Here is a 114,994-nt window from a genome sequence, read left to right on the forward strand (position 1 = left end):
ACTCCCATCACTGGCTGATCCTGCATGGGCGCTACGTCTGTCTGGCCCGCAAGCCCCGCTGCGGCAGTTGCCGGATTGAAGACCTGTGCGAATACAAGGACAAGACCTCTGACGATTGAGGCGTTATTGCTTTTATAGATACATCGATTGAAAAAATCTTTTTTACCCGCTCGTGGTTTATCGATATAAGGTGCCCCAAAGGCAGTCTTAGCCTGGAGTCGAACCCATGAGTACTGGCAAAGAACAACTGGATGTAGAAGACGATTTCATCGCCATTGAAACCGAAGACGCCGAACCGGTGGTGGAAGTGCCCAAGACCAATCTGAGCAAACGCCGAACCATCGACAACCTGCTGGAAGAGCGTCGCCTGCAAAAGCAGCTGGCCGATTACGACTTTGACCTCTGACACGTAAAAGCCTCCCATGTGGAGGCTTTTTACTGAGTACGCGTGACCGAGACCTCACACCAACCCGTTACGCTGTGCCAGTTCGATCAAATCGACCAGCGAACGGGCATTGAGCTTCAACAACAAACGGGTCTTGTAGGTACTGACGGTCTTGTTGCTCAAAAACATTCCATCCGCAATTTCCTTGTTGGTTTTTCCGCGAGCCAGTTGCTGCAGCACCATCATTTCCCTTCCAGACAAACGATCCACCATATCGGATTCGCTGGCATTGCCAAGACTCGAACGCACCGTGTGCAGCGCCTGGTTGGGAAAGTAGCTGTAGCCGGAGAGTACGGCTTTTATCGCACTCAACAACTCCGTGAGGTCCTGTTGCTTGCATACATATCCGGCCGCGCCTGTCTGCATGCATCGCATCGAAAAATGCCCGGGTGCCTGAGAGGTCAGTACCAGTACTTTCAATGGTGAGGGGTTGGAGGTCAGACGCGCAATGACCTCCAGCCCGTCCAATTTCGGAATACCAATATCCAGGATGACAATATCGGGGGCTTGCTCCCGGGCAAGTTGTAACGCATCGACGCCGTTATCCGTTTCGGCAATAACTTCATAACCATGACGCTCCATCAGTAAACGTACAGCAAGACGAATGACGGGATGATCATCAACGATCAGCACTTTATTCATGGGCAAATCCAACTTCGCTGTTCGAATTTTTAGAGCAGGCACAATAGCCTAGTCATTTCTACCTTGGCATGCCGCGCCCCCTGGCCGCCCACACCGAAAGACGCAACCTACAGGCAACACAGAAAATTCCTACAAATTCTCGCGGAAATAATGTGCCATGAATGGGTCCGCAGAATGCGGGTGGCGCTTTCACAGTCCCCGCCCCCCTATGAATAGCGCGGTTTTTACCCTGTAGAAGCGTTCCTTTTACATATAGATAGAGACTCGACAGCTCATAAAAAGTAACTGAATTATTTACCCATAAACGTCATTTTCTCCTACCCGCGCATCAGAATTCATATAAAAGGACAGGACCATTCAATACGACACTTACAACAAGACACCCCCCTCTTATATATTCAAGCTCATCAAACCCAACAAACCATTAAATTTCATGCCACTTAAACTAACCGAACTGGATCACTCATGAGCATTCACCATGAACAAGCCTTTGAAAACCATTGCAAACCCCATGACCCTCATTGCCATATTCGCAACCTTATCCGAAACCTCCGCGGCGATTTCCTTGCCGTTTCTGGATGATCAGGATCGTAAATATTATCTGTGGTTCCTGATCAGCTTTCCTTTTTATCTCCTGCTTCTTTTTTTCGTCACGCTCAACTTCAACTATCGCTCGTTGTATTCCCCTTCAGACTTTCGCAAGAACAAACACTTCGTCAAGACCATGGATGACCCGATATGCCGCGGTAAACGCGTGTTCCGTCGCCCCCACAAGATAAAAAAATGGCGGGTGCGCCTTCAGCGAGGAAAGCATGATCCACGACGAGTGATACTGGTCGTGTGCAACCCTTCGGAACGGCTGATCGAAGTCGATCGAGCAAAACACTCAAAACAGGCTGCGCAGCCCACAGAGATAGTCGTGTACGTCATGTACAACCGCGACCGGGCAGGCGTTGTGCCGGACGGATGAGCGCTACGCAGAAAGCGCCGCGACGGGGTGCAGCACAGGTAGGGAAGGCAAAAAAAACGGCCTGCTCAGGGCAGGCCGTTTTCACATCGACAGGATCAGAACAGCTTGCGACCCTTGTTCGCCGCGATGCGCATGCGCAAGGCATTGAGCTTGATGAACCCGGCCGCGTCGGCCTGGTTGTAGGCGCCACCGTCTTCTTCGAAGGTCGCGATGTTGGCATCGAACAGCGAATCGTCGGACTTGCGCCCGGTCACGATCACATTGCCCTTGTACAGCTTCAGGCGTACGACACCGTTCACATTGACCTGGGAGGCGTCGATCATCTGTTGCAGCATCAGACGCTCAGGGCTCCACCAGTAACCGGTGTAGATCAGGCTGGCATACTTGGGCATCAACTCGTCTTTGAGGTGCGCCACTTCGCGGTCCAGGGTGATCGATTCGATTGCCCTGTGAGCACGCAGCATGATGGTGCCGCCTGGGGTTTCGTAGCAACCACGAGACTTCATGCCGACATAACGGTTCTCGACGATGTCCAGACGACCGATGCCGTGTTCGCCACCGATACGGTTCAGGGTCGCCAGCACAGTGGCCGGGCTCATTTCCACGCCGTCCAGAGCGACGATATCGCCGTTGCGATAGGTCAGCTCCAGGTATTGCGGAGTATCCGGGGCCTTTTCCGGGGAAACGGTCCAGCGCCACATGTCTTCTTCGTGCTCGGTCCAGGTGTCTTCCAGCACGCCGCCTTCATAGGAGATGTGCAGCAGGTTGGCATCCATCGAGTACGGGGATTTCTTCTTGCCGTGACGCTCGATCGGGATCGCATGCTTCTCGGCGTAATCCATCAGTTTTTCACGGGACAGCAGGTCCCACTCGCGCCACGGGGCAATGACTTTCACGCCGGGCTTGAGGGCATAGGCGCCCAGTTCGAAACGCACCTGGTCGTTGCCTTTGCCGGTGGCGCCATGGGAAATGGCGTCGGCGCCGGTCTCGTTGGCGATTTCGATCAGGCGCTTGGCGATCAGCGGACGGGCGATGGACGTACCAAGCAGGTACTCGCCTTCGTAAACGGTGTTGGCACGGAACATCGGGAACACGAAGTCGCGGACGAATTCTTCGCGCAGGTCATCGATGTAGATCTCTTTGACGCCCATGGCCTGAGCCTTGGCGCGTGCAGGCTCGACTTCTTCGCCCTGCCCCAGGTCAGCGGTGAAGGTCACCACTTCGCAGTTATAAGTGTCCTGCAGCCACTTGAGGATCACCGAAGTGTCCAGGCCGCCGGAATACGCCAGAACGACCTTGTTTACGTCCGCCATGCCATCACTCCACGGGTTGTACGGAAAGCCGTCAAGTCTAACGTCCGGCGCAGATAATTTACAGAGGCGCGACAGCTTATGACGACGAAGCGACAGATTATGTCGAGCGCGCGACGATCAAATCGAATCAGGATGTCCGCGCAGTGGCCGGAACGGGACTCGGGGCCGAGGTCTTGGCCGGCGCAGCCGCGGGCGACGGGGCCTTGGCGGGTGCAGCGGTCGGTGCTGGCGCCTTGGCCGGAGCCGCAGCGGGCGCGGGTGCTGGTTGAAGGGCAGGTTGAGGTACCGGCGCTTCGGTGGGGGACACACGCGACAGCTGGACGACCACACGGCGGTTCTTGGCCCGGTTGGCGGCGTTGGTGTTGGGTACCAGAGGGTAGCGCTCGCCATGGAAGCGCAAGGTGATCTGCGACTCCTGGAAGCCATTGGCCTTGAAGAAATCCTGGACCGCCAGGGCCCGGCGGCGCGACAGCTCACGATTGGTCAAACGGTTACCGCTGTTGTCGGAGTGACCGTCAAGCTCGACATGATTGACGCTCGGGTCGGCCTTGATGAAGTCGAGCATCACCTGCAATTGGGCCTTGGCGTGTGCGTCGAGCTCGACCTCTTCGCCGGGGAAGCCGATCTGGGTCTGCTTAATCTGCTCGAAATTCTTTGGCAACAGTTTCGCCACACAACCTTGATAGTCGCTGAAGGCCTTGTTGAAGCGCACGGGCAGTAGCCGGACTTCCGACACCCTCCCGTCCTCGGTGTTGCGACGCACCACCGGGCTACGCCCCTCCATCAGCCCGCTGATCAAACGACCCGCCTGGACCTGGGAGCTGTTGAACAGCACGTCGCCACTGCCGATCCTGACCGATCCCAGGTTGATGTCGCCCCGCCCCGGTTGCCACGGCGCAGCCGCCGCCAGCAACGTTGCCGACCCGCCACCCATCATCGGATTGTAGGTCTTGAGGCGGAACGTGGCCTGCTCGCCCGCCCGGCGAACGAATTCGCCGCTGCCGAAATCGGTGATCGGCTGGCTCAGCCGGCACTCGAACTTGTCGCCTTCAACCGTCCACTCAATGCTCTCCAGACGGGTCTGGAAAGTGAGCGCCATGGCAGGAAGACTGGCAAACACACTGAGCAAGGCTAGATAACGCTGGCGCACGGGAGGCTCCACTGGCTTTTGTACGAAATTCGGTACTCGCTGGGCGCATGACGCCGCCCCGAGACACGGCACGGATTCGGTTCATGCCTGAAGGAGCTATCGGTCACTTGCGGCAAAACTTGATAGCGAGTGCCTGCATCGGTCTTTTCCGGTAGCATTCCCCAGAGTTTGACCCGCCTGGAAGCCCCCCAATGTCCGACCGCCTGACCCTGCTGCGTCCCGACGACTGGCATATTCATCTTCGCGATGGTGCTGTGTTGACCCATACCGTCGCCGATGTCGCGCGCACCTTCGGGCGCGCAATCATCATGCCCAACCTGGTTCCGCCCGTGCGCAATGCCAGCGAGGCCGACGGCTATCGCAAGCGTATCCTCGCCGCACGCCCGACCGGCAGCCGCTTCGAACCGCTGATGGTGCTTTACCTCACCGACCGTACCCAGCCCGAAGAAATCCGCGACGCCAAGGCCAGCGGCTTCGTCCATGCCGCCAAGCTGTACCCTGCCGGCGCCACGACGAACTCGGACTCCGGGGTCACCAGCATCGACAAGATCTTCCCGGCGCTGGAGGCCATGGCCGAAGTCGGCATGCCCTTGCTGATCCACGGTGAAGTCACCCGCGGCGACGTCGACGTATTCGACCGCGAGAAGATCTTCATCGACGAGCACATGCGCCGCGTCGTGGAGCGCTTCCCGACACTCAAGGTCGTGTTCGAACACATCACCACCGGCGATGCCGTGCAGTTCGTCAACGAGGCCCCGGCCAACGTCGGCGCAACCATCACGGCGCATCACCTGCTGTACAACCGCAACCACATGCTGGTGGGCGGGATCCGGCCGCATTTCTATTGCCTGCCGATCCTCAAGCGCAACACCCACCAGGAAGCCCTGCTCGATGCCGCCACCAGCGGCAGCGCCAAGTTTTTCCTCGGCACGGACTCGGCGCCCCACGCCCGCCATGCCAAGGAAGCGGCCTGCGGTTGCGCCGGTTGCTACACCGCCTATGCCGCCATCGAGATGTACGCCGAGGCGTTCGAACAACGCAATGCGCTGGACAAGCTCGAAGGCTTCGCCAGCCTCCATGGCCCACGTTTCTACGGCCTGCCGGTGAACACCGATCGTATTACCCTGGTCCGCGACGAATGGACCGCCCCCGCCAGCCTGCCCTTCGGCGAGCAGACTGTCATCCCGCTGCGCGCCGGTGAAAAACTGCGCTGGCGCCTGCTGGAGGAAAGCGCGTGAGTGAAGAGCATTTCGATGACGAACTGGACGGCAACGGCGGTTCAAGCGGCACTCGCCACCCCATGGCTGCCCGGTTCCGGGGTTACCTGCCGGTCGTGGTCGACGTAGAGACCGGCGGTTTCAACTCCGCCACCGATGCGCTGCTGGAAATTGCCGCGACCACCATCGGCATGGACGAAAAAGGCTTTGTGTTCCCCGATCACACCTATTTCTTTCGCGTCGAACCCTTCGAAGGTGCCAACATCGAAGCGGCGGCCCTGGAATTCACCGGGATCAAGCTCGATCATCCACTGCGCATGGCCGTAAGTGAAGAAACAGCCCTGACCGACATCTTCCGCGGTGTGCGCAAGGCGCTGAAGGCCAACGGCTGCAAACGCGCGATCCTGGTCGGGCACAACAGCAGCTTCGACCTCGGTTTCCTCAACGCGGCCGTCGCGCGCCTGGACATGAAGCGCAACCCGTTCCATCCCTTCTCCAGCTTCGACACCGCCACCCTGGCCGGCCTGGCGTACGGCCAGACCGTGTTGGCCAAGGCCTGTCAGGCTGCCGACATCGACTTCGACGGCCGTGAAGCCCACTCGGCCCGCTACGACACCGAGAAAACGGCCGAACTGTTTTGCGGAATAGTCAATCGCTGGAAGGAGATGGGTGGCTGGCAGGATTTCGACGACTGATGCAAATCCTGGCTTGGCTTTATGTGGCGAGGGGATTTATCCCCGCTGGGCTGCGCAGCAGCCCCAATGGCAACGACTCAACCGGAACTGATACACCGAGTGAGTGCTTTTAGGGCTGCTGCACAGCCCAGCGGGGATAAATCCCCTCGCCACAAGTACTGCGTGCAGTTCTAAACCATAAAAAAACCGGCCCATCGAGAGCCGGTTTTTTTATGCCTGGTTCGCTTACAGCTTGTCGCCGTGCTCACCCAGGTAAGCGGCAACGCCTTCAGGCGATGCAGTCATGCCCTTGTCGCCTTTTTTCCAGTTGGCAGGGCAGACTTCGCCGTGCTCTTCGTGGAATTGCAGGGCGTCGACCAGACGGATCAGCTCTTCCATGTTACGGCCCAGTGGCAGGTCGTTGACGATCTGCGAACGGACCACGCCTTTGTCGTCGATCAGGAATGCACCACGGAAAGCCACGCCGCCTTCGGACTCGACGTCATAGGCCTTGGCGATTTCGTGCTTCATGTCGGCAGCCATGGTGTATTTCACCGGGCCGATGCCGCCGCCGTTGATCGGCGTGTTGCGCCAGGCGTTGTGGGTGAAGTGGGAGTCGATCGAAACGGCAATCACTTCAACGTTACGAGCCTTGAAATCGTCCATGCGGTGGTCCAGAGCGATCAGTTCGGACGGGCAGACGAAGGTGAAGTCCAGCGGATAGAAGAACACCAGGCCGTATTTGCCTTTGATGGCCGAGGACAGGGTGAAGCTGTCGACGATTTCGCCGTTGCCGAGAACGGCAGGAACGGTGAAGTCAGGGGCTTGCTTGCCTACGAGTACGCTCATTGGATATCTCCTGGTGTAATAACGTGAAAAACTAAGATTCGCGTCAGCCTGTCACCCTCCGGCGACAGCCCTGTGACACGAACCCGCTTCGCAAGGACCGACCATCATACACCGGGCATTTGGGCTGTCCTCAACGGTTTTTTGGCGTTATCGAAAAATCGCCAGAGTGCCACTAAAAAACCGTTCGTCAGCCCGTGGCGGCTCCAGCCCAGACACTTCAGAAACCACTTTGACAATCATTCTCGTTAACATTAAGATCCGTCTCAATTGAGTCACAACCAGCGACGGTTCTCACTTATGTATGTATGCCTCTGCACTGGCGTCACCGACGGACAAATCCGCGAAGCGATCTATGAAGGTTGCTGCAGCTATCGCGAAGTCCGCCAGGCCACCGGCGTAGCCAGCCAATGTGGCAAATGCGCCTGCCTGGCCAAGGAAGTGGTGCGTGAAACCCTCGCCAAAGCGCAAACGGCCCAGGCGTCGATCCCCTTCCCCGTGGAATTCAGCGCCGCTTAATAACCAGCTTTCAAAAGAACCGGACTCAGTGTCCGGTTTTTTTATGCCTGTAAATCAATTGCTTAGCTTCAAGACGCGGAACACAAACATTCTTATTCCGATTAATTTTCATTTATTATTCAATAACTTAGGTTTGACACCCGTAAGTACGCGGCTCAAACTCTGCCTTATAGACAGCTACTACAGGGCAGGCCTCACCATGAAAGGCGACGTTACAGTCATCCAGCATCTCAACAAGATCCTCGCCAATGAACTGGTCGCAATCAACCAGTACTTCCTGCACGCACGCATGTACGAAGACTGGGGCCTGAACAAGCTGGGCAAGCACGAGTACCACGAGTCCATCGACGAGATGAAACACGCGGATAAACTGATCAAGCGCATCCTGTTCCTCGAAGGCCTGCCGAACGTCCAGGACCTGGGCAAACTGCACATCGGCGAACACACCCGGGAAATGCTCGAGTGCGACCTGCGTATCGAACGCACCGGCCACACCGACCTGAAAGCCGCCATCGCTCATTGCGAAAGCGTTGGTGACTTCGGCAGCCGTGAACTGCTGGAAGACATCCTCGAGTCCGAGGAAGAGCACATTGACTGGCTGGAAACCCAACTGGGCCTGATCGACAAGGTCGGTCTTGAGAACTACCTGCAATCGCAGATGGGCGAAGAATAAGCTTCGCCAAAAACGAGCCACTAAAAAGCCCCGCCCTCTGACGAGAGGCGGGGCTTTTTATTGCCTGGCGACCCAGGCGACACTGAACATCTACTGTGGGAGCGAGCCTGCCCGCGATTGCGGTGTGTCAGCCGCCATCACTGTATCTGACCCGCCGCAATCGCGAGCAGGCTTGCTCCCACAAGGTCCCTGTTCAACCACAGTCTGAGTGGCGAACACGGACCATCGTAAATCAGGCTTCGGTCTTGCTCGCCGCTACTTTCGCTACAGCTTCCTTGATCGTGGTCTGCAGCGAGCCGTCAGCGGCCATCTCGGTCATGATGTCGCTACCGCCGATCAACTCACCTGCGACCCACAGCTGTGGGAAGGTTGGCCAGTTGGCGTACTTCGGCAGGTTGGCACGGATTTCCGGGTTCTGCAGGATGTCCACGTAGGCAAACTTCTCGCCACATGCCATTACCGCCTGAGCAGCCTTGGCCGAGAAACCGCACTGCGGCGCATTCGGCGAGCCTTTCATGTAGAGCAGGACGGTGTTGTTGGCAATCTGATCTTTGATCGTTTCGATGATATCCATGGAGCACCTCGGCTTAAACTTCGCGACTCAAGTCGTCGACACGGTGGCGCATTGTAACGGAAAGCCGAGCAAGGTGCTCGGTCTCCTCCACAGACAAGTTCACGCAGCCGCCACCGTTACCGGCACGCCATTGAGCGCCGCATTGCCGGACAACTCGTCCAGCTGGCGTTCGTCGGTCAGGTCATTGGCGCTGGAGCCCGGCTGCTCGCTGGCAATGCTCATCTGCACACCCGGCCGGGCATGCCCCCAACCGTGAGGCAGGCTGACCACGCCTTTCATCATGTCCGGGCTGCCCAGCACTTCGACTTCGATCACCCCCACCCGTGAACTGACCTTCACTCGTTGCCCATCGCTCAGACCACGACTGGCCAGGTCATCCGGATGCATCAGCAATTGATGACGCGGCTTGCCCTTCACCAGTCGATGGAAGTTATGCATCCAGGAATTGTTACTGCGCACATGCCGACGGCCAATCATCAGCAATTCACCCGGCTTGGGTGTCGGCAACGCGGCGAAACGCCCGATATCGGCGAGAATCACCGCGGGGGCGGCCTGCACCCGCCGGTTTTCAGTCTTCAGCCGCGGCGCCAGGTTAGGCTTGAGCGCCCCCAGATCGATGCCATGGGGATGGTCAAACAGCGTCGCCAGGGACAGCTTGTGCGGCGAGGCATCCCCGTAAGCACCCGCCCGCAAGCCGGCGTCGATCATTTGCGCGGGCGGCATGGTTGGTTTGAGTTCCTTGCCGGTCCTGGCGGCGAAGGCCTTGGCCAGGCCGACGAAGATCTCCCAGTCGTGCAGGGCGCCCTCGGGCTTGGGCAGGATGGCCCGGTTGAAACGGGTGACGTTGCGCACCGCGAACAGATTGAACGTGGTGTCGTAATGGTCATTTTCCAGGGCGGAGGTCGAGGGCAGGATCAGGTCGGCGTAGCGGGTGGTCTCGTTGATGTACAAATCGACGCTGACCATGAATTCCAGCCCGTCCAGCGCCTGCTCCAGTTGCCGCCCGTTGGGCGTGGACAGTACCGGATTGCCAGCCACGGTGACCAGTGCCCGGATCTGGCCTTCGCCCTCGGTAAGCATTTCCTCGGCCAAGGTCGACACAGGCAGCTCGCCGGCGTACTCGGGACGCCCGGATACACGGCTTTGCCAGCGGTTGAAATGCCCGCCCGAAGTGCTGGCCACCAGATCCACCGCCGGCTCGGTGCACAGCGCCCCGCCAACCCGATCCAGATTACCGGTCACCAGGTTGATCACCTGGATCAACCAATGGCACAGGGTGCCGAAAGCCTGGGTCGAGACGCCCATTCGCCCATAGCAGACCGCCGAGGGCGCGGCTGCGAAGTCCCGGGCCAACCGACGAATCTGCGACGCCGGCACCGCACAGAGCGGGCTCATCGCTTCGGCGGTGAAGGTTGCGACAGCCTCGCGCACCTCCTCAAGGCCATCCACCGGTAAATGACTGTCTCGGGTCAGGCCTTCGCTGAACAAGGTGTTGAGCAGGCCAAACAACAGCGCGGCGTCACCACCGGGGCGCACGAAAAGATGCTGGCTGGCCATGGCCGCCGTTTCGCTGCGACGCGGGTCGACCACCACCACTTTGCCGCCCCGGGCCTGAATCGCCTTCAGGCGCTTTTCGACATCCGGCACGGTCATGATGCTGCCATTGGACGCCAACGGATTACCGCCCAGAATCAACATGAAGTCGGTGTGGTCGATGTCCGGTATCGGCAGCAGCAAGCCGTGGCCATACATCAGGTGGCTGGTCAGGTGATGGGGCAACTGGTCCACGGAAGTAGCCGAGAAACGGCTTCGGGTTTTCAACAGCCCCAGGAAATAGTTGCTGTGGGTCGTCAGTCCATAGTTATGCACGCTGGGGTTGCCCTGGTAGACCGCCACCGCGTTCTGACCATGGTGCTCCTGAATGGCCGCCAGGCGTTCAGCGACCAATGCAAACGCTTCGTCCCAGGCGATGGGCTGCCATTCGCTGCCAATCCGCTGCATGGGTTGGCGCAAACGATCCGGGTCGTTCTGGATATCCTGCAGGGCCACCGCCTTGGGGCAGATGTGGCCACGACTGAAGCTGTCCAGCGGATCGCCCTTGATCGAGGTGATCGCCAGGCCCTGGCCTTCGGTTTCGGTGGTTTCCAGGGTCAAGCCGCAGATGGCTTCACACAGATGGCACGCACGGTGATGAAGAGTCTTGGTCATGGCCAGTCTCTGTTTTATTCGTGGCGGGCACTTTCGGCCGCGGGAACAAAACTATGGCGCGTGATCCACGCCTTTGCCAGCGAGGTTCGTCCTGTGAATTGCCGGGCATCAGGCGTACCGATGAAGTGGCATCACTGCTCGGGGGGTGGCGCTAACAGCTGGATCTCTTCGACGGTCTGCACCTGTTCCTGAGCGATAGGCTCTCCCGTCAGCTCCCCGATCAACCGCCAATGCTCGTCGAGCCCGCCGCTGATGGTGGCCATGCGATCGATCATTCGGCGACCGGCGGCCTTGATGACTTCATCGTCGCTGCGCAACAACTCGAATGACATGGACGTCACCGAAGCGGTGAGGTGAGTCAGGGAGCGCGCCGTCAGCCCCAGCAGCTCCATCAGTTGTTGCTCTTTCGAATCCATTTCGAAGCTCCTGCGTCTAGGGGTTCTTTTATAACCCACCCCTTTTGCATTAGGAAATGTTTCACACTGACCAACAGACAGGCGAATCGTTGAACGACAGGTCATAAAGCGACCACCCGTCATGCCAGGCCCGCCCCGACTGATTGCCAAGCCGCGCAACGCCAGTGTACAAATGGGTCGCTGCTGTCAGGAAACCGGCCTCAAACATGTCATCACAGTCTGGTGATGACCCTGCTGAAATCCCCAAAAACCGTAGCCCTATTGGTAAGACGCGACATTTAATGTCAATATCGCGCCTTCCCCTATTTTCGTCGCCCCCGTGCGGCTTTTGCCGCAGGTCTCGCCCGTTTTTTTATTAAACAAGGCTTTGAGCATCTGCGGTCTGTTACAAAAAGGTAGTCAATCATGAGCGCAAGGCACTTTCTCTCCCTGATGGATCTCACGCCCGATGAGTTGCTCGGCGTGATCCGTCGAGGCGTGGAGCTCAAAGACCTGCGTAACCGCGGCGTACTGTTCGAGCCCCTGAAGAACCGCGTACTGGGCATGATCTTCGAGAAATCATCGACCCGTACCCGTATTTCGTTCGAAGCCGGCATGATCCAGCTGGGCGGCCAGGCGATCTTCCTGTCGCCTCGCGATACCCAGCTGGGCCGTGGCGAGCCGATCGCTGATTGCGCCATCGTCATGTCGAGCATGCTCGACGTGATGATGATCCGTACCTTTGCCCACAGCACCCTGACCGAATTCGCCGCCCATTCCCGTGTGCCGGTGATCAACGGCCTGTCCGATGACCTGCACCCGTGCCAGTTGCTGGCCGACATGCAGACGTTCCTTGAACACCGTGGCTCGATCCAGGGCAAGACCGTGGCCTGGATCGGCGATGGCAACAACATGTGCAACAGCTATATAGAAGCGGCGATGCAATTCGACTTCCAGTTGCGCATCGCCTGCCCCGAGGGCTACGACCCCAACGCCGAACTGGTGGCCAAGGCCGGGGACCGGGTGTCCATTGTCCGTGACCCGAAACTGGCCGTGGCCGGTGCGCACCTGGTGAGCACCGACGTCTGGACTTCCATGGGCCAGGAAGAAGAAACCGCCAAGCGCCTCGAGCTGTTCGCGCCGCTGCAGGTCAACCGGGCCCTGCTCGACCTGGCGGATGCCGAGGTGCTGTTCATGCATTGCCTGCCGGCTCACCGTGGCGAGGAGATCAGCTTCGACCTGCTGGATGATCCGCGCTCGGTCGCTTGGCACCAGGCCGAGAATCGTCTCCATGCACAAAAGGCCCTGCTCGAGTTCCTTGTCGAGCCGGCGTATCACCACGCATGAGTCATCCCCTGCTGTTGAATCTGCACAACCTGGCCTGCGGTTACCAGGACCAACGGGTCGTGCAGAATCTCAACCTGCACCTCAATGCCGGCGACATCGGCTGCCTGCTCGGCTCGTCCGGGTGTGGCAAGACCACGACATTGCGGGCCATTGCCGGCTTCGAGCCGGTGCACGAAGGTGAAATCCAACTGGCCGGGGAAACCCTTTCCCGCGCCGGCTTCACCCTGGCCCCGGAAAAACGTCGTATCGGCATGGTGTTCCAGGACTACGCGCTGTTTCCCCACCTGAGTGTCGCGCAGAACATCGCCTTCGGCATCCGCAAGCATCCGAACAGGGAACGCGTGGTGGAAGAGCTGCTGGAGCTGGTCAATCTGAAGAACCTGGGTAAACGCTTTCCCCACGAACTGTCCGGCGGCCAGCAACAGCGCGTGGCACTGGCCCGAGCGCTCGCGCCGGAGCCACAGCTGCTGTTGCTCGACGAACCGTTCTCCAACCTCGACGGCGAGTTGCGTCGCAAGCTCAGCCATGAGGTGCGGGACATTCTCAAGGCCCGCGGCACCAGCGCCATTCTGGTCACCCATGACCAGGAAGAAGCCTTCGCCGTGAGCGACCACGTCGGCGTGTTCAAGGAAGGTCGACTGGAACAGTGGGACACGCCCTACAACCTGTACCACGAACCACTGACGCCCTTCGTCGCCAGTTTTATCGGACAGGGCTATTTCATCCGTGGCCGGCTCGAAAGCCCGGAATCGGTGCAGACCGAGCTGGGTATCCTGCGCGGCAACCGGGCCTACACCTGGCCTGTCGGTGGCGCAGTGGATGTGCTGTTGCGGCCGGACGATATCGTCTATGCACCGGACAGCCCACTGACGGCCAGGATCGTCGGCAAGACCTTCCTGGGGGCTTCGACCTTGTATCGCCTGCAATTGCCGACGGGAGCGCAGCTGGAGTCGATCTTTCCGAGCCATGCCGATCATCAGGTCGGCGCCCATGTCGGTATTCGCGTGTTGGCTGAACATCTGGTGCTGTTCCAGGCCTCGGGTAGTACGGCTGCGCATATACCGTTGGTGGACAGTGGGGTACGGCGGTACAGCGCGGCCCATTGAGTCAGGCCGAGATGCCCTCTTCCCGTTGTCTCTGATCTTTGATTGCGGGGGGCAACTGTCTATCTTTGCCGCCGTCATCGCGAGCAGGCTCGCTCCCACAGGTCTTGGTGGTGTATGCAAAGGCTGCGCACACCCCAACTCCCATGTGGGAGCGAGCCTGCTCGCGATGGCGGCCTGACAGCCGACATCGCTCTCCCGGCTGTACTCAGTTCAGATTAACCCAGCAACAACGTCCCACTGGCCACCAACCTCGCATCCCCGCCAATCTTCACCCGTTCCCCCTCCAACCGACAGAACAGCGCCCCGCCCCTGGCCGAGCATTGATAAGCCGTCAGCCCCAGTTTGCTCAGGCGTTTGGACCAGTACGGAACCAGGCTGCAATGGGTCGATCCGGTCACCGGATCCTCGTTGATACCAATCGCTGGCGCAAAGTAACGCGAGACAAAGTCATGCCGACTACCCGGCGCGGTGACGATAGCGCCAGGCCACGGCAGTTTAGCCAAGGCTGCCATGTCTGGCTTGCAATCGAGCACCGCTTGTTCCGACTCCAGCACCACCAGCAGGACATTGGATGCGAGGACGTCCACCGCCTCGACACCGAGGGCGTTCTGCACGGCCAGGGAGGCGCCCAGTTCGCTAGGTATCATGGCCGGAAAATCCAGCCACAACCGTTCACCTTCGCGACTGACGCTCAAGGGGCCGGATTTGCACATGAAATCCAACCGGTCGACAGTCTCGTGGTAGATCTCGAACAGCACATGGGCGCTGGCCAGCGTGGCGTGTCCGCATAGCGGGACTTCGGTGGTGGGGGTGAACCAGCGGATATGCCAATACTGACCTTCGCGCACCAGGAACGCGGTTTCGGCCAGGTTATGTTCGGCGGCGATCTTGTGCATCAAGTCATCGGCCAGCCAGGCATCGAGCCGATAAACTATCGCCGGGTTGCCGCCAAACGGTCGATCACTGAACGCATCGACTTGATGAAACGCAAGCTGCATGGCCTTCTCCTTCGCCTTGTTATAGGGGTGCGAGCATGAAGCGCCTTGACACGGTCACGCCAGTGACAGATCAAGTGAATTTTCACCCTACAGCGTAGGGCAAGATCTGCCCGCAAGAGATCAGGCGCGACCGATATCGGCGAACGCCGCCCCGGTATGCTCGGCCAACACCCCTGGGGCCAGTTCCACCTCCAACCCTCTTCGTCCCGCGCTGACATAGATGCTGGCGAAGGGTTCGGCGGAACGGTCGATGAAGGTGCGCAAACGCTTCTTCTGCCCCAACGGGCTGATACCGCCCAGCAGATAGCCCGTGGAGCGTTGCGCGGCGGCCGGGTCGGCCATCTCGACTTTTTTCACACCGGCGGCATGGGCCAGCGCTTTCAGGTCCAAGCTGCCGACCACCGGCACCACCGCCACCAGCAACTCGCCTTTTTCACTGGCGGCCAGCAGTGTCTTGAACACCTGCGCCGGATCCAACCCCAGTTTTTCCGCAGCCTCCAGGCCATAGGAGGCGGCCTTGGGGTCGTGTTCGTAGCTGTGGATACGATGCTCGGCGCGCACTTTTTTAAGCAGATCCAATGCGGGGGTCATGACCGCTCCTGAAGAAATCAGAAAAGAGTGGGCCGGGATTCTAAGTCATACTTCACGAATAGTTGAAAATATGACCGAAGGTTCACTTTCAATCTTTGACAGCAGCGTTTCTTGTCTATATTTTTTCGAAAGTGAAAGCCAGAACGCATGTCTCGAGCACTGCCGAGACCAGATTTACGTCCCAAGGCAATCGATATGACCGACATTCAGAACAAGAACTACATCATTGCCCTCGACCAGGGCACGACCAGCTCCCGCGCGATCATCTTCGACCGTGACGCCAATGTGGTCTGCACTGCCCAGCGCGAATTCGCCCAGCACTATCCCCAGGCCGGGTGGGTCGAACATGACCCGATGGAGATCTTCGCCACCCAGAGCGCGGTCATGGTCGAAGCCCTGGCCCAGGCCGGCCTGCATCATGACCAGGTGGCCGCCATCGGCATCACCAACCAGCGTGAGACCACGGTGGTGTGGGACAAGACCACCGGCCGGCCGATCTACAACGCCATCGTCTGGCAATGTCGGCGCAGCACCGAAATCTGCCAACAGCTCAAGCGCGACGGCCACGAGCCTTATATTAGCCAGACCACCGGCCTGGTCACCGACCCGTACTTCTCCGGCACCAAGCTCAAGTGGATCCTGGACACCGTGGAAGGCAGCCGTGAGCGTGCGCGCAACGGTGAACTGCTGTTCGGTACCGTCGACAGCTGGCTGATCTGGAAATTTACCGGCGGCAAGGTCCATGTCACCGACTACACCAACGCCTCGCGCACCATGCTTTTCAACATCCATTCCCTGGAGTGGGACGCGAAGATGCTCGACATCCTCGACATCCCCCGGGAAATGTTGCCGGAAGTGAAGTCTTCCTCGGAAATCTACGGCCGCACCAAGAGCGGCATTGCCATTGGTGGCATCGCCGGCGACCAGCAGGCCGCCCTCTTCGGCCAGATGTGCGTGGAACCGGGCCAGGCAAAAAACACCTACGGCACCGGTTGTTTCCTGCTGATGAACACCGGGGACAAGGCAGTCAAATCCAATCACGGCATGCTCACCACCATCGCCTGCGGCCCCCGTGGTGAAGTGGCCTACGCCTTGGAAGGCGCGGTATTCAATGGCGGTTCCACGGTGCAGTGGCTGCGCGACGAGCTGAAAATCGTCAACGACGCCCTCGATACCGAATACTTCGCCAACAAGGTCAAGGACAGCAACGGCGTGTACCTCGTGCCCGCCTTCACGGGCCTTGGCGCGCCGTACTGGGACCCCTATGCCCGTGGCGCACTGTTCGGCCTGACGCGTGGCGTACGGGTCGATCACATCATTCGCGCGGCGCTGGAGTCGATTGCCTACCAGACCCGCGACGTACTCGACGCCATGCAGCAGGATTCCGGTGAACGCCTCAAGGCCTTGCGCGTTGACGGCGGCGCGGTGGCGAACAACTTCCTGATGCAGTTCCAGGCCGACATCCTCGGCACCCAGGTCGAACGCCCGAAAATGCGCGAGACCACAGCCTTGGGTGCCGCCTACCTGGCGGGCCTGGCATGTGGCTTCTGGGGCAGCCTGGAAGAGCTGCGCGGCAAAGCGGTGATCGAGCGCCGGTTCGAACCACAACTGGACGAACAGGCGAAGGAAAAACTCTACGCCGGTTGGAAAAAAGCCATCAGCCGCACCCGCGACTGGGAATCCCACGAAGACGCCGAGTAGCCTGAAACCGCCATGAAGAAGGACTGAAACTGGTCGGGAGTGGATTCCTGCGGCATCATGGGCAAATTTTGCATGGCAGCCCAAAGGAAGCCCCATGAATCTGCCTCCCCGTCAGCAGCAAATCCTCGAACTGGTCCGTGAACGCGGCTATGTCAGCATCGAGGAAATGGCTCAGGTGTTCGTCGTCACCCCGCAAACCATCCGCCGCGATATCAATCAACTGGCGGAGATGAACCTGCTGCGTCGCTACCATGGTGGTGCCGCCTACGATTCGAGCGTTGAAAACACCGCTTACGCCATGCGCGCCGATCAGATGCGCGATGAGAAACAACGCATTGCCGAAGCCATCGCCGCCCAGATCCCCGATCATGCGTCGCTGTTCATCAACATCGGCACTACCACCGAATCCATCGCCCGGGCACTGCTCAACCACAACCAGCTCAAGGTCATCACCAATAACCTGCACGTGGCTTCGATCCTCAGCGCCAAGGACGACTTCGAAGTGTTGATCGCCGGCGGCAATGTACGCCGCGACGGTGGCGTGGTGGGCCAGGCCAGCGTCGACTTCATCAACCAGTTCAAGGTCGATTTCGCCCTGGTGGGTATCAGTGGCATCGACGAAGACGGCAGCCTGCTGGACTTCGATTACCAGGAAGTGCGCGTCTCCCAGGCAATCATCGCCAACGCCCGGCAAGTGCTGCTGGCGGCGGACTCCAGCAAGTTCGGGCGCAACGCCATGGTCCGCCTGGGGCCCATCAGCCTGATCGATTGCCTGGTGACCGACCAGCAACCAGTACCGGCCCTGGTGCAGTTGCTGAACCAGCACAAGATTCGGCTGGAAGTGGTTTAACGGCAGCTTCAAGCTGCTACTTTTCAGCTTCAAGAGATCGCAGGCTTCGCCAGCTCCTACACCATACCTGTAGGAGCTGGCGAAGCCTGCGATCTTTTTTATGTTCGAAAATTTTCTTTTTGACGTCTTTCGATGAGTTTTTTCAATCGGGATCGACTAGCCGCTGCTGTATTAATGGGCTAGTATTTTCGCAAATGAACATTTATGTTCGAATTCAAATGTCATGAAAGAAACCCGAGGCCAGCCGATGCCCACCTCCACATTGCCTACGCCCCCTATCGCCGAAATCTACGACATTGCCGTCATTGGCGGCGGCATCAATGGCGTGGGGATTGCCGCGGACGCTGCCGGTCGCGGTCTTTCGGTGTTCCTTTGCGAAAAGGATGACCTGGCCAGCCATACCTCCTCGGCCAGCAGCAAGCTGATCCACGGCGGGCTGCGCTACCTCGAACATTACGAATTCCGCTTGGTGCGTGAAGCGTTGGCCGAGCGCGAGGTGCTGTTGGCCAAGGCCCCGCACATCGTCAAGCAGATGCGCTTCGTACTGCCCCACCGCCCGCACCTGCGTCCGGCCTGGATGATCCGTGCCGGCCTGTTCCTCTACGATCACCTGGGCAAGCGTGAACAACTCGCCGGTTCCAAGAGCTTGAAATTCGGTGCCGATAGCGCGCTGAAAAGCGAGATCACCAAGGGCTTCGAATACTCCGATTGCTGGGTCGACGATGCACGGTTGGTGGTGCTCAACGCCATGGCGGCGAGGGAAAAAGGCGCACACGTCCACACCCGTACCCGCTGCGTGAACGCCCGTCGTAGCAATGGACTGTGGCATTTGCACCTGGAACGCGCCGACGGCAGCCTGTTTTCAATCCGCGCCAAGGCCCTGGTGAACGCAGCCGGCCCATGGGTCGCCAAGTTCATTCGCGATGACCTGAAGATGGAATCCCCCTACGGTATTCGTCTGATCCAGGGCAGTCATGTGATCGTGCCGAAACTCTATGAAGGCGAACACGCGCATATCCTTCAGAACGAAGACCAGCGCATCGTGTTCACCATTCCTTACCTGAACCAGTTCACCCTGATCGGCACGACCGACCGCGAATACACCGGCGATCCGGCCAAGGTGGCGATTACCGACGGCGAAACCGATTATCTGTTGAATGTGGTCAATGCCCACTTCAAGAAACAGATCAGCCGTGACGACATTCTGCACAGTTATTCCGGTGTGCGTCCGCTGTGCAACGACGAGTCCGACAACCCGTCGGCCGTGACCCGGGATTACACCCTGGCACTTTCCGGTAGCGGCCAAGAGGCGCCCTTGCTGTCGGTATTCGGCGGCAAGCTGACCACCTACCGCAAGCTGGCCGAATCGGCCATGACGCAGTTGGCCCCCTATTTCACCCAGATGCAACCGAGCTGGACCGCCAACGCCCCGTTGCCCGGCGGCGAGAACATGACCACCCCGCAAGCGCTCTGCTCGGCGATCCGCGATAAGTTCGACTGGGTACCGACCGCCCTCGCGCGCCGTTGGGCCACCACCTACGGCAGCCGTACCTGGCGCATGCTCGAAGGCGTGCATAACCTGAGCGACCTGGGCGAGTTGATCGGTGCCGATCTCTATACCCAGGAGGTCGACTACCTGTGCAGCGACGAATGGGCCGTCGATGCCCGGGACATTCTGTGGCGCCGCAGCAAATTGGGCTTGTTCACCACCCCGGCCGAACAGGAAAAGCTGCAGCAATACCTGGATAAAGTCGCCCACAACCGCCGCAAGATCGAAGCGGCCTGATCGATAGCCTGCTCGACCGAAGCCCCTGAATCCTCCGATTCAGGGGCTTTTTGCTGTCTGAAATCTCGCCACCGGCCCTGTGGGAGCGAGCCTGCTCGCGATAGCGGTGTGTCTGAATCAACAGAGGCTGGATGTGCCATCGATATCGCGAGCAGGCTCGCTCCCGCGGGGGTCGATGTGGATTCAAGGCATTCGGTTTTCCGAACACGACCCGGCACCCGGTTCGGCTAACCGGATGATTTGCTCACCAAAAGCCTGAAACAAAAAATTAATACCCCATGCAAAACAATAGGTTAGCCATGTTGACCCGGCCTGGCACGGGTCATGCTCTACACTCCTGGAGACGAATGCCTGGACGCCAACACACCAGGAGCAACCGGACATTCGAAGTACTCAGGGCCGAACCGGCTGAAATAAAAAAAACAATGTCGAGGAAACATCGATGCGTATCGTTCCCCATCTCCTGGGCGCAGCCGTTGCTGTCGCTCTGATCAGCACCCCAGCTTTCGCTGCCGAACTGACCGGCACGCTGAAAAAGATCAAAGAGTCCGGCGTCGTCACGCTCGGCCATCGCGACGCTTCCATTCCGTTCTCCTACATCGCGGACGCTTCCGGCAAACCGGTCGGCTACTCCCACGACATCCAGTTGAAAGTCGTCGAAGCCCTGAAAAAAGACCTGGACATGCCCAACCTGCAGGTCAAGTACAACCTGGTCACTTCGCAAACCCGTATCCCGCTGGTGCAGAACGGCACCGTGGACCTGGAATGCGGCTCCACCACCAACAACGTCGAGCGTCAGCAGCAGGTTGACTTCTCCGTTGGCATCTTCGAGATCGGCACCCGCCTGCTCTCCAAGAAAGATTCCAAGTACAAGGATTTCGACGACCTGAAAGGCAAGAACGTCGTGACCACCGCCGGCACCACCTCCGAGCGACTGCTCAAGGCCATGAACGCCGACAAGCAGATGGGCATGAACGTCATCTCTGCCAAGGACCACGGCGAATCCTTCCAGATGCTGGAATCGGGTCGTGCCGTCGCGTTCATGATGGATGACGCCCTGCTGGCCGGCGAAGCGGCCAAGGCCAAGAAAGCCGATGACTGGGCCGTCACCGGTACGCCACAGTCCTACGAAATCTACGGCTGCATGATGCGCAAAGGCGACGAGCCGTTCAAAAAGGCTGTGGATGACGCCATCAAGGCCACCTTCGCGTCGGGCGAGATCAACAAGATCTACGACAAGTGGTTCACCCAGCCGATCCCACCGAAAAACCTGAACCTGAACTTCCCGATGAGCGACGAGCTCAAGGCACTGATCGCCAATCCGACCGACAAGGCGGCTGACGACAAGAAGTCCTGATTTTTCTGACTAACCTTATCTCCTGAAGGGGCCCGGCCCTTTCAGGGGATGGTCACTCCCAGCTGACAATAAGGAAACACTCGAACCGGTGGCTGTCGAGCCGGACGCGTGTGCCTGGCCTTCAAGGTCGGGCGGGAACGGAGCTTCCCCAGGCGGGCATCTGTACATCGAACGATCTGAGGGGAGACCCTAATGAATTACAACTGGGACTGGGGCGTGTTCTTCAAGTCCACCGGCGTGGGCAGCGAGACTTATCTCGACTGGTACATCGCCGGCCTGGGCTGGACCATCGCCATCGCCGTCGTGGCCTGGATCATTGCCCTGCTGCTGGGCTCGGTCCTGGGTGTGATGCGCACCGTGCCGAACCGGCTGGTGTCGGGTATCGCCACCTGCTACGTGGAGCTTTTCCGTAACGTGCCGTTGTTGGTGCAGCTGTTCATCTGGTACTTCCTGGTACCCGACCTGCTGCCGGAAAACCTGCAGGAATGGTACAAGCAGGACCTGAACCCGACGACTTCGGCCTACCTGAGCGTCGTCGTGTGCCTGGGCCTGTTCACTGCCGCCCGGGTCTGCGAACAAGTGCGCACCGGTATCCAGGCGCTGCCACGCGGCCAGGAATCCGCTGCCCGGGCCATGGGCTTCAAGCTGCCGCAGATCTACTGGAACGTGCTGCTGCCCCAGGCCTACCGGATCATCATTCCGCCGCTCACCTCGGAATTCCTCAACGTCTTCAAGAACTCCTCCGTGGCCTCGCTGATCGGCCTGATGGAACTGCTCGCGCAGACCAAGCAGACCGCCGAGTTCTCCGCCAACCTGTTCGAAGCCTTCACCCTGGCGACCTTGATCTATTTCACCCTGAACATGAGCCTGATGCTGCTCATGCGCATGGTCGAGAAGAAAGTCGCGGTGCCCGGCCTCATCTCCGTGGGGGGTAAATAATGGAATTCGATTTCAGTGGTGTCGTTCCGGCCATTCCCGGCCTGTGGAACGGCATGGTGATGACCCTCAAGCTGATGGTCCTGGGCGTGGTCGGCGGCATCGTTCTGGGTACGATCCTGGCGCTGATGCGCCTGTCCCATAACAAGTTGCTGTCCAATATCGCCGGCGCCTACGTCAACTACTTCCGCTCGATCCCGCTGCTGCTGGTGATCACCTGGTTCTACCTGGCGGTGCCGTTCGTGCTGCGCTGGATCACCGGCGAAGACACGCCAATCGGCGCGTTTGGCTCCTGCGTCGTGGCGTTCATGATGTTCGAAGCCGCGTACTTCTGCGAAATCGTGCGGGCCGGCGTGCAGTCGATCCCCAAGGGCCAGATGGGCGCCGCCCAGGCGCTGGGCATGAATTATGGCCAGACCATGCGCCTGATCATCCTGCCCCAGGCGTTTCGCAAGATGACCCCGCTGCTGCTGCAACAAAGCATCATCCTGTTTCAGGACACCTCGCTGGTCTACACCGTCGGCCTGGTGGATTTCCTCAATGCTTCGCGAGCCAATGGCGACATCATCGGCCGCTCCAATGAGTTCCTGATCGTCGCAGGTCTCGTGTACTTCACAATCAGCTTTGCCGCCTCGCTGCTGGTCAAGCGTCTGCAAAAAAGGTTCGCCGTATGATCTCTATCAAGAACATCAACAAGTGGTATGGGGACTTCCAGGTACTGACCAATTGCAGCACCGAGGTCAGCAAAGGTGAAGTGGTGGTGGTGTGCGGTCCGTCGGGTTCGGGCAAGTCCACCCTGATCAAGTGCGTGAACGCCCTGGAGCCGTTCCAGAAAGGCGACATCGTGGTCGACGGCACGTCCATCGCCGACCCGAAGACCAACCTGCCGAAACTGCGTTCGCGGGTGGGCATGGTGTTCCAGCACTTCGAACTGTTCCCGCACCTGACCATCACCGAGAACCTGACCATCGCGCAGATCAAGGTGCTGGGCCGCAGCAAGGAAGAAGCCACCAAGAAAGGCCTGCAGTTGCTTGATCGGGTCGGGCTCTCGGCCCACGCCCACAAGCATCCGGGCCAGCTCTCTGGCGGCCAGCAACAACGCGTGGCGATTGCCCGCGCCTTGGCGATGGACCCGGTGGTGATGCTGTTCGACGAACCGACTTCGGCCCTCGACCCGGAAATGGTCAATGAAGTGCTCGACGTGATGGTGCAACTGGCCCACGAAGGCATGACCATGATGTGCGTGACCCACGAAATGGGCTTCGCCCGCAAGGTGGCGAACCGGGTGATCTTCATGGACCAGGGCCAGATCATCGAAGACTGCCCGAAGGAGGAGTTCTTCGGCGACATCAGCGCCCGCTCCGAACGTGCGCAGCACTTCCTTGAGAAAATCCTGCAGCACTAAGCAGCACCGCTCCCCCTTGTGTGGGAGCGGGCTTGCTCGCGAAGGCGTCATGTCAGCAAATAACCTGTCGACTGACACACCGCTTTCGCGAGCAAGCCCGCTCCCACAAGGGGCCGGGTGTTGGTTTGTAGATTTGTGTTGTGGTTGACCCAAGGCTTCTGTGATGAAATGCGACCCCACCCTCTATCGCGCGACGCCGCCATCACTTGCCGTGAAACCCCGCCTGATCCGCCATTTGTTCCTGCCGCCGTTGATCATCGCCCTGATGATCGGCCTGGGTTACCTTGGTTTCTGGATCAGCGAGCACTACGGCATTCGCGGTCTCGCCGAGAATGGCGAGCGCCAGTTGGAATTGCACGCCCGCGCGGTCGAGAGCGAGATCAGCAAGTACACCTACCTGCCCAGCCTGCTGGAGCTTGAGTCCAGCGTCTCGCAACTGCTCGACGACCCGACACCGGAACATCGCAAGACCGTCAACGAATACCTCGAAGGCCTGAACCGCCGCAGCCGCAGCCGGGCCATCTACGTGATGGACACCACCGGCCGGGTCATGGCCACCAGCAACTGGCGCGACGTCGACAGCTACCTGGGCGAAGACCTGTCCTTCCGCGCCTATTTCCAGAACGCCGTTCGCGGCCAGCCGGGACGCTTCTACGGCATCGGCAGCACCAACGGCGAACCCGGCTATTACCTGGCCCATGGTCTGGAACAACAGGGCAAGATCATCGGCGTGGCCGTGGTCAAGGTCCGGCTCGAAGCCATGGAGGAACGCTGGCAACGGGCGCGACTGGAAGCGTTCGTCAGCGACGAGAACGGCATCATCATTCTCTCCAGCGACCCGGCACGACGCCTCAAGTCCGTACGTCCGCTGAGTGATGACACCAAGGAACGCCTGGCCCGCAGCCTGCAGTATTACTGGTTCCCGCTGAACGAACTGATCCCCCTGGCCCGAGAACGGCTGACCGAAGGCATGGAGAAACTGACGTTCCCGGCCAACACCGAAGTGGCCGCCGAAAAACAGGCCATCAGTTACCTCTCGCAGACCCGGCCCCTGAACGACACGCCGTGGAATTTCACCCTGCTGACACCCCTTGAAGACCTGCGACGCCAATCGATCAACCAGGGCATCCTGGTGGCCGTGGCCTTCGCCCTGGTAGCGTTCCTGCTGATCGCCTGGAACGAACGGCGCAAGGTCATCGCGACCCGCCTCGCCGCCCGCGAAGCCTTGCAGGAAGCCAACAGCCAGCTCGAACGTCGGATTACCGAACGCACCACCGACCTGCGAGCCAGCAACGATCGGCTCAAGAGCCAGATCCGCGAACGCCGGCAGGCCGAAGAAACGTTGCGCCGGGCCCAGGACGAACTGGTACAGGCCGGCAAACTGGCAGCCATCGGCCAGATGTCCACCAGCATCGCCCACGAGCTCAACCAGCCGTTGGCCGCGCTGCGCACCTTGTCCGGTAACACCGTGCGCTTCCTGGAACGCGGCCAGCTGGATACCGCCAGCGCTAACCTCAAGACCATCAACGAACTGATCGATCGCATGGGGCGGATCACCGCCAGCCTGCGTTCCTTCGCCCGGCGCGGGGATGACAAGGGCCGCGCCAGCCTCGGCAAGGCCGTCGAGGCCGCCCAGCTACTGCTGGCCGCTCGCCTTGAAAGCCAGCATGTCCAGGTGCATACCGGTTTCGATAACGTCCAGGTGCAGATCGACCAGACGCGCCTGGAGCAGATCCTGGTGAACCTGATCGGCAATGCCCTGGACGCCATGCAGGGCCGACCCGAGCCACGGCTGTGGCTCGAAGGCCAGGCCCAGGATGGGAAATATCGCCTGCGGGTACGGGACAATGGCCACGGTATCGACCCGGAAACACGCAAGCATCTGTTCGAGCCCTTCTTCACCACCAAACCCGGCGAACAAGGCCTGGGCCTGGGCCTGACGCTCTCGGCGAGCCTGGCCGCTGCCGCTGGCGGGCACCTGGATGTCGAGCACCCGGATGGCGGTGGCAGCACCTTTGTCCTCAGTTTACCGTTGGTAAGCCCTTTATCTGCCGAGCCGCTATGAACAACGACCTGAGCGTACTGATCGTCGAAGACGATCCCCATGTCCTGCTGGGCTGCCAGCAGGCCCTGGCCCTGGAAGACATTCCCTGCGTCGGCGTGGGCAGCGCCGAGGAAGCCCTGGCACGGGTCGGCGATGACTTTGCCGGCATCGTCATCAGTGACATCCGCCTGCCGGGCATCGATGGCCTGGAGCTGCTGACCCGCCTCAAGGCACGGGACCGCAGCCTGCCGGTGGTGCTGATCACCGGTCACGGCGACATCTCCATGGCGGTGGGCGCCATGCAGAAAGGCGCCTACGACTTCATGGAGAAACCCTTCTCTCCCGAACGCCTGGTGGACGTTGCCCGTCGCGCCCTGGAACAGCGCAGCCTGGCCCGCGAGGTCACTTCGCTGCGTCGGCAACTGGCCGAGCGCGACTCCCTGGAGGGCCGGATCATCGGCCGTTCGCCAGCCATGCAGCACTTGCGGGAATTGATCGCCAACGTCGCCGATACTTCGGCCAACGTGCTGATCGAAGGCGAAACCGGTACCGGCAAGGAATTGGTCGCCCGTTGCCTGCACGATTTCAGCCGACGCCATGGTAAACAGTTCGTCGCACTGAACTGCGGCGGCTTGCCAGAGAACCTGTTCGAGAGCGAGATTTTCGGCCATGAGGCCAATGCCTTCACCGGCGCCGGCAAGCGTCGGATCGGCAAGATCGAGCACGCCGACGGCGGCACGCTGTTTCTCGATGAAGTGGAAAGCATGCCCCTGCCCTTGCAGATCAAGTTGTTGCGCGTGCTGCAGGAGCGCACCCTCGAACGGCTGGGCTCGAACCAGAGCGTGGCCGTGGATTGCCGGGTGATCGCCGCCACAAAGTCCGACCTGGATGAACTGGGTCGGGCCGGGCAGTTTCGCAGCGACCTGTACTACCGCCTCAACGTGGTGACCCTGGAACTGCCGCCGCTGCGGGAACGGCGCGAAGACATCCTGCAACTGTTCGAGCATTTTCTTCAGCAGTCATCCCTGCGCTTCGACCGTACGGTGCCGACGCTGGACAACCAGACCCTGTCGAACCTGATGAGCCACGACTGGCCGGGCAACGTACGTGAGCTGCGCAACGTCGCCGAACGTTTCGCCCTCGGCCTGCCGGCCTTCAAGAAGTCCGGGGCCAGCGGCGGCAGCCAGGGCCTGGCCTTCGCCGAAGCGGTGGAAGCCTTCGAACGCAACCTGCTGGTCGACGCCCTGCAACGCAGCGGTGGCAACCTGACCCAGGCCAGCCTGGAACTGGGGATGGCCAAGACCACGCTCTTCGACAAAGTCAAAAAGTACGGCTTGAGCCATTAACCGGGGACGATAAAGCTGTGGACCTGATTTTCAAGGCGGCGCTCGGCGCGGCGGTGGTGGTGGTCCTGGCGATGCTCGCCAAGACCCGAAACTATTACATCGCCGGGCTGGTGCCGTTGTTCCCCACCTTTGCCCTGATTGCCCACTATATCGTCGGCAAGGGTCGCTCGGTGGACGACCTGAAGACCACCATCGTGTTTGGCATGTGGTCGATCATTCCCTACTTCGTGTACCTGGCGACGCTGTACATCATGGTCGACCGCATGCGCCTCGAGGCTTCGCTGGCCGTGGCGGCCGTGGCCTGGCTGATGGCGGCGACGGTGCTGGTCAGTGTCTGGGTGAGGGTGCACGGCTGAATGTTGACGGCACCCTGTGGGAGCGAGCCTGCTCGCGATCGCGGTGGATCAGCGTGTGGCGATGCTACCTGTACTGCCGCCATCGCGAGCAGGCTCGCTCCCACAGGGGCCGATGCGACCGCGGTCTCTGCGATCACCCCATACCATTGTGGGAGAGCATGCGCGCGATCGCGCCGGATCAGTAGCCGACGGTGAACCGCGTGCCTGAGAACTGCGGTGCTTCCACTTCATCGATCATCGCAATGGCATAGTCGGCAAAGCTGATCCAGCTGCGCCCGGCGGCGTCAAACATCAGATGGTCCTTGCCGAGCCGGAACTGGCCGGTGCGTGCGGTTTCCACGAACTCCGCCGAGGGCGAGAGGAAGGTCCAGTCCAGGTCCTGTTCCTTGCGCAGCACGTCCAGGAACAAAGCACCGGCAGTGGCTTCGGCAAGGTATTCCTCTGGAAAACCATCGCTGTCGATCACCCGGCTATTGTCCGGCAACAGCAGCGAGCCTGCGCCGCCCACCACCAGTAACCGCTTGACCCCGGCGGCCTTCAGCGGAGCGACAATCTTGTCGGCCGATACGGTGGCAAAGTGGGCAGCGCTGATCACGACATCGTGACCGTCGACTGCGGCAGTCAACGCCTCGCTGTCCAGTACGTCCAGTTGCCTGCAGGTCACCCCGGTCCTTTCCCCGATTTTCGCGGTATTACGGGCGATGGCCGTCACACTGTGACCGCGACGTAGGGCTTCTTCCATCAGTTGGCTGCCGGCACGACCGGTAGCGCCGATGATTGCGATTTTGCTCATGATGTTCTCCAGTGATTAACGATGTTTGAAAATACTGTTGTGAATACAAAGCCCGTGGGAGCAACGCTTGCTCGCGATACAGACGCCGCGATTTTCAGAAAGACCGTATCAAATTCATCGCGGGCAAGCCTTGCTCCCACAGGCCTTGCTCCTGCATAACAAGAACAAGTCCCTCACCACTTCATCTCCCCCTTCGCCACCTTGGCACTGAGCGCCAGGGAGCTGTCTTCCCCCAGGTTGGGATAACGTTGTTTCATGGCCGCGATCAGCGCAGCGGAATCCTTGGCGCGAGCGGTCTCTTCGTCGAACGCCTTGATGTACCCGGCGGTGAAGGTGACCGCGGCCAGGGAGCGGGCACTCTCGCCCAGGTAATGCCCCGGGATCACGGTGCTCGGTTGCAACCTCTCAATACCGGCCAGGGTCGCCAGCCAATCCTTATGGGATTGCGGCGTCTGGGTGTCGGCCATCCAGACGTGAATGTTCTCGGCCACCACCACACCGCCGACCACCGCCTTGATCGAAGGAATCCACAGGAAACTGCGGTCCGGTTGTGGACCGTCGAGGCCGACGATCTGCAAGCGCTGGCCTTCCAGCATCAGGCTGTCGCCCTTGAGCACTTGGGGCACGACAGCCTTGGCCGGCGCGTCGGCCTTCAGGATCGGCCCCCAGTATTTAAGCTTGCCGTCGACGGTCTGCTTGATGTGCTCGACGGTCGGTGCAGACGCCAGCACCTTGGCTTCAGGGAACGCAGCGGTCAGGGTTTCCAGGCCGAAATAGTAGTCCGGGTCGCCATGGCTGATATAAATCGCGGTCAATTGCTTGCCGCTGGCGCGGATTTTCTGCACCACCTGTTCAGCCTGGGATTTGCCGAACTGGGCATCCACCAGAATCGCCTCCTTTGCGCCACTGACCAGTACCGAGGTCACCGGGAAAACCGCCGCCTCGCCAGGATTGTAGACGTCGAGCGTAAGGTCGGCGGCCCAGGCGTGGGCGGTGAAGACCAGGCCGGCGGTTGCCAGCAACAGGCGCTTGAGTGAGGGGATTGCGGTCATGCTGTGCTCCGTTGTCCATGGGCCCGAGGGCAATGAAACGGAGCTTAGTCATCTGGTTCGTTCCAAAAAATGCGATGCTACGACATAGTTTGTTTCTGAAAGCGGGCAAATCATGGATCGTCTACAAGCAATGCGGGTGTTTGTCGCCGTGGTGGACCTGGGCAGCCAGTCGACAGCGGCCGAGTACCTGGACCTGTCGCGGCCGGTGGTCTCGCGGTATCTGGCGGAGCTGGAGGATTGGGTCGGTGCCCGGCTGATGCACCGTACCACCCGCAAACTGAGCCTGACGGCCGCAGGCCTGGAGGTATTGCCGCGCTGCCGACAGATGCTGGAACTGTCCAGCGATATGCAGGCGGCTGTCAGCGCGCCAGACGACGCCCCGCGAGGCATCTTGCGCATCAGCGCCAGCACCTCGTTTGGCCAGGCCCAGTTGGCAGCGGCGATCACCGAGTACGTCACCCGGTATCCGGGGGTGAGCGTCGACCTGCAAATGCTGGATCGCACCGTGAACCTGGTGGACGAACGCATCGACCTGGCGATCCGCATGAGCAACGACCTGGACCCCAGCCTGATCGCCCGGCGTCTTACTGTCTGCCGCTCGGTGATCTGCGCCTCGCCCGGTTACCTGCGCAAACACCCGGTACCGCAACGGGTCGAAGACCTGAGCCAGCACAATTGCCTGACCCACTCCTACGTGGGCAAGAGCCTCTGGCATTTCGAGCAGGATGGCGAGCAGGTCTCGGTGCCGGTGCAGGGCAATATCAGCGGCAACGACGCCAGCACCTTGCTACGGGCGACCATGGCCGGTGCCGGCGTGGCAATGCTGCCCAGCTACCAGGCCGGCGCCCACATCAAGAGCGGCGAACTGACCCGCCTGCTGGCCCACGCCGAACCCCGGCAGATGAACATGTACGCGGTGTACGCATCACGCCGACACATGCCGTCGGCGCTGCGCAGCCTGGTGGATTTCCTGGTGGTGAGGTTTCCCGAGACGCCGGAGTGGGATGTGGGGTTGTAAAAAATACTTCCTCACCACTGTCCCTGTGGGAGCGAGCCTGCTCGCGATGGCGGAGTATCAGTCAACATTTGCGCAACTGACACATCGCCATCGCGAGCAGGCTCGCTCCCACTGGGGGCAATACGCCTCTCAAGTCGTGCACCTGGATTCCACCAACAGCCCGCCCCAAGGCATACTTGCCACCCTCCGCACTCCAGAACCCGAAACCGCCCCATGCGTATCCACGTCAGTTTCATCGACCGCGTTGGCATCACCCAGGAAGTCCTGGCGTTGCTGGGTGGGCGCAATCTCAATCTGGATGCGGTGGAGATGGTGCCGCCCAACGTCTACATCGACGCCCCGACCCTCAGCCCGCAGGTGCTGGACGAGCTGCGTGAGGCGCTGTTCAGCGTGCGGGGAGTGCAGGCGGTTACCGTGGTGGACATCCTGCCGGGCCAGCGTCGGCACCTGCAGCTCGATGCCCTTCTGGCGGCCATGACCGACCCGGTGCTGGCCCTCGACAGCGCTGGCAACGTGTTGCTCGCCAACCCTGCGCTGATCGCCCTGTACGGTCGGGAACCGGCCGGCGAAAGCGTGGCCGGGCTGTTCGGGGACGAGACGCTGTTGGGCACCTTGCTGGAGAACGGCTTTCGCTTGCCGCTGCGGGAAATCACCCTCAATGGCCAGACCTGGCTGCTGGACGCCACGCCCATCACCGACGCCGGCGCACTGCTCACGCTGTACCAGCCGAACCGCATCGGCGAACGCCTGTCGGCGCTGCACCACGACCATGCCGAAGGTTTTGATGCGCTGCTCGGCGACTCCCCGGCGATCCGCACCCTCAAGGCTCGGGCGCAACGGGTTGCGGCGCTGGATGCACCACTGCTGATCCAGGGCGAAACCGGCACCGGCAAGGAGCTGGTGGCGCGGGCCTGCCATGCCATCAGCGCGCGCTATGGCGCACCGTTCCTGGCTCTGAACTGCGCCGCGCTACCGGAGAACCTGGCCGAAAGCGAACTGTTCGGCTACGCCCCCGGCGCCTTTACCGGCGCACAACGGGGGGGTAAACCAGGACTGATGGAACTGGCGAACCAGGGCACGGTGTTCCTGGACGAAATCGGTGAGATGTCGCCGTATCTGCAAGCCAAGCTGCTGCGTTTCCTCAATGACGGCAGCTTCCGCCGGGTCGGCGGCGACCGGGAAATCAAGGTCAACGTGCGGATCCTCAGCGCGACCCATCGCAATCTGGAGAAAATGGTCAACGAGGGTTCGTTCCGCGAAGACCTGTTCTATCGCCTGAACGTGCTCAACGTCGAGGTCCCGCCATTGCGTGAGCGCGGCCAGGACATCCTGCTGCTGGCCCGGCATTTCATGCAGCAGGCCTGCGCGCAGATTCAGCGACCGGTCTGTCGCCTGGCCCCCGGCACCTATCCGGCGCTGCTGGGTAACCGCTGGCCTGGCAACGTGCGACAACTGCAGAACGTGATCTTCCGCGCCGCGGCGATCTGCGAGAGCAGCTTGGTGGACATTGGTGACCTGGACATCGCCGGCACTTCCGTCGCGCGACAAGGCGATGTAGACGTCGAAAGCCTGGAACAGGCCGTGGAAACCTTCGAGAAACACTTGCTCGAAAGCCTCTACGTCAACTACCCGTCCACCCGTCAACTCGCCAGCCGCCTGCAGACCTCCCATACGGCGATCGCCCACCGGTTGCGCAAGTACGGGATTCCCAACAAGCCATAGGGCCCTCTGGAAGGACCTCTGTGGGAGCGAGCCTGCTCGCGATGGCGGCGTGCCTGCTACAGAAATATTGACTGATACTCCGCCATCGCGAGCAGGCTCGCTCCCACAGGGCCTGCCTTGACCAATAATCGGCTCAAAAACGACCTCCATCTGTACTGAAAGCGCTACAGTGGAACGATATCGCTACAGGCAGCGGTAAACTGCGCCGGATAAGGCTTTGATCCCACAATCATTTTTTCCAGGCGCGACGCTGTAGCGATTTCGCTACAGCCAAGGTTATCCACACCGCTCCACCCCCCCTCAAATCATTGATCCATAAGCACTTATCGATATTGGCCGCATTCTTGCTATGGATATAACCATACGGCCGGGTCATGTCCCGCGCCTTTCTTCGCGTCCACCAGACGAATCTGGCCCCAGGAGTTTCCATGAGCGAGTTGCGTTTCACTGAAGATCACGAATGGCTGCGCGCCGAAGCCGATGGCAGCGTCACAGTCGGCATCACCGCGTTCGCACAGAACGCTTTGGGCGATGTGGTCTATGTTCAGTTACCGGAACTGCAAACCTACGCCAAGGGTGACGAAGCCTCTACCGTGGAATCGGTGAAGGCCGCGAGCGGTGTCTACATGCCGTTGGACGGTGACGTGTTGGAAGTCAACCCGGCCTTGGAAAGCAATCCTGAACTGGTCAACGAAGATCCGCTGGGCGAAGGCTGGTTTTTCCGTTTCAAGCCAGCCAATGCCGCTGAAGTTGGCCAACTGCTGGATCAGGACGCCTATGACCGTCTGATCAAAGCCAACGCCGAAGCCTGAGGAGCGCCACATGACCGTTAATCTGGGCACCGCCAACGAATTCATCGCCCGTCATATCGGCCCGCGGGCCAGCGACGAGCAAGCCATGCTCGAACGCCTGGGCTACGACTCCCTGGAAGCCCTGAGCGCCAGCGTCATCCCTGAGAGCATCAAGGGAACCAGCGTGCTGGAGATGGGTGATGGCCAGAGCGAAGCCGATGCACTGGCCTCGATCAAGGCCATCGCCGCCAAGAACCAGCTGTTCAAGACCTACATCGGCCAGGGCTACTACAACTGCCATACGCCGGCACCGATCCTGCGCAACCTGCTGGAAAACCCGGCCTGGTACACCGCCTACACGCCGTACCAACCGGAAATTTCCCAGGGTCGTCTCGAAGCGCTGCTGAACTTCCAGACCCTGATCAGCGACCTCACCGGCCTGCCGATTGCCAACGCCTCGTTGCTGGACGAAGCTACCGCCGCCGCCGAAGCCATGACCTTCTGCAAGCGCCTGAGCAAGAACAAGGGCAGCAATGCCTTCTTCGCCTCGCGCCACTGCCACCCACAGACCCTCGACGTGCTGCGCACCCGTGCCGAGCCCCTGGGCATCGACGTGGTGGTCGGCGACGAACGCGAGCTGACCGATGCCAGCCCGTTCTTCGGCGCGCTGCTGCAATACCCGGCCAGCAACGGCGACCTGTTCGACTACCGCGAACTGACCGAGCGCTTCCACGGGGCCAATGCCCTGGTGGCAGTCGCGGCTGATCTGCTGGCCCTGACCCTGCTGACCCCGCCGGGCGAATTCGGCGCCGATGTCGCCATCGGCAGCGCCCAACGCTTCGGCGTACCGCTGGGTTTCGGCGGCCCGCACGCGGCGTATTTCTCCACTAAGGATGCCTTCAAGCGCGACATGCCAGGCCGCCTGGTCGGGGTATCCGTGGACCGTTTCGGCAAGCCGGCCCTGCGCCTGGCGATGCAGACCCGCGAGCAACACATCCGTCGCGAGAAAGCCACGAGCAACATCTGCACCGCCCAGGTGCTGCTGGCGAACATCGCCAGCATGTACGCCGTGTACCACGGTCCCAAGGGCCTGGTGCAAATCGCCAACCGCATCCATCACCTGACCGCGATCCTCGCCAAGGGCCTGGGCGCGTTGGGCGTGAGCGTCGAACAGGACAGCTTCTTCGACACCCTGACCCTGCACACCGGCGCGCAAACCGCTGCCCTGCACGACCAGGCCCGCGCCAAACGCATCAACCTGCGCGCGGTAGACGCTGAACGCCTGGGCCTGTCCCTGGACGAAACCACCTGCCAGGCCGACATCGAAACCCTGTGGGCACTGCTGGCCGGCGGCAAGGCCCTGCCGGACTTCACCACCCTGGCCGCCAGCGTACAAAGCCGTATCCCTGCCGAACTGGTACGCCAGTCGCCGGTCCTCAGCCACCCGGTGTTCAACCGTTACCACTCCGAAACCGAGCTGATGCGCTACCTGCGCAAGCTCGCCGACAAGGATCTGGCCCTGGATCGCACCATGATCCCGCTGGGTTCCTGCACCATGAAACTCAACGCCGCCAGCGAAATGATCCCGGTGACCTGGGCCGAATTCGGCGCCCTGCACCCATTCGCCCCGGCCGAGCAGAGCGCCGGTTACCAGCAGTTGACCGATGAACTGGAAGCCATGCTTTGCGCCGCCACCGGCTACGACGCGGTGTCGCTGCAACCCAACGCCGGTTCCCAGGGTGAGTACGCCGGCCTGCTGGCGATCCGCGCCTATCACCAGAGCCGTGGCGAAGACCGTCGCGACATCTGCCTGATCCCTTCGTCGGCCCACGGCACCAACCCGGCCACCGCCAACATGGCCGGCATGCGCGTGGTCGTCACCGCGTGCGATGCCCGTGGCAACGTCGACATCGAAGACCTGCGGGCCAAGGCCATCGAGCATCGCGAACACCTCGCCGCGCTGATGATCACCTACCCGTCCACCCACGGCGTGTTCGAGGAAGGCATCCGCGAAATCTGCGGCATCATCCATGACAACGGCGGCCAGGTGTACATCGACGGCGCCAACATGAATGCCATGGTCGGCCTCTGTGCCCCGGGCAAGTTCGGCGGCGACGTGTCGCACCTGAACCTGCACAAGACATTCTGCATTCCCCACGGCGGCGGCGGCCCGGGCGTCGGCCCGATTGGCGTCAAGTCGCACTTGGCGCCTTTCCTGCCGGGCCATGCCAGCATGGAGCGCAAGGAAGGTGCGGTATGTGCGGCGCCGTTCGGCAGCGCCAGCATCCTGCCGATCACCTGGATGTACATCCGCATGATGGGTGGCGCCGGCCTCAAGCGCGCCTCGCAGCTGGCGATCCTCAATGCCAACTACATCGCCCGTCGCCTGGAAGAGCACTACCCGGTGCTCTACACCGGCAGCAACGGCCTGGTGGCCCACGAGTGCATCCTCGATCTGCGCCCACTCAAGGACAGCAGCGGCATCAGTGTCGACGACGTGGCCAAGCGCCTGATCGACTTCGGCTTCCACGCCCCGACCATGTCGTTCCCGGTGGCCGGCACGCTGATGATCGAGCCGACCGAAAGTGAATCCAAGGAAGAACTGGACCGCTTCTGCGACGCCATGATCTGCATCCGCGAAGAAATCCGCGCAGTGGAAAACGGCAGCCTGGACAAGGACGACAACCCGCTGAAAAACGCCCCGCACACCGCGGCGGAAATCGTCGGCGAGTGGGCCCACCCCTACAGCCGCGAACAAGCGGTGTACCCGGTCGCGTCGTTGATCGAAAGCAAATACTGGCCGCCAGTGGGCCGGGTCGACAACGTATTCGGCGACCGCAACCTGGTCTGCGCCTGCCCGTCGATCGAAAGCTACGCTTGACCTGTGAGGGGCGGGTCAACCGCCCCCTCGCAACAACACCGCCTATGCCCCTGTGGGAGTGAGCCTGCTCGCTCCCACAGGGTTCCCTCTCAATCTTTCGATCGTCATAAAAAGAAACCGGAGAAACACCATGTCGTTAAGCGTGTTCGACCTGTTCAAGATCGGTATCGGCCCTTCCAGCTCCCATACGGTCGGCCCGATGCGTGCCGCTGCCCGTTTCGTCGAAGGGCTGCGTCGTGATGACCTGCTCGAAACCATTACCAGCGTCAAGGTCGAGCTGTACGGCTCCCTCGGCGCCACCGGCAAGGGCCACGGCAGTGACAAGGCCGTGCTGTTGGGCCTGGAAGGTGAACACCCGGACACCGTGGACACCGAAACGGTAAACGCCCGCCTGCAGGACATTCGCAACAACGGTCGCTTGAACCTGCTGGGCCAACATTCCATCGAATTCAACGAAAAGCTGCACCTGGCGATGATTCGCAAGCCGCTGCCCTTCCATCCCAATGGCATGATCTTCCGTGCCTTCGACGGTGCGGGCCTGCAAGTGCGCAGCCGCGAGTATTACTCGGTGGGTGGCGGTTTCGTCGTCGATGAAGACGCCGCCGGCGCCGACCGTATCGTCGAAGACGCCACGGTCCTGACCTTCCCGTTCAAAAGCGCCAAGGACCTGCTGGGCCACTGCAGCACCTATGGCCTGTCCATCAGCCAGGTGATGCTGACCAACGAAAGCGCCTGGCGCCCCGAAGCCGAAACCCGCGCCGGCCTGCTGAAGATCTGGCAGGTGATGCAAGATTGCGTGGCGGCCGGGTGCCGCAATGAAGGGATCCTGCCGGGCGGACTGAAGGTCAAGCGACGGGCAGCGGCACTGCACCGCCAGTTGTGCAAAAACCCCGAAGCGGCGTTGCGCGACCCGTTGTCGGTGCTGGACTGGGTCAACCTGTATGCCCTGGCCGTCAACGAGGAAAACGCCTTTGGCGGGCGTGTCGTCACCGCGCCCACCAACGGCGCGGCGGGGATCATCCCGGCCGTGCTGCATTACTACATGCGCTTCATTCCCGGGGCCAACGAGGACGGCGTGGTGCGGTTCCTGCTGACCGCCGCCGCCATTGGCATCCTGTACAAGGAAAATGCCTCCATCTCCGGTGCCGAGGTCGGTTGCCAGGGTGAAGTCGGCGTCGCCTGCTCCATGGCCGCCGGTGCCTTGTGCGAAGTCCTGGGCGGCACGGTGCAGCAAGTGGAAAACGCCGCTGAAATCGGCATGGAACACAACCTCGGCCTGACCTGCGACCCGATCGGCGGCCTGGTGCAGGTGCCCTGCATCGAACGCAACGCCATGGGCTCGGTGAAAGCCATCAACGCGGTGCGCATGGCCATGCGCGGCGACGGGCATCACTTCGTGTCCCTCGACAAAGTCATCCGCACCATGCGCCAGACCGGCGCCGACATGAAAAGCAAATACAAGGAGACCGCCCGTGGCGGTCTGGCGGTCAACATCATCGAATGCTGATGCGCGCTGCTTGCCTCTCTTCATTTTTCCAGGAGCTGATATGTCCACCGAACAACTGCTGAAGACCCCGCTGCATGCCCTGCACCTAGAACTGGGCGCCCGCATGGTGCCGTTCGCCGGCTACGACATGCCGGTGCAATACCCATTGGGGGTCATGAAAGAACATCAGCATACCCGCGATCAGGCCGGGCTGTTCGACGTGTCCCACATGGGCCAGATCCGCCTGACCGGCCCGGGCGCCGCCCAGGCCCTGGAAACCCTGGTGCCGGTGGACATCATCGACCTGCCGGTGGGCATGCAACGCTATGCCATGTTCACCAACGCCAACGGCGGCATTCTCGACGACCTGATGGTCGCCAACCTGGGCAACGACGAGCTGTTCTTGGTGGTCAACGCAGCATGCAAGGACCAGGACCTGGCCCATCTGCGCGCTCACATCGGCAGCCAGTGCGACATCGAGCCGCTGTTCGAGGCCCGCGCCCTGCTCGCCCTGCAAGGTCCGGCAGCCGTCACCGTACTGGCCCGCCTGGCACCGGACGTGGCGAAAATGACCTTCATGCAATTCCAGCGCGTCACGCTGCTGGGCGTGGACTGCTTTGTCAGCCGTTCGGGCTACACCGGTGAAGACGGTTTCGAAATCTCCGTGCCCGCCGCCGATGCGGAAAAGCTCGCCCGCGCCCTGCTGGCGGAACCGGAAGTGGCCGCCATCGGCCTCGGCGCCCGTGATTCCCTGCGGCTGGAAGCCGGCCTGTGCCTCTACGGCCACGACATGAATACCGAGACGACGCCGGTCGAAGCCAGCCTGCTGTGGGCCATTTCCAAGGTTCGCCGTGCCGACGGTGCCCGCGCAGGTGGCTTCCCGGGCGCTGAAACCGTGTTCGCCCAGCAACAGAATGGCGTGCGCCGTAAACGCGTCGGCCTGCTGCCCCAGGAACGCACCCCGGTGCGCGAAGGTGCGGAAATCGTCAACGAGGCAGGCGAGATCATCGGTGCGGTGTGCAGCGGCGGCTTCGGTCCGACCCTGGGCGGTCCTTTGGCGATGGGTTATCTGGACGCCGCCTATACCGCCCTGGAAACGCCCGTCTGGGCCATTGTCCGTGGGAAAAAGGTGCCTTTGCTTGTAAGCAAAATGCCATTCGTTGCACAACGCTACTACCGCGGCTGATTGACTGTTTCTATAAGTAACGCGATTGCGTTATACGTGCACTAATGTGTAACGCAACCGCCATAAAAAGGTGCATTTATTTCCTATTGAACGGTGTTTATAAGGTTGGCAAACAATTGAACTAGCCTATCGATTAAGCCCAGGCCAACGAAACGCATAAATAGCGCAAAGCTTAGGAAAACCGGGCCCTTCAGAGGGGGTTGTTTTTTCATTCGTAGTTGGCGTAGAGTTTGGTCACTGTGTTTGCATGGGTCGCTTGGAATCGTGACCTGGGCAGTAGCCTATGAAGTTCGCTACATCCCGTTCGACGTCTCTTACTTTCCTGCAACCCAGCCCCAGTACTCTTTCAAGTGAAAGAGGCTGTCATCAATTTAAGCGTCAAAGGAAATAAGAAAATGGCTGAGCGTCAGAGCGGTACCGTCAAGTGGTTCAACGACGAAAAGGGTTTTGGTTTTATCACTCCTGAGAGCGGTCCGGATCTGTTCGTGCATTTCCGTGCCATCCAGGGCAGCGGCTTCAAGAGCCTGAAAGAAGGCCAGAAAGTCACCTTCGTTGCCGTGCAAGGCCAGAAAGGCATGCAGGCTGACGAGGTTGTTGCCGAAGCCTAAGCTTTCGCAACCCCAGAAGCCCCTGATTGATATCAGGGGCTTTTTTATGGGCGTAAATCCGTAGAATGGGCTTCTTTTTGGTCCGAGGCCGTCATGCCGAAACACCTGCTTACCCCTCAGGGCGACTTTCCCCCCGTTGGCCTGGGTCGTCGCCTGGCGGCGATGTTCTATGACTTTCTGCTGTGCACGGCGTTGCTGATCGTCACCAGCGGCATCTACAAGATGGTCCAGATGGGGATCATCGGCGAAGAGAAAATGCGTACCCTCACCGAAGCCGGCGCACTGGATGGCGACCCCTTGCTGTCCACCGTGCTGCTGTTCGTGCTGTTCGGTTTCTTCGCCAAGTTCTGGACCCACAACGGCCAGACCCTGGGCATGCAGGTGTGGGGCATCCGCGTGCAGAACGCCGATGGCTCGGCCATCAGCCTGTGGCAGGCGCTGTTGCGGTTCGTGGTGTCGATTGCCTCATGGCTGCCGGTAGGGCTGGGCTTTCTCTGGTCGTTGTTCGACAAGCGCAAGCGCAGCTGGCATGACATCTACTCGGACACGCAATTGGTGCGGGTTCCCAAGAAGACCAAATGATTCACACGTCTCATTCCCACGCTCTGCGTGGGAATGCAGCCAAGGACGCTCCGCGTCCCAGAGCCGAACGCGGAGCGTGCGTAGAGACATTCCCACGCGGAGCGTGGGAACGAACATCAGGACTCAGGCGTTACCAGCCAGCTTCATCCGCGCTGCCTGGGTGAAGTCCAGCATGCGCTTGAGCGGGCGAATGGCCTGGGGGATCAACGCCGGGTCGACGAAGATCTCGTTGGTGCCTTCCTGCAAGCTCTTGAGGGTACGCTCCAGGGTATTCATCGCCATCCACGGGCAGTGGGCGCAACTGCGGCAGGCCGCGCCATTACCGGCGGTAGGGGCTTCGATGAAGACCTTGTCCGGGCACAGCTGCTGCATCTTGTAGAAAATGCCACGGTCGGTCGCGACGATCAGCGTCTTGTTCGGCAGACTCTGGGCTGCGGCGATCAGTTGGCTGGTGGAGCCCACGGCGTCCGCCAGTTCGATCACCGAGGTCGGCGACTCCGGGTGCACCAGGATCGCGGCGTCCGGGTACAAGGCCTTCATGTCCTCCAGTTGCTTGGACTTGAACTCCTCGTGGACGATGCAAGCGCCGTCCCAGAGCAGCATGTCGGCACCGGTCTTGCGCTGGATGTAAGTGCCCAGGTGCTTGTCCGGCCCCCAGATGATCGTCTCGCCGTTGTCCATCAGGCTCTCGACGATTTCCAGCGCACAGCTGGACGTCACCACCCAGTCGGCACGGGCCTTGACCGCCGCCGACGTGTTGGCATACACCACCACGGTCCGCTCCGGGTGCTGGTCGCAGAACGCCGAGAACTCGTCCACCGGACAACCGAGGTCCAGGGAACAGGTGGCTTCCAGGGTCGGCATCAGCACACGTTTTTCAGGATTGAGGATCTTGGCGGTCTCGCCCATGAACCGGACCCCGGCCACCACCACGGTCTTGGCCGGATGGGCGTTGCCGAAGCGGGCCATTTCCAGGGAGTCGGACACGCAGCCCCCGGTTTCCTCGGCCAGGGCCTGGATGATCGGGTCGCAGTAGAAGTGCGCGACCAGCACCGCGTCCTGAGCCTTGAGCTCGGCGGCGATGGCGGCGCGGTACCAGGCCTCTTGCTCGGCACTCAGCGGCTTGGGCTGTTTGGCGTCGAGGTGAGCCTGGACCAGAAGGCGTTCGGAAATTTGCGTCATGTTCGCAAGACCTGCAGGCGCATTTGCGCGAAAGTCGAGTATACACCCGGCTCCGGACCACTCGGGTACCGCCGGGAAAGTGGGTATCAATCAGGCACGGGACAGCGTGAAGCCGGCAAGGCTACAGAATATCCCGCCGATGCAAAAGATCATTCTGATTGGTGCCTGGCCGGCACGCTCCAACGCCATCAAACACTGCGTCGCTGGGGAGCGGAAAGCCGAACCAACCTGACTGAAATGTAATCACCCGCCCCTCTTGCCTGTGTCATCTTTGCTTCACACCTGTACGGGGACAGCCCCTGTGCATGTCGCGAATCGACGGATGGACTTTTATCGATGCAAACAAAAACTTCCCGGCGCACCTTCGTAAAGGGCTTGACCGCTGGCAGCATCCTGGGTGGTCTGGGCCTGTGGCGCACCCCCGTCTGGGCGGTGACCGGCCCAGGCCAGCCCACTGTATTGAGCGGCACCGACTTCGACTTGTTCATTGGCGAAAGCCCGGTCAATTTCACCGGCCATCCCCGTATCGCCCAAACCATCAACGGCGGCATTCCCGGCCCGCTGCTGCGCTGGCGCGAAGGCGACACAGTGACCCTGCGGGTACGCAATCGCTTGAAAGACACCACGTCCATCCACTGGCACGGCATTCTCCTGCCGGCCAACATGGACGGCGTACCCGGGTTGAGCTTCAAGGGCATCGAACCCGACGGCCAGTACGTCTACCAATTCAAGGTCCGCCAGAACGGCACGTACTGGTACCACAGCCATTCCGGATTCCAGGAGCAATCCGGGGTGTATGGGCCGCTGGTCATCGATGCCCGGGAGCCCGAGCCCTTCCAGTACGAACGGGACTACGTGGTGATGCTCACCGATTGGACCGACGAAGACCCCGCCGACGTCATCCGCAAACTCAAGAAGCAGTCGGACTACTACAACTACAACAAACGCACCGTCGGCGACTTCATCGACGATGTCGCCAGCAAGGGCTGGGGCGCCACCGTGGCCGATCGCAAGATGTGGGCCGAGATGAAAATGAACCCCACCGACCTGGCGGACGTCAGCGGCGCGACCTACACCTACCTGATGAACGGCCAGGCGCCGGACATGAACTGGACGGGCCTGTTCAAGCCGGGCGAGCGGATTCGCCTGCGCTTCATCAACGGTTCGTCCATGACCTACTTCGATGTGCGCATCCCCGGCCTGAAAATGACGGTCGTCGCCTCCGACGGCCAATACGTCAATCCGGTGCCAGTGGATGAGTTCCGGATCGCCGTGGCCGAAACCTACGACGTCATCATCGAGCCGACCGAGCAGGCCTATACCCTGTTTGCCCAGTCGATGGACCGCACCGGGTATGCCCGCGGCACCCTGGCGACCCGAGCCGGGCTCTCGGCCCCGGTCCCACTGCTTGATCCGCGACCGCTGGTGACCATGGACGATATGGGCATGGGCGGCATGGACCACGGTGGCATGGCTGGCATGGGTGATATGAGCGGCATGGACCATGGATCGATGCAAGGCATGGATCACAGCAAGATGCCCGCAATGGATCACGGCGCCATGCAGGACATGCAGGGTATGGAGGGCATGGATCAAAGCGAAATGTCGACCATGGATCAGGGTGACATGCCGATGATGGACCACGGCGCGATGCCAGGTATGGGCAACATGCCGTCCCATCCGCCATCGGAGCAAGACAACCCACTGGTGGACATGCAAGCCATGAGCGTCAAGCCCAAGCTCGACGACCCCGGCATGGGCTTGCGCAACAATGGTCGCAAGGTGCTGACCTACGCGGACCTGCGCAGCACCTTCCCCGACCCGGACGGCCGCGAACCGGGTCGCACCATTGAATTGCACCTGACCGGACACATGGAAAAATTCGTCTGGTCATTCAATGGCGTGAAGTTCTCCGACGCCGAGCCGTTGCTGTTCAAGTACGGCGAACGACTGCGCATCGTGCTGATCAACGACACCATGATGACTCACCCCATCCATTTGCACGGCATGTGGAGCGATCTGGAGGACGAAAACGGTCAGTTCATGGTGCGCAAGCACACCCTCGACGTGCCGCCCGGCTCCAGGCGCAGCTACCGGGTCACCGCCGATGCCCTCGGACGCTGGGCGTATCACTGTCACCTGCTCTTCCACATGGAAACGGGCATGTTCCGTGAAATCCGGGTACAGGAATGAGGAGCCGAACCATGACCCGACACATTCAATCCCCCTCCTGTCGATGATGATCATGGCCGGCCTGGCACAAGGCATGGCCACGCCTGCCTGGGCAGCCGGCAACGCTATGCAAGGCATGGATCACAGCAAGATGCAGGGCATGGACCATGGCCAGATGCAAGGATTGGATTCCATGCAGGGCATGCAGTCGATGGAGCCGCCCCCCACCACCAGTCGCACGCCGATCCCCGAACTGACCGCCGCCGATCGCGCAGCGGTCTATGAGGACCACGGCAGCCACATGATGAATGACAGCGCGCTCAACTCCTTCTTTCTGATCAATCAGTTGGAATGGCAAGACGCCGATAAGGGCAGCGCCCTGAGTTGGGACGCCTCCGGCTGGATCGGCGGCGACATCGACCGGTTGTGGCTGCGCACCGAAGGCGAACGCACCAACGGCAAGACCGAAGAAGCCGAACTCCAGGCCCTCTGGGGCCACGCCATCAGCCCCTGGTGGGACGTGGTGGCCGGCGTGCGCCAGGACTTCAAGCCGGACGAACCGCAAACCTGGGCTGCCTTGGGCATCCAGGGCATGGCGCTGTACAACTTCGAAACCCAGGCCACGGCATACCTCGGTGAGAACGGCCAGAGCGCCGTGCGCCTGGAGGGCGACTACGACATCCTGTTGACCAACCGCCTGATCCTCCAGCCCACCGCCGAAGCCAACTTCTACGGCAAGAACGATCCCGAGCGCGCGGTGGGTTCAGGGCTATCGGACACCGAGCTGGGCCTGCGGCTGCGTTATGAAATTCGTCGCGAATTCGCCCCTTACATCGGCGTCACCTGGAACCGCACCTATGGCAATACCGCCGACTACGCTCGCGAAGAAGGCGATGACCGTAGCGAGGCACGCCTGGTCCTGGGCGTGCGTATGTGGTTCTAACGGGTTGAGCCCCCTCCATTCCCCAAAAAACTAGAAAACCGTTGTAGGAGTCCTTGCATGTCATTCATCAAAAACGCTGTGATCACCGTCGCGTTGTCCACCGGCCTGCTGAGCAGCGGCCTGACCCAGGCACACCCCAAGCTGCTGTCCACCACCCCTGCCGAAGGTTCGCAGGGATCGGCACCTGAGAAAATCGAACTGCACTTTTCCGAGAACCTGATGACCAAGTTCTCCGGCGCCAAGCTGCTGATGACCGAGATGCCCGGCATGTCGGCCCATTCGCCGATGCCCATGCCGGCCAAGGTGTCGGGCAGCGAAGACCCCAAGACCATGGTCATCGTCCCCAATACCCCGCTCACGTCGGGCACCTATCAGGTCCAATGGCGCGCGGTATCGTCCGATACTCACCCGATCACCGGCAACGTCACATTCAAGGTGAAGTGAGTTGAGCGACTCGATCGACATAGCGCTGATCAACATCGCTCTACGCCTGGCCCTCTATCTGGATCTGATGCTACTGTTCGGCCTGGCGGCTTTCGGCCTTTATGGTCTGCGGGGCCAGGAACGAAAGTCGGGTGAGGTGTTGCCTTTCGCAAGGCTCCTGGCGAGCACGGCCATCATCGGCGTGCTGCTGTCCGTCGCCGGCATGCTCTGCATGGTCTGGGCCATGAGCGGCGTTACGGACTGGGCCGAGTTACAGCCACACGTTGAAATGATGGTGTTGGAGACTGACATGGGCTCAAGCTGGAGCCTGCGGATACTGGCATTGATGCTGACCATTGTCGCCGCGACGCAAAGTAAGCGCTGGCCGAGCGCCAGCCTGTGGCTGGGCACGCTGGCCGCAGGCGTGGCCCTTGCGACACTGGCCTGGGCCGGCCATGGCGCCATGGACGAAGGCGAACGACGGAGCTGGCACTTCATCACTGACTTTTTGCACCTGTGGGCAGCGGGTGCCTGGGTCGGTGCCCTGGCGGCGTTTGTGCTGCTGCTTCGCCAGGCCGAACACCGATTGCCGGTGCTGTCTCGGACCCTGACCGGCTTTGAAAACGCCGGCGCGGTGATCGTGCTGATTATCAGCGTGACCGGCGTGATGAACTATCTGTTCATCGTCGGCCCGAGTATCGACGGGCTGTTCGACAGTGCCTACGGTCAATTGCTGACACTCAAACTCGTCCTGTTTGCGGCCATGCTGGTGTTCGCCGCACTGAACCGTTTTCACCTGAGCCCGCAGCTGGAACTGGCCAGGCAAACCGGCGAACACAGTGTCGCCGTGAGGGCGTTGCGGCGCAGCATGATCCTTGAGTTCTCTGTAGCGGCGGTCATCCTCGCTTTGGTGGCCTGGCTGGGTACGCTGAGTCCGGCCATGGAATAGCAGGTGTGGGAGTCTGCAAATTCTGCGTACGCCCCGAATCCAATGTGGGAGCAAGCCTGCTCGCGATAGCGGTGGGTCTGCTTGCGGCAATGTTGACTGTGCCGCCGTCTTCGCGGGCAAGCCCGGCTCCCACAGGGTCTGCTGGCGTAGGCAAATGCTGCCTACACCCGACTCCAATGTGGGAGCGAGCCTGCTCGCGATGGCGGTGGGTCTGCTTGCGGCAATGTTGACTGTGCCGCCGTCTTCGCGGGCAAGCCCGGCTCCCACAGGGTCTGCTGGCGCAGGCAAATACTGCATACACCCGGAATCCATGTGGGAGCGAGCCTGCTCGCGATAGCGGTGGGTCTGCTTGCGGCAATGTTGACTGTGCCGCCGTCTTCGCGGGCAAGCCCGGCTCCCACAGGGTCTGCTGGCGTAGGCAAATACTGCATACACCCGGAATCAATGTGGGAGCGAGCCTGCTCGCGATAGCGGTGGGTCTGCTTGTGGCAATGTTGACTGTGCCGCCGTCTTCGCGGGCAAGCCCGGCTCCCACAGGGTCTGCTGGCGTAGGCAAATGCTGCCTACACCCGACTCCAATGTGGGAGCGAGCCTGCTCGCGATGGCGGTGGGTCAGCTTGCGGCAATGTTGGCCTTACCACCGCTATCGCGAGCAGGCTCGCTCCCACAGGGTTGATGAGCATTTAATCTTTCAATATTCCTGCCCAGTTTTCAGTTTGCCCCTGCCCTCGTTTCCCGGCCTAAATGGCATTTTTATCAGCCAAGGCTCCGTTATGGAAAATGTTCGAACTTCAAGCACCCACGCCGTCTGGCTGATGGTCAGTGTGGTGTTGGTGGCGCTGAACCTGCGACCTTCGATGGCGGCGGTGGGACCGTTGTTGTCAGCCATTCGCGGCGAGGTGCCGTTGAGTTTCAGCACCGCCTCGCTGCTGACCATGCTACCGGTCATGGCCATGGGCCTGGCGATGTTCCTGGGCATGCGCATTGCGCTGCGCATCGGTGAACACCGCACCATCGTGCTCTCGCTGCTGATCATTGGCATCGCCACGGCGTCGCGCCTGTATCTGGACAGCGCCGCCGAGCTGATTATCAGCGCCGTGGTGGCCGGGGTCGGGATCGCACTGATTCAGGCGGTGATGCCGGCGCTGATCAAATCGCGTTTCAGCGACAATGTCTCGCTGTTCATGGGGTTGTATGTCACCTCGATCATGGGCGGCGCAGCACTGGCGGCATCATTTTCCCCCTTCGTCCTGACACAGACCGGCAGCTGGCGTATCGGCCTGGCGATCTGGGCGGTGCTGGCGCTGGTTGCCCTGGGTTGCTGGTACGCCCAGCGCTCGGCCGTCACACCGTTACCCGAAGCCCCGAGCCAGAACAAGGAGTCGTTCTTCGCCAATGGCCGGGCCTGGTTGCTGGCGATTTTCTTTGGCCTGGGCACCGCGTCCTATACCTGCGTATTGGCCTGGCTGGCACCGTACTACGTGGAAAAAGGTTGGAGCGAACAGCACGCGGGCCTGTTGCTGGGGTTCCTCACGGCGATGGAAGTGCTATCGGGCCTCGTCACCCCTGCAATCGCCAACCGCAGCCAGGACAAGCGCCTGGTGCTGGCCGTCCTGCTGGCCCTGATCATGGGCGGTTTCTGCGGCCTGATCCTCAGCCCTGAACGCTTCAGCCTACTGTGGCCCTGCCTGCTGGGACTGGGTATCGGCGGCCTGTTCCCGATGAGCCTGATCGTATCCCTCGACCACCTGGACAACCCACGCCGGGCCGGTGGCCTGACGGCGTTCGTGCAAGGCATCGGCTATCTGATCGCTGGGCTTTCACCCTTGATCGCCGGGATGATCCGCGATCAATTGGGCAGCTTCGAATGGGCCTGGTGGTCGCTCACTGCGGTCATGGCACTGATGATCCTGATGGTGTTGCGCTTCAATCCCAAGCAGTACGCGCGGCACATCAGCTAGCGGAACCGGTCGCGTCGCTGAAAAAAGGGCCGCAATGAATGCGGCCCTGTCTTTATCCACCTACCCATGACGGCCGACGGATTTGCCCATCATGACGTTCCAGTTCTCGAACACAGGAATAAGACCTTGATGAAACACGTCGGTTTTGCAGCCGCTCACTGGGGCATGCTTATCTGGGCAATGCTGATCGCCTCGTCGTTCTTCGCAGCGGCTCAGGTCAGCCATTCGATCGACCCGATTCTGCTCACGGGCTTGCGGCTGCTGTTTTCAGCCTTGCTGTTCCTGCCGCTGTTGTTGCTGAAAAACACCTCGCCCATCACTGCCAAAGGGTTGCTGGCCCACGCAGTGCTCGGCCTGTTGCTGGCGACCTATTTTGGTTCGTTGTTCGAGGCTTTGCGCTACACCTCGGCGGTCAATACCGCGACGCTGTACACACTGGTGCCATTGATGACCTTGTTCTTCGAAGTGTTCCTGCTGCCCAGTCCAAACCTCAAGAGCCGCCTGCTGCCCATGCTGATCGCGGCGGCCGGCGCCGTATTGCTGACGCTCAAGGGTGCAGTGCCGGGGCAGATGCCGGCGCTTTATCCGGTGCTGGTCTTCAGTGCCGGTTGTGTGGCGATGGCGCTGTACTCGCCCCTTAGTCAACGATTCAAGGCCAAGGCACTCAAGGGGCGAGATCCGGTGGCGATGACGTTCTGGAACATGCTGTTCGGCTCACTGTTTCTCTTGGTGTTCTGCCTGTTCAGCGGCGGCTGGCGCAGCGGCCTGCAATTGTCGATGCTGGATATCGGCTGGCTGGTGTACCTGGCCCTGTTCGGCACCCTTGCCACGTTCTGGCTGTTGCACCGGGCCATCGGGGTGATCGCACCCTCCACAGTGATTTCCTACGTATACCTCAACACCCTGTTTGTGACGCTGCTCAACTGGTTCTGGCTCAGGCAGCAACCGATGGCGCTCGAAATCATCGGTGCCGGGCTGGTAGGCCTGGGGATGCTGGCGCTGGTGATTTCAAGCCGCAATGCCAGAACCGTTACGGCTTGAAATCGCCCCAGGCTTTGTACGCTGGCGCGACGTACATGCAACGCTAGTACGCCGACGCCGAACGAGGTGCAACCGGGCTCCAGCGCTCCAGTTCCCGTTCAAGGAAAGCCGCCACTGCCAGCAACCGCTCCTCCTGCCAGTGCGGCCCGACAATCTGGATGCCGATGGGCATTCCTGTGGCCTCATCGGTTCCGGCGCGGATCACCACCGCCGGTGAACCGCTGAGACTGAACGGGAACACGAAGGCATAGCGGTTGCGATCCTCCAGGGATTCTCCATGACGGAACGCAACGTCCGGAAATACCGGGCAGATGAACAGGTCGTGTTGCTTGAAGAACTTCGCCAGTTGATAGCGGAATGTGTCGATCGCGATCCAGTCGCGCTTGACTTCGTCCACGGTCAATTCCGCCGCTTCGCTCATGTCCAGCAACTGGGCGATGGCCGGGGTGAAACGGCGCTTGTTCATCGACTCGAACAGCTGTCGCCAGCCGCGCCCGGCGTCAGCACCGGTGATGAACACCCGCCATAGCACATCGCAGGCCTCCTCGAGCATCGGCGGTGCCACCGGACTCACCTGCGCCACGACCTGACTCAGGCACCGTTCGACCTGCTGCAATACCTCGCTCACCCCGGCACTGACGGGCGTGCGGTCCGACTCCGAAAACAGTGCGACCCGCAGGCTGGCCAGCGGCTCACTTTCCGCAAACGGCACGTCGACGGTGTCTGGATCCTGTCCGTCGGCACCGCTGATCAGGGGCCCGAGCAACGCCAGGTCATCGACGTAGCGCCCCATCACGCCAAAAGCCGAGGTCATGTGAAACAAACCGGAGCGGTCGTTGGGAAACTGGCCGGTTAATGGCACCCGGCCCTGGGTCAGTTTCAAGCCGCAAATGCCGTTGAAGTGCGCGGGTATCCGCACACTGCCACAGGCATCGGAGGCCAGCCCGGCGGGCGAACACCCGGCGGCGATCGCCGCCGCCTCACCACCACTGCTGCCGCCGGCGGAGCGTTGCAAGTCATGGGGATTGAGGGTGCGGCCATAGATCAGGTTTTCGGTCTCGAAGGCCATGCACAGCTCAGGCACATTACTGATGCCCAAGATGATCGCCCCGGCCTGCCGAAGCCGGGCGACGGCCGTGGCGTCCTGCTGGCTGACGTCGCCCAGCAACTCCTCCAGCCCTCGGGACATCTTGAATCCCTGGACGTGGAGGACGTCCTTGATGGTGATGGGAATACCGTGCAGCGGACCACTGATCTGGCCGACGCGCGCCATCTCATCGGCTTCGCGGGCCTGGCGCCGCAAATCCTCCACGGGCGCCAGTTGGATCAGTGCATTGATCTGCCGATTACGCTCGGCGATCCGCTGCAGGTAGAACTCCAGCAGCGTGACGCTGGTCAGCACGCCACGTCGCAACAGACCAGCCATTTCCCGCAGGGTCAGCGAGTCGGGGTTGAACATATTCACGACGCCTCCTTGCTGCGCAGCCACTTGTTGGGCAACTGGTACATGTTGCGCACCACCAGGGAGAATGCCTTGACCGCCAGCTTCGGCCGCCGGTCGATGGCCTCCAGGGCCTCTTCGATCATTGCCAGGACATGGCGCAACGCATCGGGCGAGATGTTCAACGGTGGGTAAAAGCGCAGCACCGGACGCTTGGCCTTTTCATTCATCGAATGGCCGGCATGAATGCCGCGCTTGCTCAGCTCCATGCTCATCAGGGCCTCATAGACCGAACCGCGCAAGCGCAACCCCGTCATCAGTCCCACCCCCGGCACGTCCTCGACGATGTGCGGATAGCGCAGTGCCAGGCGTTGCAGACCGTGGCGCAGCAAGCCGCCGTTGATCTGTGACTGCTCCACCAGGTTGTTCTGCTCGATGTAATCGATGGCCGCCAGCGCCGAGGCGCACGCCACCGGATGCCCGCCATTGGTGCGCGTATCAGGCTCGATTTCACTGAGCGGGAACTGCGTCGCCAGGCGCTTGCTGTACATGGCGCAGGCAAACGAGGTGTAGCCGCCGGTCAGGCCCTTGGAGAGGATCATGATGTCGGGCACCACGTCGTCATATTGCACGGCGAACCATTTGCCGCAGCGACCGAAACCGGTCTGGATCTCATCCGCCACCAATAGGGTTCCGGTGGCATCGCACAAGGCCCGCAGATTGGCCATGTAGCCCAGCGGTGGCACCTGCAGGTGCGCGCCGCCCAGGATCGGTTCGACATACACCGCGCACACGCCCTCGCCGACGGCCTTTTGCAGGGCCGCAAAATCACCGTAGGGCACATGGGTCACGTAGGGCGCTGCGATGCCATAGCTGCTGTGGTTTTGTCGTTGCCCCAGGATGCTCATCGCCGCCAGGGTTTTGCCGTGGTAGGAGCCGCTCATCACCACGATCCCGCGCCGGTGTGGTTGGATACGCAACGCATAGCGCAGGCTCTGCTCGATGGCCTCGGCCCCAGAGACCATGTACTGCACGTCCCCCCACTCCCCCGGCACCAGTTGGCACAGACGTTCAGTCAATTTGTCCTGGAGCGGATGACGCCGACCCTCCGGTACCCAGGCCATCTGGTTCAGTTGCGCTTGCACCTGCTCGCGGACCATCGGGTTGCGATGGCCGACGATGAACACGCCGTAGCTGCACGCACAGTCGATAAAGCGCTTGCCGGTGTGGTCGGTGACGTGAATGCCATCGGCCTGTTGCTCGACGCTGGTCTTGCCCAGGCGATAGAGCTTGGCCGCCGAGGCGCTCCAGTACCGCTGGCAATCATCCAGCAGTTGTTCATGCGGCCTGAGTAAGGACATGGCTTAGGGTCTCCTTGATGAGGTTTGCGGCACGTTGAACGTGTTCGGGGCGAGCGGTGATCGGGCAACGCAAGATCAATTCGCGGCCACGGGGCACACTGACATAGATGCCTCGCTGGTAAAGGGCCTCGCACAGCACACTCGGCTGCAGGTCATCGGCCAGCGGCAGGCTGACCCAGCCGCCCTCGGCCACGGCGCCGAACGACGCCAGGGTCTGCGCCAGTCGCTGACCGTTTTCCAGGCATTGGCGGGGCGAGTCGTGGGCCTGCACATAATCCAGCGCGGCCAAGGCCCCCACGCAGGCCATCGGATTACCGGCCGTGGTGCTGCCATGCTTGGCCGGGCTGCTGCGTCCATAGACCTGCCAGGCCATGCGCTCGCTACAGGTATAGGTGCCGATGGGAATCGCACTGCCCCCCAGCGCTCCGCCGAGCACGACAATGTCCGGGACACAACGATAGCGCTGGAAACCGAACAGCGTGCCCAGGCTGCCGAGGCAGGTCTGGGTATCCACCGCGATCACCGGCACCGAGGCTTGCGCCGCACGGGCATGCAAGCGCTCGACCAGGGCCGGTTCGAGCATTTGCAATCGACCGTTCGCATCGAGACGGGTACTGCTGTGGCAGACCGCGAAGCAATCACTCCAGTCCACCGAGTCCAAGTCCGCGAGATGACGAATCGCCACGCGCTTGAAGCCCTGGAAATGTTGCACATCCAGGTCGCCCTGCGCGGCGTTGAGGCAACGCCCGTAGGTCAGTGAGCCGTAATCACCCCCATGGATAAACACGATGGTGTTGCCCTTCGGCTTGAGCCCCTTGCATAACTTCAAGGCGCCCTCGAACGCTTCATCACCGGAACTGCACACATAGGAACTGACCAACGGCTCAGGCAGCAGCTCGGCCAGATGGCGGCACAAGGCAATCAGCGGTGCAGACATCAGTACCCGGTTGGACAAGCCCATGATCTGCGCCTGACGGGTGACCGCATCGATCACCGCTGGCACCTGGAAGCCAAACCCGCCGGTCAGGTCGATGATCTGCCGACCATCGCCGTCGAGGTACGTCTCGTACTGCCCGCCAATAATATATTTATCGTTATTCATGGCACCCTCTCAGCGATAGCTCAGCGCATTGAAAATGCGTCGACGTTCATCGACGATGGTTTCACGACCGTGCATGACCCGACGGTTATCGATCATGACCACGTCATGGTCACGCCAACCCACCGGAACGGTGTACTGGGCGGAGACTTCGGCGATTTCGGCCAGGAACTCGGCGGGAATCACCTGCCCATCCACCGTATCGATCACCGGCGCCTCGTAGTTGAACGAAGGCCCCAGGATGCTGTTCGCAAACGCCGGGCGCTGGCTGAACGCAGAGGTAAGGATCGCCGGCGTGCTGAAGGCGTAGTGCATCGAGTCATCGGCCGGGTTGAAGGAAATCTGCGTCTGCGGGTCATTGCCAATGATCTGCAACAGATCCTCGATGACCACGTCTGCCGGGTTCGACAGAGTCGGCGAATAATGACAAACCAGCCGGCGCCACTTTTCCCCCGCCACGGTGCGGCTGTAGCGAATAGGGTTGTTTTCGAAGAAGCTGCGGCAGCCCGGGGACAGCCTCGCCAGCACTTTCTCACCGTCGCAGATCGTGGTTTGCGAACCCTTGCGCGGCGCTTCCTGGCAATAGAACCAGGTCATGTCCGGCCAGAACGGTGAATTGCCGTTTTCGCAATGCAGGCCGACCGCCTGATGTCCGGCATCCACCAACTGCGCGGCACCACCGACCATGACCCGTGCAGGGTCCAGGCTCAGCCGGGAACTGTTTTGCTTGACGTAGGCGCTGAACGCCTCGGCGTTGTGGATACAGTTGCGAAACAGCACGACACCGTAGTGTCCCAGCAGCTCATACAACTCGGCCTTGCCCAGGCTGGCGAAGTGGTGCGACTCGACGATGGAGACGTCCGGGTTTTCAAAGTGAAAGGCAGGTGTGCTCATTGGATGCGTTCCCTTGCAGAGTGGAAAAAACAGTGGCGATATCGGCGCGTTTCGGTCGGCCGGTGACGGTGTAGAGTTGTTCGATCAACGGATCGTCCTTGGCCAACAACCAGAGCCGGTTCGGTCGTTCGATGTCGGAGAAACGGCCAGTCGACCAGCTAATCAGTTCATCCCTGGCCGGCGTCGACTCGACACACAGCAACGCCACAAGACCGTGCTGCTCATCGAAGAACACCGCGGCGTCGTTCACGCCCGGGTATTTGCGATACTCCAGCTCGACCTGCTCGGGGCTGACATTGCGGCCGTTGGGCAGGCAGATCACGTTCTTCTTGCGGCCATGCACGTAGAGGTAGCCGTCTTCGTCGAGCATCCCCAGGTCCCCGGTGTCCATCCAGCCGTCATCCGACATGGAGCACGCGCTGGGGTCCGTCCCCGAGTAACCGCTGAACAGAGAACTGCTCTTGACCTCGATGGTCTGGTCGGCGCCGATCCGTACCTGAACATGGGGAAGCGGCTTGCCGACGCTGCCTAAGCGCTGCTCTTCAAAGGTGTTCATGCTGACCACCGAGGCGTTTTCCGACAGTCCGTAGCCCTGGTATACCTCGATACCTTGCTCGGCCAGATCGTGCAGGGCATCGATACTCACCGCCGCGCCGCCGCAGGTGATGTGAGCCCCGGACTTCAGGTAACTTGCCAGCCGCGCCCCCGCCTCGCCGCCATCGTTCAATTGTTCCAGGAAGCGATTGATCATGACTGGCGGCACCGTCAGGGCCGTCGGCTGGACCTGCAGGATCCAGTCGACCAGACGCTGCGGCGAAGCCCCAGGCTCGCCGAGCAATGCTTCGCTCGGCGGCAGGAAATGCACGGTCCCACCGGCCAGGAGCGGCAGGTAAGCGGCGGTCACCTGTTCAAGCAACAAGCTCAAAGGTACCAGCGACAGATACCGACGATGGGCATTGACCGGCATGCGTTCGCGCAACGACGTCAGCACCGCGCCAACCGCGTGATTGCTCAAGCGCACGCCTTTCGGCCGGCTGGTGGTGCCCGAGGTATGAATGATCTTGCAGATCCAGTCACCCTCTGCGTCCGGTGTGTGTGCCAGCGGCTGCTCGATCACTGGCTCACTGAGACGGCGCAGGCGGCTATCAGGGAAATTCAGCTTCCAGCGTTGCGCCAGTGTTCGCTGCCCGGCGGCATCCACCAGAAATCCGTCGCAACGCTCGGCCAGATGCTCGGCCTGGGACTGACTGAACGCCAGCGGCAACGGCAAGGCGGTAATCCCGGCAAACAGGCACGCCAGGTCGGCCACCAGCCAGTCGCTGCTGTTGCGCGTCGCAATCCCCAGCACCACTTGATCGCCGTGGGCCGGCGTTGCGAAACGTCGTTGCAGCTCAGCAGCCAGATTAAGCGCCCGGTGCTCCAGTTCGCCGTAGGTCAGCGCCACAGACTCTGTGCCCGACGTCCAGTCAACCGCACATACCGCCTGGCGGTTGTCCTGCAGTGCCTGTTTCAGCAGATTGATAAAACCACCGCTCATGGCTGCGCCCTCGCCAGGGTTTCACCGGGCAATTGTGTGAACGAGGTGTTGAGCGTCGTGGCGGCGAAACGTGAGCGCTTAGGATCGACCCGGATGAAACCGGTAACCGGCTTCTTGGCGTAATAGGTCCCCAGTTCTTGCCGCTATCGTCGGCCAGGCGGGTGGGGTCGGCGGTCAACAGCGGCTCGAAATCGATCTGGCAACTTTCCATCATTTGCCGGACCCGAGGCGTAACAGTGCACAACAGGTAATGCCCACCCATGCACCAGGACAACAACGGAATCATATTAACGAGAATCATTCCCGCTGTGAGATGATGGGAAATCAGATTGCCGATCTCGACAATGTTCGAACGCTCGATGGTTTTCTCGAAACGCTGGGACAGGATCTCCTCAATCGGTTGTGTCAGGTATTGTTCGGAAAAGAGAATGCGGTGATCCGCAAAAGTAATACCGGCACACGCGAGTATGCGATCTTCCTGGTCCTGAGTGACCGCAAAGTATTGTGGATTCGGTTCTACCGAAGCCGCGTAAGAACTTCGAAACTTGTCTTTTACTACCTCTGTGGCCTGTACCCATAATGGCGTTTTAGTTTCCGCGACACGTATTTGCATTTCGTCCTCCTCCGTCCCTGTGCAGGATGTCTATAAAAGCGAGGCGAGCATATTTAAGAAAAATCCTACAAGCCATTTAAAAAATAAATTGCATCCGCTAATATATAAATAAACGTCTTTGTCATAAAAACCAGAGACGCTAGCCCATGGATTGTGCCAAGAAGGATCTTATGCTCAATAGCAATTTGCTTAGAAAGCTGGACATGCAGGACTTGATGGTGTTCGTTGCGGTGTACGAGCAGAGCAGCGTCACAGAGGTATCCGAAGCCCTCTGCGTCAGCCAGTCAACCGTGAGCTACTGCTTGAAGAAGCTGCGCACCAGCTTCGAAGATGAATTATTCATTAATACCCGCAGTGGAATGCGTCCAACCAACAAGGCCACCGCGATGTACAGTCATATCGTCAAGATTCTTCAGACTATTAATATTTGCCATTCCGGCATTCAAACCTTCGATCCCACACAGAAAGAAATAACCTTCAATATTTGTGCACCGGAATATTTCGAATTATTGATCCTGCCCAAGTTGGTCAAGCGTTTTATTGGCAGCCAATTCCCAGTCATCATCAATATAACGAAATTTCACAAGGATATTCCTGTTGACGAACTGACGGATGGTCGCTTCGATCTAGTGATTTGTTTCGGCCCCAACTTTCATCGCAGCGCCAAGGGCTTGCGCTCGCAAGTATTACTGGAAGATGAATTAGTCTGCGTAGTCGACAGAAACGCCAACTTGCCGGACGAGGCCCTCAGCCTGGAAACATTCGTCGCGTGCCAGCATGTTTTCCCGACGCCCTGGACCTCCGACACCAACATGATTGATGGCTGGCTGGCCCGACAGGGCTATAGCCGGCAGATCGTCGCCCGAGCCAACAGCTACGTGGCGGCGCTCAATATGGTCACCGGGACCGACTTCGTGCTGACCCTGCCCCGACGCATTCAGGCACTGACCTGCGATGAGGCCAAATTCAGCCACCGCAACCCGCCAGCCGGATTACCGAACTTTACGCTGGATATGATGTGGAGCGAGAAACCCGGCCAGGACAACGCCAACGTCTGGTTTCGCGAGCAGATCGTGAAGGTCTGCGCCGAGGACGGCTTGCTCTAAGCCGGCCGGGAACCGCGCGTATCTTCGCGTGGTTCCCGGCCTGGAGCTTTCCTACAGGCAAAAAAAAATCCGGAAATCCTCACTTTCGTGGGCCTTCCAGACTTTTAAAACAGCAAAAATGGTGGGTCGTGTGGGATTCGAACCTACGACCAATTGGTTAAAAGCCAACTGCTCTACCAACTGAGCTAACGACCCGCTGTGTGGTGGCGCGTATAATACTGATTTCTAAGGACTATTCAACACCTAATTTGAAATAAATCAAAAATAAGGGGTTGGATCGCTCACACCCGCTGAGGCAAAGCCTTCGGCACGCAGGCGGCAGCTGTCGCATTTGCCACAGGCGCGGCCCTGATCGTCGGCCTGGTAGCAGGAAACGGTCAATCCATAGTTCACACCGAGCTTCACACCAGCCCTGACGATATCGGCCTTGCTGAGATTTTGCAGCGGCGCCTGGATGCGGAAGCCTTGCCCTTCCACGCCGGCCTTGGTCGCCAGGTTGGCCATGCGCTCGAAAGCTTCGACGAACTCAGGACGGCAGTCCGGGTAGCCGGAATAATCCACCGCATTGACGCCGATGAAAATGTCACGAGCTTCCAGCACTTCGGCCCAACCCAGCGCCAAGGACAGGAATACCGTGTTACGCGCCGGTACGTAGGTCACCGGTATGCCTTCACTCGGAGCTTCGGGTACAGCGATGGAGCTGTCGGTCAGGGCCGAACCACCGATGCCGTTGAGGTTCAAGCCAATCACCTTGTGCTCCACCACGCCCAGGTCCCGAGCCACTCGCTCGGCAGCGTGCAGTTCAGCGCGGTGACGCTGGCCGTAGTCGAAACTCATGGTGTAGCAGCGATAACCTTCGGCACGGGCCATGGCCACGACCGTGGCCGAATCCAAGCCACCGGACAACAGGATGACCGCTCGTTTTTCTACAATGCTCGTCTGCTCAGTCATATCAGCGCCCCGGCTCGTCATTCCAAAGATACTTATGCAACTGCAATTGCAGGCGCACCGGCAGGTTATCCGCCACCACCCAGTCCGCCAGATCCCGCGCATTCAAGTCGTGATGACTTGGCGATACCAGGACCTCACCGGCTCGCTTGTCGAGCCCATATTGGATCAGCTTGGACACGGCCCAGTCGTAATCCTCCCGCGAACAGATAACGAACTTGACCTGATCGTTGGGCGTCAGCAGTTCGATGTTCTCGTAGCGGTTACGATGCGCTTCCTTGGACCCTGGGGTTTTCAGGTCCACGACGCGACTGACACGCGGGTCGACGGCCGAGATATCCAGGGCGCCGCTGGTTTCCAGCGACACTTCATAACCTGCATCACACAGCTGCTTGAGCAAGGGAATGGCATTGGGTTGTGCCAGTGGCTCGCCACCGGTAACACAGACGTAGCGCGGGCGATAGCCGGCGACTTGCTCGAGGATGTCGTCGAGGGTCCGCAGGGTGCCGCCGCTGAAAGCGTAGGCACTGTCGCAGTATTGGCAACGCAACGGGCAACCGGTGAGGCGCACAAATACTGTGGGCAGCCCGGCCGTTCGCGTTTCACCCTGCAACGAGTAAAAAACTTCGGTAATTCTCAATGTGTCTTGCATAGTCGCCACGGGCGTAACAGCTAAACAGGCCGTCCGCCTCCGTCAGGCACTTCAAGGAACCCCGTCATCGCGCAGGCCCCAAAAAGCGTGTTTCAGAAAAAGGGCGTGAATTCTAACGAAAAAACCCGCGACAGGCGCGGGTTTCTTCATTACAGGGTCAAACCGGCTTACATGCGTTGCAGATCGCGCTGGGCCAGCTGTGCGGCAGAAGTTCCCGGATACTGGGAGACCACCTGCTGCAGAATGCCTTTGACCTTGTCGGTGTGACCCAAGCGGCGTTCTACATCAGCCAGCTTGTACAGCGAATCAGGCACCTTGGCATGCTTGGGATACAGCTGGGACACCTTGGCGAATGCCTGGCCGGCACCCTGCAGGTCGCCCTTGGCCAGGTTCACTTCACCCAACCAGTATTGGGCATTGCCCGCGTACTGGCTGCTTGGGTATTTGCGCAGGAAAGCGGCAAAGGCCTGGCTGGCCTTGTCGAAATCCTTGGCCTTGATCAGGTCGAAGGCAGCATCGTAATAGAGCTTTTCCTTCGCCGGATCAGCCGGTTCGCCACTGGCGGCAGGTGCCGGAGCGCTTGCCCCCGCGCCCGCGCCTGCGGCAGTACCGGGGGCGTTCAAGTCGCCACCGGCAGGAGAATTCTCAGGAGTCGCGGCAGGTGCAACACCGCTTCCTATGCGCCGATCAAGATCCTGGTAACGCTCCAGGTTTTCCTGCTTCATGCGCGATACTTCGTTTTGCAGAACTTCAATCGCGCCTTGTTGGCGTGAAAGCTGATCCTGCATTTGCTGCAGTTGGTTGAACAGCTCGCCCTGTGCCGAGACAGGGGCCGAAACCCCTCCCCCGGCATAGGCGCCGTTCGTACCGTAACCTGCAGGCGGATAACTGCTCCCGCTATTGTTATAGCCGGCATCGTTATCGACCACAGGAACCGCAGCCCACACCGCAAGCGGCGCGAGACTGAGAGCCAGAACAGTTACAGCACGACGGCACGTTCGCATGACGAATCAGTTCTTACGCAGTTCGACGCGACGGTTTTGAGCCCAGGACTGCTCGTCGTTGCCGGTAGCAACTGGACGCTCTTCGCCGTAGGAAACCAGTTCCAGCTGAGCTGGGGAAACACCTTGCAGTACCAGGTAGCGTTGAACGGCTTTCGCACGACGCTCGCCCAGTGCCATGTTGTACTCACGAGTACCACGTTCGTCGGTGTTGCCTTCCAGAACAACGCGAGCGCCGTTTGCTTTCAGGTCTTTGGCGTGAACGTCCAGAGCGCGCATGGCTTCTGGCTTCAGGTCCGAGCTGTCGTATTCGAAGTAGAAGGTGGTGATTGCGCGCAGAGCAGCTTCTTCGCTCATGGAGCCGTCAACTGCACCGGTGTTAGCGCCGTAACCAGCGTTCGGATCAACAGCGCCTTCACCGGCGTTGTCGCCGCCTTTGGACGAGCAACCTACAGCTACAGCCATGGCCAGAGCCAGCGCAGCAAATTTACCAAACTTCAGCATTTCCATCGTGAAACTCCTAATGAACCCCAGTGTGTTAAGTAAAACGTATTGCGCCGCGTCAGTTCAGGTAAGGGGACCAGGACGGTTCTCTGACTTCGCCTTGAGCGGTAGGAAGCGGGAGCCTCACGCGTCCATTAATGGACACGAGCATCAAGACTCCCCGGCCCTGCTGGCGGGTGGCGTAGATTACCATGGTGCCGTTGGGCGCAACAGTAGGTGACTCGTCCAGAGTGCTATCAGTGAGGATTTTTACGCTACCGCGCTGCATATCCTGGGCTGCCACCTTGAAATTGGTGAAACCGTCCTGGCGATGGATCATCACCAGGGTCTTCTCGTCCGCCGACAATTTAGGGTTGGCGTTGTAGTTACCGACGAAGGTCACGCGCTCGGCACCGCCGCCACCGGCACTGGTCTTGTAGATCTGCGGCTTGCCACCACGGTCGGAGGTGAAGTAGATGGTCGAGCCATCCTTGCCCCAGAACGGTTCGGTGTTGATGCCCGGGCCGTTGGTGACACGGGAGATCGAACGCGAGGCCAGGTTCATCACATAGATGTCCGGGTTACCGTCCTTGGATAGCACGAACGCCAGGCGGTTACCGTCCGGCGACCAGGCTGGCGCGCCGTTCAGGCCTTCGAAGTTGGTGATCTGCTCGCGGCGACCGGTGTCGATGTGCTGCACGAAGATGCGCGGACGCTTCTGCTCGAACGACACATAGGCGATGCGCTTGCCATCGGGAGCGAAACGCGGCGACAGGATCGGCTCGCGCGATTGCAGCAGGGTGACCGCGCGGGCGCCGTCGTAGTCGGAGCGCTGCAGGGTGTAGCGGGTGTTTTTCTCGGAGAAACGTTCGGCCGTCACGTAGAGCATGCGGGTAGAGAATGCACCCTTGATGCCGGTGAGTTTCTCGAACGACTGGTCGGAGATGTAGTGCGCCATGTCACGCAGTTGATCAGTGCTGCCCGACACGCTGCCGGTCAACACCTGCTGCTCGGTGGCGACGTTGAACAGGGCGTATTGCACCTGCAGGCGGCCGCCGGCCGGAACGATGCTGCCAACCATGATGTACTGGGCGCCCAGGGCCTTCCAGTCACGGTAGATGACTTCGCTGGCCTGGGTGGGCAGGCTGATCATGTTCTGCTTCGGAATCGGCGCGTAGTAACCCGAGTTGCGCAGGTCGTTGCCGATGATTTCCGCCATATCGTCCGGCAGGACGCTACCGCCCTGCCAGCCGAACGGTACGACGGCGATCGGGGTCGCCCGATCGCTGCCGCTGGTGACCAGAATGTTCTTTTCCTCTGCCACCGCTATCCCTGCCAGGCAGCAGATAACGACAAGCATTCCTCGAAGAAGGTTTCTCACAAGGCTAGATCCTCAGGTGTGAATGTCATCTTGAATGAACGATAGGGAGCGAAATCGCTCGACTTCATTCCTTGCATTTCCGTCAATCGTCCAATGTTCTTGACCGCTGCAACCGCCGAAGCATCGAAAGGTCCATCGCCGCTGGACTTGGCCACGCTGACCGAGGCCACCGTACCATCCGGCAACATGCCGATCTGCAATACCACCGTCATGCCTTGGCGCGCCGAAGGTGGACGAGCCCAACCCTCTGCCGCCCGGGCACGAATCAGATCATCGAAGCTACCGGCGACTTCATCGCCTTGCTCATCGGCCAAGGCCTGCTGGCGCTGCGGCGTGTCGGAAAGCAGGTCTGCCAAGGCCTGGGCCTTCTTCTCTTCGGCAGATTTGCGCGCTGCGTCCTGGGCCTTTTTCTTGGCGGCGTCGGCGGCGGCTTTCTTCTTCGCGTCTTCGGCGACTTTCTTTTTCGCCTCGTCAGCTTCAGCTTTCTTCTTGGCGTCTTCGGCCGCTTTCTTCTTCGCGTCCTCGACAATCTTCTTCTTGGCCTCTTCGGCGGCCGCTTTCTTGGCCTCTTCCTCAGCGGCTTTCTTGGCTTCTTCTTCGGCTTTCTTCTTGGCTATATCAGCCAATTGTTTCTCTTCTGCCTTCTTGGCCTCGGCTTTTTTCGCCTCATCGGCTTTCTTGGCCTCGTCAGCTTTTTTCGCCTCGTCGGCCTTCTTCGCTTCTTCGGCCTTTTGAGCGGCTTCCTCTTTCTTTTGTTCCGCCGCCTTTATCGCTTCCTGCTCGACCTTCTTCTGCTCCATCTGCTCGACTTCAGTCTGCCGCGCAGCGGACTTCTTCGCCTCGCCGGCCAGCTTCTGGTTGGTCTGAGTAGTGGCCTGGCTCTTCGACTTGAGCTGATAAAGGGTCGCCTGCACGATCGGCTTGGCCGGCGGCAGCTCCGGCGTCATGGCAAAACTGACGAACAGCATGCCGAACACCAGCACGTGCAGGCCGATTGCCAGGACACTGGGCCAGAAGTAGCTTTCCGAGGCGGACGGCTCTCGCTGTTGCTGCATCAGGGCGCCTCGGTGATCAAGCCAACATTACCGACTCCGGCTTTCTGCAGACCGCCCATCGCGCCCATCACGGCACCGTAGTCGACGGTCTTGTCGCCGCGAATGAAGACCTGAGTGCGCTTGCCGGCATCGTTGCCGACACGAATGATCTTGGTCACCGCATCGGTCATCTGGGGCAGGGTCATGGCCCGGTCCTGCTGCTTCTCGGTATCGACTTCGCTGCCAAGGTTCCAGTAGTAGGTCTTGTCAGCCTTGATCGAAATGGTCAGGACCTGGGTGTTGTTGTCCTGCGGCAAGGCTTCGCTGGAAACCTTGGGCAGATCGACCTTCACGCCCTGATTGAGCATCGGCGCGGTCACCATGAAGATGACCAGCAGCACCAGCATCACGTCGATGTAGGGCACCACGTTCATCTCGGCAACCGGCTTGCGCTTGTTTCGGGCTCGAGCGATTAAAGCCATCGGGAAATACCTGCTTATTCTTCGCTGGTGTGCACTTTGCGGTGCAGGATCGCCTGGAATTCATCGGCGAAGGTGTAGTAACGGCCGATCAGCGTCTCGCTGCGGGCAGCGAAGCGGTTGTAGGCGATAACGGCCGGGATGGCCGCGAACAGGCCAATGGCGGTAGCGACCAGTGCCTCGGCGATACCCGGGGCCACGGTGGCCAGGGTGGCCTGCTGGGCGGAGGCCAGGCCGCGGAAGGAGTTCATGATCCCCCACACGGTACCGAACAGGCCGATGTACGGACTGACCGAACCGACGGTGGCCAGGAACGGCAAGCTCTGCTCGAGCTTTTCTTCCTCACGGGAAATGGCGACGCGCATGGCACGAGCCACGCCTTCCATCACCGCCTCAGGGTCGACGCCCGGCTGCTGGCGCAGACGGGAGAACTCCTTGAAACCGGCACGGAAGATCTGCTCTACGCCCGAATCCGGATCCGGGTTGCTGCCCGCCTGGCGGTACAGCTTGGACAGGTCGATACCCGACCAGAAGCGCTCTTCAAAGCTCTCCAAGGCACGGCGACCGGCGCGCAGCAGGTTGCTGCGCTGAAAAATCATGATCCATGAGGTCACCGATGCGGCTACCAGGGTCAGCATTACCAGTTGCACCACGACGCTGGCATTGCTGACCAGGCTCCACATGGAGGTATGGTCGACGACGTTAGCTTCCACGCTTTATCTCCTGCTCTGAGTGTGTACCCGCGCCGCTCACGTCGGCAAAGGCCGCACGTAGAGCTTCGGGAATGGCCCGGGGTTTCAAACTATGGGTGCGCACACAGGCCACCAAAAACTGCCCTTCACAGAGCAGCGCATTATCCGTAGCCCGCCTGACCTGCTGCTTGAAGCGCAGGCTGACACGGTTCAACTCGATGACATCGGCACTTACCAGAAGCTCGTCGTCCAGTCGCGCCGGCGCGTGGTAACGCGCTTCGCTGGAATGCACGACGAATAACAGATCCTCCCCTGCCAGCGCGGATTGGGCGAAACCCAGTTCCCGCAGCCGTTCGGTTCGAGCCCGTTCCATAAACTTGAGGTAATTGACGTAGTAAACGATGCCGCCCGCATCGGTGTCCTCGTAATAAACGCGACAGCGATGTGCGAACGACTCCAGCCCGTTTTGCGCGCGCATACTCTAGTGCTTACTCCTCAGGTTGCCAATCGGCGGCAACTGTTTTTTCATTCTCGAGTGCATAGACGCTCCGGACGTCGTCTGGGACAGCACAATCCGGAAAAAAGTCGCTGCACAAAAGTCGTTCAATCGTCCACGGCATCGAGGAATTCGTCTACCACCGGCATCTCGCCCATTCGTGTCGGGATGTTTAAGCCGAAGTGCAGGTAAGCATGGCGCGTCACCACCCGCCCGCGCGGGGTGCGCATGATATAGCCCTGTTGGATCAGGTACGGCTCCAGGACATCCTCGATGGTATGGCGCTCTTCGCTGATGGCCGCGGCCAGGCTGTCCACCCCCACCGGACCACCGTCGAACTTCTCGATCATGGTCAGCAGCAGGCGTCGGTCCTGATGGTCGAAACCACGCTCGTCGATGTCCAGCAGGTTCAACGCCAGGTCGGCAATCGGCTTGGTGATGTGGCCCTTGGCCCGGACCTCGGCAAAATCCCGGACCCGGCGCAGCAGCCGGTTGGCGATCCGCGGCGTACCCCGGGCCCGACGCGCCACTTCATAGGCGCCATCCGGGTCCAGTGGCAACCCGAGGATGCCCGCCGAGCGGCTGACGATCGTGGCCAGGTCCGCGTTGCTATAGAACTCCAGGCGCTGGACGATGCCGAAACGGTCGCGCAGCGGGTTGGTGAGCATGCCAGCGCGGGTGGTGGCACCCACCAGGGTGAAGGGCGGCAGATCCAGCTTGATGGAACGCGCCGCCGGGCCTTCGCCGATCATGATGTCGAGCTGGAAATCTTCCATGGCCGGATACAGCACTTCCTCGACGATCGGCGACAGCCGATGGATTTCGTCGATGAACAACACATCGTGAGGCTCGAGATTGGTCAACAACGCCGCCAGGTCGCCCGGACGCTCGAGGACCGGACCGGAGGTGCTCTTGATCGACACGCCCATCTCCTGGGCGATGATGTTGGCCAGGGTAGTCTTGCCCAAGCCCGGCGGGCCGAAGATCAAGGTGTGATCCAGCGACTCGCTACGCCCCCGGGCCGCCTGGATGAACAACTCCATCTGCTCGCGCACGGTCGGTTGGCCGATGTAGTCAGCCAGGCTGACGGGGCGAATCGCACGGTCCTGGACTTCCTCGCGGTCACGGGGCGCACCCGTGGCGGCGATCAGACGGTCAGCTTCAATCACTTAGATCATTCCCTTCAGGGCGCGACGAATCATGTCTTCAGTACTCAAGCCTTTTTCCTTGATGGCGGAAATCGCCTTGCTGGCTTCCTGCGGCTTGTAGCCCAGGGAGATCAGCGCAGTGACCGCGTCGTTCTCGGCACTGGCCGCTGGCACCGGTGCATCCGGCTGGTTCGGCACCAGCGCGAACATGGCCGGTACCGCTTCCCAGGCCTTGAAGCGGTCCTTGAGCTCCACCAGCAGGCGTTCGGCGGTTTTCTTGCCGACACCTGGCACCTTGGTCAGAGCCGACGTGTCCTGGGATTGCACGCAACGCACCAGCTCGTCGACTTCCAGGCTCGACATCAAGGCCAGGGCCAGTTTCGGGCCAACGCCATTGAGGCGGATCAACTCACGGAAGAAATCCCGCTCACGCTTGCCGACAAAGCCATAGAGTAACTGTGCATCCTCGCGCACGACCAAATGGGTGTGCAACGTCAGCGGCTCACCGACCGACGGCAAGCGATACAGTGTGGTCATGGGCACTTCCAGCTCATAGCCCAGGCCATTTACATCCAGAATCAGATGCGGCGGCTGTTTTTCAGCCAGGGTGCCGCGCAAGCGTCCAATCACGTTTCAGATCCTTGGGCATTGACCAGCCGCTGGCTGGCGAATAACAGCCCGGGCATGAAGGCCGACAACACAGGCGCAACAGACTCGGGCATGAATGAGTGCGCTGATGCTATCAGAGACGCAGGCGCCCGCCACGACTGCGTGCGGTTCCCAGACCATGAGGCAACAGGCTGGAACGGGTATGGGCATGGCAAATGGCGATGGCCAGGGCGTCGGAGGCGTCAATCTGCGGCTTGCTGACCAGCTTCAACAGGTGCATCACCATCATTTGCACCTGCTCCTTGTTTGCCGCCCCCGTTCCGACGACCGCCTGTTTGACCTGGGTCGCGGTGTACTCAGCGATCTCCAGGCTCTCCTCGGCGCCCGCAACAATCGCCGCCCCCCGGGCCTGCCCCAGCTTCAAGGCGGAATCGGCGTTGCGCGCCATGAACACCTTTTCGATGCCCATGGTGACCGGACCATAGGTCTGGATGACTTCACGCACGCCGCGATAAACGATCTGCAGGCGCTCATGCAATTCACCTGCCCCGGTGCGGATGCAGCCGGACGCGACATAGACACAGCCGCGCCCGGTGTCGCGAACCACGCCGTAGCCGGTAATGCGCGAACCGGGGTCGATGCCAAGGATTAAAGTCATAACGCCTGCGGTTTGAAGATGGAATTATTTGAACCTGTGGGAGCGAGCCTGCTCGCGATGGCGATCCTCCTGCAACTTTTTTGCAAACTGGACGACCGCTATCGCGAGCAGGCTCGCTCCCACATTCAGAACGGCGACGACGAGTCAGCCCAGCTGCTCGGCCACTGACTCCGGAATATCGGCATTGGAATAGACGTTTTGCACGTCATCCAGGTCCTCGAGCATGTCGATCAGCTTGAGCACTTTCTCGGCGCCTTCAAGATCCAGTTCGGCGCTGGTGGTCGGCTGCATGACGATTTCCGCGTCGGCCGGCTTGAACCCAGCCGCTTCCAGGGCGTTGCGCACGGCATAGAAACTGGCGAACGACGTGAACACGTCGAACGAGCCGTCTTCATGGCCAACCACGTCATCGGCGTCGGCTTCCAGGGCGGCTTCCGTCAGGGCATCTTCATCCAGGCCCGGCGCGAAGCTGATCTGTCCCTTGCGCTCGAACAGATAAGCCACCGAACCGTCGGTACCGAGGTTGCCACCACATTTGCTGAAGGCGTGACGCACGGCTGCCGCGGTACGGTTGCGGTTGTCGGTCATGCATTCGACCATCACCGCCACGCCGCCTGGGCCGTAACCTTCGTAGGTCAGCTCTTCAACGTTGTCAGCCTCGGTCGCACCGGCGCCGCGGGCAATGGCCCGGTCGATGATATCGCGGCTCATGTTGGCACCGAGCGCCTTGTCCAGAGCCAGGCGCAGACGCGGGTTGGACCCTGGATCGCCGCCACCCTGGCGGGCCGCGACCGTCAGCTCACGGATCCACTTGGTGAAGATCTTGCCCCTCTTGGCATCCTGACGTTCTTTGCGGTGCTTGATGTTCGCCCACTTGGAATGACCTGCCATAACTCGCTCCGGTTCTTCTTGAAACGTTGCCCGCCCTGCGCTCGCGCAGTGGCGGACAAGCAGAAATATCGACACCAACGAAAAGGCGCATCCGAAGATGCGCCTTCAGGTGTCAGCCTTACTCAGCCTTTGGCTGTTCACGCAGGCGGATGTGCAGCTCGCGCAGCGCCTTGGCATCCACCGCACCCGGGGCCTGGGTCATGACATCGGCCGCGCTCTGGGTTTTCGGGAATGCGATCACTTCACGGATCGACTGGGCGCCGGTCATCAGCATCACCAGGCGATCCAGGCCGAAGGCCAGGCCACCGTGGGGTGGCGCGCCGAACTTCAGGGCGTCGAGCAGGAAGCCGAATTTCTCTTCCTGTTCCGCTTCGTCGATGCCCAACAGGCGGAACACCGCCTGCTGCATGTCCTTGCGGTGGATACGGATCGAACCGCCACCCAGCTCGGTGCCGTTCAGGACCATGTCGTAGGCGCGCGACAAAGCGGTAGCCGGGTTGGCTTCCAGCTCTTGCGGCGTGCATTTCGGCGCGGTGAACGGGTGATGCAGGGCGGTGAAGCTGCCATCGTCGTTCTCTTCGAACATCGGGAAGTCAACGACCCACAACGGCGCCCATTCGCAAGTCAGCAGCTCGAGATCGTGACCAACCTTGATCCGCAACGCACCCAGGGCTTCGCTGACGATCTTGGCCTTGTCGGCGCCGAAGAACACGATATCGCCGTCGACCGCGCCAACGCGATCGAGGATCACATTCAGATTGGCTTCAGGGATGTTCTTGACGATTGGCGATTGCAGGCCTTCGACGCCTTTGGCGCGCTCGTTGACCTTGATGTACGCCAGGCCCTTGGCACCGTAGATGCCGACGAACTTGGTGTAGTCGTCGATCTTGCTGCGCGGCATGCTCGCCGCACCCGGCACACGCAAGGCGGCTACGCGGCATTTCGGATCGTTGGCCGGACCGCTGAAAACCTTGAATTCGACATCCTTGAGCTGGTCGGCCACGTCCACCAGTTCCAGCGGGATACGCAGGTCCGGCTTGTCGGAACCGTAGCGGCGCATGGCCTCGTCCCAGGTCATGTGCGGGAAATCACCGAATTCCAGACCCAGCACTTCCTTGAACAGGTTGCGGATCATGCCTTCGGTCAGGCCCATGATGTCTTTTTCGTCGAGGAAGCTGGTCTCGATGTCGATCTGAGTGAACTCAGGCTGACGGTCGGCACGCAGGTCTTCGTCGCGGAAGCACTTGGCTATCTGGTAGTAACGGTCGAAGCCGGCCACCATCAGCAGTTGCTTGAACAGCTGCGGCGATTGCGGCAGGGCGAAGAAGCTGCCGGGGTGGGTACGGCTCGGCACCAGGTAGTCGCGAGCGCCTTCCGGCGTGGCACGGGTCAGGATCGGCGTCTCGACGTCGAGGAAGCCGTTCTCATCCAGGTAGCGACGGATGCTGGTGGTCATGCGCGAACGCAGGCGCAGCTTCTCGGCCATTTCCGGACGACGCAGGTCGATGAAGCGATAGCGCAGGCGGGTTTCTTCGCCCACGTCGGAAAACTCGTTGAGCGGGAACGGCGGGGTTTCCGCTTCGTTGAGCACTTCCAGCTCATGACCCAGCACTTCGATCATGCCGGACGCCATGTTGGCATTGCCGGCACCGGCCGGACGCAGACGCACCTTGCCGGTGATCTTGACCACGTATTCGCTGCGCACGCGGTCGGCGGTGGCGAAGGTTTCAGCACGGTCCGGATCGAACACCACCTGGGCCAGGCCTTCACGATCACGGATATCGAGGAAAATCACCCCGCCATGGTCACGGCGACGATGGACCCATCCGCAAAGAGTAACTTCCTGACCTTCCAGGCTTTCGTTCAGTTGGCCGCAATAATGGCTGCGCATCATGGTAGTGGTTTCACTTCTCGTAATTCGACATTCGGTTGGAGGCCCTGCCCATGCAAGAACCCGCGCGTATTCATCTCAGTCAGCTTTGTCGCCACCGGCGAGGTTTTTCTTGGCGCCGGTCTTGAAGTCGGTTTCATACCAGCCCGTACCGCCGAGGCGGAAACCCGGCATGGACAGCATTTTTTTCAGTTCCGGCGCCTGGCAGGCAGGGCAGTCGACCAGCGGTGCTTCGCTGATCTTTTGGATGGCTTCCATCTGATGACCACAGGAAGCACATTGATAGTCGTACATCGGCATGGGTTGTCTCGGCGATCAGGTTAATCGCGCAAAAGCTGGGCTTTGCGGCAAAGAGCGGGATTATATCCATTAAATGCAGCCTGTGCAGCCGTAGGGGCGTTCTCCATTCGTTTCCACGGGATGGGAAAACGAATCTGGAAGCCCCCAAGGCTCCACAGGGCACCTACCGGCCCGACTGACTCACTGTGGAGCTCCACGCCAATGACGCTCCACGACCTCCATGCCGGCCTCCTTCAAACTGTGCACCACGCAGACCACACGAACCAGGCCGCTGAAGTTACGGACTCCGCCATGGCGCAGGTGCACCTCCCTGTCGACATGGGACAACAGCGTGTTGATGGAGCAGTTGTTGAGCTGGGCCATGTCGCCGAGGATCTCCCAATAGACCCGCTCCAGCCGAAGACAGGTGGCGAACCCGTTCAAACGGATGGATCGGGACAAGGGCCGGGCCAGCTGCATATCGAACCCACTGACGAACGGGTCGATAGCGATGGACTGCGCGCCCTCCCTCGATTCTTTTCCTTGAATCATACCGTTGACACTCCTTTGCCATACGAACCTCTCAGTCAGGACAACCAATCTGGTGCCCTATGGAAGCTCAACGGAGTCGCCAGATCCAGATGACTTTTTGACCGGCAACGTAGGACAAGCCAACAGCTGGCAGACGATGAATTACATCGTCCTACACACGATGGGTTACCCCAACAGCAGGCGCAAGACTGATCGGAAAGCCCGATACAAGGAAAGACTAACGGTTGCGACACACGGGCGATGATGCACCGACCCCACCATCGCCCGCCAGGGGCTTACCGTTCGTCCAGCAGGGAGCGCAGCATCCACGCGGTTTTTTCGTGAACCTGCATGCGCTGGGTCAGCAGGTCGGCGGTCGGCTCATCGCTGACCTTGTCCAGCAAGGGGAAGATACCGCGGGCCGTGCGCGTCACCGCCTCCTGGCCATCGACCAGTTGACGGATCATGTCTTCGGCACCGGGCACGCCCTCCTCTTCCTTGATGGAAGACAAGCGTGCATACACCGAATAGGCCCCCGGCGCGGGAAAACCGAGCGCACGAATACGCTCGGCAATCAGATCCACCGCCAGCGCCAGTTCGTTGTATTGCTCCTCGAACATCAGATGCAGGGTCCGAAACATCGGCCCCGTGACGTTCCAGTGGAAATTGTGGGTCTTGAGATACAACACGTAGGTGTCCGACAACAAACGTGAAAGCCCGTCGACGATGGACTTGCGATCTTCTTCACTGATACCGATATCAATTGCCATGTTGGTTGATCTCCTGACGGTGATGAATTCCACAGCGTAGCGGGTGTTGTCGCCAGTAGCCTGCGACAAATCGCCAGCCCTGCTGAACCGACAAGCCAGGACGCCGGACGGTTCCGCAGCCAGAAGGATAAGCGCCCCTTCCTGTGGGAGCGAGCCTGCTCGCGATGGCGGTCTGTCAGTTGCTGAAGGTATTGCTGACCCGCCGCCATCGCGAGCAGGCTCGCTCCCACGGGCGTGCAGCTCTCCGGCCGACGAACAGCGCGGCACGCACCTGTTACGAGTTTGAGAAGGCCTGGGCTTTGCTGTTAAATAGGCAGTGTGTCGCTACACCTATTTTCCCGGGTATAGCGCATAGGCTGATTCGGGTCCGTGTCCAGCGCCTCTCATTGTTCTGAAGCGAACCGTCCCCGACCAGCTCTTCCTTGTGATCCGTCTTAACCGTGAGTCAATCAAAATGTTGAAAATCGTCCACTTGCTAATGGGCGCAGCTGCCCTGCTGCTGTCCTTCATCCCTAGCCTGGGTTCCGAAGCCACACCTTACCTGCAACATCCCGACGCGCTTTACCTGGCCTTCTTCGGCCTGCTCAACCTGACCCTCGCACCTGTCATCCCTTACTGGCACAAAGGTCCTCGTCATCAACTGCAAAACCTGGTCAGCGCACTACTGGTGCTGGCCGTCGCCCTGCAAACCCTGAGCCTGCTGGCGCCCATGCCGGAAATCAGTGGGCAACCGGCCATCCTGTTCAGCCTCGCTGCGGCGCTGCTTGCCGTAGCACTGCACCTGGCCGTCAGCTTCTACAAGAAGTCGTCGCCGTCTGCAGCGACCCAGAACTACGACATGTCCAACCGCGATACCGGCACCGTGAAGTGGTTCAACACCTCCAAGGGCTTTGGCTTTATCTCCCGCGATTCCGGCGATGACATTTTCGTGCATTTCCGGGCCATCCGCGGCGAAGGCCATCGCGTACTGGTCGAAGGTCAGCGCGTGGAGTTTTCCGTGATGCACCGCGACAAAGGCCTGCAAGCCGAAGACGTCATCGCCGCGCTGCCGCGACGCTGATCCCAGGCACGAAAAAACCGCGAGCAGCCAGGCTGCATCGCGGTTTTTTTATGACCTGTCGCCCGGGCGATCAGTAATGCGGGGGCGGCGCCTCTTCCTCGACGGATTCGAACTGCCCAGCCATTTCCTCCTGCCGCTTGAGCAACGCCGCCATCTGCAACTGCAAACGCTCGACGACTCGCTGCTGCTCCACCAACACATCATTCAACGCCTGGATGGTGTCATCCTGAAATGCCAGGCGAGTTTCCAGATCGGTAACACGCGCCTCAAGATCCACGGTTCAACCCTCCATAAATTTGAAATCGTCGGTCAGCGCCATCCGCAACCGCTCGCGAATGGCTGTCACCTGTTCCGCATTATAAGGCCGGGCCGGATGCTTGCCCCAGACAGGCGACGGCCAGGCGGCGTCTTCATGCCTGCGCACGATGACGTGCATGTGCAACTGGCTGACGACGTTACCCAACGCCGCAACGTTCAACTTATCGGCGTCAAAGGAGTCCTTGAGAATTTCGGCCAGCGCAGTGGTCTCTTTCCACAGCTGGCGTTGATCAAGGTCATCGAGCTGAAACAACTCACTGATATCTTCCCGTCTTGGTACAAGAATGAACCACGGGTAATTCGAATCATTGGACAACAGCAACCGGCATAGCGGGAAATCGCCAATGGGCAATGTGTCCTGTTGCAGTCGTGAATCTAAAACAAACACCGCGCGTACTCCTTGCTCGTTATCAGGGCAGCCCGGTTTGGGCCTGTATCGCCTATTCGCAGCATACCCCCGAATAGCCGAACGTTCACTGCGTACCCTTCCCAGGCATGACGACAACGCTTGTTTGCGGGCTGAACGCCTTGACGCCCGACAGGCACACGCACCAAATTGGCGCAACCAGCCTCCCGAAGCACGGATACGACGGCCCCGGGATCCAGCGAAACACCGAGCCTTGTGCAATTCACGATTTTTTTGCACCAAAACCGCACAAAGCGTCTACGCTCAGTGCTCGAAGTATCCGGGATTTACTCACTGACAGGGTGAACCGGTAACGTTTTTGGTTGTCGCGGGCCGTTTACGGATTTCCAACACGATAGTGGCACAGCAGTCAACCCTATTTAAAACAAGGCCTTTGAGCCCCGGTTTCATGAGGTTTCACCGCGTCAAACGGAAGAGTGTGAAAAAAATGTGAACAAAATTCGGGTTTGTGCATGCTTGTTGCATTCATCCCGGACATCGCCTTCAGGGAATCGTAGGAACGAGAACCTGCTGGCCTATAAATAAAGTGGCAAGGTTGCCCTCACGGAGCTTCAAGCGCAGTAACGAAGGACTCTTTACGCCGACGCCGAAGAAAGAAAAAGCAACATTCAAGTTGCGAAACCCGATTGCGTCGGAGCAGCCCCATTACGACATGGATCGAGCCATTGGCGACATGGTCGTAAAGAAGCTGAAAGGTTGGATGGGCAAGTATCGCCAATAGGGTCGGCGTGATATAAGTTTGCGCCGGCACAAAAAGAAAGAGCCGCCCAGATAATAAAACAGGTGGGACGGCAGTACTCTTCTAAAACCAAAGGAGCAAATCACGATGCGCGTGATGAAGTGGAGCATGATCGCACTGGCTGTTTCGGCCGGTGTTTCGCAGTTCGCAGTGGCGTCCTCCCAAGACGAGTCCAAAGGCTTTTTTGAAGATCAGAGCCTGAAATCCAAAACTCGTTTCGAGTACATGAACCGTGACTATAAGAACGGCGCAGGTAACGTTGCAAAGCCGGGTGGCGGTTTTAAAAGTGGCTACCGCCAGGACTCCGGCCTGAGCGAATTGCTGACCTACGAGTCGGGCTTCACTCAAGGTACCGTCGGTTTCGGTCTGGACGCCATGGCAATGGGTTCGGTCAAACTGGACGGTGGCTCGGGCCGCCGTGGTAACGGCCTGTTCGCCAACGACAGTGACGGCAACCCGGAAAAATCCCAAGGTAAAGTGGGCGGTGCCGTTAAACTGCGCCTGTCCGATACCGTCCTGAAATACGGCCAGCAATTCGTTGCCAGCCCGGTTTTCGCTACTGACGACAGCCGTCTGATTCCAGAAGTCGCTACCGGTACCTTGATCACCTCCAAAGAGATCAAAGGCCTGGAACTGAGCGCAGGTCGCTTCACCTCGCTGAGCAAACAAACCGGTATGGGCCGTGACAGCATCGGCGGTCTGCCCGATGAAAACGGCAATGGCGGCAAAGGCCTGACCAACATCAACATTTTCGGTGCAAGCTACGCCTTCACCGATAACTTCACCGGTGCCTTGGCTGCATCCGATGCTGACGACTACTTCAAGAAGTACTACGTCAACCTGAACTACACGATGCCAATCAGCGAAGATCAGTCGCTGAACATCGACTTCAACGGCTATAAAACCAAAGGCGAGAGCCGCGGCGATCTGGTTGACGCAATTGGCGATGGCACCCAGGGCGTAGACAACAACCTGTGGTCCCTGGCCGCAGCCTATAGCATCGGTGCTCACAAGTTCACCATCGCTCACCAACGCTCCAGCGGTGACAACGCTTACTACTATGGCGTAGACGGCAACGGCACGATCTTCGTTGCCAACTCCATCCAGATCTCCGACTTCGTCGGCCGCGACGAGCGTTCGTGGCAAGCTCGCTACGACCTGAACATGAAAACCTACGGTGTTCCAGGCCTGAGCTTCATGACCCGCTACGTAATGGGTGACCACATCACCACTAACGGTCTGGGCGAAGGTAAGGAAAACGAGTGGAACGTTGAGTCCAAGTACGTCATGCAAGAAGGTCCAGCCAAAGACCTGTCGTTCCGTCTGCGCTTCGCCAACTACCGCTCGAACGGCGCGTACAGCGGCTATTCGTCTGACGTCTATGACACCCGCCTGATCGTCGAATACCCACTGAGCATCCTGTAACTCAGCGGTCATTCGATAGCTGTACCGCAACATAAAAAACCGCTCACTGATCAAGGTGAGCGGTTTTTTTTATGCGCCGATAGAACAACCTGACGCAACTTCATAAATAGCTAGCTAACTAAATACAACCTGACTCGATCGACAGGTTATATCTATCTTTGCTATCTCACCGTTTCTTCCTGAACAACCCGAATCACCCGCTGCGGAAACGGAATATCAATCCCGGCATCTTTCAAGCGATCTCGCGCCTGTTCATTGAACATGAACATGACACTCCAGTAATCCGCAGTCTTGACCCACACTCGCAACGACACCGTGATCGAACTGTCACCCAGGGTGGAAATCACCGCTTCAGGCGCCGGATCGGCCAGCACGCGCTCATCCTTGGCCAGATTCAACAAAACTTCGCGCGCTTTTTGCAGATCCGCTTGGTAATCCACCCCCACATCGAACACCACTTTGCGGGTCGGCTGGCGATTGGTGTTGGTGATGATGCCGTTCGACAGGTTGCCGTTGGGCACGATCACCGTCTTGTTGTCACCGGTGCGCAGCACGGTATGGAAGATCTGGATGCTGTCGACCGTGCCGGCAATGCCTTGGGCCTCGATCCAGTCGCCAATACGGAACGGGCGAAACAACAGGATCAGCACGCCGCCGGCGAAGTTTGCCAGGCTGCCCTGCAATGCCAGGCCGATTGCCAAGCTCGCCGCACCAATGGCGGCGACGAACGAGGTGGTTTCCACGCCGATCATCGAGGCAACGCTAATCGCCAACAATATCTTCAGGATGATATTGGCCAGGGTACTGATAAACCCTTGCAGTGCCAGGTCAGCGTTACGCAGGGCCAGCAATGCACCCAGTTTTTGCGTGACCTTGTTGATCAACCACCAGCCGATGGCCAGGGTGATGAGTGCCAGCAACACGCGGCTGCCATATTCCATGACCATCGGTATCGCGGCCTGGGAGGTTTTGATCAGGTGATCCACTTCTGCATTCAAGTCCATTCGACTCTCCTTTATAACCATAAGCACGCATGTGGCGAGGAAGCCCGCTCCCCCACCACCCTATTCCTGAACAGCCTGGCGTCCTGTCAGTCGCGGAAGTTATTGAACTGTAGCGGCATACCGAATTCTTTGGCGCGCAGTGCGGCGATGGCTTCCTGCAAGTCGTCGCGCTTCTTGCCGGTAACCCGCACCTGCTCGCCCTGGATGGCGGCCTGGACCTTGAGCTTGGCATCCTTGATGTGAGCAACAATCTTCTTTGCCAGCTCCTTGTCGATGCCTTCCTTGAGCACGGCTTCCTGTTTCATTACCTTGCCCGAAGCATAGGCATCCTTGATCTCGAGGCATTGCACGTCGATCTTGCGCTTGACCAGCGCCATCTTGAGGATCTCGATCATCGCTTCGAGCTGGAACTCGGCTTCGGCGGTCAGGTTGACGGTCAGGTCCTTTTCCTTGAACTCGAAGCTGCCCTTGCCCTTGAGGTCATAGCGACGGTCGAGCTCCTTGATGGCGTTTTCAACCGCGTTGGTGGCTTCGTGCTTGTCCAGTTCGGATACCACGTCGAATGACGGCATGTAGAGTTCTCCAATAAAAAAGGCGCACAGGTGGCCTGTGGTTAAAATCGCGCTCATTATAACGAGTCTTTCCCAGCCGATACTGTGAGCACCCAAGATGCCCGCACCAAACCGAGTAAAAAGCTGATGTCCACCACCTGGCACGTCCTGGGGGCCGGCAGTCTCGGCACATTATGGGCCACGCGCCTGGCCCGGGCCGGTCTGCCGGTACGGCTGGTGCTGCGCGACGAGGACCGGTTGCAGGCCTATCGGAGCGCCGGTGGCCTGACGTTGGTGGAACAGGGCGAGCCGCAGTGCTATCCGGTGCCGGGTGAAACAGCTGACGGCCCCGGGCCGATCAGGCGCCTGCTGCTGGCCTGCAAGGCCTATGACGCGGAAGCAGCGGTGGCCTCGGTGGCCCATCGCCTGGACGCCGAGTCGGAACTGATCCTGCTGCAGAATGGCCTCGGCAGCCAGGACGCGGTGGCGAACCGCGTCCCCCAGGCCCGTTGCATCAGCGCCTCCAGCACTGAAGGCGCGTTCCGCGACGGTGACTGGCGCGTGGTGTTCGCCGGTCACGGCTACACCTGGCTCGGTGACCCCGCTCACCCCGTTGCACCGTTCTGGCTGGACGACCTGAGCGCCGCCGGTATTCCCCACGAATGGAGCGCGGACATCCTCACCCGGCTCTGGCGAAAACTGGCGCTCAACTGCGCGATCAACCCACTGACCGTGTTGTATCACTGCAAGAATGGCGGCCTGCAGGAACATCGTTGCGAAGTGGCGACCCTGTGCGCGGAACTCACCGACCTGCTCGAACGCTGCGGCCAGCCCGCGGCGGCCGAAGCCTTGCAGCCGGAAGTCGAACGGGTGATCCAGGCCACCGCCGCCAATTATTCCTCGATGCACCAGGATGTCACTAACAGGCGCCGCACCGAAATCAGCTATCTGCTCGGCCACGCCTGCAAGGTCGCCCGACGGCACGAGCTGGCGCTACCGCATCTGGAACAGCTGCGCCAGCGGCTGATCGGTCACTTGAACAACCTCGGATTGCCCAGCGACTGAGCAGCGGCTACGCTGGCCTCGTGTTCCTTTTCAGCGACGAATCTGATGCCATTGCGCCAGCGCCTTGAAAACCTCCCGGTCGGCCAGAAACTGTTGGCCGCCCTGCTGGTGTTGTTGACCACTGTCCTGCTGGTCGCCAACCTGACCTTTATCAGCGCCGCCTATTACATTTCCCAGGAAAGCATGGCCCCCCAGGCCCTGCAGACCATCGGCCGGCTGATCGCCAACCCGAGCCTGATCTCCGATGCCCTGCAGTCGCCGCAAGGCGCCAAGCGTCTGCTCGACGAACTCAACAGCTACACCCCGCTGCGGGCGGCGGCGCTGTATGACGGTGAGGGCGAGCGCCTGGCACAACTGCAACAGGGTGAGAAGCTCAAGCTGCCAGATCATTTCCGCAGTGTGCAGGCCTGGCAGGCCGGTGAATTCCGCAGCAACCAGGTCATCACCCTGCCCCGCCCCGGCACGGCGCCGGGCCACCTGTTGCTGGTCGCCAGCAGTGAACTGCCTACGGCGTTCTACACCGGCACCCTGACCGCCAGCCTCGGCATCCTGATTTTCAGCGTGCTGCTGTGGTTGGTCATCGCCCAGCAGATCAAACGCCTGATCACCCAGCCGATTCATCAGTTGGAAGAGCTGTCGCGCCAGGTCACCCGAGAGGAAAACTATTCCCTGCGCGCCGCACGTGGCAACCATGACGAAATCGGCAGCCTGGCCGAAGCCTTCAATACCATGCTGTCACGGATCGAGGCCCGGGAGCAGCAGCTCAAGCGCGCCCGGGACGACTCCCAGGCGGCCTACGATCAGGCCCAGGGCCTGGCGGAAGAAACCCGACACACCAACCGCAAGCTGGAGCTCGAAGTCCAGGTGCGCAGCAAGATCGAGAAAAAGCTCACCGGCTTCCAGAACTACCTCAACAGCATCATCGACTCCATGCCGTCGGCCCTGATCGCCCTTGATGAACAGCTCTACGTCACCCAATGGAACCAGGAGGCCAGCGCCCTGTCCGGCACCCGGCTGGACGAAGCACTGAATCAGCCGATCTTCCTCGCGTTCGAACCCCTCAAACCCTACCTGCCGCAGCTCAAGCAAACGGTCGAGCAGCACACGGTGGCCAAGATCGAGCGTGTCACCTGGACCAAGGACGATGAAGCCCGGCACTATGCCCTGACCTTCTACCCGTTGATGGGGGGGGCCGGGCGCGGGGTGGTGATCCGGATCGATGACATCACCCAGCGCCTGTCGCTGGAAGAAATGATGGTGCAGTCGGAAAAAATGCTCTCGGTCGGCGGCCTCGCGGCAGGCATGGCCCACGAGATCAACAACCCGCTGGGGGCCATCCTGCACAACGTGCAGAACATCCGCCGACGCCTGTCACCGGAACTGCCCAAGAACCTCGAACAGGCCGAGCAACTGGGTATCGAACTGCAGGTGGTCAATCAATACCTCCAGGGCCGGGACATCCCGCAGTTGCTCGATGGCATCCAGCAGGCCGGCGCCCGGGCAGCGAAAATCGTCACTCACATGCTCAGTTTCAGCCGTCGCAGTACACGACAGATGGCCCCCTGCGACCTGCCAGCCCTGATCGACCAGGCGGTGGAAATCGCCGGCAACGATTTCGACCTGGCGATCGGCTTCGACTTCAAGGGCCAGGCGATCATCCGTCAGTTCGACCCGAACCTGGGCCCTGTGCCCGGCACCGCCAACGAATTGGAGCAGGTGCTGCTCAACCTGTTGAAGAACGCCGCCCAGGCCATCCACCAACGCCAGGACGACAGCGAACCCGGGCGCATCATCCTGCGTACGCGGCTGAACCCGCCCTGGGCGGAAATCCAGGTCGAGGACAACGGCATCGGCATGAGCGAGAACGTGCGCAAACGCACCTTCGAGCCCTTCTTCACCACCAAGGAAATCGGCCAGGGCACGGGCCTGGGGCTGTCGGTGTCGTATTTCATCATCACCAACAATCACAAGGGCCAGATGGAAGTGCAGTCGGCGCCGGGCCAAGGCACCTGCTTCACCTTGCGCCTGCCCCTGGCAGGCACTTCGATGATGCCCCAAGAACACAAGCAACTGGAGCGTTGAGCATGGGCTTTCGCCTGTCGAAGATTTACACCCGCACCGGCGACAAGGGTGAAACCGGGTTGGGCGATGGTCGTCGCGTGGCGAAGGACCACCCACGGGTCGAGGCCATCGGTGAAGTGGACAGCTTGAACAGCCAGCTGGGCTTGCTGCTGGCAGGGCTCGGCGACGAAGCGAGCCGATACCCGGCACTGAGAGAGGTCATCGAAGTGTTGGCGCCTTGTCAGCATCGTCTGTTCGACCTCGGCGGCGAACTGGCGATGCCGGCCTACCAGGCACTGACCACGGCGGAGGTCGAGCGACTGGAAGCAGCGATCGATTTGTGGAATGAGGAACTGGGGCCGTTGGAGAACTTCATCCTGCCTGGCGGCTCGACCCTGGTGGCCCAGGCCCACGTCTGCCGCAGCCTGGCCCGTGGCGCCGAGCGCCGTTGCCAGCAGTTGAACGCCGTCGAGCCGCTGGCCGGGCCGGGGCTGGCCTATATCAATCGAATGTCGGATCTGTTGTTCGTGGCGGCGCGGGTGATTGCCCGGCGCCAGGGCGTGGCGGAGGTGCTTTGGGTGGCGGCGGCCAAGCCTGGGGAGTGATCCGTTGTCCGTGAGGACGCCATCGCGAGCAGGCTCGCTCCCACAGTTGATTGCAGGTTGAATGCGATCCCTGCTCGCGATGGCGTCAGCGTTTACACCACAGAATCAAGCCTCTGGCCAGAACGCCCGAATCCCCGCCACACCTTGCGCTCCCGCCTCCCAGGCCTTCTGCCGTTCGGCAGGCCCCACTCCGCCCAACAGATACACCGGACGGTTGAAACCCTCGATCAGCCGCGCAGCCTCTGCCCAACCCAATGGCTGGGCCTCGGGATGAGTCTGGGTCGGTTGCACGGGCGAGAGCGTCACGAAGTCCACATCCATTTGCTGTGCCAGGGAGAGTTCCTCGGCGTTATGGCAGGAAGCCGCCAGCCAACGGTCCTTGCCAAAGGGGCGACCGGCCGCCGCATGCTTGCGCAGTTGCGCGGCGGTGACGTGCCAACCGGCGGAAGGGAAGTCTCCCAACCATTCGAAAGGGCCCTTGAGCATCAGTTGGGCCTTGCCGGCACACAGCCCCGCCGCATCCACTGCCAGATCACGGTACTGCGGATCGTAGCCATTGGGCGCCCGCAACTGGACCAGCTTGATTCCGCCCGCGATAGCCTTCTGCATGCCCCGCAACAGGGCCGGTGTTTCAAGGCCTTCCGGGGTGATCAGGTATTCGCCGGGCAAACGTGCCGCCGCGACGATCGGCTGGTTGGCGGCCGGAAACTCATAATGGGTCAGATCCCGGGCCGTGACCCAAGCCAGCGGTTGCCCTTCGGCACCATGGGGTTCGCCGGAGAACGCCGAGACTTCCCAGACATCCAGCAAGACCTGTTTGTCCGGATAATCGTGACGCACCTTGATCAACGGCCGGGCCGCGTCGACCACAATCCCCAGTTCCTCATGAAGCTCCCGGGCCAGGGCTGTCTCGACAGACTCGTGGGCCTCGACCTTGCCGCCGGGAAACTCCCAGAGGCCACCCTGATGCTGGGTGTCGGCGCGCCGGGCGATCAGGATCTTGCCGGCAGCGTCGCGAATGACCGCTGCCGCTACATGTACTCGTTTCACCGCGCTGTCTCCTCCAGGCCGGCTTGTTGCCACGCCTTGAACGCTGGCCATTGGTAAAGGGTTTCAACATAGGCCGCATCGACCTCCGGCAGTTCCACCTGATAGGTACGCAGGCGCACGGCGACCGGCGCGAAAAACGCGTCCGCCAGGCTCAAGGTGCCAAACAGGTACGGACCGGCTTCGGTCGCCACAGCCCGGCATTCGGCCCACAGCGCCAACATCCGCTCGATTTCCGCCTCGACATCGGCCGGCATGGGCGACAAAGGCGCGTCGTGGGCCAGGTCAAATGGCAGGTTGCTGCGGAGCGCGAAGAAACCACTGTGCATTTGCGCACAGGCCGAACGCGCCTGGGCCCGGGCCGCCACAGCCTTGGGCCAGAGGCCGGCGTCGGGAAACTGTTCGGCCAGGTATTCGGCAATCGCCAGGGAGTCGGCGACGACACCCGTTTCGGTCTGGAGCAACGGGACCTTGGCGGTGGCTGAATACTTGAGCAGTTTTTCCCGGGTGTCGGGCTGGAAGAGCCTGATCAGCTCCTCGGTGTACTTCGCACCGGTCAAGTCCAGGGCCAACGCGGCGCGCAGGGACCAGGAAGATATTCTTTTGTCACCGATGATCAGATGCAGGCGCATGTATGGAGTCCTTTCTTGTGGCTATTCAGAAATCGTACAGGTCTGTTCCGACGCCATCGCGAGCAGGCTCGCTCCCACAAGGATATCTGCAGGCTGGCATAAGCCTGTTTCCAGCACAAATCCCCTGTGGGAGCGAGCCTGCTCGCGATAGGCACAACTCGGCCCCAAGCCTTGTTAAGTCCGGTACTCGGCGTTGATCTTCACATACTCATGGGACAGGTCGGTGGTCCAGATCGTCTCGCTGCAATCACCGCGCCCCAGTTCGATGCGGATGGTGATTTCTTCCTGCTGCATCACCGCTGCTCCCTGGGCCTCGGTATAGGTCGTGGCGCGGGCGCCTTGGCTTGCGATGCAGACCTCGCCGAGGAACACGTCGATCTTGCTCACGTCCAGGTCCGGCACGCCGGCACGGCCGACGGCTGCGAGGATCCGACCCCAGTTCGGGTCCGAGGCGAACAGCGCGGTCTTGATCAGCGGGGAGTGCGCCACGGTGTAGCCGACATCCAGGCACTCCTGGTGATTGCCACCGCCATTGACCTGCACGGTCACGAACTTGGTCGCGCCTTCGCCGTCACGGACGATGGCCTGGGCCACTTCCATGCACACCTCGAACACCGCCTGTTTCAGGGCCGCGAACAGCGGGCCGCTGGCTTCGGTGATTTCCGGCAGGTTGGCCTTGCCGGTGGCGATCAGCATGCAGCAGTCGTTGGTCGACGTATCACCGTCGATGGTGATGCGGTTGAACGACTTGTTGGCGCCGTCGAGCATCAGGTCCTGGAGCACCTGGCGGGAGACTTTGGCATCGGTCGCGATGTAGCCGAGCATGGTCGCCATGTTCGGGCGGATCATGCCGGCGCCCTTGCTGATGCCGGTGACAGTAACCGTCACACCATCGTGCTGGAACTGACGGCTCGCGCCCTTGGGCAAGGTGTCGGTGGTCATGATGCCGGTGGCGGCGGCGGCCCAGTTGTTTTCCGACAGATCATCGAGGGCGGCCTGCAGCGCGCCTTCGATCTTCTCGACCGGCAGCGGCTCACCAATCACACCCGTGGAGTACGGCAGCACCTGGGCGGCATCGACGCCGGTCAGCTCGGCCAGCTTGGCGCAGGTGCGTTCGGCGGCGGCCAGGCCCGGCGCACCGGTGCCGGCGTTGGCGTTACCGGTGTTGGTCAGCAGGTAGCGCACCGCCCCCTGGACACGTTGCTTGGCGAGGATGACCGGTGCGGCACAAAAGGCGTTGAGGGTGAACACACCGGCAACCGTCGAGCCTTCGGCGCAACGCATGACCACCACGTCCTTGCGCCCCGGGCGCTTGATGCCCGCCGAGGCAATACCGAGTTCAAAACCGGCAACCGGGTGCAACGTTGGCAACGGACCAAGACCAACAGCCATGAATGCGCTCCTCAATAAATGAATGTCTGAATCAAATGGCAAAACGCCGCGACAGAGGTGGCCTGTCGCGGCGCGGGTCGTTCAGCGTTTGAGACGGGCGTTACTGGATCTGCCCGTGGCAATGCTTGTATTTCTTGCCCGAACCGCAATAGCACAGTTCGTTACGGCCTAGCTTCTGCTCGTTGCGCACCGGCGCGGTCGCCAGGGCGACATCCACATCGACCCCCTCTTCCTGGGCCTGGGACACTTCCAGGCCTGGGGCTTCGGCATGCTCGAACTGCATGCGCGCGGCCAGGGCCTCGGCCTCCTGACGCAGTCGGGCTTCCTCTTCGGCCGGGTCTTCGCGGCGAACCTGAACGTGGGACAGCACGCGGATCGAGTCGCGCTTGATCGAGTCCAGCAGCTCGGAGAACAAGGTGAAGGATTCACGCTTGTATTCCTGCTTCGGGTTCTTCTGGGCATAACCGCGCAGATGGATACCGTGGCGCAGATGATCCATGGTCGACAGGTGGTCTTTCCACAGGTCGTCCAGTACCCGCAACACGATCTGCTTCTCGAAGGAGCGCAGCGCTTCGGCGCCGGCCTGGTCTTCCTTCTCGTTGTACGCGGCGATCAGTTCGGCCAGCAGCTTCTCGCGCAGGGTTTCTTCGTACAGGTGGTCGTCTTCGTCGAGCCATTGCTGGATCGGCAACGACACGCCAAAGTCGCTGCGCAGGGCAGCTTCCAGGCCGACGATGTCCCACTGCTCCGGCAGCGACTGCGGTGGAATGTGGGCGCTGACGGTTGCATCGAGCACTTCCTGGCGGAAGTCGGCGATGGTGTCACCGATGTTATCGGCAGCCAACAAACTGTTACGCATGTGATAGATCACTTTACGCTGTTCGTTGTTGACGTCGTCGAACTCGAGCAGTTGCTTGCGGATATCGAAGTTACGCCCTTCGACCTTGCGCTGGGCCTTCTCGATGGCGTTCGTCACCATGCGGTGTTCGATCGCTTCGCCTGGCTGCATGCCCAGGGCCTTCATGAAGTTCTTCACCCGGTCAGAGGCGAAGATACGCATCAGGCTGTCTTCCAGGGACAGGTAGAAGCGGCTGGAACCGGCGTCACCCTGGCGACCGGCACGGCCACGCAACTGGTTGTCGATACGGCGCGACTCATGACGCTCGGAAGCGATTACCTGCAAGCCACCGGACTCGAGCACCTGCTGGTGACGTTTCTGCCAGTCGGCCTTGATCTGCGCGATCTGCTCGGGTGTCGGATTTTCCAGGGAGGCGACTTCCACTTCCCAGTTGCCGCCCAGCAGGATGTCGGTACCGCGACCGGCCATGTTGGTGGCGATGGTCAGCGCACCCGGGCGACCGGCCTGGGCGATGATTTCGGCTTCCTTCTCGTGGAACTTGGCGTTGAGAACCTTGTGCTCGATGCCTTCCTTGTTGAGCAATGCGGACATGTGCTCGGAGGTTTCGATCGTGGCGGTACCCACCAGGATCGGACGACCCTGGGCCATGCCGTCCTTGATGTCGTTGATGATCGCCGCGTACTTCTCTTCGGCGGTCAGGAACACCAGGTCGTTGTAGTCTTTACGCGCCAGCGGCTTGTTCGTCGGGATCACCACCACTTGCAGGCCGTAGATCTGGTGGAACTCGAACGCTTCGGTGTCGGCGGTACCGGTCATGCCGGACAGCTTGTTGTACAGGCGGAAGTAGTTCTGGAAGGTGGTCGAGGCCAGTGTCTGGCTCTCGGCCTGGATGTTCAGGCCTTCCTTGGCTTCGATGGCCTGGTGCAGACCTTCGGACAGGCGACGACCCGGCATGGTACGACCGGTGTGTTCGTCAACCAGCACCACCTGGCCGTCCTGCACGATGTATTCGACGTTGCGATGGAACAGCTTGTGGGCGCGCAGGCCGGCATAGACGTGGGTCAGCAGGCCCAGGTTATGGGCCGAATACAGGCTTTCGCCTTCGGCCAGCAGGCCGACGCGGGTCAGCACTTCCTCGATATATTGGTGGCCGGCTTCGTTGAGTTCGACCTGGCGGGTCTTCTCGTCAACGGTAAAGTGCCCGGCCTGGGTCACTTCGCCTTCCACTTCCTCGACGTGCAGCTTGAGCTGCGGGATCAGCTTGTTGATCTCCATGTACAGCTTGGAGCTGTCCTCGGCCTGACCGGAAATGATCAGCGGCGTACGGGCTTCGTCGATGAGGATGGAGTCGACTTCGTCGATGACCGCGAAATTGAGTTCACGCTGGAATTTCTCTTCCAGGCTGAACGCCATGTTGTCGCGCAGGTAATCGAAACCGAATTCGTTGTTGGTACCGTAGGTGATGTCGGCAGCGTAGGCGGCACGTTTCTCCTCCGGTGGCTGGAACGGCGTGACCACGCCGACGGTCAGGCCAAGGAACTCGTAGAGCGGGCGCATCCAGTTGGCGTCGCGGCGGGCCAGGTAGTCGTTGACCGTGACCACGTGCACGCCCTTGCCGGACAGTGCGTTGAGGTAGACGCCCAGGGTCGCCACCAGGGTTTTACCTTCACCGGTGCGCATTTCGGCAATCTTGCCTTCGTGCAAGGTCATGCCGCCGATCAACTGGACGTCGAAATGGCGCATGCCCATGACCCGCTTGCCGGCTTCGCGGGCTACCGCAAAGGCTTCGGGCAGCAGCTGGTCGAGGGTTTCCCCCTTGGCGATGCGGTCCTTGAATTCGGCGGTCTTGGCGCGTAACTGATCGTCCGAAAGGGCCACCATTTGCTCTTCGAAGGCATTGACGATCTGTACCGTCTTGAGCATGCGCTTGACTTCACGCTCGTTCTTGCTTCCAAAGAGTTTCTTTAACAAAGGCGCAAACATATCGGCAGGATCTTCCACACTAAAGGGATGGAGGGCGGCCCCGTGGGTCGCCCGTGCAGCCCTCATGGCCGCATGCGAACGAGCATTCTACCCGGAAACGATGGTGAGGAAAGTGGCGTTATTCCACGATGCTGGCACAGCGCTGTGACGGGGCCCTCCTAAAATAAGGGCTTTTACGCGAAGTTCAACCCACAAAGCGCATAAGTTCCTACTGTTTGTGTCAGCAAGTAGCCATTGGCCGTTGGGGTCGAGGCGTACCCGGCGCTTTCTGCTACCATGGCGCCTCTGTCACTCGCGGTATTCGTTCATGGCCTTCCGCCCTCTCCCAGCCAAGGCTCCTGCCGTTCTGTTGCGCGAAGCCAAACCGCTGAAAGCCATCTTCGGCCACGCCAAGCGCCTGGGCCACCTGCAACGCCTGCTGGACAGCCAGTTGCAACCCGCCGCGCGCGAACACTGCCACGTGGCGTCCTGGCGTGAAGGCAGTTTGCTGCTGATCGTCACGGATGGTCACTGGGCCACGCGCCTGCGCTACCAGCAGAAACGCCTGCTGCGTCAATTACAGGCATTCGAGGAGTTTGCCAGCCTGACGCGGATTCTCTTCAAGGTACAGCCACCCACCGTACAGGTCGGGGCCAAGGGGCATACCCTGGACCTGTCCACCGACGCCGCCGAAACCATCCAGGCCACCGCGGACGGCATCAGCGACCCGAGCCTCAGGGCAGCGCTGGAGCGGTTGGCGGCCCATGCCAGGGCCAAGCCCTGAGACCTCCATTGCCCGGCAGGCAGCCATCGCGAGCAGGCTCGCTCCCACAGTGAACCGCATGTGATCCCTTGTGGGAGCGAGCCTGCTCGCGATGAAGACACCTCGGCTCTCAGCTACCGCCGCTTGTTGCCTCCCAGCAACGACCCCATCAACCCCCGCACCAACTGCCGCCCCAATTGATTGGCCGCCTGGCGCATCGCCGATTTCAATGCCTGGCCCGCCGCCGTGCCAAGAAACTCTCCGGCCTTCTCGGTAAAACTCGGCTCCTCGACCGCCGGTTTGCCGGGCGCAACCTCGGGCTCCAGGCCCTTGCGACCCATCAGCACTTCGTAGGCCGATTCGCGATCAATGGGTTTATCGTAGCGTCCCTGCAACGGCGAGCGGGCGATCAAGCCGGCGCGCTCGGCCTCGGTCAGTGGCCCGATGCGCGACTGCGGGGGCGCCACCAACACCCGTCGGACCATCTCCGGCGTGCCTTTTTCCTGCAGGGTGCCCACCAGGGCCTCGCCAATGCCCAGCTCGGTAAGCACGGCCAGGGTGTCAAACTGAGGGTTCGGCCGAAACCCGTCGGCCACCGCCCGCAGGGACTTCTGTTCCTTGGCGGTAAAGGCCCGCAGGCCATGCTGGATGCGCAATCCCAGCTGCGCCAGGACGTCGTCCGGCAAGTCGCCCGGGGATTGAGTGACAAAGTACACCCCGACGCCTTTGGAACGGATCAGGCGTACCACTTGCTCCAAGCGCTCCTGCAACGCCTTCGGCGTATCGGCGAACAACAAATGCGCCTCGTCGAAGAACAGCGCCAGCAGCGGTTTGTCCGCATCGCCGCGCTCGGGCAATTGCTCGAACAGCTCGGCCAGCAGCCACAGCAGGAACGTCGCGTAGACCTTGGGCGCTTCGTGGACCAGACGACTGGCGTCCAGCAAATGAATGCGGCCACGACCGTCACTGTCCGGTTGCAGGATGTCTTCGAGCTGCAAGGCCGGTTCGCCGAACAACGCGTCGGCCCCCTGCTGCTCCAGGGTGGACAAGCGCCGCAACAGCGCCTGGCTGGAGCCGGTGGTCATCAGGGCCGCATCGTCCCCCAACAGTGCAGGGTTGTCCTTGAGGTGATTGAGCAGGGCCTTTAGGTCCTTGAGGTCCAGCAACAACAGGCCTTCACGATCCGCCACCTTGAACGCGGCGTACAGCGCAGCCTGCTGGCTGTCGGTCAGCTCCAGCAGGCTGCCGAGCAGCAACGGCCCCATCTCGCTCAGGGTGGTGCGCAGCGGGTGACCGGACTGGCCGTGAACATCCCACAGGGTCACCGGATAAGCCCGGGGCTTATGTTCGAGCCAGGGCATGCCGGCGATACGCTCGGCAACTTTGCCCTGGGGGCTGCCGGCGGCGCCGAGTCCGCACAGATCGCCCTTGATATCCGCCGCGAACACCGCCACGCCGGCGTCGCTGAAGGCTTCGGCCAGGCGCTGCAGGGTGACAGTCTTGCCGGTGCCGGTGGCGCCTGCCACCAGGCCATGACGGTTCGCCAGGCGCATGGCCTGACCAACGGGTTGGCCGGCCAGGTCGGCGCCGATAACGAGTTGCAGTGAGTCAGGCATTGGGTCACCTGTGATTAATTTTTGAACAAGTATGGTCGATATAAGAAGCGACAGGCCTCACTGAAAACACGGTCGGATAATTCCCCAAGGAGAGAAGGAAATATCAGAACTTTCAATACGGCGCCCTTTTTCGAACTTTTCATATGAAAGCACGCCCAGAGCTATAAGACTCAGCGGAACCCCGAGCCATGAATAAAAACCTGCGTTTCAGCCACAAAATCCTGATTGCCGCCGCCCTGATCGTCATCGCGGCCTTTGCATCCTTCACCGCCTACAACGATTACCTGCAACGTAACGCCATTCGTGACGACCTCGACGGCTACCTGCATGAAATGAGCGACGTCACGGCGAGCAACATCCAGACCTGGCTGAGCGGCCGCATTCTGCTGATCGAAAACCTGGCCCAGAACATCGCCGTCACTCCGGATCAGGCCAGCGTCACCCGCCTGCTGGAACAGAAGGCGCTGACCTCCACCTTCATGGCGTCCTACCTGGGCGATGCCAAGGGCAGCTTTATCATACGCCCCGACGCAAAGATGCCCGACGGCTTCGATCCCCGGGTACGCCCCTGGTATAAAGGCGCCGAAAACAGCAGTACCGCCACCCTGACCGAACCCTACATCGACGCCGCCAGCGGCGGACTGATCATTTCCATCGCCAGCGCATCCAGAAACAACGGGCAAAGTGTCGGCGTGGTGGGTGGCGACCTGAGCCTGCAAACCATCATCGACAACCTCAAGACCGTGGATTTCGACGGCATGGGCTACGCCTACCTGGTCAGTGCCGATGGCAAGATCCTGGTGCACCCCGATAAAGCCCTGGTCATGAAGACCCTGAACGATGCCTATCCGCAAAACACGCCGAAAATCAGCAATCAGATCAACGAAGTCGAGGTCAACGGCCATACCCGCATCGTCACCTTCACACCGATCAAGGGCCTGCCCTCGGTGAACTGGTACGTCGGTGTGTCGGTCGACAAGGATCAGGCCTACTCGATGCTCAGCAATTTCCGAACCTCGGCGGTGATTGCCACGGTCATTGCCGTGGTCTTCATCATTGCGCTGTTGAGCATGCTGATTCGTCTCCTGATCCAGCCATTGCATGTCATGACCCGGGCCATGGAGGACATCGCCGACGGCGAGGGCGACCTGACCAAGCGCCTGACGATCCAGAACCAGGACGAATTCGGCATCCTGGGCACCGCGTTCAACCGCTTCGTGGAGCGGATCCATGGTTCGATCCGCGAAGTGTCCTCCGCCACCGAGCACGTCAACGAAGTCGCCTTGCGCGTGGTGAGCGCCTCGAACTCGTCGATGGTCAATTCCGACGAACAGTCCAGCCGGACCAACAGCGTCGCCGCGGCCATCAACCAACTAGGCGCCGCCGCCCAGGAAATCGCCCGCAATGCCGCCCAGGCTTCCCATCAGGCCAGCGATGCCCGTGGCCTGGCGGAAGACGGCCAGCAGGTGGTGGACCGCAGCATTGCCGCGATGAACCGGCTGTCCGACCTGCTGAGCACGTCGAGCAGCGACATCGAATCGCTGAACAGCAAAACCGTGAACATCGGCCAGATCCTGGAAGTGATCACCAGCATTTCCCAGCAAACCAACCTGTTGGCCCTCAACGCGGCCATCGAAGCCGCCCGGGCCGGCGAGGCCGGGCGCGGATTTGCCGTGGTGGCCGATGAGGTGCGCAACCTGGCCCATCGCACCCAGGAATCGGCGCAACAGGTGCAGACCATGATCGAGGAATTGCAGGTTGGCGCGCGAGCGTCGGTCACGACCATGAATGACAGCCAGCGTCACAGCCAGGAGAGCGTGGAGATCGCCAACCAGGCCGGCGAGCGTCTGAACAGCGTGACCCAGCGCATCGGCGAAATCGACGGCATGAACCAGTCGGTGGCTACGGCAACCGAGGAACAGACAGCCGTGGTGGAGTCGATCAACGTGGACATCACCGAAATCAACACCCTGAATCAGGAAGGCGTGGAAAACCTGCAATCCACCTTGCGCGCGTGTTCCGATCTTGAACGGCAGGCGGCGCGGCTCAAACAGTTGGTAGGCAGTTTCCGTATCTGACAGCGCCTGGACTGGCCCCATCGCGAGCAGGCTCGCTCCCACAGTTGGAATGCAATCCCCTGTGGGAGCGAGCCTGCTCGCGATGAGGGCCTATCAAACAAAGTAATACTCCACTGACACCTCGGCCCCACCACAACCCAACCGAACATCTATTCTTCATAAAGGTCAACACAGGAGAACACAGACCGGAGGGATATTCATCGTGCATATAGCGGACATAACCATGTTCTACGCCCCCGCCAGCGGAGGCGTGCGCACTTACCTGGATGCCAAGCACCGTCGCCTGGGGGATCGGCCCGGTATCCGCCACAGTCTGCTGATTCCCGGCGCGCATTTGAGCGAGCAGGATGGGATCTACAAGGTGCCCGCCCCTGCGCTGCCCTTCGGCAAGGGCTACCGCTTCCCGCTGCGCCTCGCGCCCTGGCGTAACGCCCTGCGCGATCTGCAACCGGACCTGATCGAAGTCGGCGATCCCTACCTCACCGCCTGGGCCGCACTGGACGCTCGACGCCAGCTGGACGTGCCCGTCATCGGGTTCTATCACTCCGACCTGCCCCTGCTGGTGAGCAATCGCATGGGCAATTGGTTCACCCCCAACATCGAAGCCTACGTCAGCAAGTTGTACGGCAATTTCGACCGGGTCCTGGCGCCGAGCCAGGTCATGGCCGACAAGCTGACCGGTCTGGGGGTGCGCAATGTCCATGTGCAGCCTTTGGGCGTTGACCTGCAGACCTTCCACCCCGGCGCCCGCGATCCAGAACTGCGGGCCGAGCTGGGCATCGCCGAAGACACTCGCCTGCTGATCTTCGCCGGGCGTGGGTCCAAGGAAAAGAACCTGCCGGTGCTGCTCAAATGCATGAAGCGCCTGGGCGAGCGCTACCATCTGCTGCTCGTGGGCTCGTCCATGCCCGCCGTGGTGCCGGACAACGTCACCGTGATCGATGCGTTCCGCCCGGCGCCGCAAGTCGCCCGGCTGATGGCCAGCGCCGACGCTCTGCTGCATGCCGGCGATCAGGAAACCTTCGGTCTGGTGATCCTCGAGGCCATGGCCAGCGGCATTCCGGTGGTGGCGGTCGCGGCTGGGGCGTTCACCGAGATCGTCCAGGAAGACTGCGGCCTGTTGTGCACGCCGAACAATCCACAGGCCATGGCCAATGCCGTGCGGCAGCTCTTCTCCGAAGGTTGCCAGCGCCGCGGTTTGCTCGCGCGCCGTCATGTCGAGCGTCATTACGCCTGGGATTCGGTGGTCAACAGCCTGCTGGGGCATTATTACGCCGTGCTCGGTGAACAGATGCCGCTACAGGCCAATGGTTGAGACGAGGTCCGTGCCGATGAATCACTCGCCCAGCGTATTACTGGTACTGCACGACGTGGCCCCGCAAACCTGGCCCGACTACCAACCCTTCGTCGAAGCCGTTGACGCGCTTGGTCACGTGCCGATGACCTGGCTGGTGGTGCCGGACTTCCATCACACCAACGCGCTGGATGATCACCCGGAGTTTCGACGCCTGCTCGATAGCCGGGTCGAGCGTGGCGATGAATTGGTGTTGCATGGCTACTACCATTGCGACGACGGTCCACCGGCCCTCCACCCCCGGGATTGGTTCATGCGCCGGGTCTACACCCATGAAGGTGAGTTCTACGGCCTGTCCGAAGAAGCCGCCCTCACCCGCCTGCGCGCCGGCATCGAAACCTTTGAGCGTTACCAGTGGCCGCTGGAGGGTTTCGTCGCCCCGGCCTGGCTGATGAGCGAAGGCACACGCCGGGCCTTGCGCCAGTTGCCGTTGAGTTACACCAGCGATACCCAGCACCTGTATCGCCTGCCGGACTTCACCCCCATCGACGCCCCGGGGCTGGTCTGGAGCGCACGTAGCGCCTGGCGCCGTGGGTTATCGAAAGTGCTCAGCGACCAACGTGAACAGCGTTGGCGCCAAGCGCCGGTGATTCGCCTGGGCCTGCACCCGGTAGACATGCGCCACGGGTTTTCCAGAAACTATTGGCTACGGACTCTCAAGCGCCTGCTCAATGAAGGTCGCGTGCCGATGACCAAGATCGACTGGCTGGCCACCCAAGGCCTGCGGGTCAGCCGCGCCGCATGAAACGGCTGATCTGGCTGGCGGCGGCTCTGCTCACGGCGTTGTTGGTGCCGCTGCTGGTGGGTGGCGGGGAAATGTGGTCGCGGGTACAGCGTTTTCCCTTGTCGTTGCTGTTGAGCATGCTGGGCATGATCGGGCTGTGCTGGGTCCTGAACTCCCTTCGCCTGCGCCTGCTGCTGGGTGAGCAACGTGAGCGCATCGGCGGGCTGAAAAGCATCGGCGTGGTGATGTCCACCGAGTTCGCCATGTGCGCAACGCCCGGCGGCAGTGGCGGGCCGTTGACGCTGATGGCCCTGCTGGCCCGCAACGGCGTGCGCCCGGCCCACGCCAGCGCGGTGTTCGCCATGGACCAGTTGAGCGACCTGCTGTTCTTTCTCTGCGCCCTGGTGGGCATCCTGCTGTATGCGTTATTCCAGAATCTCAGCCAGCGCATGGAATCGATGCTGGTGCTGAGCGCGCTTTCGCTGTTTGGCGGACTGATCGGCTGTGCATTGATGGCTCGCTACCATCGCCGGCTGATCCTGCTGGGCGCCAGGTTGCTGCGACATCTGCGCGTGCAGGCCAGTACCCGCCACCGCTGGGGGCGCAAGATCCTGCGTTTCCTGGCTGCGTTTACCGCAACGCTGAAACTGCCACGGCAGACGCTCCTCCAGGTCTTCGGCCTGACGTGCCTGCACTGGGCCCTGCGCTACAGCGTGCTGTACCTGGCGTTGAAAGGGCTGGGGGCGGATCTGCAATGGGCCTGGAGCTTCCTGGTCCAGATGCTCTCCCTGAGCGCGGGACAATTCAGCCTGTTGCCCGGCGGTGCCGGAGCGGCGGAGGTGACATCGGCCGCTCTGTTGGCGCCGATGGTGGGCAAGTCCACCGCTGCGGCGGCGATCCTGATCTGGCGGGCGGTGACCTACTACTTTTACCTGGTGGCGGGCGGACCGGTGTTCTTCCTGATGGTGGGACGCCCGTTGATCAAGAAGCTGATGAAGCTCCGAGAGGTTTGAAACGGTCGATGCCTACTCGGCATCGTCCTGGGGATGGGTCTGTTTCCACAGTTCGGCGGCGTCCGGAAACTCCGTACCGTCCTCCGGGCTCAGCTCTTCAGGATCGTAGCGGCTCAGGCAGCCCTCACCGAGGGTGGCCGGGGCCTTGGAGGTGGCTTTGTCCAGTGGATCGGTCATGGTGTGCCTCATCATGAAAAGAGCCCTGTCCGTCAAATAACAGACAACACAGAACTTTGTGGCGAGGGGATTTATCCCCGCTGGGCTGCGCAGCAGCCCCAAGATAATCAATCGGCCCGCCTGACACACCGAGGTGTCGATTTTAGGGCCGCTTCGCGCCCCAGCGGGGCGGTGCGACGTTTCGCTAAATCCCCTCGCCACAGGTGCGCGGGTTTATCCCCATTGTTGATCGCCAGCCGTTCGGTCAGAACACCACAGTCTTGTTGCCGTGCACCAGCACCCGGTCTTCAAGGTGGTAACGCAAGCCCCGCGCCAGCACCATCTTCTCCACATCGCGCCCGAAACGCACCATGTCTTCGATGCTGTCGCTGTGGCTGACACGTACCACGTCCTGCTCGATGATCGGGCCGGCGTCCAGCTCTTCGGTCACGTAGTGGCAAGTGGCGCCAATCAGCTTCACGCCTCGCATCGAGGCCTGGTGGTATGGCTTGGCACCGACGAACGACGGCAGGAAACTGTGGTGGATGTTGATGACCTTATGAGCGTATTCGCTGCACAGGTCCGGTGGCAGGATTTGCATGTAACGGGCCAGTACCACCACCTCGGCATCGTGCTGCTTGACCAGCCGCGAGACTTCAGCGAACGCCGGCTGCTTGTCCTGCGGGTTGACCGGTACGTGGTAGTAAGGGATGCCGTGCCACTCGACCATGCTGCGCAAGTCGTCATGGTTGGAAATCACACAGGCGATGTCACAGTCGAGCTCGTCGCTGTGCCAGCGGTGCAACAGGTCTGCCAGACAGTGGGATTCACGACTGGCCATCAGCACCACGCGTTTTTTCTGCGCGGTGTCGGTGATGCGCCAGTCCATCGAGAATTCTTCGGCAATCGGCGCGAACGCCTCGCGGAAAGCCTCGATGCCAAAGGGCAGCGAGTCGGCACGAATCTCGTGACGCATGAAAAACCAGCCGCTCTGATTGTCCGAGTGATGGCTTGCTTCAGTGATCCAACCGTTATGGGACGCCAGAAAGTTACTGACTTTAGCAACGATACCGACGCGGTCCGGGCAAGCAATCACCAGCCGAAAAGTGCGCATTAGGGAACTCCAGAACTTCGCAAAGGCCGCCATTCTAGCCATTACGCCGCAAAACTGCAGTATTGATGACAGACCGAGCCCCTGCGGGCACCGAGCGGGGCGGGGCCGGGGCAAGCGCTTATATTGTGAAAGGATGTGAAAAGCCGTGAGGGTATTTAACTGCAAGGCCCTTTTTTGTGGCCTGGTACTAAGTAATTAAATAAAAGCCTGCTTAAATGTTTACTTGATGAAACTGTCTGATTACTATTGCCACACTGTCTCCTTGTCCGCAGTGCCCTACATAAGGTAGTCCCCATGTCCTTGATCACTGAATACAACGCTACAAAACAAGCCATTGAAGAACTGCAACAGCGTCTGGCCGACCTGTCCAAAGACGATAAATTGCAAAAAGAATTGGAATTCGAAGGCAAACTGCGCACTCTGATGGGCGAGTACTCCAAGTCCCTGCGCGACATCATTGCCCTGTTGGATCCAGAAGCCAAGTCGGGTAAAGCACCTCGTGGCGGCGCCGTGAAAACTACCGGCACCAAACGCGCTCGCAAAGTTAAGCAATACAAAAACCCGCACAACGGCGAAGTCATCGAAACCAAAGGTGGCAACCACAAGACTCTGAAAGAGTGGAAAGCCAAGTGGGGCGGTGATGTGGTTGAAGGCTGGGCAACCCTGCTGGGCTAAGCCTCGTCGGGTTTCAGCGTTCTCTACGCACACAAAACGCCAGCCATTGCTGGCGTTTTTCATGCCTGTGGGTTTTTCACTGCATTGCCGTTCAAAGGCTTAAACGTTTGCGCAGTTGCTGGCTATAACCTTGCCACTCCAGAAGCACCTCTCGCTGCAATGGCGTGGAAAGCGCCAGCCACTCTCCCATCGCCTCATCAAAACTTTCCAGGGTATTGGGTGCGCCCCATTGCTGTGATGACAGGCGTTGCTGACAGAACAGCTTCCAGCGCCCCTGCTCTTCGGCATTCAACGTATCTGGAAAGTTACGTGCGCGATATCGGAACAATAATTCCGGCAAACGTTCATCATCGAAAGGCCAGCGCTCTTGCGCCAAATGAGCCGGGTCTGCCATGCGGACTTGTTCACATAAACGCCGATCGCGATCACCGAGGAAGCCTGTGTATAACTGTTGCTCGGGGTCCTCGCTGGCCGTGAAATCCTCGCGACCATAAATAGCCTGAAGTTTATCCTGCCAAACTTGCTGGGCATCACTCAGTTGCAACGCCCGTTGCTGCAGTCCATCCATGTCCAGTTGCAGTCGCTGCCGGTCCTCGGCACGCAGCACCGACAGCGGCGCGACCACCGGACATTTGTTGATATGAATGAGTTTGAGGGGCACAGGCAACTCTCCCTCGAGCAGTTCGTCGCGGCGGGTATATAAACGTTGCCGCAAGAAGTCCGCATCGTGGTCCAACAAGCCTTGGGGATCCAGGTGCAGGTCGCAGACAATCAGGGCATTGCGGTTCTTCGGATGCCAGGCCAGCGGCAAAACCACACCGATGTAATTTCGAGCGGCCGAGAAACGCCCGGAAACATGCACCATGGGCTGCAACAGGCGGATCTGGTCCATCACCTTCTGCTTGCTGCGCAACTGGAACAGCCAGTCGTAGAGCCGTGGCTGCTTCTGGCGGATCAGGCGGGCCAGGGCAATCGTTGCGCGCACGTCCGACAACGCATCATGGGCCTGGCCATGGTCGATGCCATTGGCGGCGGTCAGGCGCTCGAGCTTGAGGGTGACCCGGCCATCTTCTTGCGGCCAGGCAATACCATCGGGGCGCAGCGCATAGGCCGCGCGTACCAGATCGATCAAGTCCCAACGGCTGTTGCCACCCTGCCATTCCCGCGCATACGGGTCGAAAAAATTCCGATAGAGGCTGTAGCGGGTCATTTCATCGTCGAAACGCAGGGTGTTATAGCCGGCGCCACAGGTACCGGGCGCGGCCAGTTGCTGGTGGACACGGGTCATGAAATCGGCTTCGCTCAAGCCTTTTTCAGCCAGGCACGTCGGGGTGATGCCGGTGATCGCACAAGCCGCCGGATGGGGCAGGATGTCATCGCTCGGCCGGCAATACAGGTTCACCGGTTCGTCGATTTCGTTGAGCTCGAAATCGGTACGGATGCCCGCCACCTGCAAGGGCCGGTCGCAACGGGGATCGATGCCGGTGGTTTCGTAGTCGTACCAGAAGATGGAGGTCACGGGCTGTTCCTGAGCAAAAGACTGGCGAAGTCTAGGGGGTCCCACCCGGCTTCGGCCAGGGGGCGACGGATTGAATCACGTCACGATCCATAAAATGACATACACAGTTGTATCGTTTGCCCGCACGAAGGCTGCTAGCATCTGCCGGGATTGAATGTTCGAACCGGCCCATCACTCAGGTTGCCCATGCTCGAGACACCAGCACTGCAAAGGACCGCGACGCTGCCCCCGCCACTGGACACGCGGTATCAGGTCGAGACGCCCGAAGGCATCGACCTGCCACTGCGCCCGGCAGGGTTGATGCCCCGCGCGCTGGCTTTTGCCATCGACCTGGGGATACGGGGGCTGATCCTGGGTTTTCTGTTCGGCATCCTCGCATTTTTCGGTGACCTGGGTATCGGCCTCGGTTCCATCCTGCTGTTCGTGGTCAGCTGGTGGTACATGGTGCTGTTCGAGGTACTGCGCCAGGGCTGCTCTCCCGGCAAACAAATGATGGGGTTGCGGGTGGTCCAGGACGACGGTCGTCCCATCGGCTGGTCCGCCTCGCTGATCCGCAACCTGCTGCGTTTCGTCGACATGCTGCCCTTCGGCTACACCTTCGGGGCGATCAGTTGCCTGCAGCATCCGGCGTTCAAACGCCTGGGCGACCTGGCGGCCGGCACGCTGGTGGTGTATCGCGAGCAACCGATCAAGCGCCCTGCCTTGCCATCGGCACTGCCGGTACGCCCGCCCTTTGTCCTGAGCCTGAACGAGCAACGCGCGGTGCTGGGTTTCGCCGAGCGTCAGGCCGAACTTTCCGAGGCCAGGGTCAACGAACTGGCGGCCATCCTGGCGGCACCACTGAATGTCCAGCCACCGCGAGCCGTGGCCGAGCTCAATGGTATCGCCCGCGGCCTGCTGGGGCCGACATGAAGCAAAGCCTGTTCGAGAACCGTCATCAGGAAGCGTGGGAACAGCTGTCCCGGCAGCTCGATCAACTGGAGCGCAGCCGCAATGTGCCCCAGAGCAGCGATTTCCCCCAAGCCTACCGCCGGCTCTGCCAGCATCTGGCGCTGGCCCAGGCGCGGGGCTACAGCAGCCTGCTGGTCGATACCCTGCAACAACTTGCGCTGCGCGGTCACCAGCAGCTCTACCGTGACCGCAGCCGGCCGTCGGCCAGCCTTTCGGCGTTCATCCTGGCCGGTTTCCCCCGGCTGGTCCGTGAACAGTGGCGGTTCGTACTGGCTGCCAGCCTGATGTTCCTCGGCAGCCTGGTCGGCATCGGGCTGCTGGTCTACCTGGTTCCAGACCTTGTCTACAGCGTGCTGGACGCCGAAGAGGTCAGCCAGATCCGCAGCATGTACGACCCCACCGCCGGCCACCTGGGGCGCTCGATCGAACGGGCGGCCAGCGAAGACTGGGCCATGTTCGGCTACTACATCATGCATAACATCGGCATCGCTTTTCAGACGTTTGCCAGCGGCATGATGTTTGGCCTGGGCAGTGCGTTCTTCCTGTTCTTCAACGGTCTGACCATCGGCGCAGTCGCCGGGTACCTGACCCAGATTGGTTCCGGAGGCACGTTCTGGTCGTTCGTGATCGGGCATGGCGCCTTCGAACTCACCGCCATCACCCTGGCCGGCGCCGCAGGCCTGCAACTGGGCTGGGCATTGATCGCGCCGGGACGCCTAACCCGGGGCGAAGCCCTGCGGCTCGCCGCAGGTAAAAGCGTGTCGATGATCGGCGGGGTCATGCTGTTCCTGTTCCTCGCCGCGTTCATCGAAGCGTATTGGTCCTCCAGCACCGTGACGCCGACCGTCAAATACACGGTCGGCGCCTTGCTGTGGCTGCTGGTGGTCAGTTACCTGCTGTTTGCCGGACGGATACGCCATGCGGCTGAGTGATGCCACCGTCGCCATCCGTCCCCGTACCACCTGGGAAGCCATGGACCTGGGCGTGCTGATGAGCCAGCAGCACCGACGCCTGTTGATGACCAGCTGGGCCATGGTCACGCTGCCGGTCTACGCCCTGCTGTGCCTGTTGCTGTGGGACTCACCGTCCCTGGTGGTGCTGGTGTTCTGGTGGTTGAAACCGGCCTTCGACCGCTTGCCGCTGTACATCCTGTCCAAGGCACTGTTTGGCGAAACACCGACCCTGAAGCAGGCCTTGCGACAGTGGCCTGCAGTGCTCAAACCGCAGTTGTTCGCCAGCCTGACCTGGCGGCGGTTGAGCCTGAGCCGTAGTTTCCTGATGCCGGTGGTGCAACTCGAAGGCCTCGCCGGTAATGCGCGAGCGCTACGCTTGCAAGTGTTGCTGCAACGCAACGGCCGCGCGGCGCGATGGCTGACCGTGATCGGCGTGCACCTGGAGACCGTCTTGTGGTTCGGCCTGATGGCCCTGTTCTATATGTTCGTACCGCAACAGGTCGAACTGGACTGGGATTGGCAGAAGCTGGTCACGACGACCGAGCACGACTGGTTGTGGTTCGAGCACCTGGTCAACGTCCTGTATCCCCTGCTGCTGATCGTCTGGGAGCCGGTGTACGTCGCCTGCGGTTTCAGCCTCTACCTGAACCGGCGCACGATCCTCGAGGCCTGGGACATCGAACTGGTGTTCCGGAGACTGCGCCAGCGCCTGAGCAGCGCAGCCCCTGTGCTGATGCTGCTGGCGCTGCTCCTGCTGCCGCCGGCGCCCCCGGCCTGGGCCGACGAAGACAGCATCGCCCCCGACAGCCCGCGGTTGCTCAACCAACCCCTCACCAGCGAGGCCTCCAGGGACAGCATCAAGGCGATCCTCGAAGCCCCACCGTTCAAGAACCCGCAAACGGTCACCCGCTATCGTTTCGGCGAGGACACCACCGAACCCACCGAAGCCAAGGAAACGCCGGGCTGGTTCAAGGCCCTGCTCCAATGGTTGGGCCGTCAGCACTACGAAGCTGCCGCCGCGCTGATCCAGATCTTGCTTTGGGCCACACTGGCGGGGGCGATTGCCTGGCTGGTCTGGCGCTATCGTGAAAGCTTCCAGGCCCTGGGGCAGCGCCAACCGATCAAACGGCCTACGGTGGAACGACCGGCACCGCCGCGGATGTTCGGCCTGGATCTACGCGAAGAGAGCCTGCCCGACGACGTGGCGACCCGCGTCGAGCAGTTATGGAGCACCGATCCTCGTGATGCCCTGGGCCTGCTGTATCGGGCCTTGCTCAGCCGGTTGCACCATCAGTTCGGCGTTGCCTTGAAACCGGCCGATACCGAAGGCCAGGTGCTGCTGCGCGTCGAACAGCTCCAGCACGAAAACCTGCTGGCATTCAGCAAGAACCTGACCTTGCACTGGCAGAACATTGCCTACGGGCATCGCACACCGCCCCCGGATCTGCAGCAGGAATTGTGCGATGGCTGGCGCGGCTTGTTCGATACGGGAGCCTCCCGATGAACCGCCGCGCAGGATGGCTGGCCGCGATACTGATTGTCGTCGCGTTGGTGGGGGCGCTAGCCATGTACCTCTACCGGAACGCGGTGCCCTATCAGGAAACCGTCGATTACGGCCCGTCCCCCGAGGCCCAGGCCAATCCCTATCTGGCCGCCGAACATTTCCTGCGCCGGCAGGGTGTGGAGGTCGAGCATGCCAACAACCTGGACGTCCTACCGAGCCTGGAACCTCGCCAGCGCACCCTGTTACTGCTGGGTGAACGGACGAACATGACGCCGCGGCAGGTCGACCAGTTGATGAACTGGACCCGGGCCGGTGGCCGCCTGCTGTTCGTGGCCGAAGCCTTGTGGGATGACAGCACCGGTAGCAGCGGCGACCTGCTGCTGGACCGGGTGCAACTGCACCAGCTCCTGAGCAAAGACCTCAAGGAGCCGCCCCCAGAGCTGATCAAGGATCCCTACCCCGAGCTGACCAAGTTGTACCTGGAAGATGAAGAGGCCCCCGCCTATGTGGGCTTCGACACTGACTTTCACCTCGAAGACCCGAAGAACCTCGCCCAGGCCTGGGCCAACAGCGCGCAGTCGACCCACATGATGCAGCTGAACCATGGCCAGGGCTCGATCACCGTGATCACCGACGCCGAGCTATGGAAGAACGACCAGATCGAGCAGTACGACAACGCCTGGCTGCTCTGGTACCTGAGCGCCGATAGCACCGTCACGTTGCTGTTCAATATCGATCACGACAGCCTGCTGACCCTGCTGCTGCGTTACTTTCCCCAGGCACTGGTGGCGCTGGCGGCCCTGATTGCCCTTTGGCTCTGGCGCTCGGCGATCCGCCACGGCCCGCTGCAACAACCGGCCTCCAAGGCCCGGCGCCAGCTGGAAGAACATGTGCAGGCCAGCGCCGGGTTCCATCTGCGACACAACGGTCGGCAGCATCTGCTGCTGACCTTGCAACAAGACGTGCTGCGTCGGGCGCGGCATCGTCATCCCGGCTTCGAACAACTGGCCGTCGCCGAACAGTGGCAAGTGCTCGCACGGCTTAGCCGCCAATCCACGCGGGCCATCAGCCAGGCCTTGAGCCCCCGGCCGAAACAGCGCATGTCCAGCGCCGAGTTCTGCCGCCAGGTCGCCCATCTGCAAACCCTCAGGAATGCCTTATGACTGAACAGAACGAACCTGCCGGCAGCCAGGCCCATGCCGCCCAACAGCGCCAGCGCGCCAGTCAGTTGGCCCAGGCCATCCGCACCGAATTGCACAAGGCAGTGGTCGGCCAGGCTGCGGTGATCGACGATGTGCTCACGGCGTTGATCGCCGGTGGTCACGTACTGCTCGAAGGGGTTCCCGGCCTGGGCAAGACACTGTTGGTGCGTGCCCTGGCCCGCTGCTTCAGCGGCGAGTTCGCGCGCATCCAGTTCACTCCCGACCTGATGCCCAGCGATGTCACCGGGCATGCGGTGTACGACTTGCAGACCGAGCAGTTCAATTTGCGCAAGGGGCCGGTGTTTACCAACCTTCTGTTGGCGGACGAGATCAACCGCGCGCCGGCCAAGACCCAGGCCGCATTGCTCGAAGCCATGCAGGAACGCCAGGTGACCCTCGAAGGCCGTGCCTTGCCCATCGCCCAGCCTTTCATGGTGCTGGCCACCCAGAACCCCATTGAACAGGAAGGCACCTACCCGCTGCCGGAAGCCGAGCTCGACCGTTTCATGCTCAAGGTACGCATGGACTACCCCGATGCCGAACAGGAGATGAACATGGTGCGCCAGGTCAGCCGCTCGACCCGCGCCGACATGCTCGATGTCCAACCCTTGCGCACGGTGTTGCAGGCCAAGGACGTGCAAGCGTTGCAACGCATCGCCAGCGACCTGCCGATGGACGACCAGGTGCTCGACTATGCGGTGAGATTGGCTCGCACCACCCGCAGCTGGCCGGGGCTGAGCCTGGGGGCCGGGCCACGGGCCTCGATCGCGCTGGTGCGTTGCGCCCGGGCTCGGGCGTTGCTGCGTGGCGGCGAGTTCGTGGTGCCGGATGACATCAAGGGCTGCGCCCTGGCCGTGTTGCGTCACCGGGTACGCTTGGCGCCCGAGCTGGACATCGAAGGGCTCTCGGTGGACCAGGTCTTGGGACAACTGCTGGACCAAGTACCGGCGCCGCGTTTGTGATGATGGATCTCCTGATGACGCCGCATTCTGTGGCGAGGGGATTTATCCCCGCTGGGCTGCACAGCAGCCCCCTGGTTCTGCCTGGTACACCGCAAGGGTCTGCTTCGCAGCCAGCGGGGATAAATCCCCTCGCCACAATGGACCTGCTCAAGAGCATGCACCCATGAAGCCCTCGCGCCTGCTGCTGATCTGGCTGGCAGTCCTGCTGGTCCTGGGCGTGGTGCTGGGCACGTTGCAAGCACTGGGCATCGTAGTGCCATCGGCGCTCGTGTCGATCAACTGGGGCTTGCAGCTGGCCCTGCTGGCCCTGGCGATCCTCGACGCCGTGCGCCTCAAGCGCTTGCCGTCGCCCCGGGTGCAGCGGCAAATGCCCGGAAGCCTGGCGCTGGGTCGCTGGAGCGACGTTCACCTGGCAATCACTCACGACTTTCATCAGCCGCTGAACGTCCAGGTCTTCGATCACATACCCAATGGCCTGGATTTCGAATACCTGCCGTTGTCGGTCGACCTTCAACCCGGCCAGCACAGCCAGGTCGGCTACCGCCTGCGGCCCCTCAAGCGTGGCCATTTCATCTTCGAACACTGCGAAATCAATCTACCCAGCCCATTGGGGCTGTGGACCGGCAAACGCCTGCTGGAGGCGGTCGATGAGATCCGCGTCTATCCCGATTTCGCCAGGCTCTACGACGGTCAGTTGCTGGTGGTGGACAACTGGCTCAACCAGCTCGGCGTGCGCCAGCGCCAACGGCGGGGCCAGGGGATGGAGTTCCATCAACTGCGCGAATTCCGCGAGGGCGACAGCCTGCGCCAGATCGACTGGAAGGCCACCGCCCGCCACCGCACGCCCATCGCCCGGGAGTACGAGGACGAGCGCGACCAGCAGATCATCTTCATGCTCGATTGCGGCCGGCGCATGCGCAGCCAGGACGATGAGCTGTCGCATTTCGACCATGCCCTCAACGCCTGCCTGCTGCTCAGCTACACCGCGTTGCGCCAGGGTGACGCCGTGGGCCTGAGCACCTTCGCCAGCGATCCACCCCGCTACCTCGCCCCGGCCAAAGGCCAGGGCCAACTCAACGTGTTGCTCAACACCGTGTACGACCTCGACAGCAGCCAACGTCCCGCCGATTACCAGGCCGCCGTCAACGAGCTGCTGACCCGCCAGAAACGCCGGGCCTTGGTGGTGTTGGTGACCAATCTGCGGGATGAGGATGACGAAGACCTGCTGACGGCGGTCAAACGGCTGGGCCAGCAACATCGGGTACTGGTGGCAAGCCTGCGGGAAGAAGCGCTCGATCGGCTGCGCCAGACACCGGTGCAGACCTTGCCGGAGGCGTTGGCCTATTGCGGGACGGTGGAGTATTTGAATGCGCGGGCCGAGCTGCATGAGCGAATGAGCGCCCATGGTATTTCGGTACTGCAAGCCCGGCCCGGGGAGCTGGGGGCCGAGCTGGTGACGCTGTACCTGGGGTGGAAAAAAGCGGGGAATCTATAAATTAATGTTCCACCTTGAAAGGCAACCACCGTGGTGGCAAATAGGAGTCGAGGCTGCGGAACTCCAACTCAAACTCACCGTAAGCCGCTGTCTTGGGGATAATGGACCAGGACAAGGGAGCGCCCGTCACCGGCAGTTGTTCGAACAGCGCTGGATCGAACCGTAACCCCAGAGCCTCCGGTGGAACCCCATACAAAGTGACACTCGTCTCGTTGATCAAGTTGCTATCTTTTCTGACCCTCAACTCCAGAATGCTGGTACTTGTATCCTTGATCACCATTCTCCAATTGGCCAGGTCGTCCATGTTGATCGGACGTTCGTCTAGCCGAAGCGTAAATTCCTGCACCCAGGTATCTTCCGTTGCCGATATCCTGGACTCCAACCACTCCGCCTCCCACCCCAGCGCCCCCCTCACGGACGCACTCAATGAATATCGCCCTATCCTCGGCGGTAACTCAAAGGTAATCCGCGCCTTGCCATTCGCATCGGTAACGACCGGCTCCAGCACAACACCCTTATAGAACCAGTGCACCCGCACGCCTTGAACCGGCTCACCGCTGGCTGCACTGACCACCGTGGCCTCGGCGCTGACTTCTGCCCCCGGAAGCCCCTCGAGGTCAGCACCGGTCAGGCTTTGAATCACGCAAGCCTCATGGACGAGATACTCAAACGATACAACCTCGGTCCCACCGACTGCGCTGGCCGTCACGGAGCCCGGCCCGTCAACCGTCGCCACGAAACTGAAGCGTGCGACACCATAGAAGTTGGTGAACGTGATCGTGTCCTCCATGGCCACGTCCGTGCCGCGCCAGGACACCTGTACATGTCGGGCCGGTTGACCGGTCAGTGCGTTGGTCAGGGTGATTTCAAAGGACAATGTTTCGCCCCAGTCGACCACCGTCGGGTCCTGATGCGTGGCCGCCAGGACATCCACCGGAATATGGCTGCCGAGGGAAAAAGCATTCAGCGGCGAGCGTGCCAGCAGCCGCGAGGCCGACAGTTGTAAATAGAACGCCGCATCGGTCCGGTCACCGGCCGCAAGACTCACCGGCAGGCCATCGACGGTCAATGGCCGGGGAAACCCTAGCCCTACCGGTCCGAAATTCATGGCCGTATCCAGCTCATGAGCACCGCGGATCCCCAGCGTCAGCATCTGATCGAGCAACGGGCTGCCCTCTGCGACCGAAAGCGTCAAGTCGAGCTTCTCCGCCCGTCGAGGGAAGAAGGTCTGTTCGCCCCAACGCTGCGTGGCTCCCGTACCGCTATGTACGTTCAGGTCGAGCCAGGGATCTTCTGCGTACGCATGCACGGTGAACGTGTGTTCGACTTCGCTCCCGTCATAGGGATTGCTGACCAACGCCTGGACCTCACTGCCACCGGCCATCTCCGGCCGATACTCGCGCTGGGCGATACCGTCCGCGCCACTCAAGGAGGTTTCCCCATCGTGCCACTCCACCGACACGTCGTTGGCCGGCCTGCCCGTGAAAGCCGACACATACCGCAGGGCCAGTCGTGCGCTTTCGTTCTTGCTCAGGACCGGGTCCGTCGCGACCTCGTAAGGCGTGCCGATCACCACTTTGTTATGGGCCAGGTTCAGTCCGAAGGGCGGCGGCTGCGTAAAGGGGCCAACGCCCAGGACTTCAGCGGCCCAACTACGGGCGGCGACTTCGGTGGTAGCGGTGAAATCACACCGGTAGCGAATGCCCCCCGCCGTCATCGGCGCCGACCCGGTCAAAGGCGGGGTGATATTCCAGCCTGACGGCAGGCCTGGCGCCACAGTGGTTTCAAACAACAACCCATGCAACCCGCTCAGGTCATCCACGGGCTGGAGGGTCAGGTCGTGGATGGCACCGATGCAGGGGTACAGATCGATGGCGGCGGCCCAGTTTCTTGGAGCCTGGTCGAACACCAGCGTCATCGTCGGCGCCAGGTCCTGGGGCAGCAACCGGAATGCCAGGTCAAGCGGTTCCAGGTCAGCCGATATCACCTGCAAGTCAAACACACCACTGGAGTCGGCTTGCTGCGCTTGCACGGCCCAGGTCACCCCGGCGGCAGTCACCGGGGTCGGTGTTTCCATGCCGGTGATGACAATGGCACGGGCGCTCGCCGGATCGCGCCACCTCAGGGAAACCTCCTTGCCGAGCAACGGGCTGCCGGTCGTCACCGTGAGATGGAATTGATCATTCTGCCCCATGCGACACACCACACCCGCCCCCACCCGATCGACCGCGACGTCACCCAGTTTGAAACTCGCCGTTTTCCACGCGCTGGTCGCCAGTGTCTGGATGATGAAGTCATGCTCCGGCACCTGCCCGGTTTCACGGGGGTTGACCCGTGCATTGAGGGTGTATTGCCCGTGCACCGAAGGTCGGTCAATCACGCTGGCCCAGCCGTCCACACCGGACCAGGTCCGCTGGAGCCCCTGGGCGTTGTCCCACTCCACGGGCACGCCGGTCACAGGCTGGTCCCCCTGGCTCAGCACCTGCACCATGCACCAGACATAATCGTTCTCATCGATCACCGGGACCCGGTTGGCTTCACGCACCAGGCCAATCTTGAGAGTGTGGCGCGCCAGGGACATGGCGTTGTTGACGGTAGGTTTCAGCAAACCGGCGGCGCCCAATCGCAAGCCGAAATCGCCGTCGATGCGGTCATCGCAGTCCAGCCTCCATCTCAGCGGGTTACTGTTGCCCGAGACCGGCTGCAATAGCGCCGGAGAAACCGTCACCCCCAACTCTTCAGGGGCTTTCCCATCCCATTCCAACCATACAGACCGGTTGCGCAGCGGGCTGTCGTCGGCAAGCAACACTTCCAACTGATACGACGCACCGCGATCGGGATAGCCGGTTTTTTCACCCCAAGGCGCAGCCTCCATGTTCGGAAACGCCACGCGGACATCGTTCATCGGATCCGTGGCGTGGGCCGTCACACTGAAGGTGTGCAGCGCGTTGCCTTCGGCATGGAAAGGGCTCTCGACGCTGGCCTTGACTGAAAGCGTGCCGGCGGTCTCGGGGGCAAAGTCGAACCAGGCATAGCCGCCGTTGTCGGTTTCACCGCGAAACAGCACGGTATCCCCCAGCATCCAGGACACTTCCCGTTGAGGCATGGGCATGTCGAGGTAATACGACTTCACCTGAACGCCCAGTTTGACCGATTGATGATGCTCAATCACCGGTTGATGAGCCGGGTTCAGATGGCTCTCGACGACCAACCGATGGTGCCCCAGGGACACTGCAATCGGATACGTCTCGGCGTGGTATTTGCTGTAGATGGACAGATTGAACAGCTGCGTTTCATCGCTGACCGGCACCGGACAGTCCACTTGCCAGGTGTCTTCAAGCAATTGGTTTTCACCCCATCCGGGGGTAATCACCACCGCATCCAGTGGATTGTCCTGGCTCCACAGCAACGCCTCGGTTCCCGTCCAGGGGCTGTCCGGCGCGGGCCGGAAGGACAGCTGGTGACTCTTCGCGCCGGTTGCCCCATGGCACAGGTAAAGCAGGGGCTCCCCGGTAGGGGTAAACACCTGGCCGTCATTGACAATCTGGGCCAGGACCAGTGGAGCCAGTTCGAGGTGAAAATCGATCCGGGCGACAATCACGTCCAGGCGCGTGGTGGCTTCAGACGGGCTGAGGATGACGAACTCGAAGAGATCATCGCTCTCGATATCGAACTCGATCGGCGCAGTCACCGGCGTCAGGCTCAGTGCCTGGGTTTCAGGATCGGCCCCCCGGTTGTCCGCGGGTGGCAGCACGATTTCCAGGCTGTCCTCAGTGCCGCGCCGACGCAGGCTGAAAACCCCGGCCTCCGTGGAACGGTTGTCGTACAGAAAGCTCAAACGGTAGCGCGCCCCTGCCGATTGCGGTGCCGGCGCCGGTACGATCTGGGCAATCCCTCCTCCGCCGTAAAGAGACATGTAGTAGATGGATTGCCCCTCCCATTCGCCTGATTTCCTATCGAACCTCCCGGGCACGCCGGCATTGTTCCAGTGGTTATAGCCCAGATCGAAATGTCCGTTGGGGAGTACATTGGTCCTGGTGTCGACCGGTTCCCTATTCATCTTTGCACCCCCTTGAGCGCGGCGCGTTCGGCGGCTCTGACTTTGCCCTGGACGTACCGGGAAAACGCCGGGCCGCCCACCTTGGCGGTGTAGCGAACCTTCACGATGATGTCGTTCAAGGCCGCCAGTTGGTCCTTCTGGCGGTCCCACTCCTGGAACCAGGGGAAGGACAGCGTCCAGCGAGACACGGCGCCGGTGTTCTCGAAGATATTGCGCAGGCCCTCTTCGGGTCTCAACGCCGCCACGCCGAAATCATCCAGGCCGATGGAAATGGCCATCTGTTCACCGCTGCTGATATTGAGCAGCACATCGGCCGGCGCCAGACTGCTGTCGCCATACAGATAATCCAGCGACTCAAGGGACGCCTTGATGGCTGTTTCGCTGCCAATCTGCGTCAGCGTCGCACAGACGTTTTCAAAGGGGCCGAGCAACGTCGGCAGGGTCACGTCCACGGCGTTGATCTGGCGGCAGTAGTGGTCGTGGTAATCCCGGTCGAACAGCAGTTGCGACAGTTTGAAGTTCAACGTGCCGTTGGTGATCAACCCTTCCCGCGCCTCGTCCCAGCTGGAGTAATCCGCCTGCCGGTCGCTGTTGTCATCGAACAATTGACGCAGGGATACGGTCTTGACGATTTCCAGGCGCCGTTCGTACCGCAGCAAATGATCGGCCTCCATGCGTAGCAGATCGAGGCGCAACGAGTCGCCGGCAGTCAGGCCGTAATAGTTATCCAGCCACGCATCGGTGCGGATGTGGCTGAGGCCGAATTCGGCGGTTTCCAGTTGCAGCGCGCTCTGGGCACTCAGGCAAAGGCTGACGACCTGGTCGTAGGCCTGGTAGTGCAAGGTCTTGCATTGCCCCAGGTGCCAGCGATACAGCTCGACGCGGGTGGCTCGGGTGAGCAGGAAGTCATAGAGTGCCTGGGCCTGGGCATTCATCTTGACGATTTGATCCAGATTGGCCTCGGCGGCCAACACCGCGTGTTTCTGCGCGTTGATCTGTTCATCGATCATCGCCAGCTCCGCTGTGGCCTGGTCCCGCGCCAACCCCCAGTCTTCGCGTCGCCGCCGATAGCTTTCGGAGGTCGCGTCCTTCTCGGCATCGCTGCGCACGACCTCTGCCCCGACCTGGAACCCATAAGCCAGGGCTCTTGGAGCACTGCCGAACTGATGGCCGCCATTGGCCAGGCCGAACACATTGGGAAAGGCATCGATGACAGCGCCCGCCACTTGCATCGAGGTGCTCAGCGCCGTCAACAATTTAACGCTGTCGAGGGCCTCCATAACCTTGTATTCACTGCTGGAAATATTCTCGCTGTACAGCTTCGTGTAGTGGGCTTGCCGTTCCGCGGTCAAGGTGCGACTGCTGTTCAACGCAGCCAGCGTGTCCCGTAGTTGTTCAAGATTTTCTTCCTGCACGGTCCGGACGAAGGTACTCAACTCGGTCAGGTGGCGCTGTTGCAACAACTCCTGCTCGCCCCGGTCCTGTTGTTCCAGCAAGCGCATCACCTGGTTGCCGCACTCCTGCAGATATTGGGTCGCCCGCAGGGCCGTATCGAACAGCGTGCGCCAGCGAAACGCCGCAACCCGCAAAGGCCCGCCCATGGGGCGCACGGGGCCGGCACCGCCGGCAGCCAGGTTGTTGAGCAGATCCGAAGGGTTGATGGTGCTGAACAACTCGATGGACAGCGGTTTGCCGTCGATGGTCAGGTTATGGCGCAGGTTGTACATGCGCTGGGCCGGTAACTCATAGAGCTGCAACACGCGCTGGCTCACCGGCAAGCGGAAACGCTCCACGCCGACAACGCCGGGATCTTCAAAAAAATGGCTCCTGACCGGCAGCGATCCCGGATCCAGCAGCAGATCCTGCTCGAACGCCCTGAGCGCGGCACTGTCTTCGAGTTCCTCGACCAGTTCCGTCAACGTGGCAGGCGTCCATTGACTGAGGGTGTGCATGTCCGGCGTGGCGCCCATCAGGTTCTTGGCGCGCAGGTATTGCAGCTTGGCGGCGGCCAGACTGTCCCGTGTCAGTTGCCGGTACAACCAGTCGCCCCAGGCCACGAGGTTGGCGACATAGTCCAGAAAAATCAGCATCTGGTAGTGCCGGGGGGTGGAATAGGCAATCGCGTCAGGGTCGGTCGGGTTGTCGGCTTCGCAGCCCACGTCCCCCTCGCTACCAGACACATTCAACGGCCGGCAACGCCAATAGCGTGGCTTCGGATCCGCCCGCTCGGCCTGTGTGTCAGCGATCGCCTGGGGATCGAAGATGAAGTGCAGCCATTGTTGGGCTTCGACGAAGCGCTCCTCGTCCTTGAGCCGGGTCGCCACCAGGTGAGGCAGGTGAAAAAACAGTTCCCAGAAGAACAGCCCGTTGGCACCGTCGAACGGGCCGTTGGGTTCGTTCGAATCGTCGGGCAACGGCGGCTCGTCGGGAAACTGGGTGTCCCAATCGAGCACGGCATCGATCGACACATTGGCGCGTGTCACCAGCTCAGCGCCGATCAGGGTGTTCAGGCGCGCGTACTTGAGCGCCAGCCCCGAGTCATTGAGGTGCAGGAATTGCCCCCCCGCGAATCGGTCTTGTGCACGGCGGGCAGGCTGGGGTCGGTGGGAACGCCCTTCAGGTCCAAGGTGAAGGTCTTCTGGCCAAAGTCGCGAGGAGGCTCGCCAATGTTCTCCGGACCTTTGAGGATGAACGTTGCCGTCAAGTTGGCGAAGTTTTCCCGTTCGATCCCATGCCACGCAAAGGACCAGCCGCCGTTGTCCGAGTGGGTCTCGACAACGTCGGGCTCGTCATCTCCCGAGGGGTATAGCAGCGACAGGGTGAATGCCATTGGCTCGCCTGTCTTGCCGGGCGTCAACAGGGCGCAGTGCGCCTGGTAATACAAGTGCTGCTTACCCCCTACCGTTCTCACAACCACTTTGAGGGTGAAGTTTTCCACCAGGGGATCGGCGCCACTCGACACCGTTTCCGTCATTTTGGAAAAGCCTTCGGGGGCCACTCGCTGTTGAAGGGTCGTGGGCTTGGAGAAGCGGACCATGGCCAGGTGGTCCATGAGCGGCTTTTCGTCGGCCACCTTGCGAAACAGTGCGTCGCGTGTTTCGTAAATCTCCACCGGCCGGGGTCGCGTCCCTATAAAGGCCGGCGGTGTCCGCGCATTGGTCAAGTGCACCGCCAACCGCCCCTTGGGGTACAACGGGTCGACGTCGTCGCGTAACATCACCGCCACCAGCCGACATCCCGGGCTGACGTCCTCGTTGAACGCCGACAGATTCAGCCGTATCGGCGGCGACCACTTTCCGTCCAGCGTGATGAAGGCCACCTTCAGCTCAAGCTCGTAGGGCTTTTGCAGGCCGCCGTCGCCATCGAACAAGGCCGGGCGCCATTCGGCCCAGACCAGGCACAAGCGTCCCCCCAAAAGACCAGGCGGCTGTCGAGCACCTGCGCATCGGCGGGGATATCGACCGGTTGCCACTCGCTCCATGCCGCCGGATTGATCGTCTGGGTGTCGGCGTCCAGCTGCACGTCGGCCTTGCGCCAGAAGTAACGGTAGGGGGCGATCCGTTCCCGGCCCACCAGGTAATAGTCGGCACGGCGGGCATCGGGCCCATCGACATAGCCGTTGAGCACATCCAGGTTGCACACTTCTTCAAAGGCGCGCAGGTATTGCTGCACGCCCGACTGCACCGAGTCGGTGGTCAGCCGGGTCTGGTTGAGGTTGTTCTCCAGCGTCCTGAACAGGCTGGTCTTGCGGATGCGCGCATAGGGGGTGATGTAGTCTTCGGGCATACACTTGAGCAACTGGCTGGCGGCCCATAGCGGATACTGGCTGGCAATGTCCCAGTCTTTCAGGTCCTTGCGGTCGAACTCCCGCTGGGTGTAGCCGGGCTCCAGCTTCTGGTAGACGGCGTGGATGTACTGCTGGAAACAACTGACCGCCTCGGCGACCCAGGTCGTCTTGACCTGATGGTTGTCCAGGGGGTCGGTGCGCAGCCACTCCAGCAGATCGTCGGCGGTCTTGATCGGTGGGTACCCCTTGCCGGCGTCATGGTCTTCGATTTCCTTGATACCCAAGGCACATTCGATCAACGCGTCGCGGCGCAGGGCGGTTGCCCGGGTGATGTCTTGCGTAGCCATTGCCCTCTCCTGTGAGTTGGGTGTCGTCGCCAACCGGCCAAGCTCCGTGGCGCTGGGTGGAGCGTTGTTTCAAGGGACGAATTTGATGGGGCGGAAGCCCAAATCGATGCTGTCCCTCCTGACTATTGGTTCTTCAATCTCCAGCGGTGTCGCGCTGGTGAACGTCACCTCGGTTATCCCCTCGGCATTGGTCTTGCCTGCAACGGGGAGAAGCGGATCGAGATTCCAGGTCACCGCCTCATGGGCAGCCGGGTTGCCATGTTTGTCGTACATGAGCGCCCGCAGCGTGACGTCAACGCCGACTTTTTCCTCCTGGATGATGAAATCGCCCTGCGGACGCGCCAGTTCGAAACTGGACGGATCATTGCCCAGGGTGATCGTCGCCGCTGGCTGCGGCTCGCGGGCGTCGAGCCGGTAACTGATCACGTCGCGCCCCATAGCATGACCGGCATGCACCGTGACGGTGGCCTGCCCCTGCTCATTGGTGGTGGACTTCTGCGGTTCGATACGGCACAGCGTCGCCCCCCAATACACATTGACGTTCATCTGGGGCTCCTGCCCAAGGGTCACCGTGACGGTCAGTTGCGTGGTTTCATTGCTGTTGGCAACCAGTTCGGTAGTACCCACCGTGCTTTGGACCTCGACCCGATCACCGGCGGCGTGGAGGCCGTACAAGGGTGACGTCCGGTCGGGGTCCGCCAACCGGGCCGTGACCTGATCGGCCAAGTCCCGGTAGGCGCTGAAGGACGCGTCGGGTAGCAACATGCCCATTTTCAATGTGGTCGACGCATCGAGGGTGCTCTGGAGCGAGAACTCACGCAGGCGTGTGAACAGGTCCAGGTGTTGCAGGCTGCGGATGTAACCCTGCCCGCCGTTGACACGCTTGGCGCAGGCGAGCACTTCCTCGGCACTCCAGCCGAAGAGTTCGGCCAGCAGCTCGGCGGCATGGGCCTGTACCAGCCGGAGGCCGTCGCTGGATAGGTCACCGGGCAGTTCATTGACCCGCTGCAGGTAATCGAGCAGCTGTGATTCGGGCTCCTCGCTGAGCGCGACGGCGCGGTTGTAGATTGTCAGGTAGTACAAAGCGCTGGGCGTTAAGGGAGCGCTGGCGGGTGCATTTTCAACGCCATCGCCGATGACGAGGTAAAGCGTCAGGAATTCCGCACTCAGTTTCAGCGCCTTCACGACCTCGCTGCGGCCGGTAAAGCCGTTGAGCATGCCAAGGAACGGATCGCCGGGCTCATCCTCCTCACCGGCGCCTGACGGAACGTCCGCCGTTGAGCGTCCCGCCACATAGGCCAGCACCTCTTGCACCGTGCTGCCCGCCCAGGTCAGCACCGGCAACGCCAGGGGCGGGGCCAGTTCGCCAAACACCGCCAGGCTCTCCTGAACCACGCCACGCTGGCCGGCACGGCTGCTCAGCAACACCGCGACGATCTGTTCGACAGTCTGTGGATCGTCTTTACCGAGCACTCGCCGCACCACGCGCTCGACCACTTCCCGAGCATAATCCTCGTAAGCCGGGTCGGCGGATTCGCTGCGGTGAATGACCACCCCCTGCTCATCGACCAACTCCAGCAACTGTTGGGTCCATTGCCGGTCGTTGGACAACGGCGAGACACCGCCCATGCGCAACGCGGTCTCGGTAAACAGCGCGGGCGCGAGCTGCGAACGGATCTGATCGAACAGCCGGGCCTGTGCCTCCGAGGGTTCGGTGGGCGCAAGCACGGGCTTGACGCGCGCCAGGGTCCAGGCCACGTCCAGGTTACTATTGGCGCACCAGCGCACCCATCCCTCCAGGCTCTGGATCTGGGTCAAGGCGTCCGGTGACTCCGAATCAGCGCGGGCGTTGATCGCCGGCGAGCCCAGCAGCGCAGCGAGCCCGGCTTCGCCGCTCAACCGGTTGAGGATCTCCACTGCCACATTCGGCGCGATCCCCAACAACTGCGGCAGCCTGGCCATGCGGTAGAACGCGGACAGTACCGACCGGCTCCGCTTGAGCGCCGTCAGGCCCTGGGCGCTGGCGATCAATGGGGCCAGGTTGAAATAGGTCGCCAGGTCGATGTTCAGGCCACCGCAGATCTGCGCGACAGTCAACGCGTCGGCCTCGGTCTGCGGCACCAGCGCGAACGCACCGTCGTCCATCCGCAATGGCGGTGTGGACAGCACGTCGCGGTTGAACACCCGATCGAATTGCGACAGCTCGGTGCCCCGTCCGAAAATCGAAATGTCGCCAACGAACGCTGCGAATTCTTCCGCCGAGCAGCGGTAGTCTTCCCGCAACATTTGAAACAGTCCCAGGGCCCGAACAGTGCTGCTCGTCATCCAGTAATCGGGCGGTTCCGTGGCTGACATGCCACCCACCCGTGCCTCGGGATTCAGCTCGGCACCGATGATCGCTGTCAGCAGTGCATCGGTTTCATGGCTGGGCAATTGCAACGCGTTGTCCAGTCGGATCTTGCGGTTGAGCCGATCGATTCTGTCATTGAAGGTCACGTCTTCAATGAGCCCGATGATTCTATTGGTGCTGGCATCGCCGCCATAGGTGATGCTCATCGAGTCATCCGCCAACCCATTGTTGACGAACACCGAGCCCGCATGTCCGGGGGTAATCACCGTATCGAGTATCAGCACATGGTCGGACAGCGAAGGGGCAAACGACTCGACCGAGAGCAAGGCTTCCAGCCCACGCTGAGTCAGTTTGGTCCGCTGGTTGAAGAACGCCGTCTGGTTCAGGTTCTGCGCTTCAATGCCTCGCGCCCCGAAGTTCTCCTTGAACCAGTCATCGGTGTCCCCCTCGGGGAAAAGCGACTCTTCCACCATGAGCTGCCGCAACGCCGGGCTGAGCCGGGCCGCCTGGGTCAGGGCTGCGCCGCTGTTGCCACCCCAGGGCAGCGCCCGCAGGAAATAGGGAAACGCTGGATCGCACAGCTGCACGACACGGCCAATGGACAGTTTCAGGTCCCGGGTCCACTCATCCAGCGTGACCCACGGGTGGTGATAAGGCAGCCCGTTGGGGTAGCGTCGCCGACTCAGCATCTCATCCAGATCGACGCCCGCACTCAGGGAATCTTCGATGGACTTTTCCAGCACGGCGCTGACCACCTCTACCGATGACACCACCCGATATGTCGTCACCGGGTCGACGCGCAGCAGTCCCAGGTCCTTGCGGCGCAGGGCGAGCGCGTAAGCATGCTCGTTTTCGGAAGGGATGAGGCGGCGCTCGGACCAGTGCTTGAGCCACACCGCATAGGCCACGGGCGAATGGATGGCTTCGATCGCATCCGCCGGGCATTTATTACTGAAGTTGGGCTTGAACAGCTCTTCATAGGTGGGCCCCG

104 protein-coding genes and 1 tRNA gene (2 of these 105 cut by a window edge) are annotated in these 114,994 nt (G+C 60.9%); 52 read left to right on the forward strand and 53 right to left on the reverse strand.

Annotated features, from left to right (window positions below; translation table 11 throughout):
• Positions 1-119, forward strand: the final stretch of a protein-coding gene (gene nth / locus PCOSP_RS22640; protein ID WP_464709554.1) for an endonuclease III. Its footprint begins 520 nt before the window's first position; the window shows 119 of its 639 coding nt (coding positions 521-639); its start codon lies off the left edge, out of view; the stop codon is at positions 117-119.
• A gap of 107 nt (positions 120-226) precedes the next feature.
• Positions 227-406 (forward strand): PA3496 family putative envelope integrity protein, encoded by a 180-nt coding sequence (locus PCOSP_RS22645; RefSeq protein ID WP_139647744.1) that lies wholly within the window; start codon positions 227-229, stop codon positions 404-406.
• 54 nt (positions 407-460) lie between these two features.
• On the opposite strand, the gene PCOSP_RS22650 is transcribed toward PCOSP_RS22645, so the two are convergent.
• A complete protein-coding gene (locus tag PCOSP_RS22650) occupies positions 461-1,087 on the reverse strand; it encodes a response regulator transcription factor (protein ID WP_041020234.1) in 627 nt (208 codons plus the stop codon).
• Between the two features lie 478 nt (positions 1,088-1,565).
• Between PCOSP_RS22650 and PCOSP_RS22655 the strand changes: the two genes are divergently transcribed.
• Positions 1,566-2,057: a hypothetical protein gene (locus tag PCOSP_RS22655; protein WP_254704999.1), complete on the forward strand. Its 492-nt coding sequence runs from the start codon at positions 1,566-1,568 to the stop codon at positions 2,055-2,057.
• 95 nt (positions 2,058-2,152) lie between these two features.
• Here the strand turns inward: PCOSP_RS22655 and PCOSP_RS22660 are convergent, their stop codons facing one another.
• Together PCOSP_RS22660 and PCOSP_RS22665 are read right to left on the reverse strand one after the other, a co-directional pair.
• Positions 2,153-3,370 (reverse strand): argininosuccinate synthase, encoded by a 1,218-nt coding sequence (locus tag PCOSP_RS22660; protein ID WP_024779511.1) that lies wholly within the window; start codon positions 3,368-3,370, stop codon positions 2,153-2,155.
• 127 nt (positions 3,371-3,497) lie between these two features.
• Positions 3,498-4,520: a flagellar protein MotY gene (locus PCOSP_RS22665; protein WP_175363296.1), complete on the reverse strand. Its 1,023-nt coding sequence runs from the start codon at positions 4,518-4,520 to the stop codon at positions 3,498-3,500.
• A 191-nt stretch (positions 4,521-4,711) separates the two neighbouring features.
• On the opposite strand from PCOSP_RS22665, the gene pyrC reads away from it, so the two are divergent.
• Together pyrC and rnt are read left to right on the forward strand one after the other, a co-directional pair.
• Positions 4,712-5,758, forward strand: coding sequence for a dihydroorotase (pyrC, locus tag PCOSP_RS22670; RefSeq protein WP_464709556.1), 1,047 nt, complete (start codon positions 4,712-4,714; stop codon positions 5,756-5,758).
• Complete coding sequence (gene rnt / locus PCOSP_RS22675) at positions 5,755-6,432, forward strand: ribonuclease T (RefSeq protein ID WP_041020238.1); 678 nt, start codon at positions 5,755-5,757, stop codon at positions 6,430-6,432. The genes pyrC and rnt overlap by 4 nt, the downstream gene beginning before the upstream one ends.
• A gap of 225 nt (positions 6,433-6,657) precedes the next feature.
• On the opposite strand, the gene PCOSP_RS22680 is transcribed toward rnt, so the two are convergent.
• Positions 6,658-7,260, reverse strand: a complete 603-nt coding sequence (locus tag PCOSP_RS22680; RefSeq protein ID WP_072395029.1) for a peroxiredoxin — start codon at positions 7,258-7,260, stop codon at positions 6,658-6,660.
• Positions 7,261-7,557: 297 nt separating this feature from the next.
• Between PCOSP_RS22680 and PCOSP_RS22685 the strand changes: the two genes are divergently transcribed.
• Entirely contained in the window at positions 7,558-7,776 is a 219-nt protein-coding gene (locus PCOSP_RS22685; protein ID WP_024779506.1) for a bacterioferritin-associated ferredoxin, read from the forward strand.
• Positions 7,777-7,975: 199 nt separating this feature from the next.
• Entirely contained in the window at positions 7,976-8,449 is a 474-nt protein-coding gene (gene bfr, locus PCOSP_RS22690) for a bacterioferritin (protein WP_024779505.1), read from the forward strand.
• 232 nt (positions 8,450-8,681) lie between these two features.
• Here the strand turns inward: bfr and grxD are convergent, their stop codons facing one another.
• The 3 genes from grxD to PCOSP_RS22705 all read right to left on the reverse strand — a co-directional run bounded on the left by grxD (position 8,682) and on the right by PCOSP_RS22705 (position 11,647).
• Entirely contained in the window at positions 8,682-9,023 is a 342-nt protein-coding gene (gene grxD, locus PCOSP_RS22695) for a Grx4 family monothiol glutaredoxin (RefSeq protein ID WP_041020242.1), read from the reverse strand.
• A gap of 99 nt (positions 9,024-9,122) precedes the next feature.
• Positions 9,123-11,231, reverse strand: coding sequence for a molybdopterin oxidoreductase family protein (locus PCOSP_RS22700; RefSeq protein WP_464709557.1), 2,109 nt, complete (start codon positions 11,229-11,231; stop codon positions 9,123-9,125).
• A 131-nt stretch (positions 11,232-11,362) separates the two neighbouring features.
• Entirely contained in the window at positions 11,363-11,647 is a 285-nt protein-coding gene (locus PCOSP_RS22705) for a hypothetical protein (protein ID WP_047701161.1), read from the reverse strand.
• Positions 11,648-12,052: 405 nt separating this feature from the next.
• Here PCOSP_RS22705 and argF point away from each other — a divergent pair, with 405 nt between their 5' ends.
• Positions 12,053-12,973, forward strand: a complete 921-nt coding sequence (argF, locus tag PCOSP_RS22710; RefSeq protein WP_139647731.1) for an ornithine carbamoyltransferase — start codon at positions 12,053-12,055, stop codon at positions 12,971-12,973.
• Positions 12,970-14,079 (forward strand): ABC transporter ATP-binding protein, encoded by a 1,110-nt coding sequence (locus PCOSP_RS22715; RefSeq protein ID WP_175364196.1) that lies wholly within the window; start codon positions 12,970-12,972, stop codon positions 14,077-14,079. The genes argF and PCOSP_RS22715 overlap by 4 nt, the downstream gene beginning before the upstream one ends.
• A 215-nt stretch (positions 14,080-14,294) precedes the next feature.
• Here PCOSP_RS22715 and PCOSP_RS22720 read toward each other — a convergent pair whose 3' ends face one another.
• Together PCOSP_RS22720 and ybaK are read right to left on the reverse strand one after the other, a co-directional pair.
• Positions 14,295-15,077, reverse strand: coding sequence for a PhzF family phenazine biosynthesis protein (locus PCOSP_RS22720; RefSeq protein ID WP_464709558.1), 783 nt, complete (start codon positions 15,075-15,077; stop codon positions 14,295-14,297).
• Positions 15,078-15,197: 120 nt separating this feature from the next.
• Positions 15,198-15,668, reverse strand: coding sequence for a Cys-tRNA(Pro) deacylase (gene ybaK / locus PCOSP_RS22725; protein WP_175384693.1), 471 nt, complete (start codon positions 15,666-15,668; stop codon positions 15,198-15,200).
• A 195-nt stretch (positions 15,669-15,863) separates the two neighbouring features.
• On the opposite strand from ybaK, the gene glpK reads away from it, so the two are divergent.
• From glpK to PCOSP_RS22775, 10 genes are all read left to right on the forward strand, one after another.
• The gene (glpK, locus tag PCOSP_RS22730) at positions 15,864-17,369 is read left to right on the forward strand and encodes a glycerol kinase GlpK (RefSeq protein ID WP_139647724.1); all 1,506 of its coding nucleotides are present in this window, start codon (positions 15,864-15,866) and stop codon (positions 17,367-17,369) included.
• A 94-nt stretch (positions 17,370-17,463) separates the two neighbouring features.
• Positions 17,464-18,219, forward strand: coding sequence for a DeoR/GlpR family transcriptional regulator (locus PCOSP_RS22735; RefSeq protein ID WP_139647722.1), 756 nt, complete (start codon positions 17,464-17,466; stop codon positions 18,217-18,219).
• 247 nt (positions 18,220-18,466) lie between these two features.
• On the forward strand, positions 18,467-20,005 hold the full coding sequence (glpD, locus tag PCOSP_RS22740) for a glycerol-3-phosphate dehydrogenase (RefSeq protein WP_464711989.1): 1,539 nt from the start codon (positions 18,467-18,469) through the stop codon (positions 20,003-20,005).
• 442 nt (positions 20,006-20,447) lie between these two features.
• On the forward strand, positions 20,448-21,362 hold the full coding sequence (locus PCOSP_RS22745) for a glutamate/aspartate ABC transporter substrate-binding protein (RefSeq protein WP_175384692.1): 915 nt from the start codon (positions 20,448-20,450) through the stop codon (positions 21,360-21,362).
• Positions 21,363-21,554: 192 nt separating this feature from the next.
• Positions 21,555-22,301 (forward strand): amino acid ABC transporter permease, encoded by a 747-nt coding sequence (locus PCOSP_RS22750; protein ID WP_041020252.1) that lies wholly within the window; start codon positions 21,555-21,557, stop codon positions 22,299-22,301.
• Complete coding sequence (locus PCOSP_RS22755) at positions 22,301-22,972, forward strand: amino acid ABC transporter permease (RefSeq protein WP_041020253.1); 672 nt, start codon at positions 22,301-22,303, stop codon at positions 22,970-22,972. Before PCOSP_RS22750 ends, PCOSP_RS22755 begins: the two co-directional genes overlap by 1 nt.
• Entirely contained in the window at positions 22,969-23,703 is a 735-nt protein-coding gene (locus tag PCOSP_RS22760; RefSeq protein WP_024779491.1) for an amino acid ABC transporter ATP-binding protein, read from the forward strand. Before PCOSP_RS22755 ends, PCOSP_RS22760 begins: the two co-directional genes overlap by 4 nt.
• A gap of 163 nt (positions 23,704-23,866) precedes the next feature.
• The gene (aauS, locus tag PCOSP_RS22765; RefSeq protein WP_139647718.1) at positions 23,867-25,768 is read left to right on the forward strand and encodes a two-component sensor histidine kinase AauS; all 1,902 of its coding nucleotides are present in this window, start codon (positions 23,867-23,869) and stop codon (positions 25,766-25,768) included.
• The gene (gene aauR, locus PCOSP_RS22770) at positions 25,765-27,093 is read left to right on the forward strand and encodes a two-component response regulator AauR (RefSeq protein ID WP_139647716.1); all 1,329 of its coding nucleotides are present in this window, start codon (positions 25,765-25,767) and stop codon (positions 27,091-27,093) included. The genes aauS and aauR overlap by 4 nt, the downstream gene beginning before the upstream one ends.
• A 26-nt stretch (positions 27,094-27,119) precedes the next feature.
• Positions 27,120-27,449, forward strand: coding sequence for a GlpM family protein (locus tag PCOSP_RS22775; RefSeq protein WP_175364201.1), 330 nt, complete (start codon positions 27,120-27,122; stop codon positions 27,447-27,449).
• A gap of 178 nt (positions 27,450-27,627) precedes the next feature.
• Here PCOSP_RS22775 and PCOSP_RS22780 read toward each other — a convergent pair whose 3' ends face one another.
• Both PCOSP_RS22780 and PCOSP_RS22785 read right to left on the reverse strand, forming a co-directional pair.
• Complete coding sequence (locus PCOSP_RS22780) at positions 27,628-28,242, reverse strand: NAD(P)-dependent oxidoreductase (protein WP_464709559.1); 615 nt, start codon at positions 28,240-28,242, stop codon at positions 27,628-27,630.
• A gap of 173 nt (positions 28,243-28,415) precedes the next feature.
• Complete coding sequence (locus tag PCOSP_RS22785) at positions 28,416-29,294, reverse strand: MBL fold metallo-hydrolase (RefSeq protein ID WP_175364198.1); 879 nt, start codon at positions 29,292-29,294, stop codon at positions 28,416-28,418.
• A gap of 112 nt (positions 29,295-29,406) precedes the next feature.
• Here PCOSP_RS22785 and PCOSP_RS22790 point away from each other — a divergent pair, with 112 nt between their 5' ends.
• From PCOSP_RS22790 to PCOSP_RS22825, 8 genes are all read left to right on the forward strand, one after another.
• On the forward strand, positions 29,407-30,312 hold the full coding sequence (locus PCOSP_RS22790; RefSeq protein WP_139647709.1) for a LysR family transcriptional regulator: 906 nt from the start codon (positions 29,407-29,409) through the stop codon (positions 30,310-30,312).
• Positions 30,313-30,525: 213 nt separating this feature from the next.
• Entirely contained in the window at positions 30,526-32,034 is a 1,509-nt protein-coding gene (locus tag PCOSP_RS22795; RefSeq protein ID WP_464709560.1) for a sigma-54-dependent transcriptional regulator, read from the forward strand.
• A gap of 428 nt (positions 32,035-32,462) precedes the next feature.
• Positions 32,463-32,846 carry a glycine cleavage system protein GcvH gene (gene gcvH / locus PCOSP_RS22800; RefSeq protein WP_175364257.1) on the forward strand — a complete coding sequence of 128 codons (384 nt, stop codon included), beginning with the start codon at positions 32,463-32,465 and terminating at the stop codon, positions 32,844-32,846.
• 10 nt (positions 32,847-32,856) lie between these two features.
• On the forward strand, positions 32,857-35,706 hold the full coding sequence (gene gcvP, locus PCOSP_RS22805) for an aminomethyl-transferring glycine dehydrogenase (RefSeq protein ID WP_175384690.1): 2,850 nt from the start codon (positions 32,857-32,859) through the stop codon (positions 35,704-35,706).
• A 130-nt stretch (positions 35,707-35,836) separates the two neighbouring features.
• Complete coding sequence (locus tag PCOSP_RS22810) at positions 35,837-37,213, forward strand: L-serine ammonia-lyase (protein ID WP_464709561.1); 1,377 nt, start codon at positions 35,837-35,839, stop codon at positions 37,211-37,213.
• 40 nt (positions 37,214-37,253) lie between these two features.
• The gene (gene gcvT, locus PCOSP_RS22815) at positions 37,254-38,378 is read left to right on the forward strand and encodes a glycine cleavage system aminomethyltransferase GcvT (RefSeq protein WP_464709562.1); all 1,125 of its coding nucleotides are present in this window, start codon (positions 37,254-37,256) and stop codon (positions 38,376-38,378) included.
• Positions 38,379-38,773: 395 nt separating this feature from the next.
• Positions 38,774-38,986: a cold-shock protein gene (locus tag PCOSP_RS22820; protein ID WP_040070294.1), complete on the forward strand. Its 213-nt coding sequence runs from the start codon at positions 38,774-38,776 to the stop codon at positions 38,984-38,986.
• A gap of 93 nt (positions 38,987-39,079) precedes the next feature.
• The gene (locus tag PCOSP_RS22825; RefSeq protein ID WP_139647697.1) at positions 39,080-39,568 is read left to right on the forward strand and encodes an RDD family protein; all 489 of its coding nucleotides are present in this window, start codon (positions 39,080-39,082) and stop codon (positions 39,566-39,568) included.
• Positions 39,569-39,691: 123 nt separating this feature from the next.
• Here PCOSP_RS22825 and nadA read toward each other — a convergent pair whose 3' ends face one another.
• Positions 39,692-40,750 (reverse strand): quinolinate synthase NadA, encoded by a 1,059-nt coding sequence (nadA, locus tag PCOSP_RS22830; RefSeq protein WP_024779477.1) that lies wholly within the window; start codon positions 40,748-40,750, stop codon positions 39,692-39,694.
• A 336-nt stretch (positions 40,751-41,086) separates the two neighbouring features.
• On the opposite strand from nadA, the gene PCOSP_RS22835 reads away from it, so the two are divergent.
• From PCOSP_RS22835 to PCOSP_RS22860, 6 genes are all read left to right on the forward strand, one after another.
• Positions 41,087-42,943 (forward strand): copper resistance system multicopper oxidase, encoded by a 1,857-nt coding sequence (locus PCOSP_RS22835; RefSeq protein ID WP_464709563.1) that lies wholly within the window; start codon positions 41,087-41,089, stop codon positions 42,941-42,943.
• Between the two features lie 52 nt (positions 42,944-42,995).
• The gene (locus PCOSP_RS22840; RefSeq protein ID WP_464709564.1) at positions 42,996-43,865 is read left to right on the forward strand and encodes a copper resistance protein B; all 870 of its coding nucleotides are present in this window, start codon (positions 42,996-42,998) and stop codon (positions 43,863-43,865) included.
• A gap of 57 nt (positions 43,866-43,922) precedes the next feature.
• Positions 43,923-44,309, forward strand: coding sequence for a copper homeostasis periplasmic binding protein CopC (copC, locus tag PCOSP_RS22845; protein ID WP_139647690.1), 387 nt, complete (start codon positions 43,923-43,925; stop codon positions 44,307-44,309).
• A gap of 1 nt (position 44,310) precedes the next feature.
• Positions 44,311-45,237, forward strand: coding sequence for a copper homeostasis membrane protein CopD (copD, locus tag PCOSP_RS22850; RefSeq protein ID WP_464709565.1), 927 nt, complete (start codon positions 44,311-44,313; stop codon positions 45,235-45,237).
• A gap of 773 nt (positions 45,238-46,010) precedes the next feature.
• The gene (locus PCOSP_RS22855; protein ID WP_139645258.1) at positions 46,011-47,198 is read left to right on the forward strand and encodes a cyanate transporter; all 1,188 of its coding nucleotides are present in this window, start codon (positions 46,011-46,013) and stop codon (positions 47,196-47,198) included.
• A 129-nt stretch (positions 47,199-47,327) separates the two neighbouring features.
• A complete protein-coding gene (locus PCOSP_RS22860) occupies positions 47,328-48,239 on the forward strand; it encodes a DMT family transporter (protein ID WP_464711991.1) in 912 nt (303 codons plus the stop codon).
• A 43-nt stretch (positions 48,240-48,282) separates the two neighbouring features.
• Here the strand turns inward: PCOSP_RS22860 and PCOSP_RS22865 are convergent, their stop codons facing one another.
• Genes PCOSP_RS22865 through PCOSP_RS22890 form a run of 6 tightly spaced genes read right to left on the reverse strand, consistent with a single transcriptional unit; the run spans position 48,283 to position 55,184 of the window.
• Complete coding sequence (locus PCOSP_RS22865) at positions 48,283-49,698, reverse strand: amidase (RefSeq protein ID WP_139645269.1); 1,416 nt, start codon at positions 49,696-49,698, stop codon at positions 48,283-48,285.
• A 2-nt stretch (positions 49,699-49,700) separates the two neighbouring features.
• Positions 49,701-51,041, reverse strand: a complete 1,341-nt coding sequence (locus tag PCOSP_RS22870) for an aspartate aminotransferase family protein (RefSeq protein WP_139645254.1) — start codon at positions 51,039-51,041, stop codon at positions 49,701-49,703.
• Positions 51,019-52,143, reverse strand: coding sequence for an aminotransferase class III-fold pyridoxal phosphate-dependent enzyme (locus PCOSP_RS22875; protein WP_464709566.1), 1,125 nt, complete (start codon positions 52,141-52,143; stop codon positions 51,019-51,021). Before PCOSP_RS22875 ends, PCOSP_RS22870 begins: the two co-directional genes overlap by 23 nt.
• Positions 52,144-52,152: 9 nt before the next feature.
• Positions 52,153-53,034, reverse strand: coding sequence for a TauD/TfdA family dioxygenase (locus PCOSP_RS22880; protein ID WP_139645250.1), 882 nt, complete (start codon positions 53,032-53,034; stop codon positions 52,153-52,155).
• On the reverse strand, positions 53,009-54,571 hold the full coding sequence (locus PCOSP_RS22885) for an AMP-binding protein (RefSeq protein WP_139645248.1): 1,563 nt from the start codon (positions 54,569-54,571) through the stop codon (positions 53,009-53,011). The genes PCOSP_RS22880 and PCOSP_RS22885 overlap by 26 nt, the downstream gene beginning before the upstream one ends.
• Positions 54,501-55,184, reverse strand: coding sequence for a thermostable hemolysin (locus PCOSP_RS22890; protein ID WP_464709567.1), 684 nt, complete (start codon positions 55,182-55,184; stop codon positions 54,501-54,503). Before PCOSP_RS22890 ends, PCOSP_RS22885 begins: the two co-directional genes overlap by 71 nt.
• Before the next feature lie 170 nt (positions 55,185-55,354).
• Between PCOSP_RS22890 and PCOSP_RS22895 the strand changes: the two genes are divergently transcribed.
• Positions 55,355-56,290 (forward strand): LysR family transcriptional regulator, encoded by a 936-nt coding sequence (locus tag PCOSP_RS22895; protein ID WP_175363049.1) that lies wholly within the window; start codon positions 55,355-55,357, stop codon positions 56,288-56,290.
• 119 nt (positions 56,291-56,409) lie between these two features.
• On the opposite strand, the gene PCOSP_RS22900 is transcribed toward PCOSP_RS22895, so the two are convergent.
• The 13 genes from PCOSP_RS22900 to ruvC form a co-directional block, all read right to left on the reverse strand.
• Positions 56,410-56,485 (reverse strand) — tRNA-Lys (locus tag PCOSP_RS22900).
• 63 nt (positions 56,486-56,548) lie between these two features.
• The gene (queC, locus tag PCOSP_RS22905; RefSeq protein WP_464711993.1) at positions 56,549-57,223 is read right to left on the reverse strand and encodes a 7-cyano-7-deazaguanine synthase QueC; all 675 of its coding nucleotides are present in this window, start codon (positions 57,221-57,223) and stop codon (positions 56,549-56,551) included.
• Between the two features lie 19 nt (positions 57,224-57,242).
• On the reverse strand, positions 57,243-57,890 hold the full coding sequence (queE, locus tag PCOSP_RS22910) for a 7-carboxy-7-deazaguanine synthase QueE (protein ID WP_041021787.1): 648 nt from the start codon (positions 57,888-57,890) through the stop codon (positions 57,243-57,245).
• A 167-nt stretch (positions 57,891-58,057) separates the two neighbouring features.
• On the reverse strand, positions 58,058-58,894 hold the full coding sequence (gene ybgF, locus PCOSP_RS22915) for a tol-pal system protein YbgF (RefSeq protein WP_464709568.1): 837 nt from the start codon (positions 58,892-58,894) through the stop codon (positions 58,058-58,060).
• 6 nt (positions 58,895-58,900) lie between these two features.
• The gene (gene pal, locus PCOSP_RS22920; RefSeq protein WP_024779460.1) at positions 58,901-59,401 is read right to left on the reverse strand and encodes a peptidoglycan-associated lipoprotein Pal; all 501 of its coding nucleotides are present in this window, start codon (positions 59,399-59,401) and stop codon (positions 58,901-58,903) included.
• Between the two features lie 52 nt (positions 59,402-59,453).
• Complete coding sequence (tolB, locus tag PCOSP_RS22925; RefSeq protein ID WP_041021168.1) at positions 59,454-60,755, reverse strand: Tol-Pal system beta propeller repeat protein TolB; 1,302 nt, start codon at positions 60,753-60,755, stop codon at positions 59,454-59,456.
• Positions 60,752-61,810 (reverse strand): cell envelope integrity protein TolA, encoded by a 1,059-nt coding sequence (gene tolA, locus PCOSP_RS22930; RefSeq protein WP_139645239.1) that lies wholly within the window; start codon positions 61,808-61,810, stop codon positions 60,752-60,754. The genes tolB and tolA overlap by 4 nt, the downstream gene beginning before the upstream one ends.
• Positions 61,810-62,262, reverse strand: coding sequence for a protein TolR (gene tolR / locus PCOSP_RS22935; RefSeq protein WP_161796096.1), 453 nt, complete (start codon positions 62,260-62,262; stop codon positions 61,810-61,812). Before tolR ends, tolA begins: the two co-directional genes overlap by 1 nt.
• Positions 62,263-62,285: 23 nt before the next feature.
• Entirely contained in the window at positions 62,286-62,981 is a 696-nt protein-coding gene (gene tolQ, locus PCOSP_RS22940) for a protein TolQ (RefSeq protein ID WP_042728759.1), read from the reverse strand.
• Positions 62,971-63,438: a tol-pal system-associated acyl-CoA thioesterase gene (gene ybgC, locus PCOSP_RS22945; protein ID WP_464709569.1), complete on the reverse strand. Its 468-nt coding sequence runs from the start codon at positions 63,436-63,438 to the stop codon at positions 62,971-62,973. Before ybgC ends, tolQ begins: the two co-directional genes overlap by 11 nt.
• 125 nt (positions 63,439-63,563) lie before the next feature.
• On the reverse strand, positions 63,564-64,625 hold the full coding sequence (gene ruvB / locus PCOSP_RS22950) for a Holliday junction branch migration DNA helicase RuvB (protein ID WP_175363048.1): 1,062 nt from the start codon (positions 64,623-64,625) through the stop codon (positions 63,564-63,566).
• Positions 64,626-65,234, reverse strand: a complete 609-nt coding sequence (ruvA, locus tag PCOSP_RS22955; RefSeq protein ID WP_024779454.1) for a Holliday junction branch migration protein RuvA — start codon at positions 65,232-65,234, stop codon at positions 64,626-64,628.
• Positions 65,235-65,346: 112 nt separating this feature from the next.
• A complete protein-coding gene (ruvC, locus tag PCOSP_RS22960; protein ID WP_024776477.1) occupies positions 65,347-65,871 on the reverse strand; it encodes a crossover junction endodeoxyribonuclease RuvC in 525 nt (174 codons plus the stop codon).
• Positions 65,872-65,889: 18 nt separating this feature from the next.
• On the opposite strand from ruvC, the gene PCOSP_RS22965 reads away from it, so the two are divergent.
• Entirely contained in the window at positions 65,890-66,039 is a 150-nt protein-coding gene (locus tag PCOSP_RS22965) for a hypothetical protein (RefSeq protein ID WP_175363047.1), read from the forward strand.
• On the opposite strand, the gene PCOSP_RS22970 is transcribed toward PCOSP_RS22965, so the two are convergent.
• The 5 genes from PCOSP_RS22970 to PCOSP_RS22990 form a co-directional block, all read right to left on the reverse strand.
• Entirely contained in the window at positions 66,016-66,762 is a 747-nt protein-coding gene (locus tag PCOSP_RS22970) for a YebC/PmpR family DNA-binding transcriptional regulator (protein WP_039591693.1), read from the reverse strand. The genes PCOSP_RS22965 and PCOSP_RS22970 overlap by 24 nt on opposite strands.
• Positions 66,763-66,880: 118 nt before the next feature.
• Complete coding sequence (aspS, locus tag PCOSP_RS22975) at positions 66,881-68,656, reverse strand: aspartate--tRNA ligase (protein ID WP_024776475.1); 1,776 nt, start codon at positions 68,654-68,656, stop codon at positions 66,881-66,883.
• Between the two features lie 75 nt (positions 68,657-68,731).
• Entirely contained in the window at positions 68,732-68,953 is a 222-nt protein-coding gene (locus PCOSP_RS22980) for an FmdB family zinc ribbon protein (protein WP_024776474.1), read from the reverse strand.
• A 180-nt stretch (positions 68,954-69,133) separates the two neighbouring features.
• Positions 69,134-69,484 carry a ribbon-helix-helix domain-containing protein gene (locus tag PCOSP_RS22985; RefSeq protein ID WP_464709570.1) on the reverse strand — a complete coding sequence of 117 codons (351 nt, stop codon included), beginning with the start codon at positions 69,482-69,484 and terminating at the stop codon, positions 69,134-69,136.
• A 275-nt stretch (positions 69,485-69,759) separates the two neighbouring features.
• On the reverse strand, positions 69,760-70,233 hold the full coding sequence (locus tag PCOSP_RS22990) for a Dps family protein (protein ID WP_047701202.1): 474 nt from the start codon (positions 70,231-70,233) through the stop codon (positions 69,760-69,762).
• A 454-nt stretch (positions 70,234-70,687) separates the two neighbouring features.
• Here PCOSP_RS22990 and PCOSP_RS22995 point away from each other — a divergent pair, with 454 nt between their 5' ends.
• Complete coding sequence (locus tag PCOSP_RS22995) at positions 70,688-71,293, forward strand: cold-shock protein (protein ID WP_139645232.1); 606 nt, start codon at positions 70,688-70,690, stop codon at positions 71,291-71,293.
• 70 nt (positions 71,294-71,363) lie between these two features.
• Here the strand turns inward: PCOSP_RS22995 and PCOSP_RS23000 are convergent, their stop codons facing one another.
• Both PCOSP_RS23000 and PCOSP_RS23005 read right to left on the reverse strand, forming a co-directional pair.
• The gene (locus tag PCOSP_RS23000; RefSeq protein WP_041021693.1) at positions 71,364-71,570 is read right to left on the reverse strand and encodes a SlyX family protein; all 207 of its coding nucleotides are present in this window, start codon (positions 71,568-71,570) and stop codon (positions 71,364-71,366) included.
• A 3-nt stretch (positions 71,571-71,573) separates the two neighbouring features.
• Complete coding sequence (locus PCOSP_RS23005; protein WP_464709571.1) at positions 71,574-71,999, reverse strand: HIT domain-containing protein; 426 nt, start codon at positions 71,997-71,999, stop codon at positions 71,574-71,576.
• Between the two features lie 865 nt (positions 72,000-72,864).
• Here PCOSP_RS23005 and PCOSP_RS23010 point away from each other — a divergent pair.
• Positions 72,865-74,202, forward strand: coding sequence for an OprD family porin (locus PCOSP_RS23010; RefSeq protein WP_175384683.1), 1,338 nt, complete (start codon positions 72,865-72,867; stop codon positions 74,200-74,202).
• A gap of 161 nt (positions 74,203-74,363) precedes the next feature.
• On the opposite strand, the gene PCOSP_RS23015 is transcribed toward PCOSP_RS23010, so the two are convergent.
• Both PCOSP_RS23015 and PCOSP_RS23020 read right to left on the reverse strand, forming a co-directional pair.
• A complete protein-coding gene (locus PCOSP_RS23015) occupies positions 74,364-75,206 on the reverse strand; it encodes a mechanosensitive ion channel family protein (protein WP_139645226.1) in 843 nt (280 codons plus the stop codon).
• A gap of 86 nt (positions 75,207-75,292) precedes the next feature.
• Entirely contained in the window at positions 75,293-75,778 is a 486-nt protein-coding gene (locus tag PCOSP_RS23020; RefSeq protein WP_055126711.1) for a YajQ family cyclic di-GMP-binding protein, read from the reverse strand.
• A gap of 126 nt (positions 75,779-75,904) precedes the next feature.
• On the opposite strand from PCOSP_RS23020, the gene PCOSP_RS23025 reads away from it, so the two are divergent.
• The 3 genes from PCOSP_RS23025 to PCOSP_RS23035 are packed head-to-tail and all read left to right on the forward strand — an operon-like array spanning position 75,905 to position 79,488.
• Positions 75,905-76,822, forward strand: coding sequence for a putative 2-dehydropantoate 2-reductase (locus PCOSP_RS23025; RefSeq protein WP_175363043.1), 918 nt, complete (start codon positions 75,905-75,907; stop codon positions 76,820-76,822).
• Between the two features lie 45 nt (positions 76,823-76,867).
• On the forward strand, positions 76,868-78,904 hold the full coding sequence (locus PCOSP_RS23030) for a sensor histidine kinase (protein WP_139645223.1): 2,037 nt from the start codon (positions 76,868-76,870) through the stop codon (positions 78,902-78,904).
• A gap of 2 nt (positions 78,905-78,906) precedes the next feature.
• Positions 78,907-79,488: a cob(I)yrinic acid a,c-diamide adenosyltransferase gene (locus PCOSP_RS23035; RefSeq protein ID WP_464709573.1), complete on the forward strand. Its 582-nt coding sequence runs from the start codon at positions 78,907-78,909 to the stop codon at positions 79,486-79,488.
• 105 nt (positions 79,489-79,593) lie between these two features.
• On the opposite strand, the gene PCOSP_RS23040 is transcribed toward PCOSP_RS23035, so the two are convergent.
• From PCOSP_RS23040 to secA, 4 genes are all read right to left on the reverse strand, one after another.
• On the reverse strand, positions 79,594-80,538 hold the full coding sequence (locus tag PCOSP_RS23040; RefSeq protein ID WP_464709574.1) for a Nudix family hydrolase: 945 nt from the start codon (positions 80,536-80,538) through the stop codon (positions 79,594-79,596).
• On the reverse strand, positions 80,535-81,167 hold the full coding sequence (locus PCOSP_RS23045; RefSeq protein ID WP_464709575.1) for a glutathione S-transferase family protein: 633 nt from the start codon (positions 81,165-81,167) through the stop codon (positions 80,535-80,537). The genes PCOSP_RS23040 and PCOSP_RS23045 overlap by 4 nt, the downstream gene beginning before the upstream one ends.
• A gap of 174 nt (positions 81,168-81,341) precedes the next feature.
• A complete protein-coding gene (argJ, locus tag PCOSP_RS23050) occupies positions 81,342-82,559 on the reverse strand; it encodes a bifunctional glutamate N-acetyltransferase/amino-acid acetyltransferase ArgJ (RefSeq protein ID WP_464709576.1) in 1,218 nt (405 codons plus the stop codon).
• A gap of 100 nt (positions 82,560-82,659) precedes the next feature.
• Positions 82,660-85,401 carry a preprotein translocase subunit SecA gene (gene secA, locus PCOSP_RS23055; protein WP_139645211.1) on the reverse strand — a complete coding sequence of 914 codons (2,742 nt, stop codon included), beginning with the start codon at positions 85,399-85,401 and terminating at the stop codon, positions 82,660-82,662.
• Positions 85,402-85,708: 307 nt separating this feature from the next.
• Here secA and PCOSP_RS23060 point away from each other — a divergent pair, with 307 nt between their 5' ends.
• Positions 85,709-86,164 (forward strand): DUF721 domain-containing protein, encoded by a 456-nt coding sequence (locus PCOSP_RS23060; RefSeq protein WP_024776505.1) that lies wholly within the window; start codon positions 85,709-85,711, stop codon positions 86,162-86,164.
• 113 nt (positions 86,165-86,277) lie between these two features.
• Here PCOSP_RS23060 and PCOSP_RS23065 read toward each other — a convergent pair whose 3' ends face one another.
• The gene (locus tag PCOSP_RS23065) at positions 86,278-87,759 is read right to left on the reverse strand and encodes a helicase HerA-like domain-containing protein (protein WP_464709577.1); all 1,482 of its coding nucleotides are present in this window, start codon (positions 87,757-87,759) and stop codon (positions 86,278-86,280) included.
• Between the two features lie 188 nt (positions 87,760-87,947).
• On the opposite strand from PCOSP_RS23065, the gene PCOSP_RS23070 reads away from it, so the two are divergent.
• The 4 genes from PCOSP_RS23070 to PCOSP_RS23085 all read left to right on the forward strand — a co-directional run bounded on the left by PCOSP_RS23070 (position 87,948) and on the right by PCOSP_RS23085 (position 92,928).
• The gene (locus PCOSP_RS23070; protein ID WP_464709578.1) at positions 87,948-89,837 is read left to right on the forward strand and encodes a methyl-accepting chemotaxis protein; all 1,890 of its coding nucleotides are present in this window, start codon (positions 87,948-87,950) and stop codon (positions 89,835-89,837) included.
• 193 nt (positions 89,838-90,030) lie between these two features.
• Complete coding sequence (locus PCOSP_RS23075; RefSeq protein ID WP_139645203.1) at positions 90,031-91,152, forward strand: glycosyltransferase family 4 protein; 1,122 nt, start codon at positions 90,031-90,033, stop codon at positions 91,150-91,152.
• Positions 91,153-91,168: 16 nt separating this feature from the next.
• Positions 91,169-91,936, forward strand: coding sequence for a DUF2334 domain-containing protein (locus PCOSP_RS23080; protein ID WP_464709579.1), 768 nt, complete (start codon positions 91,169-91,171; stop codon positions 91,934-91,936).
• Positions 91,933-92,928 carry a lysylphosphatidylglycerol synthase transmembrane domain-containing protein gene (locus tag PCOSP_RS23085; protein WP_139645199.1) on the forward strand — a complete coding sequence of 332 codons (996 nt, stop codon included), beginning with the start codon at positions 91,933-91,935 and terminating at the stop codon, positions 92,926-92,928. Before PCOSP_RS23080 ends, PCOSP_RS23085 begins: the two co-directional genes overlap by 4 nt.
• A gap of 12 nt (positions 92,929-92,940) precedes the next feature.
• Here the strand turns inward: PCOSP_RS23085 and PCOSP_RS23090 are convergent, their stop codons facing one another.
• Entirely contained in the window at positions 92,941-93,105 is a 165-nt protein-coding gene (locus PCOSP_RS23090) for a hypothetical protein (RefSeq protein WP_176563004.1), read from the reverse strand.
• 244 nt (positions 93,106-93,349) lie between these two features.
• Positions 93,350-94,198 (reverse strand): formyltetrahydrofolate deformylase, encoded by an 849-nt coding sequence (purU, locus tag PCOSP_RS23095; RefSeq protein WP_041022929.1) that lies wholly within the window; start codon positions 94,196-94,198, stop codon positions 93,350-93,352.
• Between the two features lie 294 nt (positions 94,199-94,492).
• Here purU and mvaT point away from each other — a divergent pair, with 294 nt between their 5' ends.
• Entirely contained in the window at positions 94,493-94,873 is a 381-nt protein-coding gene (gene mvaT, locus PCOSP_RS23100; protein ID WP_139645197.1) for a histone-like nucleoid-structuring protein MvaT, read from the forward strand.
• A 91-nt stretch (positions 94,874-94,964) separates the two neighbouring features.
• On the opposite strand, the gene sbcB is transcribed toward mvaT, so the two are convergent.
• Complete coding sequence (gene sbcB / locus PCOSP_RS23105) at positions 94,965-96,392, reverse strand: exodeoxyribonuclease I (RefSeq protein WP_139645195.1); 1,428 nt, start codon at positions 96,390-96,392, stop codon at positions 94,965-94,967.
• Between the two features lie 186 nt (positions 96,393-96,578).
• On the opposite strand from sbcB, the gene PCOSP_RS23110 reads away from it, so the two are divergent.
• The 6 genes from PCOSP_RS23110 to PCOSP_RS23135 all read left to right on the forward strand — a co-directional run bounded on the left by PCOSP_RS23110 (position 96,579) and on the right by PCOSP_RS23135 (position 103,459).
• The gene (locus PCOSP_RS23110) at positions 96,579-97,304 is read left to right on the forward strand and encodes an RDD family protein (protein ID WP_139645193.1); all 726 of its coding nucleotides are present in this window, start codon (positions 96,579-96,581) and stop codon (positions 97,302-97,304) included.
• Complete coding sequence (locus PCOSP_RS23115) at positions 97,301-98,275, forward strand: stage II sporulation protein M (protein WP_175384675.1); 975 nt, start codon at positions 97,301-97,303, stop codon at positions 98,273-98,275. Before PCOSP_RS23110 ends, PCOSP_RS23115 begins: the two co-directional genes overlap by 4 nt.
• Positions 98,262-99,800 (forward strand): DUF4129 domain-containing protein, encoded by a 1,539-nt coding sequence (locus PCOSP_RS23120; RefSeq protein ID WP_175363031.1) that lies wholly within the window; start codon positions 98,262-98,264, stop codon positions 99,798-99,800. Before PCOSP_RS23115 ends, PCOSP_RS23120 begins: the two co-directional genes overlap by 14 nt.
• Positions 99,797-100,963, forward strand: coding sequence for a DUF4350 domain-containing protein (locus tag PCOSP_RS23125; protein ID WP_139645187.1), 1,167 nt, complete (start codon positions 99,797-99,799; stop codon positions 100,961-100,963). The genes PCOSP_RS23120 and PCOSP_RS23125 overlap by 4 nt, the downstream gene beginning before the upstream one ends.
• Positions 100,960-101,964 (forward strand): AAA family ATPase, encoded by a 1,005-nt coding sequence (locus PCOSP_RS23130; protein WP_041022935.1) that lies wholly within the window; start codon positions 100,960-100,962, stop codon positions 101,962-101,964. The genes PCOSP_RS23125 and PCOSP_RS23130 overlap by 4 nt, the downstream gene beginning before the upstream one ends.
• Before the next feature lie 163 nt (positions 101,965-102,127).
• Positions 102,128-103,459, forward strand: coding sequence for a DUF58 domain-containing protein (locus PCOSP_RS23135; protein ID WP_139645185.1), 1,332 nt, complete (start codon positions 102,128-102,130; stop codon positions 103,457-103,459).
• 1 nt (position 103,460) lies between these two features.
• On the opposite strand, the gene PCOSP_RS23140 is transcribed toward PCOSP_RS23135, so the two are convergent.
• From PCOSP_RS23140 to PCOSP_RS23160, 5 genes are all read right to left on the reverse strand, one after another.
• Complete coding sequence (locus tag PCOSP_RS23140; protein ID WP_464709581.1) at positions 103,461-107,519, reverse strand: transthyretin-like family protein; 4,059 nt, start codon at positions 107,517-107,519, stop codon at positions 103,461-103,463.
• Positions 107,516-110,002 (reverse strand): Tc toxin subunit A-related protein, encoded by a 2,487-nt coding sequence (locus PCOSP_RS23145; RefSeq protein WP_464709582.1) that lies wholly within the window; start codon positions 110,000-110,002, stop codon positions 107,516-107,518. Before PCOSP_RS23145 ends, PCOSP_RS23140 begins: the two co-directional genes overlap by 4 nt.
• 23 nt (positions 110,003-110,025) lie before the next feature.
• On the reverse strand, positions 110,026-110,889 hold the full coding sequence (locus PCOSP_RS23150) for a hypothetical protein (protein WP_464709583.1): 864 nt from the start codon (positions 110,887-110,889) through the stop codon (positions 110,026-110,028).
• Positions 110,841-111,653 (reverse strand): neuraminidase-like domain-containing protein, encoded by an 813-nt coding sequence (locus tag PCOSP_RS23155; protein ID WP_464709584.1) that lies wholly within the window; start codon positions 111,651-111,653, stop codon positions 110,841-110,843. Before PCOSP_RS23155 ends, PCOSP_RS23150 begins: the two co-directional genes overlap by 49 nt.
• A 69-nt stretch (positions 111,654-111,722) precedes the next feature.
• On the reverse strand, positions 111,723-114,994 hold the 3' portion of the coding sequence (locus PCOSP_RS23160; protein ID WP_464709585.1) for a Tc toxin subunit A. 304 nt of this gene lie beyond the right edge of the window; 3,272 of the gene's 3,576 nt are visible here — the last part of the coding sequence; the start codon falls outside the window, past its right edge; it ends in the stop codon at positions 111,723-111,725.

The sequence above is a fragment of the Pseudomonas sp. MAFF 730105 genome, from assembly GCF_055380705.1.

What these genes read in the sequence shown, in the direction of transcription:
- PCOSP_RS22870 (WP_139645254.1), bottom strand. Translation starts at nt 51,041, where the DNA reads ATGTCCTTACTCAGGCCGCATGAACAACTGCTGGATGATTGCCAGCGG.
- PCOSP_RS23135 (WP_139645185.1), top strand. Translation starts at nt 102,128, where the DNA reads ATGAAGCCCTCGCGCCTGCTGCTGATCTGGCTGGCAGTCCTGCTGGTC.
- PCOSP_RS22810 (WP_464709561.1), top strand. Translation starts at nt 35,837, where the DNA reads ATGTCGTTAAGCGTGTTCGACCTGTTCAAGATCGGTATCGGCCCTTCC.
- PCOSP_RS23125 (WP_139645187.1), top strand. Translation starts at nt 99,797, where the DNA reads ATGAACCGCCGCGCAGGATGGCTGGCCGCGATACTGATTGTCGTCGCG.
- PCOSP_RS22735 (WP_139647722.1), top strand. Translation starts at nt 17,464, where the DNA reads ATGAATCTGCCTCCCCGTCAGCAGCAAATCCTCGAACTGGTCCGTGAA.
- PCOSP_RS22790 (WP_139647709.1), top strand. Translation starts at nt 29,407, where the DNA reads ATGGATCGTCTACAAGCAATGCGGGTGTTTGTCGCCGTGGTGGACCTG.
- PCOSP_RS23130 (WP_041022935.1), top strand. Translation starts at nt 100,960, where the DNA reads ATGACTGAACAGAACGAACCTGCCGGCAGCCAGGCCCATGCCGCCCAA.
- PCOSP_RS22890 (WP_464709567.1), bottom strand. Translation starts at nt 55,184, where the DNA reads ATGCAAATACGTGTCGCGGAAACTAAAACGCCATTATGGGTACAGGCC.
- PCOSP_RS22645 (WP_139647744.1), top strand. Translation starts at nt 227, where the DNA reads ATGAGTACTGGCAAAGAACAACTGGATGTAGAAGACGATTTCATCGCC.
- PCOSP_RS23120 (WP_175363031.1), top strand. Translation starts at nt 98,262, where the DNA reads ATGCGGCTGAGTGATGCCACCGTCGCCATCCGTCCCCGTACCACCTGG.
- PCOSP_RS23035 (WP_464709573.1), top strand. Translation starts at nt 78,907, where the DNA reads ATGGGCTTTCGCCTGTCGAAGATTTACACCCGCACCGGCGACAAGGGT.
- PCOSP_RS23090 (WP_176563004.1), bottom strand. Translation starts at nt 93,105, where the DNA reads ATGACCGATCCACTGGACAAAGCCACCTCCAAGGCCCCGGCCACCCTC.
- grxD (WP_041020242.1), bottom strand. Translation starts at nt 9,023, where the DNA reads ATGGATATCATCGAAACGATCAAAGATCAGATTGCCAACAACACCGTC.
- PCOSP_RS23115 (WP_175384675.1), top strand. Translation starts at nt 97,301, where the DNA reads ATGAAGCAAAGCCTGTTCGAGAACCGTCATCAGGAAGCGTGGGAACAG.
- PCOSP_RS22705 (WP_047701161.1), bottom strand. Translation starts at nt 11,647, where the DNA reads ATGGATTCGAAAGAGCAACAACTGATGGAGCTGCTGGGGCTGACGGCG.
- mvaT (WP_139645197.1), top strand. Translation starts at nt 94,493, where the DNA reads ATGTCCTTGATCACTGAATACAACGCTACAAAACAAGCCATTGAAGAA.
- PCOSP_RS22860 (WP_464711991.1), top strand. Translation starts at nt 47,328, where the DNA reads ATGAAACACGTCGGTTTTGCAGCCGCTCACTGGGGCATGCTTATCTGG.
- PCOSP_RS23010 (WP_175384683.1), top strand. Translation starts at nt 72,865, where the DNA reads ATGCGCGTGATGAAGTGGAGCATGATCGCACTGGCTGTTTCGGCCGGT.
- bfr (WP_024779505.1), top strand. Translation starts at nt 7,976, where the DNA reads ATGAAAGGCGACGTTACAGTCATCCAGCATCTCAACAAGATCCTCGCC.
- PCOSP_RS23030 (WP_139645223.1), top strand. Translation starts at nt 76,868, where the DNA reads ATGCCATTGCGCCAGCGCCTTGAAAACCTCCCGGTCGGCCAGAAACTG.
- PCOSP_RS22745 (WP_175384692.1), top strand. Translation starts at nt 20,448, where the DNA reads ATGCGTATCGTTCCCCATCTCCTGGGCGCAGCCGTTGCTGTCGCTCTG.
- purU (WP_041022929.1), bottom strand. Translation starts at nt 94,198, where the DNA reads ATGCGCACTTTTCGGCTGGTGATTGCTTGCCCGGACCGCGTCGGTATC.
- copC (WP_139647690.1), top strand. Translation starts at nt 43,923, where the DNA reads ATGTCATTCATCAAAAACGCTGTGATCACCGTCGCGTTGTCCACCGGC.
- argF (WP_139647731.1), top strand. Translation starts at nt 12,053, where the DNA reads ATGAGCGCAAGGCACTTTCTCTCCCTGATGGATCTCACGCCCGATGAG.
- PCOSP_RS23155 (WP_464709584.1), bottom strand. Translation starts at nt 111,653, where the DNA reads ATGGCTACGCAAGACATCACCCGGGCAACCGCCCTGCGCCGCGACGCG.
- glpD (WP_464711989.1), top strand. Translation starts at nt 18,467, where the DNA reads ATGCCCACCTCCACATTGCCTACGCCCCCTATCGCCGAAATCTACGAC.
- PCOSP_RS22985 (WP_464709570.1), bottom strand. Translation starts at nt 69,484, where the DNA reads ATGATTCAAGGAAAAGAATCGAGGGAGGGCGCGCAGTCCATCGCTATC.
- PCOSP_RS22885 (WP_139645248.1), bottom strand. Translation starts at nt 54,571, where the DNA reads ATGAGCGGTGGTTTTATCAATCTGCTGAAACAGGCACTGCAGGACAAC.
- PCOSP_RS22785 (WP_175364198.1), bottom strand. Translation starts at nt 29,294, where the DNA reads ATGACCGCAATCCCCTCACTCAAGCGCCTGTTGCTGGCAACCGCCGGC.
- secA (WP_139645211.1), bottom strand. Translation starts at nt 85,401, where the DNA reads ATGTTTGCGCCTTTGTTAAAGAAACTCTTTGGAAGCAAGAACGAGCGT.
- PCOSP_RS23080 (WP_464709579.1), top strand. Translation starts at nt 91,169, where the DNA reads ATGAATCACTCGCCCAGCGTATTACTGGTACTGCACGACGTGGCCCCG.
- PCOSP_RS23015 (WP_139645226.1), bottom strand. Translation starts at nt 75,206, where the DNA reads ATGGACTTGAATGCAGAAGTGGATCACCTGATCAAAACCTCCCAGGCC.
- PCOSP_RS22865 (WP_139645269.1), bottom strand. Translation starts at nt 49,698, where the DNA reads ATGTTCAACCCCGACTCGCTGACCCTGCGGGAAATGGCTGGTCTGTTG.
- ruvC (WP_024776477.1), bottom strand. Translation starts at nt 65,871, where the DNA reads ATGACTTTAATCCTTGGCATCGACCCCGGTTCGCGCATTACCGGCTAC.
- pal (WP_024779460.1), bottom strand. Translation starts at nt 59,401, where the DNA reads ATGGAAATGCTGAAGTTTGGTAAATTTGCTGCGCTGGCTCTGGCCATG.
- aauR (WP_139647716.1), top strand. Translation starts at nt 25,765, where the DNA reads ATGAACAACGACCTGAGCGTACTGATCGTCGAAGACGATCCCCATGTC.
- queE (WP_041021787.1), bottom strand. Translation starts at nt 57,890, where the DNA reads ATGCAAGACACATTGAGAATTACCGAAGTTTTTTACTCGTTGCAGGGT.
- PCOSP_RS23020 (WP_055126711.1), bottom strand. Translation starts at nt 75,778, where the DNA reads ATGCCGTCATTCGACGTGGTATCCGAACTGGACAAGCACGAAGCCACC.
- PCOSP_RS23065 (WP_464709577.1), bottom strand. Translation starts at nt 87,759, where the DNA reads ATGCCTGACTCACTGCAACTCGTTATCGGCGCCGACCTGGCCGGCCAA.
- PCOSP_RS23110 (WP_139645193.1), top strand. Translation starts at nt 96,579, where the DNA reads ATGCTCGAGACACCAGCACTGCAAAGGACCGCGACGCTGCCCCCGCCA.
- nadA (WP_024779477.1), bottom strand. Translation starts at nt 40,750, where the DNA reads ATGACGCAAATTTCCGAACGCCTTCTGGTCCAGGCTCACCTCGACGCC.
- aauS (WP_139647718.1), top strand. Translation starts at nt 23,867, where the DNA reads ATGAAATGCGACCCCACCCTCTATCGCGCGACGCCGCCATCACTTGCC.
- gcvH (WP_175364257.1), top strand. Translation starts at nt 32,463, where the DNA reads ATGAGCGAGTTGCGTTTCACTGAAGATCACGAATGGCTGCGCGCCGAA.
- PCOSP_RS22990 (WP_047701202.1), bottom strand. Translation starts at nt 70,233, where the DNA reads ATGGCAATTGATATCGGTATCAGTGAAGAAGATCGCAAGTCCATCGTC.
- glpK (WP_139647724.1), top strand. Translation starts at nt 15,864, where the DNA reads ATGACCGACATTCAGAACAAGAACTACATCATTGCCCTCGACCAGGGC.
- PCOSP_RS22840 (WP_464709564.1), top strand. Translation starts at nt 42,996, where the DNA reads ATGGCCGGCCTGGCACAAGGCATGGCCACGCCTGCCTGGGCAGCCGGC.
- aspS (WP_024776475.1), bottom strand. Translation starts at nt 68,656, where the DNA reads ATGATGCGCAGCCATTATTGCGGCCAACTGAACGAAAGCCTGGAAGGT.
- PCOSP_RS22825 (WP_139647697.1), top strand. Translation starts at nt 39,080, where the DNA reads ATGCCGAAACACCTGCTTACCCCTCAGGGCGACTTTCCCCCCGTTGGC.
- PCOSP_RS22720 (WP_464709558.1), bottom strand. Translation starts at nt 15,077, where the DNA reads ATGCAGCTTGCGTTTCATCAAGTCGATGCGTTCAGTGATCGACCGTTT.
- PCOSP_RS23060 (WP_024776505.1), top strand. Translation starts at nt 85,709, where the DNA reads ATGGCCTTCCGCCCTCTCCCAGCCAAGGCTCCTGCCGTTCTGTTGCGC.
- PCOSP_RS22880 (WP_139645250.1), bottom strand. Translation starts at nt 53,034, where the DNA reads ATGAGCACACCTGCCTTTCACTTTGAAAACCCGGACGTCTCCATCGTC.
- PCOSP_RS22895 (WP_175363049.1), top strand. Translation starts at nt 55,355, where the DNA reads ATGCTCAATAGCAATTTGCTTAGAAAGCTGGACATGCAGGACTTGATG.
- PCOSP_RS23140 (WP_464709581.1), bottom strand. Translation starts at nt 107,519, where the DNA reads ATGAATAGGGAACCGGTCGACACCAGGACCAATGTACTCCCCAACGGA.
- PCOSP_RS22660 (WP_024779511.1), bottom strand. Translation starts at nt 3,370, where the DNA reads ATGGCGGACGTAAACAAGGTCGTTCTGGCGTATTCCGGCGGCCTGGAC.
- PCOSP_RS23045 (WP_464709575.1), bottom strand. Translation starts at nt 81,167, where the DNA reads ATGCGCCTGCATCTGATCATCGGTGACAAAAGAATATCTTCCTGGTCC.
- PCOSP_RS23025 (WP_175363043.1), top strand. Translation starts at nt 75,905, where the DNA reads ATGTCCACCACCTGGCACGTCCTGGGGGCCGGCAGTCTCGGCACATTA.
- PCOSP_RS22650 (WP_041020234.1), bottom strand. Translation starts at nt 1,087, where the DNA reads ATGAATAAAGTGCTGATCGTTGATGATCATCCCGTCATTCGTCTTGCT.
- PCOSP_RS22700 (WP_464709557.1), bottom strand. Translation starts at nt 11,231, where the DNA reads ATGACCAAGACTCTTCATCACCGTGCGTGCCATCTGTGTGAAGCCATC.
- gcvP (WP_175384690.1), top strand. Translation starts at nt 32,857, where the DNA reads ATGACCGTTAATCTGGGCACCGCCAACGAATTCATCGCCCGTCATATC.
- ybgC (WP_464709569.1), bottom strand. Translation starts at nt 63,438, where the DNA reads ATGCGCGCGCAAAACGGGCTGGAGTCGTTCGCACATCGCTGTCGCGTT.
- pyrC (WP_464709556.1), top strand. Translation starts at nt 4,712, where the DNA reads ATGTCCGACCGCCTGACCCTGCTGCGTCCCGACGACTGGCATATTCAT.
- tolA (WP_139645239.1), bottom strand. Translation starts at nt 61,810, where the DNA reads ATGCAGCAACAGCGAGAGCCGTCCGCCTCGGAAAGCTACTTCTGGCCC.
- PCOSP_RS22715 (WP_175364196.1), top strand. Translation starts at nt 12,970, where the DNA reads ATGAGTCATCCCCTGCTGTTGAATCTGCACAACCTGGCCTGCGGTTAC.
- PCOSP_RS22855 (WP_139645258.1), top strand. Translation starts at nt 46,011, where the DNA reads ATGGAAAATGTTCGAACTTCAAGCACCCACGCCGTCTGGCTGATGGTC.
- PCOSP_RS22875 (WP_464709566.1), bottom strand. Translation starts at nt 52,143, where the DNA reads ATGAATAACGATAAATATATTATTGGCGGGCAGTACGAGACGTACCTC.
- ybgF (WP_464709568.1), bottom strand. Translation starts at nt 58,894, where the DNA reads ATGCGAACGTGCCGTCGTGCTGTAACTGTTCTGGCTCTCAGTCTCGCG.
- PCOSP_RS22965 (WP_175363047.1), top strand. Translation starts at nt 65,890, where the DNA reads ATGGAATTATTTGAACCTGTGGGAGCGAGCCTGCTCGCGATGGCGATC.
- PCOSP_RS23070 (WP_464709578.1), top strand. Translation starts at nt 87,948, where the DNA reads ATGAATAAAAACCTGCGTTTCAGCCACAAAATCCTGATTGCCGCCGCC.
- PCOSP_RS22685 (WP_024779506.1), top strand. Translation starts at nt 7,558, where the DNA reads ATGTATGTATGCCTCTGCACTGGCGTCACCGACGGACAAATCCGCGAA.
- argJ (WP_464709576.1), bottom strand. Translation starts at nt 82,559, where the DNA reads ATGGCTGTTGGTCTTGGTCCGTTGCCAACGTTGCACCCGGTTGCCGGT.
- PCOSP_RS22820 (WP_040070294.1), top strand. Translation starts at nt 38,774, where the DNA reads ATGGCTGAGCGTCAGAGCGGTACCGTCAAGTGGTTCAACGACGAAAAG.
- PCOSP_RS22655 (WP_254704999.1), top strand. Translation starts at nt 1,566, where the DNA reads ATGAACAAGCCTTTGAAAACCATTGCAAACCCCATGACCCTCATTGCC.
- PCOSP_RS23085 (WP_139645199.1), top strand. Translation starts at nt 91,933, where the DNA reads ATGAAACGGCTGATCTGGCTGGCGGCGGCTCTGCTCACGGCGTTGTTG.
- PCOSP_RS22995 (WP_139645232.1), top strand. Translation starts at nt 70,688, where the DNA reads ATGTTGAAAATCGTCCACTTGCTAATGGGCGCAGCTGCCCTGCTGCTG.
- PCOSP_RS22755 (WP_041020253.1), top strand. Translation starts at nt 22,301, where the DNA reads ATGGAATTCGATTTCAGTGGTGTCGTTCCGGCCATTCCCGGCCTGTGG.
- PCOSP_RS22750 (WP_041020252.1), top strand. Translation starts at nt 21,555, where the DNA reads ATGAATTACAACTGGGACTGGGGCGTGTTCTTCAAGTCCACCGGCGTG.
- PCOSP_RS22680 (WP_072395029.1), bottom strand. Translation starts at nt 7,260, where the DNA reads ATGAGCGTACTCGTAGGCAAGCAAGCCCCTGACTTCACCGTTCCTGCC.
- PCOSP_RS22970 (WP_039591693.1), bottom strand. Translation starts at nt 66,762, where the DNA reads ATGGCAGGTCATTCCAAGTGGGCGAACATCAAGCACCGCAAAGAACGT.
- PCOSP_RS22835 (WP_464709563.1), top strand. Translation starts at nt 41,087, where the DNA reads ATGCAAACAAAAACTTCCCGGCGCACCTTCGTAAAGGGCTTGACCGCT.
- PCOSP_RS22980 (WP_024776474.1), bottom strand. Translation starts at nt 68,953, where the DNA reads ATGCCGATGTACGACTATCAATGTGCTTCCTGTGGTCATCAGATGGAA.
- PCOSP_RS22760 (WP_024779491.1), top strand. Translation starts at nt 22,969, where the DNA reads ATGATCTCTATCAAGAACATCAACAAGTGGTATGGGGACTTCCAGGTA.
- PCOSP_RS22795 (WP_464709560.1), top strand. Translation starts at nt 30,526, where the DNA reads ATGCGTATCCACGTCAGTTTCATCGACCGCGTTGGCATCACCCAGGAA.
- PCOSP_RS22780 (WP_464709559.1), bottom strand. Translation starts at nt 28,242, where the DNA reads ATGAGCAAAATCGCAATCATCGGCGCTACCGGTCGTGCCGGCAGCCAA.
- gcvT (WP_464709562.1), top strand. Translation starts at nt 37,254, where the DNA reads ATGTCCACCGAACAACTGCTGAAGACCCCGCTGCATGCCCTGCACCTA.
- ybaK (WP_175384693.1), bottom strand. Translation starts at nt 15,668, where the DNA reads ATGACCCCCGCATTGGATCTGCTTAAAAAAGTGCGCGCCGAGCATCGT.